This is a genomic window from Mesorhizobium sp. CA14, assembly GCF_020165195.1.
Classification (GTDB): Bacteria; Pseudomonadota; Alphaproteobacteria; order Rhizobiales; family Rhizobiaceae; genus Mesorhizobium.
The window spans coordinates 281,820-396,207 of the sequence record NZ_JAIUHR010000002.1 but is presented as its reverse complement, the minus strand read 5'-3'; the positions used below and the strand labels follow the sequence as shown (position 1 = coordinate 396,207).

At 64.0% G+C, this 114,388-nt stretch carries 104 protein-coding genes, 1 other RNA gene and 1 pseudogene (1 of these 106 running past the window's edge); 65 read left to right on the top strand and 41 right to left on the bottom strand.

Translation table 11 applies throughout. The features are described from left to right. Positions 1-1,030, bottom strand: the 5' portion of a protein-coding gene (locus LB565_RS04080; protein WP_224581868.1) for a cisplatin damage response ATP-dependent DNA ligase. It extends 572 nt beyond the left edge of the window; only the first 1,030 of its 1,602 coding nucleotides appear in the window; it begins with the start codon at positions 1,028-1,030; the stop codon falls past the left edge of the window. A gap of 241 nt (positions 1,031-1,271) precedes the next feature. Beyond that, entirely contained in the window at positions 1,272-2,282 is a 1,011-nt protein-coding gene (locus LB565_RS04075; RefSeq protein ID WP_224581944.1) for a ligase-associated DNA damage response exonuclease, read from the bottom strand. Between the two features lie 110 nt (positions 2,283-2,392). Between LB565_RS04075 and LB565_RS04070 the strand changes: the two genes are divergently transcribed. The 3 genes from LB565_RS04070 to LB565_RS04060 all read left to right on the top strand — a co-directional run bounded on the left by LB565_RS04070 (position 2,393) and on the right by LB565_RS04060 (position 4,391). Then, complete coding sequence (locus LB565_RS04070; protein ID WP_224581867.1) at positions 2,393-3,337, top strand: methyltransferase domain-containing protein; 945 nt, start codon at positions 2,393-2,395, stop codon at positions 3,335-3,337. A 74-nt stretch (positions 3,338-3,411) separates the two neighbouring features. Further along, positions 3,412-3,786 carry a hypothetical protein gene (locus LB565_RS04065; RefSeq protein ID WP_224581866.1) on the top strand — a complete coding sequence of 125 codons (375 nt, stop codon included), beginning with the start codon at positions 3,412-3,414 and terminating at the stop codon, positions 3,784-3,786. 74 nt (positions 3,787-3,860) lie between these two features. Then, positions 3,861-4,391: an AAA family ATPase gene (locus LB565_RS04060; protein ID WP_224581865.1), complete on the top strand. Its 531-nt coding sequence runs from the start codon at positions 3,861-3,863 to the stop codon at positions 4,389-4,391. On the opposite strand, the gene LB565_RS04055 is transcribed toward LB565_RS04060, so the two are convergent. The 7 genes from LB565_RS04055 to LB565_RS04025 all read right to left on the bottom strand — a co-directional run bounded on the left by LB565_RS04055 (position 4,388) and on the right by LB565_RS04025 (position 13,940). After that, positions 4,388-5,329, bottom strand: coding sequence for a 2-hydroxyacid dehydrogenase (locus LB565_RS04055; protein WP_224545207.1), 942 nt, complete (start codon positions 5,327-5,329; stop codon positions 4,388-4,390). The genes LB565_RS04060 and LB565_RS04055 overlap by 4 nt on opposite strands. Before the next feature lie 39 nt (positions 5,330-5,368). Further along, on the bottom strand, positions 5,369-6,997 hold the full coding sequence (locus LB565_RS04050) for an ABC transporter ATP-binding protein (RefSeq protein ID WP_224581864.1): 1,629 nt from the start codon (positions 6,995-6,997) through the stop codon (positions 5,369-5,371). Next, the gene (locus LB565_RS04045) at positions 6,994-8,133 is read right to left on the bottom strand and encodes an ABC transporter permease (protein WP_224581863.1); all 1,140 of its coding nucleotides are present in this window, start codon (positions 8,131-8,133) and stop codon (positions 6,994-6,996) included. The genes LB565_RS04050 and LB565_RS04045 overlap by 4 nt, the downstream gene beginning before the upstream one ends. Next, a complete protein-coding gene (locus LB565_RS04040) occupies positions 8,133-9,230 on the bottom strand; it encodes a microcin C ABC transporter permease YejB (RefSeq protein WP_224581862.1) in 1,098 nt (365 codons plus the stop codon). Before LB565_RS04040 ends, LB565_RS04045 begins: the two co-directional genes overlap by 1 nt. 30 nt (positions 9,231-9,260) lie before the next feature. Further along, on the bottom strand, positions 9,261-11,138 hold the full coding sequence (locus LB565_RS04035; protein ID WP_224581861.1) for an extracellular solute-binding protein: 1,878 nt from the start codon (positions 11,136-11,138) through the stop codon (positions 9,261-9,263). Next, complete coding sequence (locus LB565_RS04030) at positions 11,138-13,018, bottom strand: extracellular solute-binding protein (protein WP_224581860.1); 1,881 nt, start codon at positions 13,016-13,018, stop codon at positions 11,138-11,140. Before LB565_RS04030 ends, LB565_RS04035 begins: the two co-directional genes overlap by 1 nt. A 256-nt stretch (positions 13,019-13,274) precedes the next feature. Next, on the bottom strand, positions 13,275-13,940 hold the full coding sequence (locus LB565_RS04025) for a c-type cytochrome (protein WP_224581859.1): 666 nt from the start codon (positions 13,938-13,940) through the stop codon (positions 13,275-13,277). Between the two features lie 193 nt (positions 13,941-14,133). Between LB565_RS04025 and LB565_RS04020 the strand changes: the two genes are divergently transcribed. Both LB565_RS04020 and LB565_RS04015 read left to right on the top strand, forming a co-directional pair. Beyond that, the gene (locus LB565_RS04020; protein WP_224581858.1) at positions 14,134-14,862 is read left to right on the top strand and encodes a 3-deoxy-manno-octulosonate cytidylyltransferase; all 729 of its coding nucleotides are present in this window, start codon (positions 14,134-14,136) and stop codon (positions 14,860-14,862) included. 9 nt (positions 14,863-14,871) lie between these two features. After that, the gene (locus LB565_RS04015; RefSeq protein WP_224581857.1) at positions 14,872-15,735 is read left to right on the top strand and encodes a prephenate dehydratase; all 864 of its coding nucleotides are present in this window, start codon (positions 14,872-14,874) and stop codon (positions 15,733-15,735) included. 281 nt (positions 15,736-16,016) lie between these two features. Here the strand turns inward: LB565_RS04015 and LB565_RS04010 are convergent, their stop codons facing one another. The 3 genes from LB565_RS04010 to LB565_RS04000 are packed head-to-tail and all read right to left on the bottom strand — an operon-like array spanning position 16,017 to position 17,745. Then, positions 16,017-16,319 (bottom strand): Dabb family protein, encoded by a 303-nt coding sequence (locus LB565_RS04010; protein WP_127285625.1) that lies wholly within the window; start codon positions 16,317-16,319, stop codon positions 16,017-16,019. Positions 16,320-16,329: 10 nt separating this feature from the next. Beyond that, the gene (gene nudC, locus LB565_RS04005; RefSeq protein WP_224581856.1) at positions 16,330-17,271 is read right to left on the bottom strand and encodes an NAD(+) diphosphatase; all 942 of its coding nucleotides are present in this window, start codon (positions 17,269-17,271) and stop codon (positions 16,330-16,332) included. Positions 17,272-17,325: 54 nt separating this feature from the next. Further along, positions 17,326-17,745, bottom strand: a complete 420-nt coding sequence (locus LB565_RS04000) for an HIT domain-containing protein (protein WP_224581855.1) — start codon at positions 17,743-17,745, stop codon at positions 17,326-17,328. Positions 17,746-17,928: 183 nt separating this feature from the next. Between LB565_RS04000 and ffs the strand changes: the two genes are divergently transcribed. The 12 genes from ffs to LB565_RS03940 all read left to right on the top strand — a co-directional run bounded on the left by ffs (position 17,929) and on the right by LB565_RS03940 (position 30,899). Continuing rightward, positions 17,929-18,025: signal recognition particle sRNA small type (ffs, locus tag LB565_RS03995), an RNA gene on the top strand. Between the two features lie 106 nt (positions 18,026-18,131). Continuing rightward, complete coding sequence (locus LB565_RS03990) at positions 18,132-19,943, top strand: DNA polymerase III subunit gamma/tau (RefSeq protein ID WP_224581854.1); 1,812 nt, start codon at positions 18,132-18,134, stop codon at positions 19,941-19,943. Between the two features lie 22 nt (positions 19,944-19,965). Beyond that, a complete protein-coding gene (locus LB565_RS03985; RefSeq protein WP_040993963.1) occupies positions 19,966-20,289 on the top strand; it encodes a YbaB/EbfC family nucleoid-associated protein in 324 nt (107 codons plus the stop codon). Positions 20,290-20,505: 216 nt separating this feature from the next. Beyond that, the gene (locus tag LB565_RS03980) at positions 20,506-21,492 is read left to right on the top strand and encodes a cell wall hydrolase (protein ID WP_224581853.1); all 987 of its coding nucleotides are present in this window, start codon (positions 20,506-20,508) and stop codon (positions 21,490-21,492) included. A gap of 201 nt (positions 21,493-21,693) precedes the next feature. Continuing rightward, positions 21,694-22,299: a recombination mediator RecR gene (gene recR / locus LB565_RS03975; RefSeq protein WP_224514127.1), complete on the top strand. Its 606-nt coding sequence runs from the start codon at positions 21,694-21,696 to the stop codon at positions 22,297-22,299. Positions 22,300-22,483: 184 nt separating this feature from the next. Beyond that, positions 22,484-23,761 (top strand): lytic murein transglycosylase, encoded by a 1,278-nt coding sequence (locus LB565_RS03970; protein ID WP_224581852.1) that lies wholly within the window; start codon positions 22,484-22,486, stop codon positions 23,759-23,761. Positions 23,762-24,030: 269 nt separating this feature from the next. After that, a complete protein-coding gene (locus LB565_RS03965; protein ID WP_411970603.1) occupies positions 24,031-25,668 on the top strand; it encodes an ABC transporter substrate-binding protein in 1,638 nt (545 codons plus the stop codon). Between the two features lie 15 nt (positions 25,669-25,683). Continuing rightward, positions 25,684-26,751 (top strand): ABC transporter permease, encoded by a 1,068-nt coding sequence (locus tag LB565_RS03960; protein WP_224581851.1) that lies wholly within the window; start codon positions 25,684-25,686, stop codon positions 26,749-26,751. Between the two features lie 196 nt (positions 26,752-26,947). After that, entirely contained in the window at positions 26,948-27,868 is a 921-nt protein-coding gene (nikC, locus tag LB565_RS03955; RefSeq protein WP_224581850.1) for a nickel transporter permease, read from the top strand. 10 nt (positions 27,869-27,878) lie between these two features. Next, positions 27,879-28,715: an ABC transporter ATP-binding protein gene (locus LB565_RS03950; RefSeq protein ID WP_224581849.1), complete on the top strand. Its 837-nt coding sequence runs from the start codon at positions 27,879-27,881 to the stop codon at positions 28,713-28,715. Next, the gene (locus LB565_RS03945; RefSeq protein ID WP_224581848.1) at positions 28,712-29,458 is read left to right on the top strand and encodes an ABC transporter ATP-binding protein; all 747 of its coding nucleotides are present in this window, start codon (positions 28,712-28,714) and stop codon (positions 29,456-29,458) included. The genes LB565_RS03950 and LB565_RS03945 overlap by 4 nt, the downstream gene beginning before the upstream one ends. Before the next feature lie 163 nt (positions 29,459-29,621). After that, the gene (locus LB565_RS03940) at positions 29,622-30,899 is read left to right on the top strand and encodes a 4-aminobutyrate--2-oxoglutarate transaminase (RefSeq protein WP_224581847.1); all 1,278 of its coding nucleotides are present in this window, start codon (positions 29,622-29,624) and stop codon (positions 30,897-30,899) included. Positions 30,900-30,909: 10 nt separating this feature from the next. Here LB565_RS03940 and LB565_RS03935 read toward each other — a convergent pair whose 3' ends face one another. Continuing rightward, positions 30,910-32,163, bottom strand: a complete 1,254-nt coding sequence (locus tag LB565_RS03935) for an NAD(P)/FAD-dependent oxidoreductase (RefSeq protein ID WP_224581846.1) — start codon at positions 32,161-32,163, stop codon at positions 30,910-30,912. Positions 32,164-32,577: 414 nt separating this feature from the next. On the opposite strand from LB565_RS03935, the gene LB565_RS03930 reads away from it, so the two are divergent. From LB565_RS03930 to LB565_RS03795, 28 genes are all read left to right on the top strand, one after another. Continuing rightward, complete coding sequence (locus tag LB565_RS03930) at positions 32,578-33,867, top strand: imelysin family protein (RefSeq protein WP_224581845.1); 1,290 nt, start codon at positions 32,578-32,580, stop codon at positions 33,865-33,867. A gap of 100 nt (positions 33,868-33,967) precedes the next feature. Next, positions 33,968-34,279 (top strand): (2Fe-2S)-binding protein, encoded by a 312-nt coding sequence (locus LB565_RS03925; protein WP_224581844.1) that lies wholly within the window; start codon positions 33,968-33,970, stop codon positions 34,277-34,279. After that, positions 34,245-34,730, top strand: coding sequence for a bacterioferritin (bfr, locus tag LB565_RS03920; RefSeq protein WP_224581843.1), 486 nt, complete (start codon positions 34,245-34,247; stop codon positions 34,728-34,730). Before LB565_RS03925 ends, bfr begins: the two co-directional genes overlap by 35 nt. Before the next feature lie 129 nt (positions 34,731-34,859). Further along, positions 34,860-36,344 (top strand): di-heme oxidoredictase family protein, encoded by a 1,485-nt coding sequence (locus LB565_RS03915; RefSeq protein ID WP_411970606.1) that lies wholly within the window; start codon positions 34,860-34,862, stop codon positions 36,342-36,344. Beyond that, positions 36,344-37,417: an imelysin family protein gene (locus tag LB565_RS03910; RefSeq protein WP_224581841.1), complete on the top strand. Its 1,074-nt coding sequence runs from the start codon at positions 36,344-36,346 to the stop codon at positions 37,415-37,417. The genes LB565_RS03915 and LB565_RS03910 overlap by 1 nt, the downstream gene beginning before the upstream one ends. A gap of 4 nt (positions 37,418-37,421) precedes the next feature. Next, entirely contained in the window at positions 37,422-38,528 is a 1,107-nt protein-coding gene (locus LB565_RS03905) for a DUF1513 domain-containing protein (RefSeq protein WP_224581840.1), read from the top strand. Positions 38,529-38,654: 126 nt separating this feature from the next. Then, complete coding sequence (tsaB, locus tag LB565_RS03900; RefSeq protein WP_224581839.1) at positions 38,655-39,413, top strand: tRNA (adenosine(37)-N6)-threonylcarbamoyltransferase complex dimerization subunit type 1 TsaB; 759 nt, start codon at positions 38,655-38,657, stop codon at positions 39,411-39,413. After that, positions 39,413-39,907, top strand: coding sequence for a GNAT family N-acetyltransferase (locus LB565_RS03895; RefSeq protein ID WP_224581838.1), 495 nt, complete (start codon positions 39,413-39,415; stop codon positions 39,905-39,907). The genes tsaB and LB565_RS03895 overlap by 1 nt, the downstream gene beginning before the upstream one ends. A 126-nt stretch (positions 39,908-40,033) precedes the next feature. Further along, positions 40,034-40,834, top strand: coding sequence for a lysophospholipid acyltransferase family protein (locus LB565_RS03890; RefSeq protein ID WP_224581837.1), 801 nt, complete (start codon positions 40,034-40,036; stop codon positions 40,832-40,834). A gap of 73 nt (positions 40,835-40,907) precedes the next feature. Then, complete coding sequence (gene miaB / locus LB565_RS03885; protein ID WP_224581836.1) at positions 40,908-42,317, top strand: tRNA (N6-isopentenyl adenosine(37)-C2)-methylthiotransferase MiaB; 1,410 nt, start codon at positions 40,908-40,910, stop codon at positions 42,315-42,317. 84 nt (positions 42,318-42,401) lie between these two features. Continuing rightward, positions 42,402-43,394, top strand: coding sequence for a PhoH family protein (locus LB565_RS03880; RefSeq protein WP_224514303.1), 993 nt, complete (start codon positions 42,402-42,404; stop codon positions 43,392-43,394). An 11-nt stretch (positions 43,395-43,405) separates the two neighbouring features. Beyond that, positions 43,406-43,903 (top strand): rRNA maturation RNase YbeY, encoded by a 498-nt coding sequence (ybeY, locus tag LB565_RS03875; protein WP_224581835.1) that lies wholly within the window; start codon positions 43,406-43,408, stop codon positions 43,901-43,903. A gap of 27 nt (positions 43,904-43,930) precedes the next feature. Then, positions 43,931-45,004 carry a hemolysin family protein gene (locus LB565_RS03870; protein ID WP_224581834.1) on the top strand — a complete coding sequence of 358 codons (1,074 nt, stop codon included), beginning with the start codon at positions 43,931-43,933 and terminating at the stop codon, positions 45,002-45,004. Between the two features lie 12 nt (positions 45,005-45,016). Then, the gene (locus tag LB565_RS03865; RefSeq protein ID WP_224581833.1) at positions 45,017-45,487 is read left to right on the top strand and encodes a VOC family protein; all 471 of its coding nucleotides are present in this window, start codon (positions 45,017-45,019) and stop codon (positions 45,485-45,487) included. 97 nt (positions 45,488-45,584) lie between these two features. Beyond that, positions 45,585-47,171 carry an apolipoprotein N-acyltransferase gene (gene lnt / locus LB565_RS03860; protein WP_224581832.1) on the top strand — a complete coding sequence of 529 codons (1,587 nt, stop codon included), beginning with the start codon at positions 45,585-45,587 and terminating at the stop codon, positions 47,169-47,171. Positions 47,172-47,311: 140 nt separating this feature from the next. Next, positions 47,312-47,734 carry a helix-turn-helix domain-containing protein gene (locus LB565_RS03855; RefSeq protein WP_140545192.1) on the top strand — a complete coding sequence of 141 codons (423 nt, stop codon included), beginning with the start codon at positions 47,312-47,314 and terminating at the stop codon, positions 47,732-47,734. Positions 47,735-47,902: 168 nt separating this feature from the next. Continuing rightward, positions 47,903-49,168 carry a methionine adenosyltransferase gene (gene metK / locus LB565_RS03850; protein ID WP_224581831.1) on the top strand — a complete coding sequence of 422 codons (1,266 nt, stop codon included), beginning with the start codon at positions 47,903-47,905 and terminating at the stop codon, positions 49,166-49,168. After that, positions 49,165-49,875, top strand: a complete 711-nt coding sequence (gene trmB / locus LB565_RS03845; protein WP_224581942.1) for a tRNA (guanine(46)-N(7))-methyltransferase TrmB — start codon at positions 49,165-49,167, stop codon at positions 49,873-49,875. The genes metK and trmB overlap by 4 nt, the downstream gene beginning before the upstream one ends. Positions 49,876-50,028: 153 nt before the next feature. Further along, a complete protein-coding gene (gene rimP, locus LB565_RS03840) occupies positions 50,029-50,661 on the top strand; it encodes a ribosome maturation factor RimP (protein WP_224581830.1) in 633 nt (210 codons plus the stop codon). Between the two features lie 46 nt (positions 50,662-50,707). Beyond that, positions 50,708-52,303, top strand: coding sequence for a transcription termination factor NusA (nusA, locus tag LB565_RS03835; protein WP_224581829.1), 1,596 nt, complete (start codon positions 50,708-50,710; stop codon positions 52,301-52,303). Positions 52,304-52,335: 32 nt separating this feature from the next. Then, positions 52,336-52,986, top strand: coding sequence for an RNA-binding protein (locus LB565_RS03830; RefSeq protein ID WP_224514300.1), 651 nt, complete (start codon positions 52,336-52,338; stop codon positions 52,984-52,986). Beyond that, positions 52,983-55,562, top strand: coding sequence for a translation initiation factor IF-2 (infB, locus tag LB565_RS03825; protein WP_224581828.1), 2,580 nt, complete (start codon positions 52,983-52,985; stop codon positions 55,560-55,562). Before LB565_RS03830 ends, infB begins: the two co-directional genes overlap by 4 nt. Positions 55,563-55,686: 124 nt before the next feature. Beyond that, positions 55,687-56,097 (top strand): 30S ribosome-binding factor RbfA, encoded by a 411-nt coding sequence (rbfA, locus tag LB565_RS03820; RefSeq protein WP_224581827.1) that lies wholly within the window; start codon positions 55,687-55,689, stop codon positions 56,095-56,097. Between the two features lie 5 nt (positions 56,098-56,102). Further along, entirely contained in the window at positions 56,103-57,062 is a 960-nt protein-coding gene (gene truB, locus LB565_RS03815) for a tRNA pseudouridine(55) synthase TruB (protein WP_224581826.1), read from the top strand. A 46-nt stretch (positions 57,063-57,108) separates the two neighbouring features. After that, positions 57,109-58,203 (top strand): magnesium/cobalt transporter CorA, encoded by a 1,095-nt coding sequence (gene corA / locus LB565_RS03810; protein ID WP_224581825.1) that lies wholly within the window; start codon positions 57,109-57,111, stop codon positions 58,201-58,203. Between the two features lie 295 nt (positions 58,204-58,498). Beyond that, a complete protein-coding gene (gene rpsO, locus LB565_RS03805; RefSeq protein WP_027165894.1) occupies positions 58,499-58,768 on the top strand; it encodes a 30S ribosomal protein S15 in 270 nt (89 codons plus the stop codon). 380 nt (positions 58,769-59,148) lie between these two features. After that, the gene (pnp, locus tag LB565_RS03800; RefSeq protein ID WP_224581824.1) at positions 59,149-61,299 is read left to right on the top strand and encodes a polyribonucleotide nucleotidyltransferase; all 2,151 of its coding nucleotides are present in this window, start codon (positions 59,149-59,151) and stop codon (positions 61,297-61,299) included. A gap of 92 nt (positions 61,300-61,391) precedes the next feature. Continuing rightward, the gene (locus LB565_RS03795) at positions 61,392-62,402 is read left to right on the top strand and encodes a class I SAM-dependent methyltransferase (protein WP_224581823.1); all 1,011 of its coding nucleotides are present in this window, start codon (positions 61,392-61,394) and stop codon (positions 62,400-62,402) included. Between the two features lie 56 nt (positions 62,403-62,458). On the opposite strand, the gene LB565_RS03790 is transcribed toward LB565_RS03795, so the two are convergent. The 4 genes from LB565_RS03790 to fabA form a co-directional block, all read right to left on the bottom strand. Beyond that, a complete protein-coding gene (locus tag LB565_RS03790) occupies positions 62,459-64,012 on the bottom strand; it encodes a putative bifunctional diguanylate cyclase/phosphodiesterase (protein ID WP_224581822.1) in 1,554 nt (517 codons plus the stop codon). A gap of 102 nt (positions 64,013-64,114) precedes the next feature. Then, positions 64,115-64,927, bottom strand: coding sequence for an enoyl-ACP reductase FabI (gene fabI / locus LB565_RS03785; RefSeq protein ID WP_224581821.1), 813 nt, complete (start codon positions 64,925-64,927; stop codon positions 64,115-64,117). A 29-nt stretch (positions 64,928-64,956) separates the two neighbouring features. Then, the gene (gene fabB, locus LB565_RS03780; protein ID WP_224581820.1) at positions 64,957-66,177 is read right to left on the bottom strand and encodes a beta-ketoacyl-ACP synthase I; all 1,221 of its coding nucleotides are present in this window, start codon (positions 66,175-66,177) and stop codon (positions 64,957-64,959) included. Between the two features lie 115 nt (positions 66,178-66,292). Continuing rightward, complete coding sequence (gene fabA / locus LB565_RS03775; protein WP_224514067.1) at positions 66,293-66,808, bottom strand: 3-hydroxyacyl-[acyl-carrier-protein] dehydratase FabA; 516 nt, start codon at positions 66,806-66,808, stop codon at positions 66,293-66,295. A 248-nt stretch (positions 66,809-67,056) separates the two neighbouring features. On the opposite strand from fabA, the gene irrA reads away from it, so the two are divergent. Both irrA and LB565_RS03765 read left to right on the top strand, forming a co-directional pair. Continuing rightward, positions 67,057-67,488, top strand: a complete 432-nt coding sequence (irrA, locus tag LB565_RS03770) for an iron response transcriptional regulator IrrA (protein WP_217575399.1) — start codon at positions 67,057-67,059, stop codon at positions 67,486-67,488. A 10-nt stretch (positions 67,489-67,498) separates the two neighbouring features. Further along, the gene (locus tag LB565_RS03765; RefSeq protein ID WP_224581941.1) at positions 67,499-67,891 is read left to right on the top strand and encodes a DUF4260 domain-containing protein; all 393 of its coding nucleotides are present in this window, start codon (positions 67,499-67,501) and stop codon (positions 67,889-67,891) included. Here LB565_RS03765 and LB565_RS03760 read toward each other — a convergent pair. Continuing rightward, a complete protein-coding gene (locus LB565_RS03760; protein WP_224581819.1) occupies positions 67,881-68,438 on the bottom strand; it encodes an SH3 domain-containing protein in 558 nt (185 codons plus the stop codon). The two genes, LB565_RS03765 and LB565_RS03760, sit on opposite strands and share 11 nt — an antisense overlap. 169 nt (positions 68,439-68,607) lie before the next feature. Here LB565_RS03760 and LB565_RS03755 point away from each other — a divergent pair, with 169 nt between their 5' ends. Next, a complete protein-coding gene (locus LB565_RS03755) occupies positions 68,608-69,609 on the top strand; it encodes a 2-hydroxyacid dehydrogenase (RefSeq protein WP_224581818.1) in 1,002 nt (333 codons plus the stop codon). Here the strand turns inward: LB565_RS03755 and LB565_RS03750 are convergent. The 6 genes from LB565_RS03750 to dnaN form a co-directional block, all read right to left on the bottom strand. Further along, positions 69,599-70,018, bottom strand: a complete 420-nt coding sequence (locus LB565_RS03750) for an aconitase X swivel domain-containing protein (RefSeq protein ID WP_224581817.1) — start codon at positions 70,016-70,018, stop codon at positions 69,599-69,601. The two genes, LB565_RS03755 and LB565_RS03750, sit on opposite strands and share 11 nt — an antisense overlap. Then, on the bottom strand, positions 70,015-71,268 hold the full coding sequence (locus LB565_RS03745; RefSeq protein ID WP_224581816.1) for an aconitase X: 1,254 nt from the start codon (positions 71,266-71,268) through the stop codon (positions 70,015-70,017). Before LB565_RS03745 ends, LB565_RS03750 begins: the two co-directional genes overlap by 4 nt. Further along, positions 71,265-71,753 (bottom strand): GNAT family N-acetyltransferase, encoded by a 489-nt coding sequence (locus LB565_RS03740; protein WP_224581815.1) that lies wholly within the window; start codon positions 71,751-71,753, stop codon positions 71,265-71,267. Before LB565_RS03740 ends, LB565_RS03745 begins: the two co-directional genes overlap by 4 nt. A 4-nt stretch (positions 71,754-71,757) precedes the next feature. Next, on the bottom strand, positions 71,758-72,513 hold the full coding sequence (locus LB565_RS03735) for a molybdopterin-synthase adenylyltransferase MoeB (RefSeq protein ID WP_224581814.1): 756 nt from the start codon (positions 72,511-72,513) through the stop codon (positions 71,758-71,760). 187 nt (positions 72,514-72,700) lie between these two features. Further along, a complete protein-coding gene (recF, locus tag LB565_RS03730) occupies positions 72,701-73,864 on the bottom strand; it encodes a DNA replication/repair protein RecF (protein ID WP_224581813.1) in 1,164 nt (387 codons plus the stop codon). Between the two features lie 82 nt (positions 73,865-73,946). Further along, complete coding sequence (dnaN, locus tag LB565_RS03725; protein ID WP_224581812.1) at positions 73,947-75,065, bottom strand: DNA polymerase III subunit beta; 1,119 nt, start codon at positions 75,063-75,065, stop codon at positions 73,947-73,949. Here dnaN and LB565_RS03720 point away from each other — a divergent pair. Next, entirely contained in the window at positions 75,064-75,282 is a 219-nt protein-coding gene (locus tag LB565_RS03720) for a hypothetical protein (protein ID WP_224581811.1), read from the top strand. The genes dnaN and LB565_RS03720 overlap by 2 nt on opposite strands. Here the strand turns inward: LB565_RS03720 and dnaA are convergent. From dnaA to LB565_RS03695, 5 genes and pseudogenes are all read right to left on the bottom strand, one after another. Beyond that, positions 75,266-76,714, bottom strand: a pseudogene (gene dnaA, locus LB565_RS03715) (chromosomal replication initiator protein DnaA); the annotation flags it as partial. The gene LB565_RS03720 and the pseudogene dnaA overlap by 17 nt on opposite strands. Positions 76,715-77,642: 928 nt before the next feature. Then, positions 77,643-77,909 (bottom strand): 30S ribosomal protein S20, encoded by a 267-nt coding sequence (gene rpsT, locus LB565_RS03710; RefSeq protein ID WP_095819340.1) that lies wholly within the window; start codon positions 77,907-77,909, stop codon positions 77,643-77,645. Between the two features lie 195 nt (positions 77,910-78,104). Then, positions 78,105-78,878, bottom strand: a complete 774-nt coding sequence (locus LB565_RS03705) for an enoyl-CoA hydratase (RefSeq protein ID WP_224581809.1) — start codon at positions 78,876-78,878, stop codon at positions 78,105-78,107. Positions 78,879-78,925: 47 nt separating this feature from the next. Continuing rightward, a complete protein-coding gene (gene mutM / locus LB565_RS03700) occupies positions 78,926-79,816 on the bottom strand; it encodes a bifunctional DNA-formamidopyrimidine glycosylase/DNA-(apurinic or apyrimidinic site) lyase (protein WP_224581808.1) in 891 nt (296 codons plus the stop codon). Continuing rightward, a complete protein-coding gene (locus LB565_RS03695) occupies positions 79,809-81,047 on the bottom strand; it encodes a phosphopentomutase (RefSeq protein ID WP_224581807.1) in 1,239 nt (412 codons plus the stop codon). The genes mutM and LB565_RS03695 overlap by 8 nt, the downstream gene beginning before the upstream one ends. Before the next feature lie 132 nt (positions 81,048-81,179). Here LB565_RS03695 and LB565_RS03690 point away from each other — a divergent pair, with 132 nt between their 5' ends. Beyond that, on the top strand, positions 81,180-82,118 hold the full coding sequence (locus LB565_RS03690; RefSeq protein ID WP_224581806.1) for a phosphate/phosphite/phosphonate ABC transporter substrate-binding protein: 939 nt from the start codon (positions 81,180-81,182) through the stop codon (positions 82,116-82,118). 4 nt (positions 82,119-82,122) lie between these two features. On the opposite strand, the gene LB565_RS03685 is transcribed toward LB565_RS03690, so the two are convergent. From LB565_RS03685 to LB565_RS03675, 3 genes are all read right to left on the bottom strand, one after another. Continuing rightward, on the bottom strand, positions 82,123-82,734 hold the full coding sequence (locus tag LB565_RS03685) for a TadE/TadG family type IV pilus assembly protein (protein WP_224581805.1): 612 nt from the start codon (positions 82,732-82,734) through the stop codon (positions 82,123-82,125). A 38-nt stretch (positions 82,735-82,772) separates the two neighbouring features. Continuing rightward, complete coding sequence (locus tag LB565_RS03680; protein ID WP_224581804.1) at positions 82,773-83,366, bottom strand: TadE/TadG family type IV pilus assembly protein; 594 nt, start codon at positions 83,364-83,366, stop codon at positions 82,773-82,775. A gap of 141 nt (positions 83,367-83,507) precedes the next feature. Next, positions 83,508-83,930 carry a pilus assembly protein N-terminal domain-containing protein gene (locus LB565_RS03675; protein WP_224581803.1) on the bottom strand — a complete coding sequence of 141 codons (423 nt, stop codon included), beginning with the start codon at positions 83,928-83,930 and terminating at the stop codon, positions 83,508-83,510. A gap of 346 nt (positions 83,931-84,276) precedes the next feature. Here LB565_RS03675 and LB565_RS03670 point away from each other — a divergent pair, with 346 nt between their 5' ends. The 9 genes from LB565_RS03670 (at position 84,277) to LB565_RS03630 (ending at position 93,452) form a co-directional block, all read left to right on the top strand. After that, entirely contained in the window at positions 84,277-84,456 is a 180-nt protein-coding gene (locus tag LB565_RS03670; RefSeq protein WP_224581802.1) for a Flp family type IVb pilin, read from the top strand. A 156-nt stretch (positions 84,457-84,612) separates the two neighbouring features. Continuing rightward, the gene (locus LB565_RS03665) at positions 84,613-85,131 is read left to right on the top strand and encodes a prepilin peptidase (RefSeq protein ID WP_224581801.1); all 519 of its coding nucleotides are present in this window, start codon (positions 84,613-84,615) and stop codon (positions 85,129-85,131) included. A gap of 226 nt (positions 85,132-85,357) precedes the next feature. Then, positions 85,358-86,170: a Flp pilus assembly protein CpaB gene (gene cpaB, locus LB565_RS03660; protein WP_224581800.1), complete on the top strand. Its 813-nt coding sequence runs from the start codon at positions 85,358-85,360 to the stop codon at positions 86,168-86,170. Further along, positions 86,167-87,675 (top strand): type II and III secretion system protein family protein, encoded by a 1,509-nt coding sequence (locus tag LB565_RS03655; protein WP_224581799.1) that lies wholly within the window; start codon positions 86,167-86,169, stop codon positions 87,673-87,675. Before cpaB ends, LB565_RS03655 begins: the two co-directional genes overlap by 4 nt. Positions 87,676-87,689: 14 nt before the next feature. Further along, positions 87,690-88,421: a CpaD family pilus assembly protein gene (locus LB565_RS03650; protein WP_224581798.1), complete on the top strand. Its 732-nt coding sequence runs from the start codon at positions 87,690-87,692 to the stop codon at positions 88,419-88,421. A 45-nt stretch (positions 88,422-88,466) separates the two neighbouring features. Next, complete coding sequence (locus LB565_RS03645; protein WP_224581797.1) at positions 88,467-89,750, top strand: CpaE family protein; 1,284 nt, start codon at positions 88,467-88,469, stop codon at positions 89,748-89,750. A gap of 30 nt (positions 89,751-89,780) precedes the next feature. Further along, positions 89,781-91,277, top strand: a complete 1,497-nt coding sequence (locus LB565_RS03640) for a CpaF family protein (protein WP_224581796.1) — start codon at positions 89,781-89,783, stop codon at positions 91,275-91,277. 131 nt (positions 91,278-91,408) lie between these two features. Continuing rightward, entirely contained in the window at positions 91,409-92,422 is a 1,014-nt protein-coding gene (locus tag LB565_RS03635) for a type II secretion system F family protein (RefSeq protein ID WP_224581795.1), read from the top strand. A 13-nt stretch (positions 92,423-92,435) separates the two neighbouring features. After that, positions 92,436-93,452, top strand: a complete 1,017-nt coding sequence (locus tag LB565_RS03630) for a type II secretion system F family protein (protein WP_224581794.1) — start codon at positions 92,436-92,438, stop codon at positions 93,450-93,452. Positions 93,453-93,540: 88 nt separating this feature from the next. Here the strand turns inward: LB565_RS03630 and LB565_RS03625 are convergent, their stop codons facing one another. Further along, positions 93,541-94,368: a tetratricopeptide repeat protein gene (locus LB565_RS03625; protein WP_224581793.1), complete on the bottom strand. Its 828-nt coding sequence runs from the start codon at positions 94,366-94,368 to the stop codon at positions 93,541-93,543. A gap of 125 nt (positions 94,369-94,493) precedes the next feature. On the opposite strand from LB565_RS03625, the gene LB565_RS03620 reads away from it, so the two are divergent. From LB565_RS03620 to pdeM, 5 genes are all read left to right on the top strand, one after another. Then, entirely contained in the window at positions 94,494-95,861 is a 1,368-nt protein-coding gene (locus tag LB565_RS03620; RefSeq protein WP_224581792.1) for a leucyl aminopeptidase family protein, read from the top strand. Positions 95,862-95,917: 56 nt separating this feature from the next. Beyond that, positions 95,918-96,268: a MarR family winged helix-turn-helix transcriptional regulator gene (locus LB565_RS03615; protein ID WP_127877424.1), complete on the top strand. Its 351-nt coding sequence runs from the start codon at positions 95,918-95,920 to the stop codon at positions 96,266-96,268. 49 nt (positions 96,269-96,317) lie between these two features. Next, positions 96,318-97,178: an NlpC/P60 family protein gene (locus tag LB565_RS03610; RefSeq protein WP_224581791.1), complete on the top strand. Its 861-nt coding sequence runs from the start codon at positions 96,318-96,320 to the stop codon at positions 97,176-97,178. Positions 97,179-97,406: 228 nt separating this feature from the next. Next, a complete protein-coding gene (locus LB565_RS03605; protein ID WP_224581940.1) occupies positions 97,407-99,938 on the top strand; it encodes a ligase-associated DNA damage response DEXH box helicase in 2,532 nt (843 codons plus the stop codon). 19 nt (positions 99,939-99,957) lie between these two features. Next, the gene (pdeM, locus tag LB565_RS03600) at positions 99,958-100,674 is read left to right on the top strand and encodes a ligase-associated DNA damage response endonuclease PdeM (RefSeq protein WP_224581790.1); all 717 of its coding nucleotides are present in this window, start codon (positions 99,958-99,960) and stop codon (positions 100,672-100,674) included. A 3-nt stretch (positions 100,675-100,677) separates the two neighbouring features. Here pdeM and LB565_RS03595 read toward each other — a convergent pair whose 3' ends face one another. From LB565_RS03595 to LB565_RS03580, 4 genes are read right to left on the bottom strand one after another with little or no spacing between them, the layout of a single operon-like run. Continuing rightward, positions 100,678-101,616, bottom strand: coding sequence for a dimethyl sulfoxide reductase anchor subunit family protein (locus tag LB565_RS03595; RefSeq protein ID WP_224581789.1), 939 nt, complete (start codon positions 101,614-101,616; stop codon positions 100,678-100,680). A 6-nt stretch (positions 101,617-101,622) separates the two neighbouring features. Beyond that, on the bottom strand, positions 101,623-102,357 hold the full coding sequence (locus LB565_RS03590) for a 4Fe-4S dicluster domain-containing protein (RefSeq protein ID WP_224581788.1): 735 nt from the start codon (positions 102,355-102,357) through the stop codon (positions 101,623-101,625). Further along, positions 102,354-105,284, bottom strand: a complete 2,931-nt coding sequence (locus tag LB565_RS03585) for a molybdopterin oxidoreductase family protein (RefSeq protein ID WP_224581787.1) — start codon at positions 105,282-105,284, stop codon at positions 102,354-102,356. Before LB565_RS03585 ends, LB565_RS03590 begins: the two co-directional genes overlap by 4 nt. After that, complete coding sequence (locus LB565_RS03580) at positions 105,281-105,613, bottom strand: hypothetical protein (protein ID WP_224581946.1); 333 nt, start codon at positions 105,611-105,613, stop codon at positions 105,281-105,283. Before LB565_RS03580 ends, LB565_RS03585 begins: the two co-directional genes overlap by 4 nt. Here LB565_RS03580 and LB565_RS03575 point away from each other — a divergent pair. Continuing rightward, positions 105,563-106,468 (top strand): LysR substrate-binding domain-containing protein, encoded by a 906-nt coding sequence (locus tag LB565_RS03575; RefSeq protein ID WP_224581786.1) that lies wholly within the window; start codon positions 105,563-105,565, stop codon positions 106,466-106,468. The genes LB565_RS03580 and LB565_RS03575 overlap by 51 nt on opposite strands. Here LB565_RS03575 and LB565_RS03570 read toward each other — a convergent pair whose 3' ends face one another. From LB565_RS03570 to LB565_RS03555, 4 genes are all read right to left on the bottom strand, one after another. Next, positions 106,469-107,725 (bottom strand): Hsp70 family protein, encoded by a 1,257-nt coding sequence (locus LB565_RS03570; RefSeq protein ID WP_224581785.1) that lies wholly within the window; start codon positions 107,723-107,725, stop codon positions 106,469-106,471. Between the two features lie 201 nt (positions 107,726-107,926). Beyond that, on the bottom strand, positions 107,927-108,718 hold the full coding sequence (locus LB565_RS03565) for a TIGR02186 family protein (RefSeq protein WP_224581784.1): 792 nt from the start codon (positions 108,716-108,718) through the stop codon (positions 107,927-107,929). Beyond that, on the bottom strand, positions 108,718-109,641 hold the full coding sequence (locus LB565_RS03560) for a sulfite exporter TauE/SafE family protein (RefSeq protein WP_224581783.1): 924 nt from the start codon (positions 109,639-109,641) through the stop codon (positions 108,718-108,720). The genes LB565_RS03565 and LB565_RS03560 overlap by 1 nt, the downstream gene beginning before the upstream one ends. A 192-nt stretch (positions 109,642-109,833) precedes the next feature. Further along, positions 109,834-113,937: a peptidoglycan-binding protein gene (locus LB565_RS03555; protein ID WP_224581782.1), complete on the bottom strand. Its 4,104-nt coding sequence runs from the start codon at positions 113,935-113,937 to the stop codon at positions 109,834-109,836. Positions 113,938-114,388 lie beyond the last annotated feature (451 nt).

The window sequence follows — 114,388 nt, the reverse complement described above, 5'->3', positions numbered from 1 at the left end:
GATCGAGTGTCCCGACGAAAGCCTCGAGCCGCTTGCGGCGCTCGGCGAAAGGCAGCGCGCGCAGGTCCTCGCCGTCGATCTGCAGCGCGTCGTAGCAGCGCATGAAAGCCGGATATTGCTGCTGGATCCTTGGCGACACGCTCTTGCGGTTCAGCCGCTGCTGCAGGTCGGAAAAGGTTCCGGTCGCCTCGCGCGGGTCCCCGACCAAAAGCTCGCCGTCCAGCGCCGCCTCGAAATTCATGGCGGCGGCAAGGTCCGGGAAGGCGCCCGACACGTCGTCTCCGGTGCGCGAATAGAGCCGGCGCACGCCACCTTCGCACACCGCCTGCACGCGGATGCCGTCCCACTTCCATTCCGCCGCATAATCGGCCGGATCGAGCTTTTCGAGGTCGTTGTCATCGACGGCATTGGAGAGCATCACCGGTCGGAACAGCGCGAGCGCCGCGCTCCTCGGCTTTTCCGCCCGGCCCTCCAGCCAGGCGAACAGCTCGGCGTAAGGCGGCGCCAGACCGTGCCAGAGCTCCTCGATCTCGGCGACGTCGACTTGACCGAGGTCGGCCAGCGCCTGCTTAGCGAGCCGCGCCGACACGCCGATGCGCAAGCCGCCGGTCACCAGCTTGATGATGGCGAAGCGCGCCGAGATGCTGGCGTCGTCGAGCAGCCGCGCCAGCACACTGGGTCCGTCGGAGCGGCTTGCCGCCTGCAGTCTGGCGACCACCTCGGCAAGCGTCGGCACATGATTGGGGATGTGCCCTTGTGGTTGCGGCCAGACCAGCGACACGGTCTCGGCGAGGTCGCCGACATAGTCGTAGGAATAGCCGAATAGCACCGGGTCCATGCGCTCGACCACCAGCGCGCGCAGCATCGCCGGCTTCACCGCCGCGATGTTGAGATCGCCGGTGATGGCGGCGAGCGCCAACCCGCGATCGGGATCCTCGACGCTGCGGAAATAGTCGGTCAGCAGCGTCAGCTTGCCGTTGCGCGACGGCGTCAGCACGAGGCGGTCGAGGAGCTCGGCGAAGCGGTTCATGGCTGGCTGCGCCAGGCCAATTGCGAGAGCCGGCGCGAGGCGCCCCCCTCTGGCCTGCCGGCCATCTCCCCCTCTAGGGGGGAGATCAGCAGTTGCGCTGCTGGTTCTCCCCCCGAAGCGTCGGAGATTGGCGAAAGTCGGCGTGACGTCTGATCTCCCCCCTTGAGGGGGAGATGTCCGGCAGGACAGAGGGGGGCGCCGTAGAGCGCAACGTCAGCGATTGTCGAAACCACTTCGGCCATCAATCGCCCTCGTCCTCATAGCCTACGAGATGCAGCGGCCGCGCCGCGATGCCCTCCAGCTCGCACCAGCGCACCAGCGCCTCCTCGCGGCCATGCGTGACCCAGATTTCCTCCGCGCCGGTTTCCGTGATCGTGATGATCAGCTCGTCCCAATCGGCGTGGTCGGAAATGATCAGCGGCAGCTCGACGCCGCCCTGCTTGGCGCGCTGGCGGATGCGCATCCAGCCCGAGGCGAAGCAGGAGATCGGGTCGGGAAAACGCCGCGCCCAGCGGTCGGCGAAAGCCGACGGCGGCCCGACGACGATCGCGCCGGCGAAGTCGGCCTTGCTGCCGCTTTCAACCGTCGCCGGCTCGAGCGTGCCGAGATCGATGCCCTGGCGTTGATAATATTCGCTGAGCTTCGCCAGCGCGCCGTGGATATAGATCGGACTGTCGTAGCCGGCGTCGCGCAACAACCGCATCACGCGCTGCGCCTTGCCGAGCGCATAAGCGCCGATCAGATGCGAGCGTTCGGGAAATTGCGCCGCCGATTTGAGCACGCGCGCTATCTCCTCATGGTCCGGCGGATGGCGAAACACCGGCAGGCCGAACGTCGCTTCGGTGATGAAGACATCGCACCGTATGGGCTCGAACGGCAGGCAGGTGGCATCGTTCTGACGCTTGTAGTCGCCGGAGGCGACGATGCGCATGTCCCCATGCTCGACGCAGATCTGCGCCGAGCCCAGCACATGCCCGGCCGGATGGAAGGTGACGGCGACGCCGTTGATGTCGATCGTCTGACCGAGAGCAGCGGCCTGCGTCGTTCCGGCGAAATCCTCGCCATAACGCAACCCCATGATGTCGAGCGTCTCTTGCGTGGCCAGCACCGAGCGGTGGCCGGAGCGCGCATGGTCGGAATGGCCATGCGTGATCAGCGCCCGCCCGACGGGCCGCACCGGATCGATGAAGAAATCGCCGGGCTGGCAATAGAGGCCCTCCGGCCGGGGCTTGAGCAGGTCGCTGGCGCGCATGGCTTTGAACATAGTGGCTAAATTCCGCGCGGGAAGCCTGTTGCAAGAGACTGCTGACTCGTCCTACAGCCCCTTGCCGGCTCCGCCTCGCCGATGGGATTGTTCAAAAGATGAAACCGCTCCAGGCCTCGTCGGGCGATTTGAACGCCGACCGTCGCGCCGATTTCGCCGAGATGCTGCTCGCCTCGGGCGAGCCGGCGCAGGCGGCCGAGCTTCTGCTCGGCGCGATGGGACTGGCGCCGCAATGGGCGGCGGGCTGGTTTCGCCTCGGCGAGATGCAGGAGGCGGCTAACCTGCCCGACCAGGCCGCGCAGGCCTGGGCCATGACGCTGAAGCTGGACCCCGCGGATCGCCTTGGCGCCGCGCTCAAGCTTCAACTGATCGGCAAGGCGCCGGCCGCAGCGGCGCCGCCCAGCGCCTTCGTCGAGACCTTGTTCGATCACTATGCCGACTCTTTCGAGGACTCGCTTGTCCAGAAGCTCGGCTACGGGCTGCCGGATTTTCTCGAGCGCGCCATACGCAAGGCAAGGCCCGGCCGGTTCCGGCTGGCCCTCGACCTCGGCTGCGGCACCGGCCTGATGGGCGAAAGGCTGCGGCCGCTCGCCGACCGGCTGGAGGGTTACGACATCTCGGCCGGCATGCTGAGGAAGGCGAAAGCCAAGGGCATCTATAACCGGCTCGCCAAGGCCGATCTCCAGCATTTCTCTTACACAGGCGACAGGGCCAACCTCGTGGTCGCGGCCGACGTGTTCATCTATCTCGGCGCGCTCGAAGGCATCGTCGGCGCGGTGGCGGGCATGCTTGCCGAGGATGGTATGTTCGCGTTTTCGCTCGAGACGCTTGCCGGCGGCGGCGATTTTGCCCTTTTGCCGTCGCGGCGTTACGCCCATTCCGAGGCCTATGCGCGGCGCGTGCTTTGCGCCAACGGGCTTGCGGTCCTGTCGCTGGAAAGTATGGTCATCCGGCACGACCGGCATGACCCGGTCGAGGGCCTGGCCATCGTGGCCGGCGTCCCCGCGGCAGCCGCCGAGGTGGGGAATCCGGCAACGGCATGAGGTCGGCCTTGCTGCGAAAAAGCCTGAATGGCATGGTCCGGGTAGCGCGGGGCGGACACCATGAGGAGATATCCATGCGCTGGACCATGGTTGCATTGGCATCTTGCCTGACGGTGGCCGGCTGTGTCGGCGGCACGTCGATGGCCGAGCGCCAGGACGAGGATGTCCAATCCTCATTGCAATATGACGATGTGCCTTGCGACCAATTGCTGGCGCAGCGCAATCAACTGGCGCGGCAGAACAATCTGCCCGTCACTGCCAAGCCGAGCTTTTCCAATCCGGCCATGGGCTTCGGCCCGTTCATACCTGACACGCGCTCCAAGGCGCAGCGCGCCAGCAACAAGGCGAGCGGCGAGATCGACGCCATGAACCGCTCGATCGAACGCCGCGACTGCGGCAAGCCGAAGAAGAAGGAGACGCTCGGGCTGTCCGGCTCGAAGCCTTCCTGAGTGTCCGATATCCGATATTCTGTTTAACGCTCGGCTGGACCGACGAGTGTTTGACGCGCTTGAAAGACCAACCGATGAATCTCTGGGATCTCGGCGACCGCATCTGTATCCTGGGACCGTCCAACAGCGGTAAGTCCACCCTTGCCAACGCGATCGCGCGCAAGCGCGGCTTGGAAGCCGTTCACCTCGATCAGCTCTTTCATCTGCCCAATACGGATTGGCAGCAGCGTCCGAGGGAGGAATTCATCGCCCTGCACGATGCTGCGACAGCCTGCGAGCGCTGGGTGATGGACGGAAATTATTCAGTTTGCATGCCGCAGCGCCTTCGGCGGGCGACAGGCTTGATCCTGCTGGACATCTCTACCCCAGCGAGTCTGTTGCGCTACTTTCGGCGAACGCTGTTCGAGACCAAGCGGCACGGCGCTCTGGTAGGCGGGCGCGACAGCGTCAAATGGGACATGATCCACCACATCGCCGTCACCACGCCGCGAAACCGCAGGAAATACCGGGCGATGTTCGAAGAACTCGATCTGCCGAAGCTGCAACTGCGTTCGCTGCGGGCGATCAAACAGCGCTTCCACGAATGGGGTCTGACTCCCGACTAATACCCCGCCTCTCGGTCGACCAGATTATCGAGCTTCTCGCCGCGCTCGTAAGCTGCCATCTGACGCAGCATGATGGGTACCAGGTGAGCGGGATCCGACGTCGCCGCCGCATGCGGCGTGACGAACACTTTCGGATGGCTCCACAACGGGCTGGTCTTCGGCAGCGGTTCGACCTCGAACACGTCGAGGCTCGCTTCCTTCAGCGTGCCGTCGTCCAGCGCGCGCAAAATGTCGGCATCCTTCTGCAGCCGTCCGCGCCCGGCATTGATCAGCACGGCGCCGCCAAGGCCGTTGCGCCGGCGCAGTTCCTTGAGCAGCCCGTAATTGACGATGCCTTGGGTCTGCGGCGTGAGCGGCAGAAGCACGACCAGGATATCGGTGGCATTGAGGAAGGGGATTAGCCCCGCCTCGCCGGCATAGGTCGAAACGCCCTTCATCGGCCGCTCGCTGCGCGACCATCCGTTGACGGCGAAGCCGAGCGACAACAACGCCGAAGCCGCGGCGCGGCCAAGACTGCCAAGCCCCATGATGCCGACGGAGACGTCGCCGGCCACCCGTTGCGGCGGCTCGTGCCAAATCTTCTTCTGCTGCTGGGCCCGGTAAAGCGACGCCTGACGATGGTGGTCGAGCACGCGCCAGACGACATATTCGACCATGTACTGGGTAAGATTGTCGGCGACGATCTTGACGATCGGCACGTCGGGCAGGCCGGGATCGGCAAAGATGTGGTCGACGCCGGCGCCGATCGAGAAGATGGCGCGCAGATTGGGCAGCGATTTGAGAAGGTTCGGCTTCTGCTTCCACACCACCGCATAGGTGATCGACGGGTCGTCGGCGCCGTTCGGCTCCAGCACGACCTCGCGCTCGGCCGAGAGCAACTCGTGCCAGCGCTGCGGGTGGATGCCCGTGAGGGCAAGCAGGATTTTGCCTTTTTCCATTCTCGGATTTTTCTTCCCTGTTCGCCAGTACCGGTCGGGTTACTCGCTGACCACGCCGGTCGGCGCGGTCTCGATCTTGAAGGCCGCCGCCATGAGCGCCCGCGTATAGTCGGTTTGCGGGCTGCTGAAAATCTGCTCGGAAGGTCCCGCCTCGACGATCTGGCCATTGCGCATGACGATGACGTCGTTGGCAAGGGCGCGGACGACCTTGAGGTCATGGCTGATGAAGAGATAAGCGAGATTGTGCTTGGCCTGCAGGCTGCGCAAAAGGTCGACCACCTGCGCCTGCACGCTCATGTCGAGCGCCGAGGTCGGCTCGTCGAGCATGACGAAACGCGGGTTGAGCACCATGGCGCGGGCGATGGCGACGCGCTGGCGCTGGCCGCCGGAAAACTCGTGCGGGTAGCGGTGGCGCGTTTCGGGATCGAGGCCGACCTCCTTCAGCACGGCGATCACCTTGTTGTCGCGCTGGTCGGCCGAGAGCTTCGGCTCGTGGATCTTCAGCCCTTCCTCGATGATCTCGGAGACCGAAAGGCGCGGGCTGAGCGATCCGAACGGATCCTGGAAGACGATCTGCAATTCGCGCCGCAGCGGCCGCATGGCGCCGAAAGAGAGCTGGTTGATGTCGCGTCCGTTGAAATTGATCGTGCCGCTCGAGGAGATCATCCGCGCGAGCGCCAAACCCAGCGTTGTCTTGCCCGAGCCGGATTCGCCGACCACGCCCAGCGTCTGGCCGGCCCGCACCGTGACGTCGATGCCGTCCACGGCCTTTACGTGGTCGACGGTCTTGCGGAAGAAACCCTTCTTTATCGGGAACCAGACCTTGATGTCCTTGCCCGTCATGATGGATTTGGCGCCCGGGTTGGCGGCGGGCGGCTTGCCCTTCGGCTCGGCGGCCAGCAGATGCTTGGTGTAGTCGTGCCGCGGATTGGCGAAGATTTCCCTGGTCGGGCCGCTCTCCACGATCTTGCCCTTGGTCATGACGCAGACGCGGTCGGCGATCCTGCGCACGATGCCGAGATCATGCGTGATGAACAAAAGCGACATGCCCTTGCGGCTCTTCAGCTTGGCCAGCAGTTCCAGGATCTGCGCCTGCACGGTAACATCGAGCGCGGTCGTCGGCTCGTCGGCGATCAAAAGCTCCGGCTCGTTGGCCAAGGCCATGGCGATCATGACGCGCTGGCGCTGGCCGCCGGAAAGCTGGTGCGGATAGGCGTCGAGGCGTTTTTGCGGATCGCGGATGCCGACCTCGGTCAGCAGCTCCAGCGTTCGCGCGCGCGCCGGGGCGTCGCGCAGGCCCTGATGCAGTTGCAGCACCTCGACGATCTGCTGCTCGATCGTGTGCAGCGGGTTGAGCGAGGTCATCGGCTCCTGGAAGATCATGGTGATCTTGTTGCCGCGCACGCCGCGCAACGCCTTCTCGTTCATGGCGAGCAGGTCGGCGCCGCCGAACAGGATTTTGCCCGAGGGGTGCCTGGCGGCGGGATAGGGCAGGAGTTTCAGCACCGACAGCGCCGAGACCGATTTGCCGGAGCCGGATTCGCCGACTAGGGCAAGCGTCTCACCCTTGGCGATGTCGAATGAGATATGGTCGACGGCGATCTCCTGCTTGCCGCCTTGCGTGAAGGCGACGCTCAGGTCCTGGACGGAAAGCAGGGCTTGGCTCATTTGAACGTCTTGCGCGGATCGAAGGCGTCGCGCGTCGCCTCGCCGATGAAGACCAGCAGGGACAGCATCAGGGAGATCACGATGAAGCCGGAGATGCCGAGCCAGGGGGCGTTGAGGTTGCGCTGCGCCTGTTTCAGCAATTCGCCGAGCGAGGCTGAGCCGGGCGGCAGGCCGAAGCCGAGATAGTCGAGCGAGGTGAGCGTCGAGATCGAGCCACTTAGAAGGAAGGGCAGGAAGGTCAGCGTCGCCACCATGGCGTTCGGCAACAGGTGGCGGAACATGATGGTGAGGTTTGGCACGCCCAGCGCGCGCGCCGCGTTGACATATTCGAAGTTGCGCGCGCGCAGGAATTCGGCCCGCACCACGCCGACCAGCGCCACCCATGAAAACAACAGCATCAGGCCGAGCAGGATGAAGAAGCCGGGCGGCAGGATGGCGGAAATGATGAGCAGCAGATAGAGCACCGGGATCGCCGACCAGATCTCGATGAAACGCTGGAAGAGAAGGTCGGTCCAACCGCCGAAATAGCCTTGCACCGCGCCGGCCGCGACGCCGATCAGCGAGGAGCCAAGCGTCAGGATCAGGCCGAACAGAACCGAGATCCGGAAGCCGTAGAGCACCCGCGCCAGCACGTCGCGGGCCTGATCGTCCGTGCCCAGCCAGTTCCAGTTGCCGACGGTGCAGTTGGCGTCGGCCTCGCCTTGCGGGTACTGGCTGCAGCGGGTCTTCTTGTCATAAAGCCAGGATGGTTTTGCTGGCGCCGGTTCCGGAATGGCGTTGTTGACCGTCTGGTAGGAGTAACGGACCGGCGGCCAGATCATCCAACCGTTGGAATTGATCTCGTCCTGGATCACCGGATCGCGATAGTCGGTGACGGCATAGAAACCGCCGAACTTCTCCTCCGGATAGGCGACCAGGACCGGAAACAGGATCTCGGCCTTGTAGGAGGCGATGATCGGCTTGTCGTTGGCGATCAACTCGGAAAACAGCGACAGCACGAACAGCAACAGAAAGATCCAGAGCGACCAGTAGCCGCGCTGGTTGGCCTTGAAATTCTGCAACCGCCTCTGGTTGAGCGGCGACAGAAATGGCCTGCGGGGCCGCGCCGGCGCGCTATTGATCGCGGCCTCGGCCATCAGATGTCTCTCCGCTCGAAGTCGATGCGCGGATCGACCCAGGTGTAGATCAGGTCGGACAAGAGGCCGACGAACAGGCCAAGCAGCGAGAAGATGTAGAGGGTGGCGAACACCACCGGATAGTCGCGGTCGATCACCGATTTGAAGCCGAGCAGGCCGAGGCCGTCGAGCGAGAAGATGTTCTCGATCAGCAGCGAGCCGGTGAAGAAGGCCGAGATAAAGGCGCCGGGAAAACCGGCGATGACGATCAGCATGGCGTTACGGAACACGTGCCCGTAGAGCACCTTGTGCTCCGACAGCCCCTTGGCGCGCGCCGTCACGACATACTGCTTGCGGATTTCCTCGAGGAAGGAGTTCTTGGTGAGCAGGGTGGTCGTCGCGAAAGCCGACAGCACGAGCGCCGTCAGCGGCAGCGTCATGTGCCAGAAATAGTCGGCGATCTTGGCGGGCCACGACAGCTGATCCCAATTGTCCGAAACGATGCCGCGCAGCGGAAACCAGTCCCAGAACGAACCGCCTGCGAACAGCACCATGAGCATGATGCCGAACAGGAAGCCGGGAATGGCATAGCCGACGATGACGACGCCGCTTGTCCATACGTCGAAGGTAGAGCCGTCCTTCACCGCCTTGCGGATGCCGAGCGGGATCGAGATCAGGTACGATAAAAGCGTGATCCACAGGCCGATGGAGATGGAGACGGGCATCTTCTCCAGGATCAGGTTCAGCACCGAGATATCGCGGAAATAGCTGTCGCCGAAATCAAAGCGAATATAGTTCCACAGCATCATGCCGAAGCGCTCGAGCGGCGGCTTGTCGAAGCCGAACTGCTTTTCCAGCTTCTTGATGAATTCGGGATCGAGCCCCTGCGCGCCGCGATATTTCGAGCCGACATCGCCGGCAACGTCGAAATTGCCGCCGCCGCCGGCGTCGCCGCCACCGCTGCCGAGGCGATCGTTGCCGCCCTGGTTGGTCAACCGGGCGATCACCTGCTCGACCGGGCCGCCCGGTGCGAACTGGATGACCGCGAAGGAGATCGCCATGATGCCGAACAGCGTCGGGATCATGAGAAGAATGCGGCGCAGGATATAGGCGCCCATCAGGCAACGGGCCTCGCGCGAACGATCATGTCAGGCTTTGCCAATCTTTGCCGCCTTGCCCTTGTCGAACCACCACGTCGTTTCGACCGGAAAGCCGAAATCGGGCTTTTGCTCGGGAAAGCCGAACATGTCCCAGTAGGCGACGCGGTGATTCGCGAGATAGTATGTTGGAATCCAGTCTAGCCGCGCGCGCAAGACCCGGTCGAGCGCTCTAAGCGCCGTGACGAGTTCTGTTCGGCTTTTTGCCTTGCCTGCCGCCACTATCAGTGCGTCGATGGCCTTGCTCTCGGTGCCTGGATAGTTGCGCTGTCCCGGGATTTTCGCCATCCGGGAGTCGTAGAGCATCTCCAGGCCGTCGGCTGTGGGCGTTGCCCCTATCGACCAGTGGAGCACGTTGAAGTCGAAGTCGAAATCGCTTTGCCTCTGTTCATATTGCGTCGCATCGACCTGCCGGATCGAGGCGTCGATCCCGACGGCCTTCATATTCTCGGCCCATGGTGTGAAAAGGCGCACGAGGCCGTCATCCTCAGCCAGCATTTCCACCTGCAGCCGCTCGCCCTTCTCGTTGACGACGAAGTTGCCTGCTCGCTTCCAGCCGGCTTCGGCAAGCAGTCTCGAAGCCGCGCCCAGCAGTTTGCGGTCATGGCCTGAACCGTCGGAGGTGGGCTGCATCACCGGTTCGCCGAACGTCTCCGGCGGCAATTCTTTCCGAAAAGGCTCCAGCAGGGCCAGTTCCTCGGGCGAGGGCAGTCCTTCGGCCTTGTAGTCCGACCGTTCGAAATTCGATTGCGAGCGCTCATACGAGCCGAAGAACAAAGCGCGCCTGATCCATTCGAAATCAAAGCAATTGGCGATCGCTCGCCTCACGCGCGCATCGCGGAATTGCGGACGGCGCTGGTTCAGCGCGGCGGCCTGCATGTCCGGCGACTTCTCGCCGGAAAACTCCCGCTTGACGACCTTGCCGTCCTTTAACGCGGGGAAATCATAACCGGTCGCCCATACCCGCGAGGTGAATTCCTCGCGAAAATGCGTGTCGCCTTTCTTGAACGCTTCGAACGCCGCCTGGCGATCGAGATAGAAGTCGATCCGGATGCGGTCGAAATTGTTGAGGCCGCGGTTCACGGCCAGATCGCGGCCCCAATAGTCCGCGACGCGGTCATATTCGACGGTCTGCCCGGCCACCACTCGTCCCACCTTGTAAGGCCCGGAACCGAGCGGCGGCGTCATTGTCGAGGCGTCGAATGTATTGGCCGTATAGTAGGCCTTTGACACAATCGGCATTGCCACGACCGCAAGGATGTTCTGCGCGGATTGCTCGCCGTTGAAGGTGAGGTCGAGTGTGACGGCGTCCGTGGCAATCGCATCCGTCATATAGCGCAATGCCTTGGACAGATTGGGATGTCCCTGGTTCTTGTACAGCTTCAATGCGAAGGCGACATCGTCGGCCGTCAGCGGCGTGCCATCGTGGAAGCGCGCTTGCGGTCGCAGGGTGAAGCGGAAACCGTTGCGGTCGGCCGACAAGGTAACCGACTCGGCAAGCAGGCCGTAGACCGCGTCCGGCTCGTCGAGCGCGCTTGTCATCAGCGAATCGAAGCAGAGTTCGGTGCGCGGCGGCGAATCGCCTTTCAGCACCAGGGAATTCAACGTGTTGAAGGTCAGGAAACTCTGATTCAAGGTGGCGTTCGGCGGCGCGAAATTCATCTGGCCGCCCTTGGGCGCGTCGACATTGACATAGTCGAAATGCGTGAAATCGGGCTTGTATTTCAGGTCGCCGAAGGCCGAAAGGCCATGCAATTTGACGCCGGTCGGGGTCTCGGCAAAAGCCCGGCCGGGCAGCAACGCGGCGGCAGTGGCTGCGGCGCCGAGCGCCAGGAAGTCGCGGCGAGGAAGCAAAGTCCGCCACCCCATCAATTGACGCCTTTGTACTTGGCGGCCAGCGCCTTTTCCTTCTCGGGGTCGATCCACCAGGAATCGATATCGGCGCCCCGGTAGCTAGGTTGCTTCTCCGGCATGCCGAACTTGTTCCAGTAGGCGAGCCAAACCACCGCGCGGTAGTATTGCGGCACGGTATAGTAATTCCACAGCAGCACCCGATCGAGCGCGTGGGTGGTGGCGACGAGATCATCGCGGTCGGTTGCGAAGATGATGCGGTCAACCAGCGCGTCGACGACCGGGTTCTTGATGCCGGCATAGTTGCGCGATCCCGGCGTATCCGCCGCCTTCGAGCTCCAGAAGTCGCGCTGCTCGTTCCCAGGCGATCCGGATTGCTGGAGTATGCTGGTGACGACGTCGTAGTCGAAATTGTTGACGCGGTTGATGTACTGCGTCTGGTCGATGATCCGCAGCGTCGCATCGACGCCGATCTTGCGCAGATTGGCTATCCAGGGGCTAGCGATGACCTGGTCGGTGTCGTTCCAGCCGAGGATCTCGAATTTGAAGGGCGCGCCGGTCTTGGCGTTCACCATTTTGCCGCCCTTGATCACCCAGCCAGCTTGGGCGAACAGGTCGACCGCCTGCTTCAGATATTTCCGTTCCGCCTGCGGCGAATCGTAGACCGGCAGCTTGAACTCTTGCGTGAACAACTCGGGCGGGAGCTTGTCGCGGTATTTTTCGAGAATTTCCAGCTCCTTGCCCTGCGGCAGTCCGCTCGACGCCAACTCCGTGCCCTGGAAATAGCTATGGGTGCGCGTGTTCGAATTGTAGAACAGCGTGCGGTTCATCGTTTCGAAGTCGAAGGGATAAGTCAGCGCGGCACGCACCAGCCGGTCCTGGAACAGCGGTCGTCTCTGGTTGAGTATGAAGGCCTGCATGGGTTCCGGCGAGGTGGTCTTGAACACCTGCTTGACCACGTCGCCGGCGCTCACCGCCGGAAAATTATACGCCGTATTCCATCGCCGAGAGCTGTTTTCCGGCTTGATGTCGTCGAGCCCGCCCTTGGTGAAGGCCTGCCAGGAGGCGTTGTCGTCGAGGATATAGGTGAAGCGTTGGGTATCGAAATTCTCGCGGCCGATCTTCACCGGCAGCTTGGCGCCCCAATAATCGGGCACGCGCTGCCAGACGATCTCGGTTCCCGGCTTGAAGCTGGCGATCTTGTAGGCGGCAGAGCCCAGCGGCGGCTCCAGCGTCGGCCTAGTGATGTCGCGCTTCTTGCCGCTGGCATCGGTGCCTTCCCACCAGTGCTTCGGCAGCACGACGAGGTCGCCGATGATCTTGGGCAATTCGCGGTTGCCCTTCTGGTTGAAATGGAACTCGACCTCACGGTTCGAGACCGCGACCGCCTCGGTCACGTTCTCAAAATAGCGGTTGTACATCGGGCTGTTTGTCTTGAGCACCTGGAACGACCAGACCACGTCGTCGACGGTGATCGGCTGGCCGTCATGCCATTTCGCGTGAGGGTTGAGCCGGTAAGTGACCGACGAATAGTCCGACGGGTATTTATAGGCCTCCGCGATCAGCGCGTGGTAAGTGTCGCCCTCGTCGGTAGCCTGCTCCATCAGTGTGTCGTAAAGCAGGCCGCCGCCGAACTGCGCGAAGCCGGAGGCTGGCGATCCTTGCACGATGTAGGGATTGAAGCTGTCGAAGGTGCCGGTAACCACGGAGTTGTAGGTTCCGCCCTTTGGTGCATCCGGATTGACGTAGTCGTAGCGCTGGAAATTATCGCCGTATTTTGAAGGTCCGACCAGCGAGGAGGTCGTGTGCCATTCATCGGCGAAGCCGGCCTGGAGGCTGGCGGCGAAGGCGAGCGCGAACGCCGATGCGAAAAGCGTGCGGAAGCGGCCAACCTTCATGCGTTCTCCTCGTCGCGAGCCCTGGAGCGTTTATCGTTTCATGGGAACGACGGCCGCTCTATCGCTTTGTTTCGACGCAATTCCGGACGGAAAACCCGGTTCCGCTTTCCTGGAATTGCTCTGCCCACCCGCAATCTAGATCATTTGACGCCGGTGGAAACCGCAAGTGCCGCCTTTGTCGCGGTTCATGCAGCTTTCCTAACAGAAAAGCCGGGACGAACCCGGCTTTTCCAAGGAAGTCTCTATGACAAATTGTTTATTGGGCGGGCGCCGCGGGCTTGGCCGGCGCGGCGCCGCCTTCCGCAGGCTTCGCGGGTGCGGCACTTTCCGCCGGCTTGGCGCCTTCGGCGGGCTTGGCTTCGGCCGAAGCGCCCGGCTGCGGCAGCGGCTTCGGATTGTCCGACAGCGTGCGCAGATAGGCGATCACGTTGGCGCGGTCTTCTTCCTTCGGCAGGCCGGCAAAGCCCATCGCTGTGCCCTTCACGAACTTCTTGGGCGCGGTGATGAAGTGGTTGAGGTTCTCATAGGTCCAATGCTCCTGGCCGCCCTTGGAGAAATCCTTCATGCCGGCCGAATAGGCGAAGCCTTCATGCTCGGCGACGGGGCGGTCGACGACGTCCCAGAGATCCGGACCGACCTTGTTCGGGCCGCCCTTCTCGCCGGAATGGCAGGCCTGGCACTTCTTGAAGATGGCGGCGCCGGCTTCGGCATTGGCGGTGGCAAGCAGGTCGGCGATTGGCTTTTCCGCTGCGGCAGGCGCGGCCGGGCCGCCTTCGGTCGGCTCCTGCGCTTCGATGGCGAAGCCGGGCTTTTCGGGCGCCGGCGAGGCGAACAGCCCGTCGGAGACGATGCCTATTGAAAAGACGATGAAGCAGGTTCCCAGAAATCCGCCGAGCAGCTTGTTGACTTCGTTGGAATCCATACGCCCCTTGCTCCCTTTTCCGGCGGACCGTCCCGTCCACTCCGTCCGTCGGTATCGCGAACTGCCCTGAAAGGCCAGTCAAACCGGGCGGAAACTAGGTCTTTTGCTCTGGCGTTGCAACACCTATAAGGGCGCTTCCAGTGAGACCTTTTGCCACTTTTCCATCCGCTTTTTTCGGCTGCCCAAAAATCCGATGTCGACCTTGATCCTGATCCCCGCCCGCATGGCCTCGACGCGTCTGCCGGGCAAGCCGCTGGCCGACATTGCGGGCGCGCCGATGATCGTCCATGTCGCCCGTCGCGCCGCCGAGGCCGGGCTTGGCCGCGTGGTGGTGGCGACCGACACCGAAGCCGTCGCGCAGGCCGTGCGGGCGCATGGTTTCGAGGCTGTCATGACCCGCGCGGGCCACGAATCGGGCTCCGACCGCATCTTCGAGGCGCTGACGGCGCTCGACCCCGAAAAACGGGTGGAAACGATCGTCAACGTCCAGGGCGACCTGCCGATCATCGACCCCGAGATCATCGGCGCATCGCTGCGGCCGTTTGAGGACAAATCGGTCGATATCGCCACGCTCGGCGTCGAGATCGTGCGCGACGAGGAGAAGATCAATCCCAATGTCGTCAAGATCGTCGGCTCGCCGCTGTCGTCGACACGGCTGAAAGCGCTCTATTTCACCCGCGCCACCGCGCCCTGGGGCGAGGGGCCGCTCTACCATCATATCGGCCTCTATGCCTATCGCCGCGCGGCGCTGGAACGCTTTGTGGCGCTCAGGCCGTCGCCGCTCGAGCGGCGCGAGCGGCTGGAACAGTTGCGCGCGCTGGAAGCCGGCATGCGCATCGACGCCGAGATCGTCAAATCGCTGCCGCTCGGCGTCGACACGCCGCACGATCTCGAACGCGCCAGGCAAATCCTTTCAAAATGAGACATGAGCATGCCTGAAAAGACCAACAGAATTTCCTTCCAGGGCGAGCCCGGCGCCAATTCCGACACGGCCTGCCGCAACATGTTTCCCACGATGGAGCCGTTGCCGTGCCCGACCTTCGAGGACGCCTTCAACGCGGTCGAGACCGGCAAGGCCGATCTCGCCATGATTCCGATCGAGAACACCATCGCCGGCCGCGTCGCCGACATCCACCATCTCCTGCCGGAATCGAAGCTGCACATCGTCGGCGAATATTTCCTGCCGATCCACTTCCAGCTCATGGTGCTGCCAGGCGTGAAGCGCGAAGAGATCAGGACCGTCCACAGCCATATCCACGCGCTCGGCCAGTGCCGCAAATATATCCGCAAGAACGGCTGGAAGCCGGTGATCGCCGGCGACACGGCGGGTTCGGCCAAGATGGTGTCGGAGGTCAGGGACCGCACCATGGCCGCGCTGGCTCCGGCTTTAGCCGCCGAGCTCTATGGGCTCGACATCATCGAGAAGAATGTCGAGGACACCGATTCCAACGTCACCCGCTTCGTCGTGCTGACCAAGAACAAGCAATGGGTGGAGCGCCCCGCGCCGGACGCCAAGATGATGACCACCTTCATCTTCCGTGTCCGCAACGTGCCGGCCGCGCTCTACAAGGCCATGGGCGGCTTCGCCACCAACGGCATCAACATGACCAAGTTGGAGAGCTACCAACTAGGCGCCTTCACCGCGACGCTGTTCTACGCCGACATCGAGGGCCACCCGGACGACCCACTGGTCAAGCTGGCGCTAGACGAGCTGCGCTTCTTCTCGCGCGAAATGCGCATTCTCGGCGTTTATCCGGCGAGCGCCTCGCGCGAGCAGTGGAAGGTAGCGGATTAGATTGCGCGCACGTCAAAGGAAGGGGCCGGCAGGGCGATGAGGGGCGGCACCGACTTCGATTGTCAATGGATCCGAGTCGAGGCCCGACGCCCCGACCATACTTATCTAGCGTCTGCGCCGCCCCTCACCTGCCTGCCGGCATCCTCTCCCAGTATAGTGACGGGGAGAGGGGCGCTCTCATCGGCGATTTCGCCAGTCGTCAACGCCACGGAAAGGGACAGTAGGGGCAGCGCTCTGGCCGAACGGTCGAACATCGATATTAGCGCTGGAGCCGTTCTTGCTCAGCCGAACCCCAACGGCACGTAGTCGATCTCCAAAAACTTCTCGACCTCGGGCACCCAGCGGTCGCGCACGAAGGCGACATGGTCGGGGTGCTCGTTGTAGCGCGTGTAGGCCGCCTGATCGGCGAACTCCATCGAGAAGCCGAACTGGTAGTCGTTCTTCGGGCTCACCTGCCGCAGCTGCTCGAAATGCGTGACGCCCTTGATCCCGGTCAGGATCTTCTTGGCGTCGTGCAGGAAACGCTTGGTTTCCAGCGACTGCAGCGGATGCTTCAAAGTGAACACGACGGTGTGGCGGATCATTCTTCTGCTCCTATTCGCTGTCGACCCAGGCGCGGATGAGGTGATGGGCGATTGCCCCTTTCGGCGGTGTAATCAGGCCGTCGGCATGCTGCCTGTCCAGCATGGTGCGCACCTCGTCGCGGAAGAACCAGCGGCAATCCTCGAGCTCGTTGAGGTCGGCCTGGATATTCTCGTTGAGTGGCTCGCCGAAGCAGCCGATCATCAACGAATAAGGGAACGGCCAGGGCTGGCTGGCATGGTAGACGACGCGGCCGAGCCGGATGCCGGCCTCTTCGAGCGTCTCGCGCCTTACCGCCGCCTCGATTGTTTCGCCCGGCTCGATGAAGCCGGCAAGCGCCGAATACATGCCCGGCGCGAAATGCCTGCCGCGCCCCAGCAGGCATTTTTCGCGCGTCACCGTCAGCATGATCGCCACCGGGTCGGTGCGCGGAAAATGGTCGGTGCCGCAGGAAGGGCAATGGCGCCGGTAACCGCCGGCGCGCATCTCCGAGCGGTTGCCGCATTTCGAGCAGAAGGCGTGGCTGGCGTGCCAGGCAAGAAGCGCCGCCCCTTGCGCCAGCGCGCCGGCGGCGGCCTCGTCGATCAGCCCCTGCATATAGACCGAGCGGTAGTCGATCGCCTTGATCGTTTCGGGCAGCTTTTCCGGCTCGACGCCGGCGGGCACCGCGAGCACAGGGCCTTCTTCCGAAAGGCCGAGCAGCACGCCCTGGCCGAGCGAAGCCTCGAAGCCTTGGCTTTCATCCGCCTTGAACCATGGGTCGAACGTGCCGTCCTCCAATTTGAGGTAGAGCCGGCCGGCATGCATCAGCATCAGCCGCGCGGTCCGGTCGGCAAGCGCCTTCTCGACCGCATCGTCGGCCCGGTTCTCGGATTGACGGTCGATCCGGTTGCCGGCGAAACCGACGAATTGGCTCGGTTCGCGCAAGGGCGCGTCAAACAGGCGAAAGCTCATGGGGACTCGGGCGGGCTGAGGAACACAAGGGGCGCTGAATGGACAACGCTCAGCTTATAGCGCCGCCTTGATCGTTTCGGCAAACCGCCTGATGTCGGAGCGCTCGTAGGGCTCGCGTATGCCGTGGCCCCAGACCGGTCCCGGCCAGCCGGGATCGCCCTCTGAGCGGGCGACGACGTGAACATGCAGCTGGCGCACGATGTTGCCGAGCGCGCCGGTGTTGATCTTGGTGCAGCCGGTCACCCGCTTCAGCGCCTGCGCCACCATATTGGTCTCGAAGGTCAGCATCGTCTGGTCGAGCGGCGTCATTTCGTGGATTTCTTCCACGCCGGGCCGCTGCGGCACCAGCACCAGCCATGGCCAGCGGCGGTCGTTCATCAGCCTGAGCTCGCAAAGGCCAAGCCACATAAGCTGCTCGCTGTCCGCCTCCAGCCGGGCGTCCAGCGTGAATCCGGCCTCGAGGCCAGGCAGCATGGGCATTTCCTTCACTTTTGTTGTAAGCATTTTCCAAACCCGGAACGCTAGAGCGGCGGCAAGGTGGCTGCAAGCGATTCATTGACCGCTGTTATCGATTTGAAGGACTTTCCGCCCCCGATGCGGTTGCGGGTTCCGGCTCGGCCCTTGCATTTCGCCGCCGAATTGCCGATATGGAGCCCGGGAGGTTGGTGGTGGACGATCCACTCGCCAACCGGGTCAGGTCCGGAAGGAAGCAGCCCTAACGAGCCCGGAACGGGTCATTGTTCCAGCCTCCCACCTCTTCGCCTTTCTCCCGCGACATTGACGGCGCCAAGCCGTGCGGGCGAGACTATGCGCAGGAATCGGCCGCCTTCCGTCGCGGTCCTGGGAGCTTTTGACGGCGAATGAGCGAAGCCGGAAACTTGGGGACGGAAAGCCTGGAGACCGGTAAGGCCGGCGCCTATCGTGTCCTAGCGCGCAAATACCGCCCTTCGAATTTCTCCGAGCTGGTCGGCCAGGAGCCGATGGTCCGCACGCTGACCAACGCCTTTGCCACCGGCCGCATTGCCCAGGCCTGGATGCTGACCGGCGTGCGCGGCGTCGGCAAGACGACGACCGCACGCATCCTCGCGCGGGCCCTGAACTACAAGACCGCGACCGTCGACCAACCCTCCGTCGACCTTTCGATCCCCGGCGAGCATTGCCAGGCGATCATGGAAGGCCGCCATGTTGACGTCATCGAGATGGACGCCGCCTCGCACACCGGCATCGACGACATCAGGGACATCATCGACCGCGTCCGTTACGCGCCCGTCTCGGCTCGTTACAAGGTCTACATCATCGACGAAGTGCACATGCTCTCCACCCAGGCTTTCAACGGCCTGCTGAAAACGCTGGAAGAGCCGCCGCCGCACGTCAAATTCATCTTCGCCACCACCGAGATCCGCAAGGTGCCGATCACGGTCCTGTCGCGCTGCCAGCGTTTCGACCTAAGGCGCATCGATGCCGGCGCGCTGGTCGGGCATCTGGCCTCGATCGCGGCCAAGGAAGGCATTTCCGTCGATGACGAGGCCCTGGCCATGATCGCGCGGGCCGCCGAAGGCTCGGCGCGTGATTCGCTCTCCATCCTCGACCAGGCGATCGCCCATGGCAGCGGCACGGTCAGCGCAGACGCGGTGCGCGCCATGCTGGGCCTCGCCGACCGCGCCCGCATCATCGACCTGTTCGAGCACGTCATGAAGGGCGATGTCGCGGCGGCCTTGGCCGAATTCCGCGCGCAATACGACACCGGCGCCGATCCGGCCGCCGTGCTTACCGATCTTGCTGAGTTCAACCACCTCGTCACCCGCCTGCGCTTCGTGCCGGCGGCAGCCGACGATGCTTCGCTTTCCGAGGACGAGCGCCGGCGCGGCGCCGAATTCGCCGGCACGCTTTCGGTGCGCGTGCTGTCGCGGACCTGGCAGATGCTGCTCAAAGGCATTCCCGAGGTGCAGTCCTCCAACCGCCCCGTCAGCGCCGGCGAAATGGTGCTGATCAGGCTGGCGCATGCGGCCGACCTGCCGACGCTGGACGAGGCGCTGAAATCGCTGGAAGGCGCGGGGCCGCTGCCGAATGGCGCGCCGCGCGCCAATGGCGCACCGGTCGGCAATGGCGGCGGCGCAAGTGCTGTCGCGCAGACCCGAATGCCCGGTTCAAATGGCGGTGCGCAGACCATGCGCCTGGTCGAAGCGCAGCCCGCGCCGGCTGCGTTTGTCCCAGCACCGGAGCCGGTTGTCGAAACCCCTATCGTTCCGGTCAAATCGCTGGCCGACATCGTCGCGCTTGCCGATGCCAATCGCGACATGGCCTTCAAGGTACTCCTGAAACGCTGCGTCCGGCCGGTACGCATCGAGCCCGGCCGTCTCGACGTGGCGCTGACCGACGACGCGCCCAAGATGCTGCTCAACGACCTGACCTCCAAGCTGCGCGCCTGGACCGGCCGCAACTGGCTGGTATCGCTGTCGAAGGAGGAGGGCGGCCAGACATTGGCCGAGATGGAGACGACGAAGCGCGAGAATGCCTTCTCCGACGCCAAGAGCGATCCCACCGTCGCGGCCATCCTCGCCCGCTTCCCCGGCGCCAAGATTATCGACGTGCGCATTCCGGACGTGCCGGACGTGGAAGAAGCGGAAGCCGAAGTGCCGGTCGAGCCTGCGGCCGACGACGACGAAATCTGAAACAATCTTAGAGGACCACCCGATGAAAGATCTTCTCGGCCTGATGGGCAAGGCGAAGGAAATGCAGGCCAAGTTCCAGGCCATGCAGGACGAGATCGCCACACTCGAAGCCACCGGCCAGGCCGGCGGCGGCCTGGTCAGCATCACGCTGACCGGCAAGTTCGAAATGAAGGCGCTGAAGATCGATCCGTCTTTGATCAAGGCGGACGAAGCCGAGATCCTCGAGGACCTGATCCTTGCCGCCCACAATGACGCCAAAAATAAGGTGGAGCAGGTGATGCAGGAGAAGACCAAGGCGCTCACGGCAGGCTTGCCGATCCCGCCCGGAATGAAATTGCCGTTCTGAGGCGGTGCCCGCCAGTTAATTGATTATGAACGGAAATTGAGTCCGGGCTGCAATATTAACCATTTGCCGGCAATGCTCACGGGCGCATTTCGCGGCATTCATAAAGTTTTACCCAAGTCCAGAAGTTGCTAACCTTCTAGCCATCTTTTTGCCTGAAAGAGTCTCATTCTTGCCACATCTCGGGGCGGGCTGGCATCTGGACATGAGGCTTTTTTGGTGATCGCGACGCGATGGAAGACGCCGCTGCTGCTTATCGGCATCGTCACTTCCCCCTTGCTCCTGGCCGGTTGCAGCCAGACCACTTCCTCCCATGGCATGTCGGTGTCGGGTCTGACCGACGCCCTTACGCCGAGCTTCCTCACGCGTTCCTCCGGCCACTCGCTGAAGGACAAGGAATGCTTGCAAAGGGCAATGTTCTTCGAGTCCAACAGGTCGAGCCGCGACGGCATGATCGCGGTCGGCACGGTCGTCATGAACCGTCTTCGCTCGGGCCAGCACGGCAACACCATCTGTCAGGTTGTCGGCGAGCCGGGCCAGTTTGCTCCGGGCGTCATGACTCGGCCGATGAACTCGAAGGCTCTGCCGGATGTCGAGGAGGCGGCCGATGCGGTGCTGAGAGGCGAACGCAAGGCCAAGCTCAAGAACACGATGTATTTCCACACCGCCGGCCTGCGCTTCCCCTACAAGAACATGCATTACACCATGGTGGCCGGCGGCAACGCCTTCTACGAGAAGCGCGGCCGCAACTGGCAGCCGCTGCCGGACGAGCCGATGGTCGCCATGGCCTCCGACAAACAGCAGAAGATCGACCCTGCCGCGCCCGTGCTGGTGGCTTCCGCCGAGCCGGTGGTCAAGACGATCGTGCGGCCGGATCCGGCCAAGCAGGCCGCGATGAATGCGGCCGAACCGACGCTTCCGGCCAAGGCGGCAATCGTTCCGGCCGAAGCGACCTATGTGACCGCCGCTGCTGCCCCCTCGCAGAAATCCGGCCGCCTCGCGCAGAAGCCGACGGTCGTGGCGATGCAGGAGCCGATGGCCGAGCCGGACGCCTCGCGTTTTGGCGGCACGCTCAAGGGCCGCTACATCTCTTCGGTGCCCAGCGCGCCGCAGGAAGCGTCGATGGGCTTCCAGTCGACGCCTGAGAATACCGATGCCATCGGCGCGATGATCGCCAGCCAGGATCGGCCGCTCGAAACCAACTGAAGCCCATTTCATCCGTGGCTGGGCCCGCCATGGCAGGATGGCGGGCCCTGTGCCCTTGCTGGCTGTTCCAAACCGCTCTGAAAAATCCTGGATCAGTCCACCGTTTCAAGAAACGGCGAACTGATCCATCTTTTCGCTTGCACGCAATTCCGGACGGAAAACCGCTTCGCACTTTTCCTGGAATTGCTCTAGATCAGGGCGATGTCGAAGAGAATCGCCGGTCCGGAAATCGAACGCCTGATCCAGCTCCTGGCCAAGGTGCCGGGGCTAGGGCCGCGCTCGGCGCGGCGTGCCGCGCTTCATCTCATCAAGAAGAAGGAACAGCTGCTCGAGCCTTTGGCCGCCGCGATGGGCGAGGCGGTCGACAAGGTGCGCATTTGCTCGACCTGCGGCAATGTCGATACCTCCGATCCTTGCATGATCTGCACCGATCCGCGCCGCGACGCCGGCACACTGATCGTCGTCGAGGACGTCTCGGACCTTTGGGCGCTCGAGCGCGCGGCGGCGATGAACGTGCGCTACCATGTGCTCGGCGGCACGCTGTCGCCGCTCGACGGCATCGGCCCCGACCAGCTCAACATCCGCTCGCTGGTCGACCGGATCGCCGGCGGCGAGGTGAAGGAAGTCATCCTTGCCGTCAACGCCACGGTCGAGGGACAGACGACGGCGCATTATTTGACCGACCAACTGTCGGGGTTCGAGGTCAAGGTGACGCGGCTCGCGCACGGCGTGCCGGTGGGCGGTGAGCTCGATTACCTCGATGAAGGCACGCTGGCCGCGGCGCTACGATCGAGGACGGCGTTTTGAGGGGGAGGTATTGGTGACAGGCGTTTTTCCTGGAAAGGTCACACTCTGTCACACCCCCCTCTGCCCTACCGGGCATCTCCCCCGCAAGGGGGGAGATTGGCAGTTTCTTCGCCGGTGCTTTTCTCCCCACGTTGGCGATTGGCGAAAGCCTGCGCGGCATCTGATCTCCCCCCTAGAGGGGGAGATGTCCGGCAGGACAGAGGGGGGCGCGAAGCAACGCGGCTTCTACGGATTGGCCGTCACGATTTTCGTTGTAATCGTCATAGCTCTCGGCGTTTCGACCCCCTCCCACGCCGCCCCCATCGATGACCAGTTCCAGGCCTGGCTTCAAACCGACCTCTGGCCCGAAGCCAAGTCCAAAGGCATCTCCAAGAAGACCTTCGACGAGGCCTTCCTCGGCGTGAAGCCGAACCTGAAACTGCCCGATCTCGTCATGCCCGGCGAGAAGCCGACGACGCCGCAGAAGCAGCACCAGGCCGAGTTCGGCCCACCTGCCGACTATTTCGGCGAGAAGATCATCCGCGCCGTCACCTCGGGCGGGCGCACACGCGAGGGCGCCAACGCCCGGGTGCTCGGGCTGATCGAGAAGCGCTACGGCGTGCCGGGCGAGATCGTGCTGGCGATCTGGGGTCGCGAGACCGGCTTCGGCGCGGCCAAGATGCCTTACGACGCTTTCGAGGTGCTGGGCACCAAGGCGTTCATGTCGACGAAGAAGGATTTCTTCCGCACCGAGGTGCTGGCGGCGCTCGAAATCGTTGAGCGCGGACTGGCGCCGGTCAATTCGATGAAATCGTCCTGGGCCGGCGCGCTCGGCCAGCCGCAATTCATGCCGACCTCCTTCTTGAAGCACGCCGTCGACTTCGATGGCGACGGCCGGCCCGACATCTGGAACTCGACGCCCGACGTGCTCGCTTCGATCGCCAACTACCTCGTCCATTACGGCTGGGTGCGGGGGCGCGGCTGGGGGACCGAGGTGACGGTTCCAGCAAATATCTCCTGCTCTCTCGAAGGACCCGACCAGGGCAAGAAGATCGCCGATTGGGTTACAATGGGCATCAGGCGCGTCGACGGCAAGGCGTTTGCGGCGAGCGAATTGAAGGCCGAGGGTTTCCTGCTGATGCCGGCCGGGCGCAGCGGTCCGGCCTTCGTCGTCACGCCGAACTTCTATGTGCTGAAGCAATACAACAACAGCGATCTCTACGGCCTGTTCATCGGCCATGCCGCCGACCGCATCGCCAAGGGCGACGCCGCCTTTGTCGGCGGCTGGGGCGCGATCGGCGATCTCCACCGCTCCGATATCGCCGCTCTGCAGCGGGCGCTGGAGGACAAGGGCTACGATGTCGGCAGCGCCGACGGCCTGCCCGGCTTCAAGACCCGCCGTTCGATCGGCGTCTGGCAGGCAAAGAACGGCAAGCCCGCCACCTGCTTTCCCGATGCGGGTTTGGTCGCGCAGTTGAAATAGCGGCTGCCGTCCCAATGGACGGACCTGATAATTTTTTGCGGACTAGCGGCTTCAATTAGCCGGCGCATGGGTCGACTCTTGCGGCTCGTCTGGTCCCCCGATATAGCGTCTCGCAAAATGTCCGTTGCCGGTTCGAGAACCGCTGAATAGGGTGTTGACCAACTGGACAAAAAACACGACGGTAAGCGGTCAAAGCCGCAGCCGGCCTTGCAAAGAACAATACAGCCCTGAGCCGGGAACTCAGGTCAACAAGACAGGGAACGATCACCATGATGCTGGAAAAATTTGCCCTCCGCTCGCGCGCCTTGCTTGCGGGCGCCGCGCTGTCCGCGCTGCTCGTAGCGCCCGCTTTCGCGGTCACGCCCGCCGATACGCTGGTCGAGGGCTTTGCCATCGACGACATCATCTCGATGGACCCCGGCGAAGCGTTCGAGTTGTCGACGGCCGAAGTCACCGGCAACACCTATGATCTGCTGGTCCGGCTCGACCTCAGCGACACCTCCAAGGTCAAGGGCGACCTTGCCGAGAGCTGGACCGTTTCCGATGACGGACTGACCTACACTTTCAAGCTGAAGCCCGGCATGAAATTCGCATCCGGCAATCCGATCACCGCGGCCGATGTCGCCTATTCCTTCGAACGCGCCATCAAGCTCGACAAGAGCCCCGCTTTCATCATCAACCAGTTCGGCATCACCGGCGACAATGTCACCGAAAAGGCCAAGGCCGTCGACGACAGCACCTTCCAGTTCGTGGTCGACAAGGCCTATGCGCCGAGCTTCGTGCTCAACTGTCTGTCGGCCACCGTTGCGTCGGTCGTCGATGCGAAGCTGGTCAAGGAACATGTCGCCGCCGTCAAGCCGAGCGCCGACTACAAATGGGACAACGACTTCGGCAATGCCTGGCTGAAGACCGGCTATGCCGGCTCGGGCCCCTACAAGCTGCGCGAGTGGCGCGCCAACGAGGCCGTCGTGCTGGAGCGCAACGACAATTACAATGGCGAGAAGGCCAAGCTCGCCCGCGTCATCTACCGCAACATGAAGGAAAGCTCGGCGCAGCGCCTGGCGCTTGAAGCCGGCGATATCGACGTTGCCCGCAATCTCGAGCCGAACGATCTCGACGCCATCGCCAAGAACGCCGATCTCACCACCACCAGCGCGCCGAAAGGCACCGTCTACTACATCAGCCTCAACCAGAAGAACCCGACGCTCGCCAAACCCGAGGTTCGGCAGGCGTTCAAATATCTGGTCGATTACGACGCGTTGAGCACCACCATCCTCAAGGGTATCGGCGAGATCCATCAGTCCTTCCTGCCCAAGGGCGACCTCGGCGCCATCGATGACAATCCCTTCAAGCTCGACGTCGCTAAGGCCAAGGAGCTTCTGGCCAAAGCCGGGGTGCCTGATGGCTTCAAGGTAACGATGGACGTGCGCACCGGCCAGCCGACCACCGGCATGGCGGAATCGATCCAGCAGACGCTCGGCCAGGCCGGCATCAGGCTGGAGATCATTCCGGGCGATGGTAAGCAGACGCTGACCAAATACCGTGCCCGCAACCACGATATTTACATCGGCAACTGGGGCCAGGACTATTTTGATCCGAACTCCAACGCCCAAACCTTTGCCTCGAACCCGGACAATTCCGACAATGCCAAGATCAAGACGCTGGCTTGGCGCAATGCCTGGGACATTCCTGACCTGACCAAGGAAACCGAGGCGGCATTGCTGGAGAAGGATGCGGCTAAGCGCGCCGATATGTACAAGGATCTGCAGCAGAAGATCATGGACACCAGCCCCTTCGTCATCATCCACCAGCAGCTGGAAGTGGCGGGGCTGCGCAAGAACCTTCAGGGTTTCAAGCTCGGCCCGAGCTTCGACACCAACTTCGTCTGGGCGGTGTCGAAGCAGTAACCCCGGGCGCCGCGCGTGAGCGTAGCTGAAAACCAGGCGGCGGCCGGGCGCGGTAGCGCCCGCGCCGTCGCCATCGTGTCGTCGCTCGGCCGCTTCCTGGTCGTCGCGGTGACGACCTATCTCGGTCTGCTCGCGGTGACCTTTTTCATCGGCCGGGTCATTCCGATCGATCCGGTGCTGGCCGTTCTGGGCGACCGGGCGCCGACGGCCGTCGTCGAGCGCACGCGACGCGAGATGGGCCTCGATCTGCCCTGGATCGAGCAGTTCTACCTCTATGTCAAAGCTGCGCTGAGGGGCGACTTCGGCACGTCGGTGCTGACCACCAATCCGGTGATGTCCGATATCCGCCGCGTTTTCCCGGCGACCATCGAGCTGGCGACGCTGGGCACGTTCATCGGCGCCGTCATCGGCGTGCCGCTTGGTGTGCTGGCCGCCGTCAAGCGCGGCAGCCTGATCGATCAGGTCGCCCGCATCGTCGGCCTCATCGGCTATTCCGTGCCGATCTTCTGGCTGGGGCTGCTCGGGCTGGTGCTGTTCTACGCCAAGCTGCAATGGATCGCCTTCCCGGCGCGGCTCGATGTCGTTTACGAATACACCTTCACGCCGATCACCGGCTTCTATCTGCTCGACGCCGCGATCCAGGGGCAATGGGATGTCTTCTACGATGCCTGGCGCCACATTGTCCTGCCGGCCGCGCTGCTTGGCTACCTGTCGCTCGCCTATATCAGCCGCATGACGCGTTCGTTCATGCTGAACGAATTGGCGCAGGAATATATCGTCGCGGCGCGCGCTAAGGGCCTGTCGGAGAGGCGTATCATCTGGGGCCACGCGCTGCGCAACGCCGCCGTGCCGATGGTGACGGTGATCGCGCTTTCCTACGCCAACCTGCTCGAAGGCTCGGTGCTGACCGAGACCGTCTTTTCCTGGCCGGGCATCGGCCTCTACATCACCAACTCGCTGCAGAATGCCGACATGAACGCCGTGCTCGGCGGCACCATTGCCATCGGCTCGGTCTTCATCGCCATCAACCTTTTCTCCGATCTGCTCTACCGGCTGCTCGATCCAAGGACGAAGACCGGATGATCAGAGCTATTGCCGTTTTGACCTTGGCCGCGGCCAACCGCCCCCGCTTCGGCCCTTCCGGCCGCCTCTCCTCGTGCCCGGGGGAGAGGAAAAGCTGGCTGAACGCATGGCTCCTTTCTTCTCCCCCATCGAACGGGGGAGAGGTGGTCTGCGAAGCAGACCGGAGTGGGGATCGACAGCTTCACGAGTCACCTTCATGACCGCCTCCGTTGTCCTCTCCCGTCGCGAATGGCTGCTCAGCGACCGGCCGGCCTCGCGCCTGCAGGCAAGGCTCGGCCGCGCCTATGTCGCCTGGCGGCGCTTCTCCGCCAATCGCTTGGCGCTGATCGGTATGCTGATCATCATCGCGCTGCTGGTGGTCGCCGCGTTTGCCGACGTGCTGACGCCCTATTCGCCGACCGTTGGTGATCTCAAGAACGCCCGCCTGCTGCCGCCCGGCGCCGCGCACTGGTTCGGCACCGACGACCTCGGCCGCGACATCTACTCGCGGGTCGTCTACGGCGCGCGCTGGACACTCTATGTGGTGATCCTCGTCGCCATTATCGCCGCGCCCATCGGCCTGCTGGTCGGCACGATCGCCGGTTATGCCGGCGGCTGGACCGACACGATCCTGATGCGCATCACCGATATCTTCCTCGCCTTTCCGAAGCTGGTTCTTGCGCTGGCTTTCGTGGCGGCGCTCGGCCCCGGCATCGAGAACGCCGTGCTGGCGATCGCCATCACCTCCTGGCCGCCTTACGCGCGCATCGCCCGCGCCGAAACGCTGACAGTGCGCAACTCCGACTACATCAAGGCGGTGCAATTGATGGGCGCCTCGCCCTTCCGCATCGTGCTGCGCCACATCATGCCGCTCTGCATCTCCTCGCTGATCATCCGCGTCACGCTCGACATGGCGGGCATCATCCTGACCGCTGCCGGCCTTGGCTTTCTCGGCCTCGGTGCCCAGCCGCCGCTGCCCGAATGGGGCGCGATGATCGCGTCCGGCCGCCGCTTCATCCTCGACCAGTGGTGGGTCGCCGCAGCCCCAGGCGCGGCCATCCTCATCGTCAGCCTCGGCTTCAACCTGCTCGGCGATGGCCTGCGCGACGCACTTGACCCCCGGAGCGGCGACCAATGAGTGGCGATCAATGAGCGACACGCTCCTCGAAGTCGACGATCTGCGCGTCACCTTTCCGACCCGTACCGGTCTCGTTCAGGCCGTGCGCGGCGTCTCCTTCTCACTCGGACGCGAGCGTCTCGGCATTGTCGGCGAGAGCGGCTCCGGCAAATCGCAGACTGGCCGCGCCATCATGGGCGTCACCCCGCCGCAGGCCGAGGTGTCGGCGAAGAAGCTCGCCTTCGACGGCATGGACTTGCTTTCCATGTCGCCGCGTGAACGCCGGGCGCTGCGGGGAAGCCGCATCGCCATGATCCTGCAGGATCCGAAATATTCGCTCGATCCGGTCATGACCATCGGCCGCCAGATCGTCGAGACGCTGCGCACGCATGAAAAAGTCTCCAAGGCCGAGGCGCGCGAGCGCGCTCTAGCTATGCTGCAGGCGGTGCAGATCCGCGATCCGGCCCGCGTCTTCGACCTTTACCCGCACGAGGTCTCGGGCGGCATGGGCCAGCGCGCCATGATCGCCATGATGCTGGTCACCGGACCGGAGCTGATGATCGCCGACGAGCCGACCTCGGCGCTCGACGTCACGGTGCAGCTCGACGTTCTCAAGATACTTGACAAGCTCGTCGCCGAGCGCGGCATGGGGCTGATCTTCATCTCGCACGATCTGCGCCTGGTTTCGTCCTTCTGCGACCGCGTCGTCGTCATGTATGCCGGCAAGATCGTCGAGCAGATCAAGGCTTCGGAGCTGCGCGACGCTCAGCACCCTTACACGCGCGGCCTGCTCAACTGCATGCCGAGGATCGGCTTCGAGCGCCATCCGCTGCCGGTTCTCGACCGCAAGCCGGAGTGGGCGGCATGACGGCTTCCATCACTGTCGAAGGGCTGGAGGTGGTCTTCGACCGCTTTCGCGCGCTGAAGGGCGTCAGTCTCGAAGTCAGCGAAGGCGAATCCTATGGCCTCGTCGGCGAAAGCGGTTCGGGCAAGTCGACGCTGCTGAGAGCCATCACCGGCCTCGCGCCGGTTTCCGCTGGCACCGTTACCGTCAATGGCAAGACGCTCGGCAAAACCCGCGACAAGGCGTTTTATCGCGAGGTGCAGATGGTCTTTCAGGATCCCTACGGCTCGCTGCATCCGCGCCAGACGGTCGACCGCCTGCTGCAGGAGCCATTGGCCATCCACGGCATCGCCGACGGCGAGAAGCGCATCGAGCGCGCGCTGGACGAGGTCGGGCTTGGCAAGGGCTTCCGCTTCCGTTACGCGCACCAGCTCTCCGGCGGCCAGCGCCAGCGCGTGGCGATCGCCCGTGCGCTGATCCTGGAACCCTCGATCCTGCTGCTCGACGAGCCGACCTCGGCGCTGGACGCCTCGGTGCAGGCGGAGGTGCTGAACCTGCTGGAAGAGGTGCGGCGGCGCCGCAAGCTCACCTTCCTGATGGTCAGCCACGACCTCGCCATCATCACCCATATGTGCGAGCGGCTGATGGTGATGCAGAACGGTGAGGCGGTGGAGACGCTGACCGCAAGCCAGCTGATCGGGCATCGGGTGAGCGAGGATTATACGCGGAATTTGCTGAGGGCGAGTGAGGGGTTTGTGAGGGCGTAATATTCCGCCCGAACGGTGCGCCGGCTGAGGAGCACTTCGCCCACCGCTAGGCCCAATCGACTGGGCCACGTGCCGACTTGAGGAAAACGTGAAATAAGGTCAGAAGGTTTTCGATCAACGGAACAGGTGCGATCCCGGACAGGGATGCCCGATGAGGGACGATATGAAGAATTCAGCCATTTCCGAACGCAAGAACCAGTCGATCTCGCGCGGCGTCGGCATGACGACGCAGATCTACGCCGATCGCGCCGAGAATTCGGAAATCTGGGATGTCGAAGGCCGCCGTTACATCGACTTCTCGTCCGGCATCGCCGTCGTCAACACCGGCCATCGCCACCCGAAGGTGATCGAGGCGGTCAAGGTGCAGCTCGACCGCTTCACCCACACCTGCCACCAAGTCGTACCTTATGAAAGCTACGTGCATCTCGCCGAGCGCCTGAACGGCATGCTGCCCGGAAAATTCGACAAGAAGACCGTGTTCGTCACCACCGGCGCCGAGGCGGTCGAGAACGCCATCAAGATCGCCCGCAACGCCACCGGCCGTCAGGCGGTCATCGCCTTTTCCGGCGGCTTTCACGGCCGCACTTTCATGGGCATGGCGCTGACCGGCAAGGTCGTGCCCTATAAGGTCGGATTCGGCGCCATGCCCGCCGATGTCTTCCACGCCCCGTTCCCGGTGGCGCTGCATGGCGTGTCGGTCGCCGATTCGCTTGCCGCGCTCGACAAGCTGTTCAAGGCCGATGTCGATCCGGGCCGCGTTGCCGCCATCATCGTCGAGCCGGTTCAGGGCGAGGGCGGCTTCTACGAGGCGCCGCGCGATTTCATGGCAGCACTGCGCAAGATCTGCGACCAGCACGGTATCCTGCTGGTCGCCGACGAGGTGCAGACCGGCTTTGCCCGTACCGGCAAGATGTTCGCCATGGATCATCATGATGTGGCGCCCGATCTCACCACCATGGCCAAGAGCCTCGCCGGCGGCTTCCCGCTGTCGGCCGTCACCGGCCGCGCCGAGATCATGGACGCGCCCGGCCCTGGCGGGCTCGGCGGCACCTATGGCGGCAGCCCGATCGGCGTTGCCGCCGCGCACGCCGTGCTCGACGTCATCGAGGAAGAAAAGCTCTGCGACCGCGCCAATGCGCTGGGCGCCAGGCTGAAGCAGCGGCTGGTTTCGATCCGCGAGGACGTGCCGGAGATCGTCGACATCCGCGGTCCGGGCTTCATGAACGCCGTCGAATTCAACGACGTGAAGAAGGGGCTGCCCTCGGCGGAGTTCGCCAACGCGGTCAGGCTGAAGGCGCTGGACAAGGGCCTCATCCTGCTCACCTGCGGCGTCTACGGCAACGTCATCCGCTTCCTGTCGCCGATCACCATCCAGGACGGCGTCATGACCGAGGCGCTGGATATCCTGGAGACCTCGATCCGCGAGGCGCGGGCCGCCTGAAGGTGGCGTCCTAGCCCGTCGCCCTCGCCGGTTCGTCCTGATTGAAGGCCGCAAGGGCTGCCTTCAGTGCATCCGGCCCGCCTGCCACGGTTTGCGGCGTCGGCGAGAAGCCGGCGCCGAGCATCTTGCGGCCAAGCATATGGTCGGCCGGGCGGTTGACGGATTCGATGCCGAGCAGCCGGTTGCCCGCATAGTGGTAGATCGAGAACTTGTTCTCGGCGAGATCGCCCAGCACGACATGGTGATCGCCGCCTTGGGTCAGGCCCACCATCTGCAGCTTCATGTCGCCGATATCCGACCAGAACCACGGTACGGCCGAGAAGGGCTCGGCATGGCCGAGGACGGTGCGCGCGGCAAGCCTGGCCTGGTCGGTGGCGTTCTGCACCGATTCCAGCCGCACGTCGCCTCCGGTGAACCAGTGCCGGTAGGAGGCCGCGTCGCCGATGGCGAGGATTTCGGGAATAGAGCTCTGCATATGCTGGTCGACGCGGATGCCGTTGCCGGTAGCCAGGCCGGCGGCTTCAGCCAGTTCGACATTGGGCACCACGCCGATGCCGATGATCACCATCTGCGCTGGCAGGCGTTCGCCGCCTGACGTGATCGCGGCCGAGACGCGATCGCCTTCGCCCTCCAGGCGGGCAATGGTGGTGCCGGTCAGGATGCGCACGCCGATCGTTTCCAGGCGCTGGCGCATATGCGCGGCGATGATCGGCGCGACGGCGCGGCCGAGCAGCCGGTCGACCGCCTCGACGACGGAGACGTTGCGGCCGGCGGCCCTTAGCGTCGCCGCGATCTCCAGCCCGATGAAGCCGCCGCCGAGAATGACCACGTCTTCGCTTTGCGCGCTGAACTCGCGGATCAGGCGCGCATCGGCCAGCGAGCGCAGGGAGACCACGCCGGCAAGGCCGGCGCCGTCGAGCTTGAGCAGGCGCGGTCGCGAGCCGGTCGCAAGCACCAGCCGGTCGAAGGCAAGCGTTCCACCGCCTGCGACATTCAACCGGCTCGCGCGGGCATCGATGCGGTCGATGCGCACGCCCGGCCGGTAATCAATGTTGTTGCCAGTGTAGAAGGCTTCGCCGCGCAAGGGCTGCGGCTTGGCCTCGGCGTCCTTGATGAAGGTCTTGGAGAGCGGCGGCTTGTGATAGGGCAGTTCCTGCTCGTCGCCGAGCAGCACGACAGGCCCTTCATAGCCCTCTTCGCGCAGGCTGGCGGCGGCCTGCACGCCGGCATGGCCCGCACCGACAATCACAACCCCGTTCGTCATCGCAATCCTTTTGGTCAGCAAATCTAGCCTCTTGCGCCAGGTGGCGATTGTCTGCAGCCGCCGCAAGAACCGCGGATCGGGTCGCACCCAGAATGGCTGTCTGTCAATCGGGCCAGCGAGGCAGTCCTGGCTTAAAAGTTGATATTTGTAGTTTAGAATAATTCTAAACTATTGTTTCAATTGAATATTTTGTGCCGAACCAGTTGACTCCCGGCGTCTCCATCGCTTTATGGGGAGCTGCGCGCAAAGCGCATTCCTTTGATGTCTGGGCCTTGAACCCTTTCGATTGGAGGCAATTGGGTGTCTTTTTATCGCGAACCGCGCATCGGCGCGGCCACCATTTTTCCCGGCATGCTCATGCCTCTGCGGGGGTGGACGCCTTTTATTGAATTTCCAAAGAACTGGAGACGGATGATGACGGCACGTAATGGCGGCAGGCTGGCTGCGATCTGCGCCACGGCTGCACTGACGGCGGCGGTGTTCGTGTTGCCGGCGAAAGCCGAGACGGACGCCAAAGCGGTGATCAAGACCTATGCCGACATCGCTTTGGCCAAATACGAGGATTCGCTGACCACTGCGCAGGCGCTGGACAAGGCGGTGGATGCGCTCGTCGCCAGCCCCTCGGCCGACACGTTGAACGCCGCGCGCGAAGCCTGGAAGGCCGCGCGCATTCCTTACCAGCAGACCGAAGTCTACCGCTTCGGCAACAAGATCGTCGACGACTGGGAAGGCAAGGTGAATTCCTGGCCGCTGGATGAGGGCCTGATCGACTATGTCGCCAAGAGTTACGGCACCGAGTCGGATGAGAACGCGCTCTATACGGCCAACGTCATCGCCAACAAGGAAATCGAGATCAACGGCAAGAAGGTCGATGCCTCGAAGCTGACGCCCGAGTTCCTGTCCGGCACGCTGCAGGAGGCCGGCGACGTCGAAGCCAATGTCGCGACCGGCTATCACGCCATCGAATTCCTGCTGTGGGGCCAGGACCTGCATGGCACCGGCCCTGGCGCGGGCGAGCGGCCTTATACGGATTACGACCTCAAGAACTGCACGGGCGGCAATTGCGACCGCCGCGCCGAATATCTGAAATCGGCAAGCGACCTTCTGGTGTCTGACCTGCAGGAAATGGTCGGCAACTGGAAGGAGGATGGCGCGGCGCGCAAGAACCTCACCGACGGCGATGCGAATGCCGGCATCTCCATCATCTTCACCGGCATGGGCTCGCTCTCCTATGGCGAACTGGCCGGCGAGCGCATGAAGCTCGGCCTGTTGCTGCACGATCCGGAAGAGGAGCACGACTGCTTCTCCGACAACACCTACATCTCGCATCTCTATGACGCGGTCGGCATCCGCGACGCCTACCATGCCAGATACAAGCGGCTCGACGGCTCCGTGGTTTCGGGCCCGTCAGTGTCCGACATGGTGAAGGCGACCGATCCGGCGATCGACAAAGAGCTGTCGGGCAAGCTCGACACCACCGTCGCCAAGATGGAGGCCATCCAGGCGCGTGCTCTTGCCGGCGAGGCCTATGACCAGCAGATCGCCGAGGGCAACACCGAAGGCAACGCCACCGTGCAGGCGGCGATCGACGCCCTGATCGATCAGACCAAGTCGATCGAGCGCGCCGTCGGCTCGCTCAAGCTGAACCAGATCGCTTTCGAGGGTTCCGACAGCCTCGACGCGCCCGACAAGGTATTCAAGTAAGATCGGGCGTGATCCCAAAACCGGTTTTTGGACAAGATCATGCTCAATTGAGAAACCAGCCAAGCGGCGCCGGAACGGCGCCGTCAGCCAGAGCAAGTAGATGCTGATCTGCCATTGCAACATCATTACCGAAAAGGAGATCGAGCAGACGATCGTCGGCCTGCTGGATCAGGATCCCTGGCAGCTGATCGTGCCCGCGAAGGTCTACCACGCGATGGCCAAGCGCGGTCGCTGTTGCGGCTGTTTCCCAAATGTGGTGGAAACGATCATTCGGGTCACCGAGAATTACCACACCCGCTCAGAGGTGGGGGGCGTGGACATCGTTTCACACCTGGATCGCGTGCGAGGCTTGCGCGGCCAATACGGGAGCAGAACCCATGAAAGGCGAACCGCAGGTCATCGAGCGGCTTAATGAAGCCCTGTTTCTGGAGCTTGGGGCCGTCAACCAGTACTGGGTGCATTATCGTCTGCTCGAGGATTGGGGCTACACCAAGCTGGCAAAGAAGGAGCGGGCGGAATCGATCGAGGAAATGCATCACGCCGACCGGCTGATCGCGCGCATCATCTTCCTCGAAGGCCACCCGAACCTGCAGTCCGTCGCGCCGTTGCGCATCGGCCAGAACGTCAAGGAAGTGCTCGAATCCGATCTCGCCGGCGAATATGACGCGCGCACCGCCTACAAGCGCTCGCGCGAGATCTGCCAGGACGAAGGCGATTTCGTTTCGATGAAGCTGTTCGAGGATCTTTTGACCGACGAAGAAGGACATATCGATTTCCTGGAAACGCAGCTCGACCTGCTTGCCTCGATCGGCGAGGAAAAATACGGCCAGCTCAATGCCGACTCGGCCAACGAGGCGGAGTAAGGACATGCGGGAATGCGGCGCCCCGTAGATTTTTCGCGCCGCGCGTGGCGGGCCGGGATTCACCGCTTGCCGTCCCAGACGACCCCGCGATACCGGATTGGTCGCGGAGCATGGCTTTTGCTGGCGATCATGCTTTCCGCATCGGCCTTAGCCGGTGAGCCCGCCGCCCTGCCGACAAGCCGCGCCGATCTGACGCCGAAGGATCAGGCGCGGGTTCTGGCCGTCACCAGGCCGACGGCCGATTTCACCAGGCCGGAGCCGTTCGAGCTGATGCAGGGTGGCGCCGGCACCTCGCGCAAGGACGCCAACCGCGATGCCTTCTCGCAATCCTCTGCCAATATCACCTTCGAGGAAGAAGGAACCTTCAAGCTCGGCAACGCGCTGTTTCGCAAGAACTGGGTGTCGTCGCCGTCCTCTACCCAGGCTTCGGACGGGCTCGGCCCGCTGTTCAACGAACGCGCCTGCCAGAACTGCCATCTGAAGGATGGCCGCGGGCGTCCTCCGGAGGGCGATGCCGGATCGACATCGATGTTCCTGCGGTTGGCGCGCGACGCCGGCAGCGCCGAGGAAAAGGCAGCGCTTGCCGACCACAAGCTGCTGAATTTTCCGGACCCGGTCTATGGCGCGCAATTGCAGGACCTTGCGGTTCCAGGCCTCAAAGGCGAAGGCCGGATGCGCGTCGATTACCAGGAGCAAAAAGTTACGCTCGGCGACGGCACCGTCGTTTCACTGCGCAAGCCGCGCTATACGATCGAGAATCTCGGCTACGGCCCGCTCGATCCGCGCACCACGTTGTCGCCGCGCCTGACGCCGCCGATGATCGGGCTGGGCCTGATCGAGCAGATCGCGCCGGCCGATATCCTCGCCCATGCCGATCCGGACGACCGCGACGGCGACGGCATTTCGGGCCGGCCGAACATCGTGCGCGATGCGTTGAGTGGCGCGGTGACCTTGGGCCGCTTCGGCTGGAAGGCACAGACCGCCTCGATCCGCCAGCAAGCGGCCGATGCCTTTGCCGGCGATATAGGCATCTCGACGTCGGAAATGCCGAAGCATTGGGGCGATTGCACCGAGGCGCAGAAGGATTGCCTTGCCATGCCGAACGGGGTGCAGCAACGCCTTGGCGCGGCCGAAGCGCCGCCGCCGGTGATGGACCTCGTCACCTTCTATTCGCAGAACCTGGCCGTGCCAGCGCGGCGCAATATTGGCAAACCTGACGTGCTGGCCGGCAAAAAACAGCTCTACGAGATGGGCTGCATTGCCTGCCACACGCCGAAATTCGTCACCATGCGCGGCACGCCCAACAAGGCGCAGGCCTTCCAGCTGATCTGGCCCTATTCCGACTTCCTATTGCACGACATGGGCGAAGGTCTTGCCGATGGGCAGCGCGTTGGCGAAGCGAGCGGCAGCGAATGGCGCACCCCGCCGCTCTGGGGCATCGGGCTCACCGCGACCGTCAACGGCAATGCTTTCTATCTGCATGACGCTCGCGCCCGCACGCTTGCCGAGGCGATCCTGTGGCATGGCGGCGAGGGCCAGAAGGCGCGCGACCGTTTCGCCGGCGCCGGCGCGGCCGATCGCGACGCGCTGATAAAATTCCTGGAGTCCCTATGATGTCGAAACGCATGGCCCTTGCTCTTCCGTTCCTTCTGGCAGCTGCGCTGCCGGCATCGGCCACGGTCAAGGCTTCCGATGTCATCGGTCGCGCCATCGACGGTTTCGTCCGCCCCGCCTACGCCAGCCTCGGCGAACATGCGGCGGGCCTCACCAAGGCGATGCACCGGCTTTGCGAAACGCCGTCCGGCCAAAACCTCGAAGCGGCGCGCTCGGCGTTTTCAGGCACCGTTGAGGCCTGGTCGGTGGCCGAGATCATCGCCTTCGGACCGATCAAGGAGAACAACCGGCTGGAGCGCATGCTCTATTGGCCGGACCGCAAGAGCATCGGCCTGAGGCAAGTGCAGGCCACGCTCGCATCGAAGGATGCTTCCGCCACCGATCCGGCGCAACTGGCGCAAAAGAGCGTCGCCATGCAGGGCCTAGGCGCGCTCGAATATGTGCTCTACGGCGACGGCGCCGAAACCCTTGCCGGGAAAGACGATCCTTACCGCTGCGCCTATGGCGCGGCGGTTGCCGGCAACATCGAAACGATGGCGGGCGAGGTGCGCGACGCCTGGCAAAAGCCCGACGGCTTTGCGTCGCTCTGGGCCAATCCGGGGCCGAAGAGCCCGCTCTACCGCGACGGCAACGAAGCGGTGACGGAACTGGTCGGCGTCTTCATCAACGAGCTGGAAATGATCCGCGACGTGCGGCTCAAGGGATTTCTCGGCGCGAAACCCGATGCCGACAAGCCGAAGCAGGCGATCTACTGGCGCTCGCAGAACACGACGGCCTCGCTGGCCGGAAATCTGTCCGGCATCGACCAGCTGTTCCAAGCCTCCAGGCTCGGCGACGCTCTGCCGGCCGATGCGCAATGGATGGCAGAGTCCATCCACATCCAGCTCGCCAACGGCGTGACGACAGCGAAATCCGTTGCCGGTCCGATCGACAAGGCCCTCGCCGACCCCGCGCTGCGCGGCAAGCTCGAGCATTTCGCGCTGATCACTTCCAGCCTGTCGACCTTGATCGGCACCAGGATGACCGCGGAGTTCGGCCTGACCGCGGGCTTTTCGTCGCTGGATGGGGATTGATGCCGTGAGAACCGCCCTCATCGACCGCCGCGATTTCCTGCGAGCCGCGGGCGCGGGCTTCGCAGCCGTGATGGCGCCGCGCGCCTGGGCCGACACGCTTGCCGCGGATGCGGTGTTTGCCACGGCGTTCGTCAAGCGCGACGGCAGCTTCGGCGCCGCCGTGCTCTCCGAGGCGGGGAAAATCCTGCACACGGTCGATCTGCCCGACCGTGGCCACGACGTCACTTTCGATCCGGTGTCGAAGCGCTCGGTGGTCTTTGCCCGCCAGCCCGGCACCTTTGCCGTGGTCTTCGACCATGCCGGCCGCGACAAGCCGCTGACCATCGCCAGCATCGCCGGCCGGCATTTCTTCGGCCATGGCGTGTTCTCGCCCGACGGCGCCTTGCTCTATGCGACGGAGAACGATTTCGACAGCGCGGCAGGTGTCGTGGGTGTCTATGACGCGCGGGAGAAATTCAATCGCGTCGGCGAGTTCCCGACCTACGGCATGGGCCCGCATGAGTTGCTCCTGCTCGGCGACGGCCGCACATTAGCCATCGCTAATGGTGGCATCGAAACCCATCCCGATTTCGGCCGCGCCGAACTCAACATCGCGACGATGAAGCCGTCCTATACGCTGGTCGACCGCGTCACCGGCGACCTGATCGAAAAGCACGAATTACCGCCGGCGCTGCATCAGCTGTCGATCCGCCACATGGATCGCGACCAGGCGGGCACCGTCTGGTTCGGCTGCCAATATCGCGGGCCGGCGACCGACCGCCCGGCCCTGGTCGGCCGTGCCGCGCGCGGCAAGGAGCTCGAGCTCCTGGAGATGCCGCAGGACGTGCTCTCAGGCTTCCGCAATTATATCGGCTCGGTCGCCGCCAACGCCGCCACCGGCACCGTCGCCGTCACCTCGCCGGAGGGCAATTCGCTGGCCGTCCTCGACGCCGCCAGCGGGTGCGTGGTCGCGACCAAATCGCTGGTCGAGGTCTGCGGCCTCGCGCCCGACGGTGCCGGCTTCATGGCGACGACCGGCGCCGGCGAGATCGTCGGCGGCGCCGGCGCCATCCGCTCCGAACCGGACTATGTCTGGGACAACCACATGCTGCGCATTGTCGCGACGGCGTGATCGCCGCGCGTGGAAGCAAAGCCGCATAACATTTCTCGACCCTGGCCCTTGCGGCGGCCGCCTATGCCGGGCAGAGGGAATTGTGTTTCGATCCAATTCTTTAACCGGCCGTATGAAGCTGCCTAAATGAAACTGCTCGCCATCGATTGCGCTGCCAATCTCTGCGCCGCTTGCGTCTACGACGCAAGCGCGGGGAAGGAGCTTGGCCGCGAGGTGCGCGACCTCGGCAAGGGGCATGCCGAGCATCTGATGGCCGTTATCGAAACGGCCTTGCAAGCCGGCGGGATCGGCTATCCTGACCTTGACGCCATTACCGTCTCGGTCGGGCCCGGTTCCTTCACCGGCCTGCGTGTCGGCGTCTCGACCGCGCGCGGCCTGGCGCTGGCGCTGAAAATCCCGGCGATCGGCGTGACGACCCTGGAAGCTCTGGCGGCGGAGGGGGCAAATGGCTTTCCCGGGCGCGCGGTGCTTGCCGCGCTCGACGCCGGCCGTGAGGAAATCCATGCCGCGCTCTACGATAAAGCGTTAGCGCTAGCTTACGGACCTTCCGTAGTCGCGCTTTCCGAGGCGACGACCATGGCAATCTACGCCGAAGCGGTCCTGGTCGGCACCGCCGCGCCGCAGATTGCCGAGGCGGCGGGCCGTGCCTTCGACACCGGCCCGGTCGCCGCCACTGCCGACATCGCGACCTATGCCAGGCTGGCCTCGATCAGGGAACCGGGCGAAAAGCCCAAGCCGCTCTATCTGCGCGGCGCCGACGCCAAGCCGCAGGCGGGCTTCATTCTTCCAAGGCGGGCCCCCAAGGGTCCGAAGGCAGACAATGATCCCAAAAAGCGGAACCCGGTTTTTGGAAAAGATCATGGTCCAAAGGGAAAAGGCTCCTGATGCGCATACCGTTCTTTCAGCCGCGCCGCAGGGAATATGCCTTGGAACCGCTGACGGTTGCCGACAGCGCCGCCATCTCGGAGCTGCATCGCGAGGATTTCGTGCGGCCCTGGACCGATGGCGAATTCGCAGCGCTGCTCGGACAGGACACCGTGTTCGGCTATGCGGCGCGCGAAACCGGCCAAGGCGCCAAGCCTCCGGTCGGCTTCGTGCTGGCGCGGCTCGCGGCCGGCGAGGGTGAGATCCTGACCGTGGCCGTCGCCCGTAGCCATCGCCGCCAGGGCCTTGGCTGGCAATTGATGGACGCCGTACTGCGCGAGCTTCATGCACAACGCGCCGAAGCGCTCTTCCTCGAGGTCGACGAGACCAATGCTCCGGCGATCGGCCTCTACCGCAGGCTTGGCTTCGTCCAGGTCGGCCATCGCCCGAACTATTACCGTTCGACCGAGCACGGCCCGACCGGCGCGCTTGTCATGCGCCGCGATCTTCGCTAGCCACAGTCGCGCATGACCCCGAAAATCGGCTCCGATTTTCGGAAAGGATCATGCGCCAAGCGGGAGTGTTACAGCGTCCTTTGCGCGCCTAAGGCGCGCGGCGCTGTAATGTTGGGGCCGGAGCGAATGATCAAGAAATTACGGATTTTCCTGGCGCTCGGCTATGTCGTCGTCTGTTCACTGGTGCTGGTGCCGCTGCAGATCCTGTCGATGAAGACGGGGCTCTGGCCCGAGACCTTCATCCTGAAAATCTGGCACCGCATGATCCTGAGCGCGCTGGGCATGCGGGTGCATGTGAAGGGCGCGCTGGCCAGGGAACGACCGCTGCTGGTCGCGGCCAACCATATCTCCTGGACCGACATCATGGTGCTCGGCTCCTTCGTAGATGTGAAGTTCATCGCTAGGGCCGACATGGAAGGCTGGCCGCTGATCGGCATGCTGTCCAAGCTGCAGCGCACCGTCTACATCGAGCGCGAGCGAAAGCGCACCTCCGGCGACCAGGCAAGCGAGATCGCCAAAAGGATGGCAAAAGGCGACGCCATGGTGCTGTTCGCCGAAGGCTCGACCGGGGACGGCAACCTCGTGCTGCCGTTCAAGAGCACGCTGTTCGGCGCGGCCTCGATGGCGATTTCGGAAGGCGCCGCGGAACAGGTCTTCATCCAGCCCGTGGCGATCGCCTATACGCGTCTGCACGGCATGCCGATGGGCCGCCGTCATCGGCCGATGTCCGCCTGGATCGGCGATCAGGATCTGATGCCGCATCTGAAGATCCTGCTCGCCGAAGGCGCGCTCGATGCCGAGGTGCATTTCGGCGAGCCGGTGCCGTTCTCCAAGGGCTCGAACCGCAAGGAAACGGCAAGGCTGATGGAAGCCAAGGTGCGTCAAATGATGCATGCTATCCTGGCCGAGCCGGCCAAGAGCCGGTGAGTCCGGACTGCACGACGCGTCACAAGGCAGAATCGTCTGTTTTTTGTCACGGAAAGGCGCTAGAAGCCGCCCGATGGAATTGAACACGATTGAAAGCCACGGCATCGGCGCTGCCGCCGAGCACTCGGCCGACACCGACCGGACGGCGAAAAAGGTCTTCGTCAAGACCTATGGCTGCCAGATGAACGTCTACGATTCCCAGCGCATGACCGATGCGCTGGCGGCCGACGGCTATGTCGCCACCGACGCCGTCGAAGACGCCGACCTGGTGCTGCTCAACACCTGTCATATCCGCGAAAAGGCGGCGGAAAAGGTCTATTCCGAGCTTGGCCGTATCCGCGACATGAAAGCCGAGCGCGCCGAGGCGGGCCGCGAGCTTCTGATCGGCGTCGCCGGCTGCGTAGCGCAAGCCGAGGGCGCCGAGATCATCCGCCGCGCCCCTGCGGTCGATTTGGTCATCGGGCCGCAGACCTATCACCGGCTGCCCGACGTGCTGGCAAGGGTCCGTGGCGGCGAGAAGATCGTCGAGACCGAATACGCCATCGAGGACAAGTTCGAGTATCTGCCGCAGCCGAAGCGCGCCGAACTTGCCAGGCGCGGCGTCACCGCCTTCCTCACGGTTCAGGAAGGCTGCGACAAGTTCTGCACCTTCTGCGTGGTGCCCTACACGCGCGGCTCCGAGGTCTCGCGCCCGGTGGCGCAGATCGTCGCCGAGGCCGAGCGCCTGGCCGAGGCCGGCGTGCGCGAAGTGACCCTGCTCGGCCAGAACGTCAACGCCTGGCACGGCGTCGGCGAAAACGGCGAGGAATGGGGCCTCGGCCGTCTGCTGTTCCGGCTTGCGGAAATCCCCGGCCTGGCGCGGCTGCGCTACACCACCAGCCATCCGCGCGACATGGATGACGAATTGATCGCCGCGCATCGTGACCTGCCCGCCTTGATGCCCTATCTGCATTTGCCGGTGCAGTCGGGATCCGATCGGATTTTGAAGGCAATGAACCGCAGGCACACGGCACTTGACTACCTGGCGCTCATCGAGCGCATCCGCGCTGCGCGCCCCGACATCGCCATGTCCGGCGACTTCATCGTCGGCTTCCCCGGCGAGACGGACGAGGATTTCGAAGCGACGCTGAAGCTGGTGCGCGAGGTGAACTATGCCTCGGCTTTCTCGTTCAAATACTCGCCACGCCCCGGCACACCGGGCGCCGAAATGCACGGCCATGTCTCGGAAACGGTGAAGGACGAGCGGCTGCAGCGCCTGCAGGCGCTGATCAACGAGCAGCAGCGGAATTTCATCGCCGGCCTGGTCGGCCGCACCGTCAGCACGCTGATCGAGAAGCCCGGCCGCCGTGCCGGCCAGATCGTCGGCCGCTCGCCATGGCTGAACCCGGTTATTGTTGACGACAACGCCGGTGGAATCGGTGACATTATTGACGTACGAATCACGAAGACAGGCCCCAACAGCCTGTTCGCCGAACTGGCCTGACGGGCCTCGGCAGATGAGGAGAGACGGTTGAGCGCTGCTGAACTGAAGAATCCGCCCCAGAACCAGGCGTCCGGGGCTTCCGACATGGCGCACATCGTACTGACCTTCGACAACAACAAGCTTGCCAGCGCCCTTTACGGTCAGTTCGACGAGAATCTGGCCCGGCTCGAGCAGAAGCTCGGCGTGGACATCCGCTCGCGCGGCAACCAGCTTGCGATCAAGGGCTCGGCTTCGGCCGCCGAACAGGCGCGCCGCGCGCTGGATACGCTCTACGGCATCCTGCAGAAGGGCGTCGACATCGGCCAGTCGGACGTCGACGGCGCCGTACGCATGGCGATTGCCGCCGACGACCAGCTGACACTGCCGACCCTGGAGCGCAAGGGCAAGGTTTCGGCCGCGCAGATCTCGACGCGCAAGAAGACGATCTACGCCCGCTCGCTCACCCAGGACGCCTATATGCGGGCGCTGGAGCGCTCGGAAATGGTCTTCGGCATCGGCCCTGCCGGCACCGGCAAGACCTATCTGGCGGTGGCGCATGCGGCGATGCTGCTCGAGCGCGGCATGGTCGAGCGCATCGTGCTGTCGCGCCCCGCCGTCGAGGCCGGCGAGCGGCTGGGCTTCCTGCCCGGCGACATGAAGGAGAAAGTCGACCCCTATCTGCGGCCCCTCTATGACGCGCTCTACGACATGATGCCGGCCGACAAGGTCGAGCGGGCGATCGCCGCCGAAGTAATCGAGATCGCGCCGCTGGCCTTCATGCGTGGCCGCACGCTGGCGCATGCGGCGGTGATTCTCGACGAGGCGCAGAACACAACGCCGATGCAGATGAAGATGTTTCTGACCCGCCTCGGCGAGAACTCGCGCATGATCGTCACCGGCGATCCGACTCAGATCGATCTGCCGCCCAACACCAAGTCGGGCCTGGTCGAGGCGCTGCGCATCCTCGACGGCGTGCCTGGCATCGTCACCGTCCGCTTCAACGAGGGCGACGTGGTGCGTCACCCGCTGGTCGCTGAAATCGTCAAGGCCTATGACCGCGACGGCAAGCTGGCGCGAGGCTTGGGCGCCGAAAGCTGATCAAAGGCCCTATGGCTCAAAGTCCGGAATTTGGCGGCGAGACGCCGATCGATATTGATATTTTCGTCGAGGCCGGCGACTGGCCTGCCGAAGCCGAGCTGACGCGTCTCGTCGACCGCGCCGTTGCGGCCGCCTTTGCCGAGACCGGCGCCGGCGGGGCGTCCGAGCTCAGCATCGTTTTTTCCGACGATGCCCATATCCAGACACTCAATGCCGGGTGGCGCGGCAAGGACAAGCCCACCAACGTCTTGTCTTTCCCGGCTTTTTCCTTCCCGAAAGGCGGCCGGCTGCCGCCGATGCTGGGCGATATCGTGCTCGCCTTCGAGACGGTGGCGCGCGAGGCCACCCTGGAAGACAAGCCGATTGCGAACCATATCAGCCATCTCGTCATCCATGGCCTGCTGCATCTCTTGGGCCATGATCACGAGACGGACGCCGAGGCGGAGGAGATGGAAGCGATCGAGCGCGCCGCGCTTGCGAGGCTTGCCATTCCCGATCCCTACGCGTAACAAAAAAGCTCAATTGACCCGATGGCGATGAACGACACCCCAGAAACTGCCGCCCGTCCGGACGCCGGCAGTGCTGCCAAACCTTCCGAAAAGACGGAAGAGGGCTCCAGTCCGAGTATTCCCACCGGCAGCGCGGCCGCCGAGCCGACGCATGCCGGTCCTTCCCTCTTCGATCGCGTGCTTGGCCTGTTCCGGCACCGCAACGGCACCAGCCTGCGCGAGGAGATCGCCGGCGCGCTTGCCGAAACGGCTACCGATGCCGAATCCTTCTCGCCCGGCGAACGCGCCATGCTCAACAACATCCTGCGCCTGCGCGAAGTGCGGGTCGAGGATGTCATGGTGCCGCGCGCCGATATCGAGGCGGTCGAGATCAACACGACGCTTGGCGACCTCCTCGGCCTTTTCGAGCAATCCGGCCATTCGCGCATGCCGGTCTATTCCGAGACATTGGACGATCCGCGCGGCATGGTCCACATTCGCGACGTGCTCGCCCACATCACCAAGGTCGCCCGCGTCAAGAAGGGCCGCACCAGAGCAAAGGCGCCGGTGACGACGGCGCTCGACCTCGCGCAGGTCGATCTCGCGCGCACCATTGGCGATCTCAATCTGATCCGCCAGGTGCTGTTCGTGCCGCCCTCGATGTTGGCCTCCGACCTGATGGGCCGCATGCAGACGACCCGCACGCAGATGGCGCTGGTCATCGACGAATATGGCGGCACCGACGGCCTCGCCTCGCTGGAAGACATCGTCGAGATGGTGGTCGGCGACATCGAGGACGAGCATGACGACGACGAGCCGATGATCACGCAGACCGGCGACGGCGTCTTCGTCGTCGACGGCAAGGCCGAGATCGACGAGGTCGCCAAGATGATCGGTGAGGATTTCGCCGCCGGCGAGCATGGCGAATATGTCGACACCATCGGCGGCATGATCTTCAACACGCTGGGACGTGTCCCGGCCAGGGGCGAGGTTGTGCAGGCCATTCCCGGCTTCGAGTTTCATGTGCTCGACGCCGACCCGCGCCGCGTCAAGCGCGTGCGCATCGTGCAGAGCCAGAAAGGCGAGCGACGCCGCCGCGCCGCGCGCACCGAGCAGGCCTGACACAGTCGCGACATGTCCGTCGACGATCCATTCAAGCATGCCGTTCTCGGCTCAGGCGTTTTCTATAAAGATCCGCGCGCCGCATTGACCTGGCTGCAGGCGGCTTTCGGCTTCGAGCCGAGCATGGTGGTGAGCGACGCCGACGGCCGGCTTGTCCATGCCGAAATGCGTTTCGGCGACGGCTACATCATCGTCGATTCCGAATGGGCCGGGCATGTCGCCAGCCCGGCCTCGGTCGGCGGCAAGAACACCCAAGCCGTCTATGTCCGTCTGCGGCAAGGTATCGACGCTCATTGCGAAAAGGCACGTGGGGCCGGCGCGGAAATTCTTCAAGAACCGACGGATCATTTCTACGGCGAGCGCCAATACCGCGCCCGCGATCCCGAGGGCCATGTCTGGACGTTCAGCCAGACCATGCGCGTGGTCCCGAAGGACGAGGCCGAGCGGCTGACTGGCTTGCGCATCGAAGGCTGGCACCGATAGCGCGACCATTTATCAGGCGACGCTTATCCGGGTTTGGATCGGGCGGCGCAGCCTGTTAAACCTCTAGCTCCCTGATTCGCGCGACTTGGGAAGCTTGATGCAGCGCTTTGCCGGCCGGATAATTCTGCTGTGGGGGTGGCGGCGGGCGCTGGTGGCCTTTGCCGCCGGGGCGCTGGCGGTGCTTGCCCAGGCGCCTTACGACTTCTTCGCCGTCTGCTTCGTCTCGTTCCCCGTCCTGGTCTGGCTGCTCGACGGCGCCACGGGTGAGGCATCCGATGGCTGGCTCAAGCGCCTGAGGCCGGCTTTCGCCACCGGCTGGTGGTTCGGCTTCGGTTATTTCCTCGCCGGCCTATGGTGGATCGGCCAGGCATTGCTGGTCGAGGCCGACAGCTTCGCTTGGGCCTTGCCCTTCGCCGTTGTCGGCATCCCCTTCGCGCTGGCCTTCTTCTATGGCTTTGCCACCGTGGTGGCGCGGCTGTTCTGGAGCAGCGATATCGGCCGCATCGCCGCTCTTGCCTTCGGCTTCGGTCTCGCCGAATGGCTGCGCGACTTCCTCTTCACCGGCTTTCCCTGGAACGCCGTCGGCTACGCGGCGATGCCGGTGCCGCTCCTGATGCAGAGCGTCTCGGTGACCGGGATGATCGGCATGAATGCGCTCGCCGTCTTCCTGTTTTCGCTTCCCGCGCTGGTCGCGGCGCGCCGGCATCTGAGGCTGGGTATCGCCCTCTTCGTCATCCTCGTCGCCGCCCATATCGGCTTCGGCTATTTCAGGCTCGTCACCCCGGTTGAAACGACACGCTCGATCGATGTCCGCATCGTCCAGCCCGCGGTCGATCTCAGCGAGAAGTGGGACGCTTCGGTGCGCGACCGCATCTTCGCAACTTTGCTGGGGATATCCGGGAAAGCGCCGGAAGAGGGGCATGCCAAGCCGCAGCTCATCCTGTGGCCGGAAACGTCGGTGCCGTTCCTCTTCACCGAGCGTCCGGACGCGCTGACGGCGCTGGGCGATATGCTGGCCGACGGCCAGATGCTGATTGCCGGTATCGTGCGCGAGGAGGGCGGATCGGCGAGTGGCGGCAGCCGCTATTACAATTCCGTTGTTGCGATCAACGATAAGGGCGAGATCGTCGATGCTGTCGACAAGGTGCATCTGGTGCCCTTCGGCGAGTATCTGCCCTTCGCCGGCCTTTTCGAACGCTTCGGTATCGGCCGGCTCGTTGCCGGACCGATGAATTTCGCCGCCGGCAACGAGCGGCATCCGATCGGCCTGCCGGGCGGCCTGCGCGCTGCTCCGTTCATCTGCTACGAGGTGATCTTTCCCGATCTCGTCGCCGTCGACTCCGCGTCGTCTGACGTAATTGTGAACGTCACCAACGACGCCTGGTTTGGCGACACGCCAGGCCCGTACCAGCACTTCAGGCAGGCCCAGATTCGCGCGGTGGAGAATGGAATGCCGCTGTTGCGCGCGGCCAACAACGGCATCTCCGCAGTCGTCGATTCACGAGGCCGCATCGTCGATGCGCTTGCCGTCGACGCGCGCGGCGCCATCGACGCGCATGTGCCGGTCTCTGGGCGTGCCTTCCTGTCTCCCGACCAGCGGCGCATTAACGGATTACTGATCATGTTGGTGTTTGCGCTGGCGGCCTTCACATGGAATGTAAGGCAGCGGCTACGGGTGAATTGACAGTCGGCACATTAGAAACTCATACTGTAACGCCTAAAATTTTCTCGAAGTCGGTTGGAGGGTTCTGTTGGGGCAGGTGGCTCCGGCTTCATATGGGCGGAACATAATAGAAAAAGCCGGAAAAATTCGGCGAGGAAAAAATGACAGAAGAGAACAAGAAGAAGCCGAATCCGATCGACATCCATGTCGGGAGTCGCATCCGGCTGCGTCGCAATATGCTTGGAATGAGCCAGGAAAAGCTCGGTGAAAATCTCGGCATCACCTTTCAGCAGATACAGAAGTACGAAAAGGGCACGAACAGGGTTGGCGCCAGTCGTCTGCAGGCGATCGCCTCCATCCTGAGCGTTCCCGTCGCCTTCTTTTTCGAGGATGCCCCGGGCGAGGAGCCCGCCGGCGGCACCAGGGGATTTGCCGAAGACTCCTCGATGGCTTTCGCCATTGAATTCTGCGGCAGTCCCGAAGGGCTTCAGCTCAACCGGGCTTTCGTCAAGATCGGCGACGTCAAGGTGCGCCGCCGCATCATCGATCTGGTGAAGGCGCTCTCCGCCGAAGACGCCGATTGATTTTTACCTGTGCCGCCGGCCGGCGCCTCGCCGCCGGTGGTATAGGCGGCCTTGCCTACATTCATGCCAGAACCGTCGCGCCGCTTGACGAGCGGCGCCCGGCACCGCTAACACGTGGCGCGCCAAAAATCGGCAGCCCTGCCGATCTTTTTTCAAGAGGGGACACCCGTGACGCGGCAGAATTATCTCTTCACCTCGGAATCCGTTTCCGAAGGTCATCCCGACAAAGTCTGTGACCGTATCTCCGACGAGATCGTGGATCTGGTCTATCGCGAAGCCAAGAAGGCGGGCATGGATCCGTGGAAGGTACGCGTCGCCTGCGAGACGCTGGCCACCACCAACCGCGTCGTCATCGCCGGCGAGGTCCGCGTTCCCGACACGCTTTTGAAGAAGGACAAGGCGGGCAACGTCCTCAAGGATGCGTCCGGCCACCCCGTGGTCAACCCGACCAAGTTCAAGTCTGTTGCCCGCAAGGCGATCCGCGAGATCGGCTACGAGCAGTCCGGCTTCCACTGGAAGACCGCCAAGATCGACGTGCTGCTGCATGGCCAGTCGCCCGACATCGGCCAGGGCGTCGACAACGCCGCCGACCGCCAGGGCGAGGAAGGTGCCGGCGACCAGGGCATCATGTTCGGCTACGCCTGCCGCGAGACGCCCGATCTGATGCCGGCGCCGATCTATTACAGCCACAAGATTCTCGAATTGCTGGCCGCGGCGCGCCATGAAGGCAATGGCGAGGCCGGCAAGCTCGGCCCGGACGCCAAGAGCCAGGTTACCGTGCGCTACGCCGATGGCAAGGCGGCGGAAGTCACGCAGATCGTGCTCTCCACCCAGCATCTCGATGCGAACTGGGACTCCAAGAAGGTCCGCAAGGTGGTCGAGCCCTATATTCGCGAGGCGCTTGGCGACTTGAAGATCGCCGAGGACTGCAACTGGTACATCAACCCGACCGGCAAGTTCGTCATCGGCGGGCCCGACGGCGATGCCGGCCTCACCGGCCGCAAGATCATCGTCGACACCTATGGCGGCGCGGCGCCGCATGGCGGCGGCGCCTTCTCGGGCAAGGACACCACCAAGGTCGACCGTTCGGCGGCCTATGCGGCCCGCTACCTCGCCAAGAACGTGGTGGCGGCCAAGCTTGCCGACCGCTGCACCATCCAGCTCTCCTACGCCATCGGCGTCGCCCAGCCCCTGTCGGTCTATGTCGACCTGCACGGCACCGGCAAGGTTGAGGAATCGAAGCTCGAAGAGGCGTTGCGCAAGGTGATGGATCTGTCGCCGTCGGGCATCCGCCGTCATCTCGATTTGAACAAGCCGATCTACGCAAAAACCTCGTCCTACGGCCATTTCGGCCGCAAGGCCGGCCGCGACGGCTCCTTCTCCTGGGAGAAGACCGATCTCGCCAAGGCGCTCAAGGACGCCGTCGCCGCCTGACGCCAGCGCACGCAAAGGACAGGCCGAGCCGGGCGACCGAAGGATTCTTTGGTCGCCGGCACGGCAAAACTATACGCCCACAGCAGGCGATTGCCCTCGAAAGCGGCTTGCGCGAATACCGGATCGACCTGACTGCGGAAGCGCCGGCCGATCTCAAGACCTTGTTCAAGGCAGAGGTTTCGGCGCTCCAGCTGGAAATCGGCTTCGGCGGCGGCGAGCATCTTCTGCACCGCGCCACGGAAGCGCCGCAGACCGGTTTCATCGGCGTCGAGCCCTTCGTCAACGGCATGGCCAAGATGATGACGGCGCTCGGCAAGTCGCCACTTGCCAATCTCAGGGTCTATGACGACGACGCCACGCGCCTGCTCGACTGGCTGCCGCCAGGCTCGCTCGACGGCATCGACCTGCTCTATCCCGATCCGTGGCCGAAGAAGAAGCACTGGAAGCGGCGCTTCGTCAGCGCCGCCAATCTCGGCCGATTTGCCCGGGTGCTGAAAGCCGGCGGCAGGTTCCGCTTCGCCTCCGATATCGACAGCTACGTCAACTGGACGCTGCTTGCCTGCCGGGATCACGGCGCCTTCGCGTGGCAGGCTGAAGAGGCCGCGGATTGGCATCAATCCTATGAGGGCTGGCCCGGCACGCGTTACGAGTCCAAGGCGATACGCGAGGGACGGCGGCCGGCCTATCTGACCTTCATCCGGAAATAGCCGGGCAGACCTCTGTGCCTGAAGGCTTGAAACGCCGGCGGCAATCGTCTATATCAGCCTCAAATTCTTGGTCGGTATGACGAAGAGTGGGTCCACCCGGTCCCGCTCTTTTTTATTACCCGCCGGCCGGAAGCCAAAAACGACAGGGATCTGATGACTGCAGCGGCAAGCGAGGCCGACGACCGTATCATCCGCGAAAGCGGCATCGATGCGCGCATTGCGCTGATCGTGCAGCCGGTGCTCAAGGCTATCGGCTTCCGCCTCGTGCGGGTCCAGTTGACCGGCCAGAACGGGTTGACGCTGCAGATCATGGCCGAACGTGAAGACGGCACCATGACCGTCGAGGATTGCGAAGAGGTCAGCCGCGCCGTGTCGCCGGCGCTCGATGTCGATGATCCGATCGAAAAGGCGTATCATCTCGAAGTGTCTTCGCCCGGTATCGACCGGCCGCTGGTGCGCAAATCGGATTTCACCGCCTGGACCGGCCATCTGGTCAAGCTGGAGACGTCGGTTCTCATTGGCAACCGCAAGCGTTTCAAGGGTAAGATCGCCGAGGCTGACGCCGACGGCATCCTGGTCGAGCGCGACAAGGCGGCCTATGGCGAGGAGCCGACGATGCGCGTGCCCTATGACGCGATCGCCGAGGCTCGGCTCGTGCTGACCGACGATCTCATCCGCGATGCCCTGTCGAAAGACAACCGGGCGCGCAAGGAAGCCAGGAAACGCCGCGGCGAAGCGCAAGACGCCGGCGCGGACGAAGAAAACGAAACCGAACAGGAAAGTTGATTGAGTAGCCGGGCCGTATGCCCGGCGCGAAATCGGGAGAAAGACAATGGTTGTAAGCGCCAACAGGCTTGAACTGCTGCAGATCGCCGACGCGGTCGCGCGTGAAAAGTCGATCGACAAGCAGATCGTCATCGCCGCCATGGCCGACGCGATCCAGAAGGCGGCGCGCTCCCGCTATGGCCAGGAGACCAACATCCGCGCCGACATCAACCCGAACACCGGCGAGATGAAGCTGCAGCGGCTGATGGAGGTGGTCGAGAAGGTCGAGGACTACGCGACGCAGATCGCGCTTTCAACGGCCCGCGAGCGCAATCCCGACGCCCAGCTCGGCGACTTCATCGCCGAGCAGCTGCCGCCCATGGATTTCGGCCGCATCGCCGCCCAGTCGGCCAAACAGGTCATCGTGCAGAAGGTGCGCGAGGCTGAGCGTGACCGCCAATATGATGAATACAAGGATCGCATCGGCGAGATCGTCAACGGCACCGTCAAGCGCGTCGAATACGGCAACGTCATCGTCGATCTCGGCCGCGGCGAGGCGATCATCCGGCGCGACGAGCTGATCCCGCGCGAGAATTACAAATATGGCGACCGCGTGCGGGCCTATGTCTATGACGTGCGACGCGAGCAGCGCGGCCCGCAGATCTTCCTGTCGCGCACCCATCCGCAGTTCATGGCCAAGCTCTTCACCATGGAAGTGCCGGAAATCTACGACGGCATCATCGAGATCAAGTCGGTCGCCCGCGATCCGGGCTCGCGCGCCAAGATCGCGGTCATCTCGCGCGATTCCTCGATCGATCCGGTCGGCGCCTGCGTCGGCATGCGCGGCAGCCGCGTCCAGGCGGTGGTCGGCGAGTTGCAGGGCGAGAAGATCGACATCATTCCGTGGTCGCCTTCGGCCGCTTCCTTCATCGTCAACGCGCTGCAGCCGGCCGAAGTCGCCAAGGTGGTGCTGGACGAGGATGCCGAGCGCATCGAGGTGGTGGTGCCGGACGACCAGCTGTCGCTGGCCATCGGTCGCCGTGGCCAGAACGTGCGCCTGGCCTCGCAGCTCACCGGCTGGGATATCGACATCCTGACCGAGCAGGAGGAGAGCGAGCGCCGCCAGAAGGAATTCGTCGAGCGTTCGGCGCTCTTCATGGAAGCTCTCGACGTCGACGAGATGGTCGGCCAGGTGCTCGCCTCCGAAGGCTTCACCAGCGTCGAAGAAGTCGCCTATGTCGATTCGGGCGAAATCTCCTCGATCGACGGCTTCGACGAGGACACCGCTTCGGAAATCCAGACCCGCGCCCGCGAATATCTGGAAAAGATCGAGGCCGAGCATGACGAAAAGCGCAAGGCGCTGGGCGTCAAGGACGAGCTGCGTGAGATCCCCGGCGTCACCACCGCCATGATGGTCACGCTCGGCGAGGACGGCGTGAAGACCATCGAGGACTTCGCCGGCTATGCCGCCGACGACCTGATCGGGTGGAAAGAGCGCAAGGACGGCGAGACCAAGGTCTATCCGGGCGTGCTCGCCAGCCACGGCGTCTCGCGCGCCGAGGCCGAGCAGATGGTGCTTGCCGCCCGCAAGCAGGCCGGCTGGATCACCGAGGAAGAGCTCGCCGCCGAAGAGACAGCGGCCGACGAAACCGTCGGTGCGTGAGGTGACCACCAATCGCAAAGCCCGTGGACGAGATGAACGATCGCACTTGCATCGTTACGCGCAGGCAGGCCGAAGCGGATGAACTGATCCGCTTCGTCGTCGGCCCGGATTCGGCCGTCGTTCCGGATATCAAGAGAAATCTGCCCGGCCGCGGTTGCTGGGTCACCGCCGATCGCCTACATATCGAGAAGGCAGCGGCGAAGAACCTGTTTGCCCGTGCTTTCAAGGCACAGGTGACCGTTCCGGCCGACATCGGCGCCATGGTCGACGGGCTGCTCTCCAGATCCGCTCTGGGCATGCTCGGCCTTGCTCGCAAGGCGGGCGCTGTCGTTCTTGGCGCCGCCAAGGTCGAGGGCGCGGTGCGCGACGGCCAGGCACTGCTTGTGCTGCATGCGACCGAGGCTTCGGACGATGGCGTCCGCAAGATCAGTCAGGCGCGGCGGGCAACCGTCCATCTCGGCGGCCCCGCCATCCTTGCCTACAAACTTTTCCCCGAGGCCGAGTTGAGCTTGGCATTGGGGGGTACAAATGTGATACATGCTGCCGTCCTCGCGCAGGACGCGGGACTGGCGGTTGAGAAGCGCGTTGTTGCGCTCGACCGATATCGGGGCGGTACCCCGAACGATCTGGCAATGCTTGCGGCCGTTGCTGACGAAGATGATGCCGCAGAGGATATGGAATGAGCGATACGAAATCGGGCGACGACAAGACGTTGAGTGTTACGCCGAAGAAGACCTTGACGCTGAAGCGTCCCGGCCTCGAGCAGGGCACCGTGCGCCAGAATTTTTCGCATGGCCGCACCAAGTCGGTCGTCGTGGAGACCAAGAAGCGCAAGTTCTCGCTGCCCGGCGACAAGCCGGAGCCGGTGGCGCCGTCCGTCTTCACGCCTAAGCCTGCCGCTGCTCCTGTCGCAGCAGCGCCTGCCGTGCAGGAAGCGCCCAAGGCGCCGACTCCGCCGCCGGAGCGTTCCGGCATGGTTCTGAACGAACTCTCGCGCGGCGAGATGGAAGCGCGCCGCAAGGCGCTGGAAGGCTCCAAGGCCCGCGAGGCCGAGGATCGCCTGCGCGCTCAGGAAGATGCCAAGCGCCGCGCCGAGGAAGAGGAACGCCGCAAGCGCGAGCGTGACGAATCCGCGCGCCGTCAGGCCGAGGAAGAAGCGCGCCTGCAGGCCGAGGCCGAATCCCGCCGCCGTGCCGAGGAGGAGGCTCGCCGGCGCGCGCCGCAGGCCGCCGACGTCGCCACGGCCGATGACGAGGAAGAGGCGAAGCCCAGGCGCACCGGTACCGGTGGCGCAGCCAGCGCGCCGCCGCGCCGTCTTGCGACGCCCGAAGTGGCTCGCCCGGCCAAGCCGACCAAGGGCGAGGAAGATCGCCGCCGCGGCAAGCTGACGCTGAACTCGGCGCTGTCGGATGATGACGCGCGTGCCCGCTCGCTGTCGTCGATGCGTCGCCGCCAGGAAAAATTCAAACGCGCGCTTCATAATGAGCCGCGCGAGAAAGTCATGCGCGAAGTGATCCTGCCCGAAACCATCACCATCCAGGAACTGGCGCAGCGCATGTCCGAGCGCGCCGTGGACGTGGTCAAGTTCTTCATGAAGCAGGGCCAGATCCTGAAGCCGGGCGATGTCATCGACGCCGACACGGCCGAGCTGGTGGCTTCCGAATTCGGCCACACCGTCCGCCGCGTCGCCGAGTCCGACATCGAGGAAGGCCTGTTCAACATCGCCGACCGCCCGGAGGACCTTGTGTCGCGTCCGCCGGTCGTGACCATCATGGGCCATGTCGACCACGGCAAGACCTCGCTGCTCGACGCCATCCGCAACGCCAATGTCGTCTCCGGCGAGGCCGGCGGCATCACCCAGCACATCGGTGCCTATCAGATCGAGAAGAACGGTCAGAAGATCACCTTCATCGACACGCCCGGCCACGCCGCCTTCACGGCCATGCGCGCCCGCGGCGCCCAGGTCACCGACATCGCGGTGCTGGTGGTGGCGGCCGACGACAGCGTGATGCCGCAGACGATCGAATCGATCAACCATGCCAAGGCGGCCGGCGTGCCGATCATCGTGGCGATCAACAAGATCGACAAGCGCGACGCCGACCCGCAGAAGGTGCGGACCGAGCTGCTGCGCCACGAAGTGTTCGTGGAATCGATGGGCGGCGAGGTGCTGGACGTCGAGGTTTCGGCGACCAAGGGCATCAATCTCGACAAGCTGCTGGAAGCTATCCTGCTGCAGGCCGAAGTCCTCGACCTCAAGGCCAACCCGGACCGCACCGCCGAAGGCGCGGTCATCGAGGCGCAGCTGGACAAGGGCCGTGGCCCGGTCGCCACCGTGCTGGTGCAGACCGGCACGCTGATGCCGGGCGACATCATCGTCGCCGGCAACGAGTGGGGCCGTGTGCGTGCGCTTGTCAACGATCGCGGTGAGCATGTGCCGGAAGCACCGCCGGCAATGCCGGTCGAGGTGCTCGGCCTCCAGGGCACGCCCCAGGCAGGCGACCGCTTCGCCGTCGTCAACAACGAGGCCCGCGCCCGTGAGATCACCGAGTATCGTCAGCGCCTGGCGCGCGACAAGGCGGTGGCCAGGCATGCCGGCCAGCGCGGCTCGCTGGAGCAGATGATGTCGCAGTTGCAGACGAGCGGGCTGAAGGAATTCCCGCTGGTCATCAAAGGCGACGTGCAGGGCTCCATCGAGGCGATCAATGCCGCTCTCGAAAAGCTCGGCAACGACGAGGTCAGGGTGCGGATCGTCCATTCGGGCGCCGGCGGCATCACCGAAAGCGATGTCTCGCTGGCCGAGACGTCCGGTGCGGCGATCATCGGCTTCAACGTCCGCGCCAACGCGCAGGCGCGCACCGCGGCGGCTGCCGCGGGCATCGAGATCCGCTACTACTCGATCATCTACAACCTCGTCGACGACGTGAAGGCGGCCCTTTCCGGCATGCTTTCGCCGGAGCGGCGCGAGACCTTCATCGGCAATGCCGAGATCCTCGAGATTTTCGACATCTCGAAGATCGGCAAGATCGCCGGCTGCCGCGTCACCGAAGGCAAGGTCGAGCGTGGCGCGGGCGTGCGCCTGATCCGCGACAACGTCGTCGTCCACGAAGGCACGCTGAAGACGCTCAAGCGCTTCAAGGACGAGGTTTCGGAAGTGCCCGGCGGCCAGGAATGCGGCATGGCCTTCCAGAACTACGAGGACATGCGCGTCGGTGACATCATCGAGTGCTTCCGCGTCGAGATGGTGAGCAGGACGCTCTAAATTCGGGTATACTTGCCGAAATGAAACGGGCGGCTGCCGCAAGGCTGCCGCCCCGGCCGCTCATGCATTTGAGACATGCGGCGTGGTCCCAGCCCGCGCTCCACGATTTCAGGACCCAGGAAAAATGCCCCGTTCGACAACATCAGGCCCCTCCCAGCGCATGCTGCGCGTCGGCGAGCAGGTGCGCCATGCCCTTTCCGAGACCTTGCAGCGCGGCGAGATCATCGATCCGGTGATCGAGAACAGCGTCGTCTCGGTCTCCGAGGTGCGCATGTCGCCCGATCTCAAGATCGCCACCGCCTTCGTCTCGCCGCTTGGCGCGGCCGATACGGGCGTCGTGGTCGAGGCGCTCAACAAGCACGCGAAATTCATCCGCGGCCGCGTCTCCGGCGCGCTCAGGCAGATGAAGTACATGCCGGAGTTCCGCTTCCGGCTCGACACGTCCTTCGACAATTTCGCGAAGATCAACGAACTGCTGAAATCGCCCGAAGTCGCGCGCGATCTCGACGATGGCAAGAACAACGACAAGGACTAGGAATAGTGGCGCGTCGCGGCAAGAAGAAGGGGCGGCCGGTCTCCGGCTGGGTGGTGCTGGACAAGCCGGTCGGCATGGGCTCGACCGAGGCCGTGTCCAAGATCAAATGGCTGTTCCAGGCCGAGAAGGCCGGCCATGCCGGCACGCTCGATCCGCTCGCCTCCGGCATGCTGCCGATCGCGCTCGGCGAGGCGACCAAGACCGTTCCCTATGTGCAGGACGGCGCCAAGGTCTACCGCTTCACCGTTGCCTGGGGCGAGGAGCGCTCGACCGACGACCTCGAAGGCCCGGTCACCAAAAGTTCCGACCGTCGCCCGTCCGAGGCTGAAGTGCAGGCGCTGCTGCCGAACTACACCGGCGTCATCATGCAGACGCCGCCACAATTCTCGGCCATCAAGATTGCCGGCGAGCGCGCCTACGATCTCGCTCGCGACGGCGAGACGGTCGAGATACCCGAGCGGGAAATTGAAATCGGCTGTCTCGACATCGTCGAGCATGGTGCCCACAGAACCGTCTTCGAGGTCGAATGCGGCAAGGGCACCTATGTGCGCTCGCTGGCCCGCGACATGGGTCGCGATCTCGGCTGCTTCGGCCACATCGCCGAACTGCGCCGCGTAGAGGTCGAGCCGTTCACGCCGGAGGATTTCGTCACGGTTGCCGAGCTGGAATCAGCCCGCTTTGGCGACAAGACAGAAGCGGCCCCGGACGAAGCGGAGGCACCGATCGATTTCAGCGCCATCGACGCGCTGCTGGTCGAAACGGCGGTAGCGCTCGACTGCCTGCCGCAGGTCGCCGTCAGCGACGACGCGGCAACGAAGATCCGCCTCGGCAATCCCGTCATCATTCGCGGTCGCGATGCGCCGGTCGAGGCCGAGGAGGCTTGCGCCACAGCGCGCGGCAAGCTCGTCGCCATCGGCGCCATCGAGCAGGGTATGTTCAAGCCCAAGCGGGTCTTTGCCGGGTGAATCCGGTCGTCTAAGCTCCGCTGAGTGCCGATACTTCAGGGATCTCATGGCCAAGGCTGACACTGGCAAGAAGCGGGCGCCGCTGAAAACCCGTCGACCACCGGTCGGCGCGTCGCCCGGCACGCTTATCGCCGATCCGGCGGCGCGGCGAAGCGAGCTTCGGCTGACGCTGATCTCGCCCCAGAAATACGAAACCATCGACAATGCCTCGATCGACGATCTCAACACCCATTGCCAGAAATGGCCTGCCGTGTGGCTGGATTGCACGGGGCTCGCCAACATCCCGCTGATCGAGGAGATCGGCCGCATCTTCAACCTGCACCCGCTGGCGCTGGAGGATGTCGTCAACACCGGGCAGCGGCCCAAGGTGGATTTCTACGAGAATCATGCCTTCGTCGTCATGCGCATGATCGACGACGTCACCTCGCACCGCTACGAGCAGATCGCGCTGTTCTTCGGCGGCAATTTCGTCGTCACCTTCCAGGAACGCGAGGGCGATCCGTTCGATCCGGTACGCAAGCGCATTGCCGGCGCGATGCCCAACCGGCTGCGTTCGCGCGGCGCCGACTATCTCGCCTATGCGCTGATCGATGCTATCGTCGACAGCTATTTCCCGCCCATCGAGGCGGCGAGCGAAACGGTCGACGGCATCGAGGACGAGATGCTGGACAAGCCGCACAAGCATCAGATGCGGCAGCTGCATGAACTGAGGCGCGACGCCAATGTGCTGAAAGGCGTTCTGTGGCCGATGCGCGACGCGCTGGCGACGCTGATCCGCAACGACGTGCCCTTCGTGAAGGCCGAGACCAAGATCTTCTTCAATGACACGCTCGATCATTCGCTGCGCCTGATCGAGCTGGTCGAGAACCAGCGCGACATGCTCACCGGCCTGATCGAGATGCATGTCTCGCTGACCCAGGCCCGCACCAACGACGTCATTTCCTACCTGACCATCGTCTCGGTAATCTTCATGCCGCTGACTTTCCTGGTCGGCGTCTGGGGCATGAATTTCGATCCGCAAAGCTCGCCCTGGAACATGCCCGAGCTGAAAGCCTATTACGGCTATCCCGCCTCGCTCATGTTCATGGGGATCGTTGCGGTCGGTCTGATTGCGTTCTTCAAATGGAAGAAGTGGCTCTAAAGCGCGTCGCGATGAAACGGATTCAGGCTACGCGCTTTAGGCCTTTGTTTTGATGCATGTCGTTTCCCCAGGACCGCTGCACGCTTCTGGGCGACATGCATTAGCCTTTGAATTCGCCTGTTTTCGCAACCGGAACCTGCGACAAGCCGGCTTGACAATTGGGCTGGTGTTTTTTCCGGAATTGCACTATATGCGCCGCAGCTTCGCGCCCTGACGCGTCGCTTGCACTGGCCTCTGCTGGACGACATCCCGGCTGAAGGCGTCCCGTTTCCTCCAACAGATAAGGAAAAGCACGATGTCGATCACTGCCGATCGCAAGAAGGAATTGATGACCGAATTCGCAACCGCCAAGGGCGACACCGGATCTCCGGAAGTCCAGGTTGCCATCCTTTCCGAGCGCATCAAGAACCTGACCGAGCACTTCAAGGATCACAAGAAGGATAACCATTCCCGCCGTGGTCTGCTTGCTCTGGTCTCCCAGCGCCGCAGCCTGCTTGACTACCTCAAGCGCAAGGATGACGCGCGCTATCAGACGCTGATCGACAAGCTCGGTCTGCGTCGCTGACGAATTGACCGGCGGGCTCTCGAAGGGGGCCCGCCGGTCGCGCATTGGCGCATCGGATGGTCCGGTGCGATAATGCCTGAGCGCGATGCGCTCTCCAAATCTGCATTCGCGCAGGGCGCGTTCTGGAAACAGCGGTTTCCGGCGTCATGCGCAAAGCCGGCCGATCAAACGGCCAAACCCGGTTCCGGACGTGCAGAGGGCCATTCGGAACCGCCCATGGACGGTCATGGGGCAGGATTGCAGGGTGCTCGCTTGGCTCATGAGCCGGATTTGATCGAGCACCCCGTTGTCTTGCCCGTGGCTGCCCGAAGGAAGCCAGGGAAGGGAGAACCCGTAGCCGTTAGGACGGCGCGGCCCTTTCCGCATATGAAGGACAAGACATGTTCAATCAACACAAAGTAGAAATCGAATGGGGCGGCCGTCCGCTCATCCTGGAAACGGGCAAGATCGCGCGCCAGGCCGACGGCGCGGTGCTCGCCACCTATGGCGAGACCGTCGTTCTGGCCACCGTCGTTTCGATGAAGGAGCCGAAGCCAGGCCTCGATTTCTTCCCGCTTACCGTCAACTACCAGGAAAAGACCTATGCCGCCGGCAAGATCCCGGGCGGCTACTTCAAGCGCGAGGGTCGTCCGAGCGAGAAGGAAACGCTGGTTTCCCGCCTGATCGACCGTCCGATCCGCCCGCTTTTCGCCGACGGCTACAAGAACGACACCCAGATCGTCGTCACCGTCGTGCAGCATGACCTCGAGAACGATCCCGACATCCTGTCGATCGTCGCCACTTCCGCCGCGCTCACGCTTTCGGGCGTGCCCTTCATGGGCCCGATCGGCGGCGCCCGCGTCGGCTACATCAACGGCGAATATGTGCTCAACCCGCACATCGACGAGATGCAGGAATCCAAGCTCGACCTCGTCGTCGCCGGCACCGGCGATGCCGTGCTGATGGTCGAATCCGAGGCCAAGGAACTCTCCGAGGATCTGATGCTCGGCGCCGTCATGTTCGGCCACAAGAGCTTCCAGCCGGTGATCGAGGCGATCATCAAGCTGGCAGAGGTCGCCGCCAAGGAGCCGCGCGACTTCACCGCGCCGGATTATTCCGCGCTCGAAGCCGAGATGCTGAAGGTGGTCGGCGACGAGCTTCGCGAGGCCTACAAGATCACCGACAAGCAGTCGCGCTATGCCGCGGTCGACGCCGTCAAGGCGAAGGTCAAGGCCGCGTTCGCTCCGGCCGAGGGCGAGGAAGCCAAGTACACTTCCGAGCAGATCGGCAGCGTCTTCAAGGAGCTCCAGGCCAAAGTCGTGCGCTGGAACATCCTCGACACCGGCTCGCGCATCGACGGCCGCGATCTCAAGACCGTGCGCAAGATCGTCTCCGAGGTCGGCGTTCTGCCGCGCACCCATGGTTCGGCGCTGTTCACCCGCGGCGAGACCCAGGCGCTGGTCGTCGCCACGCTGGGCACCGGCGAGGACGAGCAGTATGTCGATTCACTGACCGGCATGTACAAGGAGAAGTTCCTTCTCCATTACAACTTCCCGCCCTACTCGGTCGGCGAAACCGGCCGCATGGGTTCGCCGGGCCGTCGCGAGATCGGCCATGGCAAGCTCGCCTGGCGCGCCATCCGCCCGATGCTGCCCAGCGCCGACCAGTTCCCCTACACGCTGCGTGTCGTCTCCGAGATCACGGAGTCTAACGGTTCGTCGTCAATGGCGACCGTCTGCGGCACCTCGCTGGCTCTGATGGATGCCGGCGTGCCGCTGGCCAAGCCGGTTGCCGGCATCGCCATGGGCTTGATCAAGGAAGGCGAGCGTTTCGCGGTGCTCTCCGACATCCTGGGCGATGAGGACCATCTCGGCGATATGGACTTCAAGGTCGCCGGGACCGCCAACGGTGTCACCTCGCTGCAGATGGACATCAAGATCGAGGGCATCACCCAGGAAATCATGGGCATCGCGCTTGCCCAGGCCAAGGACGGCCGCCTGCATATCCTGGGCGAGATGGCGCATGCGATCTCCGGCGCCCGCGCCGAGCTCGGCGAGTTCGCGCCGCGCATCGAGGTCATGCATATCCCGACCGACAAGATTCGCGACGTCATCGGCTCCGGCGGCAAGGTGATCCGCGAGATCGTCGAGAAGACCGGCGCCAAGATCAACATCGAGGACGACGGCACGGTCAAGATCGCTTCGGCGAACGCCAAGGAGATCGAGGCGGCGAAGAAGTGGATCCACACCATTGTCGCCGAGCCGGAAGTCGGCGAGATCTACGAAGGCACCGTCGTCAAGACGGCCGACTTCGGCGCGTTCGTCAACTTCTTCGGCCCTCGCGACGGTCTCGTCCACATCTCGCAGCTCGCCAATGAGCGCGTCGCCAAGACCTCCGACGTCGTCAAGGAAGGCGACAAGGTTTGGGTCAAGCTGATGGGCTTCGACGAGCGCGGCAAGGTGCGCCTGTCGATGAAGGTCGTCGACCAGGCGACCGGCAAGGAAATCGTCCAGGACAAGAAGAAGTCGGACGGCGAGGAAGACGCCGCCTGATCGGTTTGACCGGATAATTCAAGACGGGCGCGCCGCGAGGTCGCGCCCGTTTTGTTTCAGGGCACTGCAAAGAGTTCTACGGAGCAAGGTGAATGGCCGCGGAGCCGCTGAAGACACTGTTCTACCCGTTCGAGGCCGAGGCGCTGCCTCTGCCCAGAAAGGATGCCCGCGTCCTTTTTCTCGGCGCGGAGCCCGGCTTCCGTTTGCCCGCCGGCTTCGACGCGGCGCTGCATCTCGTGCAAGGCTTTCGGCCACATTTTCGGGCCTTGCAGGCGTCGGGCTACACTGTCACGCCGCGCGTGGAAGGTTCCGGCTTCGACATGGCCCTGGTGCTTGCGGGCCGCCATCGCGGCCAGAATGAGCGGCGCATAGCCGAGGCCATCGAGCGTGTGGCGCCGGGTGGATTGGTTGTCATTGCCGGTGGCAAGGAAGACGGCATCGACAGCTTGCGAAAGCGGATCGACGCGCTGGCGCCGCTCGAAGGCCATCTGCCCAAGCACCACGGCGTTGCTTTCTGGTTGCGGCGGACCGGCTCGGAGGCGGCCGCGACGCTGCGCTTCGGCAACCCCGATTTTGTCCTTGAGGGCGGCTTCAAAACCCAGCCTGGCATGTTCTCCTTCGATCGGATCGATGCCGGTTCGAAACTGTTGGCCGCGAACTTACCTCACGATCTCAAAGGCAATGTCGCCGACTTCTGCGCTGGATGGGGATATCTTTCGGCGGAGGTCGGGCAGCGCTCGCAGCGTCTCTCAGCGCTCGATCTCTATGAAGCGGATTTCGAGGCCCTAGAAGCAGCCAGGCTGAACGTCTACGGGGATGCCATCGAGCCGCGCTTCTTCTGGATCGATCTGCTCACCGAGGCAGTCGAGCGGCGCTATGACGCGATCGTCATGAACCCGCCATTCCACAGCGGCCGTGCCGCCGAGCCGGACATCGGCGCCGGCATGATCCGCGCCGCGTCGAAGGCGCTGAAGCCGGGCGGCCGCCTATTCATGGTAGCCAATCGCCAGCTTCCTTACGAACAGGTGCTCTCGGCGGCCTTTGCCAGCCATGCCGAGATTGCCCGCGACGGCATGTTCAAGGTGTTTTCGGCGCGCCGCTGAAGCAATTCCAGTGAAGCGGTTTCCGGCCGGAATTGCGCCAGGAAAAGCGAGGCGCTTTACTGCACGCTGACGATGCGGGCCGGTTCGCGGGTGTCGAAGGCGGGCCGCGCTTCGCCGAGTTCGACCGTGAGCGGCGCCGGCCGGCCGAACAGATAGCCCTGCACAACCTCGCAGCCGGCCGCCTGAAGCAGCGTGGCCTGATTCTCGGTCTCCACGCCCTCGGCGATGATGCCGACGCCCAGCGCCCGCGACAGGCCGACAATGGTCGAAACGATCGCGCCGGAGCTGGAGTCGGTGTCGATGCGGCTGACGAAGGAACGGTCGATCTTCAGCTTGCCGAAAGAGAAGTCGATCAGGTAGCTCAAATTGGAATAGCCCGTGCCGAAATCGTCGACGGCCACGGAGATACCCATCTCGGCAAGCTGCTCCAGGATCGCCGCGGCGCGGTCGCGATCCTGCATCATCGCCGTCTCGGTGACCTCGAGCTCCAGCCGCGACGGCCTGATGCCGGTCGATTCCATCACGTCCCGCACGATGCCGATGAAGTCCCTGGTCATGAACTGGACCGGCGAGATGTTGACGGCGACGAAGCAGTCCTGCGGCAGGAACCGGGCGTCGCCGCAGGCTTTGCGCAGCACCCACTCGCCGATCGGATTGATCATGCCGGTCTCTTCGGCGATCGGAATGAATTCCATCGGCGGGATCATGCCGCGCTCCGGATGCTTCCAGCGGATCAGCGCCTCATAGCCGACGACACGGCCGCTCGGCAGGTTGAGCTGCGGCTGGTAGTGGAGGCTGAAGTCGCCGCGGTCGAAGGCCGTCTTCAGCTCCGACTCGATCCATTGCCGATAATCCGCCACGCGGCCCATATCGGCGTGGAAAACGGACCAGTTGCCAATGCCGCTGGCACGCGCGTTCTGCAGCGCAAGGTTCGAGCGGCGCAGGACCAGGACCGGGTCGACGCCGTCCTTCGGCATCGCCACGATGCCGACCGACAGGCTGACCGACTGCAGATGGCTCCGCAGCTGGTAGGGCTCCATCATCTCGTTGATGAGCTTTTCGATGAGCCGTTCGATCGAACCCCTGATGTCGCAATCCGGCAGCAGCACGCCGAATTCGCCGGCGCCGATACGCCCGATCACCGCGTTTTTCGGTATGTTATCCCTCAGCCTGTCGGTGAAGGCGCGGATCAGCTCGTCGCCCTGGCTGTATCCGATGGCGTCGTTGATCTGCTTGAAGCGGTCGATATCGATGTCGATCAGGAACACCGGCTCGCCGGTTCGAATGGTCGCGGAGGCAGCTTCGGCTATCTTGCCGACCATGGCCTGGCGCGACAAAAGGCCGGTCAGCTTGTCGAAATGGGTTTCCTTGAAGACATAGGCCACCGATTCATCGACGCCCGCGAAGAACGATAGCGCGGCACCGCCGGCGGCTAAAGCGCAGAGCGCTGCGATGATGCCGGCCATCGTTTCGGCCGGCATGCCGGCCATGCCGTCGCCGAAGCCGAACCGCAGCCCCCATAGTCCAAGGATGAAACTGCCCATGCCCGAGCTGGCGATGGTGATCAGCCGGAACAGCGGAGTCCGTTTGGGATTGCTGACTGCGGGCATGCATGGTCCCCGGATTACAGGGCCTTATAGCGGACATCTCCTTAAAATGAGTTTCCCCCGATGCATGCAATTTTACTGGAAGGCTACTATCGCGGCCGCAAATTATTCGCGCATGCCGTCGTTCTGCTTCAATTCCTCCAGTGCCGGCATCGAAACGATGTGATAGCCGGAATCCACATAGTGGATCTCGCCGGTGACGCCCGACGACAGGTCGGAGAGCAGGTAGAGCGCCGAGCCGCCGACTTCGTCGATAGTCACGGTGCGCCGCAAAGGCGAATTGCGCTGCTGGTAGGAGAACATGTGGCGGGCGTCGGACACGCCGGAGCCGGCCAGCGTCCGCACCGGCCCGGCCGAGATGCCGTTCACCCTGATGCCGCGCGGGCCGTAGTCGTTGGCGAGATAGCGCACGCTGGCCTCCAGCCCGGCCTTGGCGACGCCCATGACGTTATAGTTCGGCATCACTCTGACGGAGCCGGCATAGGTGAGGGTGATCATCGAGCCGCCATTGCCCATCAGCGCAGCGGCGTTGCGGGCGATCTCGGTGAAGGAATAGCAGGAGATCACCATGGTGCGCACGAAATTGTCGCGGCTGGTGTCGGCGTAGAGGCCCTTCAGCTCGTTCTTGTCGGAAAAGCCGATGGCGTGCACCACGAAATCCAGCCCGCCCCAGGCTTCACGAAGGGTCTCGAAAGTCGCGGTGACCGAGGCGCTGTCCTCGACATCGCAGGGCACGATCAGCGAGGCGCCCACCTTCTCGGCGAGCGGCTTGACCCGCCGCCCGAAGGCGTCGCCCTGGTAGGTGAAGGCGAGCTCCGCCCCATGTTCCGACAGCCTCTTGGCGATGCCCCAGGCGATCGAATGGTCGTTGGCAACACCCATGACAAGCCCGCGCTTGCCCTTCATCAACCCGTCCATAAAAGGCAATCCTTATAAAAACGCCGGCTTTATGCGGAATAGCGCTGGAAAATCAGCGTTGCGTTGGTGCCACCGAAACCGAAGGAATTGGACAGGACGGTGTCGATCTTGGCATTGTCGATACGCTTGCGCACGATCGGCATGCCTTCGAATTCCGGATCGAGCTCTTCGATATGGGCGCTCTCGCCGATGAAGCCGCCCTGCATCATCAGGATCGAGTAGATCGATTCCTGCACGCCGGCCGCGCCCAGCGAATGGCCGGTGAGCGACTTGGTCGAGGTGATGTAAGGCATCTTGTCGCCGAACACCTCGCGAATGGCGCCCATTTCCTTGGAATCGCCGACCGGCGTCGAGGTGCCGTGGGTGTTGATATAGTCGACCGGCGATGGCACCGTGGCAAGCGCCTGCCGCATGCAGCGGATAGCGCCTTCGCCCGAAGGAGCGACCATGTCGTAGCCGTCGGATGTCGCGCCATAACCGACGATCTCGGCATAGATCTTCGCGCCGCGCGCCTTGGCGTGTTCCAATTCCTCCAGCACCAGCACGCCGGCGCCTCCGGCGATGACGAAGCCGTCGCGGTTGACGTCATAGGCGCGCGAAGCGGCCGATGCATTGTCGTTGAACTTCGACGACATGGCGCCCATGGCGTCGAACAGGTCCGACATGGTCCAGTCGAGGTCCTCGTGGCCGCCGGCAAACATCATATCCTGCTTGCCCCATTGGATCAGCTCATAGGCATTGCCTATGCAATGCGCGGAGGTCGAGCAGGCCGACGAGATCGAGTAGTTGACGCCGTGGATCTTGAACCACGTCGCCAGGGTGGCAGACGCCGTCGACGACATGGCCTTCGGCACGGCGAACGGGCCGATGCGCTTGGGGCTGTTGTTCTTGATCGTGGTTTCGGCCGCTTCGACGATGGTGCGGGTCGAAGGCCCGCCGGAGCCCATCACGATGCCGGTCCGCTCATTGGTGATGTCGCTTTCGCTTAAGCCGGCATCGGCGATCGCCTGATCCATGGCGACGTGGTTCCAGGCCGCGCCCTGGCTCAGGAAACGCATGGCACGACGATCGATCATCGGGGTGGGATCGAGCGTCGGCGCGCCCCAGACCTGGCAGCGGAAGCCGTGTTCGGCGAAGGAATTGGAAAAGCTGATGCCGGATTTGGCATCGTAAAGCGAGCTCTGCACCTCGTTGGCATTGTTGCCGATCGACGACACAATGCCGAGCCCTGTCACTACGACCCGTCTCATTCGCTACTCCTTCCGGCGTATTCGGGCGAAAAACCTAGCCGGTTTTCGCTTTTGATCATACGCAAATAAACTGGCGTGGCGTCCATTGGCTACGCGACGCCGTGGCGAAAAACGGTCAGGCGGCCGGCTGCTTGGACAGACCGACCTTTAGATCCGTAGCCGCGTATATGGGTTCGCCATCCGCCTTGAGCCAGCCATCGGCGATGCCGAGCACCAGCCGGCCCCGCATCACGCGCTTGAAGTCGACGCCGTATTCGACCTTCTTCACCGATGGCGTCACCATGCCCTTGAACTTCACCTCGCCGGTCGAAAGCGCCATGCCTTTGCCCGGTTCGCCCAGCCAGCCGAGATAGAAACCCGTCAACTGCCACATGGCGTCGAGGCCGAGACAGCCCGGCATGATCGGATTGCCGATGAAGTGGCAGGCGAAGAACCAAAGATCCGGCTTGATGTCGAATTCGGCGCGGATGAAGCCCTTGTCGAAAGCGCCGCCGGTCTCGCTGATCTCGGTGATGCGGTCGAACATCAGCATCGGCGGGTAGGGCAGCTGGGCATTGCCCGGACCGAACAGCTCGCCGCGGGCGCAGGCAAGCAGTTCCTCATAATCGTAGCTGGACTTTTGATCCGCCATCAAATTTCTGTCCCCGTGTTCTTTCGCGGGCGGCAGGGCGCCCTTCTCGTTGGTTTCCTAACACACTCTGTTTGCGGCCGGAAACCGGCGTTTGCGCTTAACCCGTGCGCCTGCCCGGGTCAATGCGCGCTATTGATCGCATTTGGACTACAGAATATATGTCGGCTGATGTCCGGTTTTGGCTTTTGACGTCTTTTTGCCATTCTGGACCTGTTGATGGGCTGGGCAGCAAGCTTCGACGCAAAGAGATGGATTCGGGCTACCGGAAGGAAAATGTCGCTGTGGACAAGCGGGTTCGCGAAGCCGGCCTGAGGCCGACGCGTCAGCGCATTGCGCTGGCCGATCTGCTTTTCGCCAAGGGCGACCGCCATCTTTCGGCCGAGGAACTGCACGAAGAGGCGATCGCCGCCGGCGTGCCGGTCTCGCTGGCGACAGTCTACAACGCGCTCCACCAGTTCACCCAGGCTGGCCTGCTGCGCATCCTCGCGGTCGAAGGGTCGAAAACCTATTTCGACACCAACACGTCCGATCACCACCACTTCTACATCGAAGGCGAGAATCGCATTTTCGATATTGAAAGCGGACCGGTGACCGTCTCCAACCTGCCGGCTCCTCCGGAAGGCATGGAGATCGCCAATGTCGACATCGTCGTGAGGCTTCGCCCGAAGCGCGGCGACTGATCCCGTGGCGATGCGGCCCGTCGATTTGATTGTCCGGTTTGAATGGGCCACCGTCGCTGCATTGGCGATCGTTTGCTATGCGATCTCCGGTTTTTCCTGGTGGCTGTTTGCGCTGCTCATCCTTGCGCCGGACCTGTCGATGCTGGGCTATCTCGCCGGGCCAAACGTCGGCGCCGTCACCTACAACGCCTTGCATATCCTGATTGCCCCGCTCGTGCTTCTGCTTGCGGGCGCGCTGCTCGCCGGCCCGATCACGACCGCCGTGGCGCTCATCTGGATCGCGCATATCGCCATCGACCGTGCCCTCGGCTACGGCCTCAAGCTGCCCACCGGTTTTCAGGATACGCATCTCGGCCGCATCGGCCGCGACCGCAACAGCAAGGCTAGCGAACTCAGTTCTTGACCTTCTCGCCGGGATAGGCGCCCCACACCTGCGACTGCGCCATCCAGCCGGTGTGGCCGTCGAAGGTCATCTCGCACCATTGGCCGTCGCATTTCTTGATCGAGCCGATCACGCCCGGCTCGATGATGGCGATCACACCCGCATCCTTGTCGGGCTCGTCGAGCAGGTTGATTCGCCCGCCCTTGCCGCGCTGCCAGGGCGCGACGATCGCGGTGCGGCGGCCCGAGAGCAGCGACTGGTTGATCCAGCCCTCCGCGCCGTCGGCGTCGCGCACGCGGCGCCAGGTGTCGAACTCCTGGATGACCTCCATCGGCAGGCCGGCCTTCAGATACATCCAGTTGACGGAATAATTGGCGCCGGGGCCGACGCGAGAATTGACGCGGGCCGGCTTCAGGCTGACGAAGCGCGGCAGCGGCAGGCCGCTCGGCCCAAGCGTTATGGTTTGAGCCGGCGCGGCCGCGCCTTGCGCCAAAGCCTGCGGCGCGCAAAGCAGGGCGCCGAGAATGGCTGCGCTGAAGGCCAGGCGAAGTGACGCGAAACCAGACACTTTCGTTCCTTTCGGCGCCGGTCCGTCGGGATGAGCGCCCCTTTTTCTTTGTCTTCGGCGGCACCGCTTGTTACAGGAGTGGGCTGATGCCGCGACTGGCTACAAGTTTCGCCGGTCTTGGTTAAAGAGGTCTCAACGAGATCGGTTTCGAGGAAGCTTCGGGGATAAAATGGCAGGCAAAAAACGGCCCCTCGTCGTCATCACGCGCAAGCTGCCCGATCCGGTCGAAACGCGCATGCGCGAGCTGTTCGACGCAAGGCTGAATGTCGAGGACCGGCCGATGACCCAGCCGGAGCTCGTCGCGGCGGTCAAGGAAGCCGATGTGCTGGTCCCCACCATCACCGACCATATCGACGCCGCGCTGATCGCCCAGGCCGGCGAAAACCTCAAGCTGATCGCGAATTTCGGCAACGGCGTCGACAAGATCGATGTCGCGGCCGCCGCCAAGAAAGGCATCACTGTCACCAACACGCCCAATGTGCTCACCGAAGACACCGCCGATATGACCATGGCGCTGATGCTCGCCGTGCCGCGCAGGCTCGCCGAAGGCGCCAATGTGCTGACGGGCGAGAAGAAATGGGCCGGCTGGTCGCCGACCTGGATGCTTGGCCGGCGCATCTGGGGCAAACGTCTCGGCATCGTCGGCATGGGCCGCATCGGCACGGCGGTTGCCAGGCGGGCCAAGGCCTTCGGCTTGTCGATCCACTACCACAACCGGCACCGCGTGCTGCCCGCCGTCGAGGAGGAACTGGAGGCGACCTATTGGGAAAGCCTCGACCAGATGCTGGCCCGCATGGACATCATCTCGGTCAACTGCCCGTCGACGCCGGCGACGTTCCACCTTTTGTCCGGCCGCCGCCTCGCGCTGATGCAGCCTTCGGCCTATATCGTCAACACCGCGCGCGGCGATATCATTGACGAGGAATCGCTGATCAAGCTCATCCATGACGGCAAGATCGCCGGAGCCGGCCTCGACGTCTACGAGCATGAGCCGGCGCTGAACAGCAAGCTCTTAAGGCTTGCCGCCAAGGGCAAGGTGGTGCTTTTGCCGCATATGGGCTCGGCCACGCTCGAGGGCCGCATCGACATGGGCGAGAAGGTGATCATCAACATCCGCGCCTTCTTCGACGGCCACCGCCCGCCGGACCGCGTGCTGCCGCTCAGGACCTGAGGCTTATTCGCCTGAGAGCGCCATCCTCGGCTATTCTCACCCTGCCGCCATAGGTTTCGAACGCGTCTCGGCCAAGCCGCACCGCCATCGGCGTTTCCCAGCCCATCTCACGGGCAACGATCAGGCCAAGCAGCAGGATGGCGTCCGGCTCGTGCAGCACCAGGCCGGCCGGCGCCCGGCCATTATGGACCAGCTCCATCAGCACCGCCGAAGCGGATGACGAGCCGATCGTGCCCGGCAGGAACAGCACCCGGCCGGCGATGATTTCGCCATGCTGCGGATGGCGGACATCGGCGATGCGGCCTGTTTTCGGGTCGACGCCGCCCCAGAAGCTGATCGGCGCCGTCAGCACCAGCGCTTCGCCTTCGCCCGCCTTGCCCGGCACCAGGATTTCGGCTGCTGCGCTCATGCGGCGATATCCGTGAAGACCGGCTTGCCGAGGACCGCGCTTTCGACGCAATCGGCGAGCGAGGCGTAGAGCACCGCATAGCCGGTGTTGCCCGGCGCGTAATGCGCGAACTTGCCCGAATTGGTCATCAGCACGCCGTTGCCGAGCTCCGGCATGATCGGCGTCACCACCACACATGTATCGGCGACGATGACGACCCCGCTCGCCTCGAGCCTTTTTCGCCGGCCGTCCCGCTCCAGCGGAGCAAGCGCGTGACGGCCGGTGCAGGCATAGATCGGGACAGTGAGCCGCCGCCCGGCGATCAGCCGTTCCAGGCTCTCGAACTCGGCGTTCGACAGATGCGGGCTGCCGATCGCCACCGCGTCGATGGTCTTGGTCGCTGCCGCGGTCGACAGGCCCGCGCGGGCCTTAGCCGCCATGCCGGGCGTTACGCGGATCACCGCTTCCGGCTCCGGCCCGGCCAGAATGGTTTCGATGTCGGGAGCCTCGGGCGTCACGCCGGCAATGTGGAACAGGCCGACCGCGCCGGACGATGCGGCCGCCGCGCCGAAGGCTTTCAGCGCGTCTTCGCCGGGATGAGCGGCCAAGCCGGCGACGACGCCGATCGCATTGCCCACCTCGCGGCCATAGAGGCTGCCCAGCACTGGCCAGGCGATCTCCGAGGCAAGGAAGGATGGCGAGAGGCCCGAGACATCGAAAACGAGCCGGGCACGGCGATTGTCAGGCCGGTGCAGGCCGTAATCCGGCGCGCGGCCGGTGATGGCGCAGGCAATATCCAGGAAATCGCCATAGCGGTTGGTGCGCGCGCCCAGCACCGAATTGCAGAAGACGACCGCGTTGGACTCGCCCCAGGCCACGTCGCTGCCGAGCGCGGGCCTGTGTCCGGCCTGATAGGGCGCGCAGGTCCAGCTCTGCTCGCAGCCCAGCTTGCGATAGGCCTCCATCATCCGCCGCGCCATGCCGCGCTGCGGCTCTTCCAGGCGGATACGCGAGCAACCCATCAGGTCGAGCGCCCCGACATTGAGGGTCGAGCGTACCGCGACCTTCGCACCGCCTTCGACCAGTTTTTCGGCGAACAGCGTGCCGGAATCCCCGTGGTACAGCGCGCCATCGATATGGCTGGAGGCGATCGGAATCAGCCGCGGCGCGCCGAGCAGGCGAGCGCTTTCGGCGACGATGCGCATCGCCATGCCCGGGCCGTCCTGCTTGGCGGCGATCGCCTGTTCTTCCGGGCTGAGCGAAAGGCTCAAGACAGCACCTTGCGCATGGTGATGGAGGTCGGCCTGTCATAGCCCTCATGCGCCGTGCGCTCGGCCTCGCAAAAGCCGAGCCGGGCGAAGGCAGCATGGTTTGCCTTCAGTTCGATGCGGGTCTGCAGCTCGATCGCATCCTTGCCGCGTTCTCGGGCGAGATCCTCGACCGCCCGCATCAGCCGGGTTCCGACGCCTTGGCCCTGGAGCCGCGGCTCGACCGCGAGCTTGCCGACATAGAAATCCGGCGCCCGTTCCAGCGCGAAGACGCAGCCGACGATGCGGCCGTTTTCGAGGGCCAGAAGCCCGGTTTCCCGTTTCGCCTTCGCGGCAAGCGCCTCGGCGGTCAAAAGATGCGCCGAGGAGGGCGGGTCGATGACACCGTCCATATAGGCAAAGGCGCGCCGGATCAGCGCGAGCAGGTCGTCCCATCGATCGAAATCCGCTGGAAGGCCGGTTATGGAGATGCCGACGTTCTGGTCCATGCGCTCAGACGGCCTTGTAGCGGATGGTGTCGAAGCGGGCCGTCAGCCCGTCATAGAGCAGCAGCCGGCCGATCAGCGGCTCGCCTATGCCGGTGATCAGCTTGATCGCTTCCATCGCCTCCAGCGTGCCGATGACGCCCGTCAGCGCGCCGACGATGCCGGCAACCGCGCAGGACGGCACCAGCCCTTCGGGCGGAGCTTCCGGAAACAGGTCGCGATAGCTCGGATTGCGTTTGCCGTCCGCGCCCGTCTCGAACGGCTTCAGCACCGTTACCGAGCCGTCGAAACGGCCGACGGCCGCGGTGACGAGGGGTTTCTTCTCACTGGCGCAGGCATCGGCGGCCGCGTAGCGCGTTTCGAAATTGTCGGAGCCGTCGACAACGACATCGTAGCGCGCGACGAGGGCAGGGGCGTTCTTTTCCGTCAGCCTCAGGCGATGCGATTCCACCGTGACGTTGGGGTTGACGCGCATGATCGCCGCGGCGGCGCTGTCGGTCTTGGCCATGCCGATCGTGTCGCTGCCATGGATGACCTGCCGCTGCAGGTTGGATAGCGAAACCGTGTCGTCATCGACGATGCCGAGCGTGCCGACGCCGGCAGCGGCAAGATATTCGAGCACCGGCGCGCCGAGCCCGCCGGCGCCGATCACCAGCACCCGCGCCCGTTTCAGCTTCTGCTGGCCCGGCCCGCCGATCTCCGGCAGCACGATGTGGCGGGCATAGCGTTCGAGCTCTTCGTCGGTCAGGGCGGCGTCGGTCATGGCTGGACCTTATAGCGGCGAGAAAATCTTGTCATGCACATGCAAGGCGGAGGCTTGTACGGGCAAAGCGAAGCTTTGTCCCGCCGGGCAAGCACGGGCAAAGCGAAGCTTTGTCCCGCCGGGCAAGCACGGGCAAAGCGAAGCTTTGTCCCGCCGGGCTACCACTACGCCCGCTTGCTTCAGGCGATCAGCCGGTTGGCTCGACGCTGCCGTGATCGACCGTCAGGAATTGCGCTCTGCCGGCAAGGCTCGAAAACAAGGCGACATCCGTGCCGGTCATGAAGGCCTGGCAGTTCAGGTCTTCCAGGATCGAGAACAAGGCCGCGCGCCGGCCCGCGTCGAGATGCGCGGCGATCTCGTCCAGGAGAAGGATCGGCGTCAGTCCCGACATCTCGCCGGTCAACCTGGCATGCGACAGCACGATGCCGACCAGCAGCGCCTTCTGCTCGCCGGTCGAGCACAGTTCCGCCGGCATCGACTTCGGCCGGTGCCGCACCACGAGGTCGGAACGATGCGGACCGTCCAGCGTGCGGCCGGCGGCACGGTCGCGCTCGCGGCCGTTGGCAAGCGCGCGGCGGAAGCGCTCCTCGACATCGACAGCCGGCGCGACGGCGACCTCGCTCTCCAGGTCCCCCGAGAGACTAATGTCGGCCTGCGGAAACGGCCCGCTGCCGGGCAATCTGTCGATCATGGCGGCAAGCAGCCGCACCAGCTCGGCCCGCGCTGCGGCGATCGCCACCCCGGTCTCGGCCATCTGCGTTTCGATCGCGTCGAACCAGGCGCCGTCGCGGGAACCTTCGGTAAGCAGGCGGTTACGGCCGCGCATTGCTTTCTCGTAGTCGAGCGCGCGCTGGCCATGGCCGGGGTCGATCGCCAGCACCAGCCGATCGAGGAAGCGGCGGCGGTCCGCCGCCGGCCCGGGAAACAGCCCGTCCATCGCCGGCGTCAGCCAGACGACCCGCAGCCATTCCAGCATATCCTCGGACGATCGCGCCGGCGCGCCGTTGATCCGCACCTTCCTGCCGCCTTCGCCGGCGGCGTCGCCGCCTGACATGCCGGTGCCGATCTCGACCTCTCCTTCCGGTCCCTCGATGCGCGCATACAAGGCGAAGCCGCCATCGCCGCCTTCGCGCGCGACATCCGCATAGGGCGCGCGGCGCAGGCCCCGACCGGGTGTCAGGAACGAGATCGCTTCCAGGAGATTGGTCTTGCCCGCGCCATTGTCGCCCGACAACACCACCGCGCCAGGCGCAAGGTCGAGCGAAAGCTCCGCGTAGTTGCGGAAGTTCGTAAGTGTTAGCTTACTTAAATAGCTTTGCTGCTGCCGAAGCAGTTTCGCATCCGCGGTCACGGCGACACATCGGGTTGGCTAGAGCAATTCCAGGAAAAGTGCACAGCGGTTTTCCGTCCGGAATTGCGCCGACAAAGACATCCTAGACCCGCATCGGCATCAGCACATAGAGCGCGGTTTCGTCGGCCATGTCGTGGATCAGCGTCGGCGAGCCGGCGTCGGCCAGCATGAACTTGGCCTCGGAACCTGTGAGCTGGGCGGCGACGTCGAGCAGGTATTTGGCGTTGAAGCCGATCTCGATCGGATCCGACGAATAGTCCGCCGCCAGTTCCTCGGTGGCGCTGCCGGAGTCGGGATTGTTGACGGCCAAGGTCAGCTGGCCGTCATTGATCGACAGTTTCACCGCCCGGCCGCGCTCGGAGGAAATGGTCGAAACGCGGTCTACCGCCGCGGCGAAGCTCTGGCGGTCGATGATCAGCTTCTTGTCGTTGCCGGTCGGGATGACACGCTGATAGTCGGGGAAGGTGCCGTCGATCAGCTTCGAGGTCAAAACCACACTGCCGATGGTAAAGCGGATCTTGGTGTCCGACAGCTCCGTGGTCACCGCCACATCGGGATCGTCGACCAGCTTCTGCAGCTCGCTCACCGTCTTGCGCGGAATGATGATGCCGGGCATGCCTTCGGAGCCCGCCGGCGCATCGATCTCGGCCCGCGCCAGGCGATGCCCGTCCGTCGCCACCGAGCGCAGCTTCAATTTGCCGCCCACCTCATGCGTGTGCAGGAAGATGCCGTTGAGATAGTAGCGCGTCTCCTCGGTGGAGATGGCGAACTGGGTCTTGTCGATCAGCCCCTTGAGCGCCGCCGATTCCAGCCGGAAGATATGCGAGAACGAACCGGCCGAAAGCTCCGGGAAATCGGATTGCGGCAGGCACTGCAGACGGAAGCTCGAACGGCCGGAGGTGACGGTCATCGCGTTGCCGTCCTCGTCCGTCTTCAGCATCACCTCGGCGCCGTCGGAAAGCTTGCGCACGATGTCGTAGAGCAGATGCGCCGGCACCGTCGTCGCGCCGGCTCGCTCGACCTTGGCGGGCGTCGCCTCCGTCACTTCGAGGTCGAGGTCGGTGGCCTTCATCTCAAGGCTGGCGCCCTCGGCGCTGAGCAGCACGTTGGACAGGATCGGAATGGTGTTGCGCCGCTCGACCACGCGGTGGACGTGGTTGAGGGACTTCAGGAGGTTTGACCGTTCCAGGATAACACGCATGACGAACAGGCTCGCTTCAATGAATGAACGGGTCACCGGCAGACGGTATCCCGCGAAAGCGCTGAAAGGCTTCCAGAATCTCCGTAAGCTGACAGTAAAAAACCTGCAAAGGCAAGCCCGCGGCGCCGGTTTCGGCCGGCAGCGCGGGCCTTCTGGGGATAAAGCCGGCGAAGCATGCCGCCGGCTGTTTGTGCGCCCCTTCAGGCTTGGTCGTTGATCAGCCTTCTGAGCAGTTCGAGTTCCTGCGCCAGCGTGTTGTCCCCGCCCGAAAGGTCCTCGATCTTGCGCACGGCATGCAGCACCGTCGTGTGATCGCGGCCGCCGAAGCGCCGCCCGATCTCCGGCAATGAGCGCGGCGTCATCACCTTCGACAGATACATCGCCACCTGCCGCGGCTTGACGATCGTGCGCGTGCGCCGGTTGGACAGAAGCTCCGTCTTCGACACGTTGTAGTGGCGCGCCACGATGCGCTGGATATCCTCGATGCGCACCCGCTTCGGCTCGCCGGAGCGGTAGATGTGACCGAGGATCTCGTCGATGCGGTCGATGGTGATCTGCGGCTCGAAGGACTGGCGGAACAGAAGCTGGTTGAAGGCGCCTTCGAGCTCGCGTCCGCTGCCGGTCACCGTGCGCGCGACATGCTCCAGGATTTCGTCCGATATATCGAGCGAGGTGTCATCGGTCTTGGCGGTGGCGCGGCGCAGCTTCAGCATGCCGAGCCGCATGGCGAAATCCGGCGTCGACATTTCCAGCGCCACGCCGCCATTCAGACGTGAACGCACGCGCGGCTCCAGCGATTCCAATTCCGACGGCGGCCGGTCGGCCGCGACCACGACCTGTTTGGCGCTGTCGAGCAGCATGTTGATGAGGTGGCAGAATTCGTGCTGGATCGACTTGCCCTGCAGAAACTGCATATCGTCGATGATCAGCAGATCGATGTCGCGCAACTGCTCTTTCAGCGTCAGCGCGTTGTTGTCGCGGATCGCGGTGGCGAAGCGCCACATGAAATATTCCGCGGTCAGGTAGACGACGCGCGACTTCGGGTTTTGCCGCAGCGATTCCGCCGCGATCGCTTGCAGCAGGTGCGTCTTGCCGAGCCCGACGGTCGCATGCAGGAAAAGCGGGTTGAAACGGACCGCGCTCGACTGCGATTCCGCCACCGCCCTGGCCGCCGCGAAGGCCACTCTGTTCGACGGTCCCTCGATGAAGGAGGCGAAGGTGTAGCGGGGGTCGAGCGGCGACCCCAGCACATTGTGGCGGAACTCCGGTTCCGCGGACGCGCCCTGGCGCGGCGCCGGAGCCCGTGGTTCCACGCGCCCGGTGCTCGCGGTGCCGTTGGCGAGCGCGGTATGCGTGTGCTTTGTCATCTTGCGCGCCGGCGCCACTTCCGGCTCGACAGGGTTGCGCCCCTGGCGCGTCGCGGTGCGCACGACGATCTCGATCTTGAGCACGTCCGGATCCTCATGCCGCCACAGCTCCGCAATGAGCTCGAGATAGTGGCCGTTGATCCAGGACCGCAGGAACGCTGTAGGCACGGAGATACGGACAACGCCGCGGGACGCCTCGGCGACCTTCATGCGACCGAACCAGCTCGAATAGACCTCGGCTCCAAGACGCGCCTTCAGCTGTGCCTTGACCCGTTCGAACTTCTGTTCCGCGTCGCTGGATACCGCCACGTCGCCCCCTCCGACAAAAGTTGCTGGAAATGGGAGCTCGCCCGCTATCTCCCTCTCGATGCCGCTTTGCATGATCCAAGTCCCTTGTTCTTCTCGTACCCTTTTCCACCGGGGATGCGCCTCCTGCATCCTTGGTCCGGCGACCTCATTCAGCCGCGATGCCATTGCCGCCGCGGCAATGTCGTCACAACTCGCGCAAGGGACCAGCTGCCGGCTCCGCACGCCGGCTTCCGACAACGACAAGGCAATGCATCACCCTCCGGCGGAAACGCCGGTGAGACATCGACTGCCATGTACAATTACGCCAGTCCCCTACCCGCACCGAAGAGACAAACCAAGCCGCACGCGGAATTGCTCCACGTCATGAATTCCGCCATTTTGTGCTGGCCGATTCAGGCTGGGTCAGGGGCTAGAGCCCGTCCCTTCGATGGATGGACATTACCGAAATCGCTGTGGATAGGGCAAGGCCACATCTAACGGTTTTTTAACGAATCTGGTTACCGGAAATCGGATGCCGGCACGGCACGTTTTGACAAAGCCATTGTGATTCAAACCCTTTTCCGGCGAATATGAAAAAGGCCGCCTGAAACGAAATATTCTGAAATAATTCTCTTGACAGCTACTTCTCCCCCGTCGCTCGGGCGCGCGTTGAACAAGCTGTGGATGACCCGTCGTAAGTCTCTGAAAAAGCTATGGTTTTTCTGCCAGGCAAATTAGGGCAGCTGCCGCGGGGAGGGCTTGCCGCTATCAACGGCGCTGAATATGCCGGCAAAACATTACTGCCATTGGAATCGCGTCACAAGCGTTGCTCTCGCGCAATTTTTTTAAGTACTTGCCGGCAAACGAAAAAACCCGGCCTGCGCGGCCGGGTTCCACATCGACGGATCGAGGATTAGTTCGGTCAGGCCGACAGCGTCTTGACCCGCTGGGCCAGCCGCGAAACCTTGCGGGAAGCCGTGTTCTTGTGGACGACGCCCTTGGTGGCGGCGCGCATCAATTCCGGCTCCGCTGCCTTGAAGGCTTCCACCGCCGCGGCCTTGTCGCCGGCGGCCAGCGCCTCTTCGACCTTGCGGACATAGGAGCGGACGCGCGAGCGGCGGTTCTTGTTGACCGCCGCGCGGCGGGCGATCTTGCGCGTTGCCTTTTTGGCCGAAGACGTGTTGGCCATGATGCCTCTCTTCTGATCTGGTGGGCGCCAGCGGGGTGCCGCAGGGCGCAAAAAACAAACGGGCAGCCACGGGCCGCCTCGGTTGGTGCGGCTTATAGTTCAGCTTTTCCGGCGCGTCAACGCCACTTGGCGGTCTTTTTGGAGACGGAAAGCGCGGTGCGTCATGACCCGCCTTCAGTCATTGCGCAACGCACCCTAGCGGTTGCTGAAATTCGGCTTCCGCTTCTCGACAAACGCAGCCATGCCTTCCTTCTGGTCGTCGAGCGCAAACAGCGAATGGAACAGACGGCGCTCGAAGCGCAGCCCTTCGGCGAGCGTCGTCTCGTAAGCGCGGTTGACGGCCTCCTTGGTCATCATCACCGATGGCAGCGAGAACTCGGCGATCTTGGCCGCCGCCTTCAGCGCTTCCTCGGTGAGCTCTGCGACCGGCACCACCCGCGATACCAGCCCGCTCCGCTCGGCTTCGGCCGCGTCCATCATCCGCCCGGTCAGGCACATGTCCATCGCCTTCGATTTGCCGACGAAGCGGGTCAGCCGCTGCGATCCGCCCATGCCCGGCATGACGCCGAGCGTGATTTCGGGCTGGCCGAATTTGGCATTGTCGCCGGCGATGATGAAGTCGCACATCATGGCAAGCTCGCAGCCGCCGCCGAGTGCATAGCCGGCCACTGCCGCGATGATGGGCTTGCGCGTGCGCGTGAATTCCTCCCAGCCGACGAAGAAGTCCTGCGTGTAGGCGTCGGCGAAGGACATCGCCTGCATTTCCTTGATGTCGGCGCCCGCGGCAAACGCCTTTTCAGAGCCCGTAAGCACCATCGCGCCGATGCCGGGATCGGCATTGAACGCGCTCGCCGCCGCCACGACCTCCGCAAGAACTTGCGAGTTCAGCGCATTGAGTGCCTTGGGCCGGTTCAGCGTGATCAGCCCGACCTTGCCGCGTGTTTCCGCGAGAATGGTTTCATAGGTCATGGTTCGCTTCCTTCCGCGGCAGTGGGATGATCGATATCGTTCCTAGCTTACCGCTGACAGGTCCGGCAATAAAAGGTCGAGCGGCCGCTTTGCACGATGCGCTCGACGTGGCCGCGGCAGCCCGGCTTCTGGCACGGCTCCCCCTCGCGATCGTAGACCGCGAAGGAATGCTGGAAATAGCCGAGCGATCCGTCGGCCTGGACATAGTCGCGCAGCGAGGAGCCGCCGGCGGCGATCGCATCGGCGATGACAGAGCGGATCGCCTCGGCAAGGCGCTCGCTTTGTTCTTTCGCCTTCTTGGCCGACCCGGCGATGGTGCCGGCTTCGCGCAGCGGCGAGAGCCCGGCGCGCCACAGTGCTTCCGAGACATATATATTGCCGAGCCCGGCAATCAGCCGCTGATCGAGCAGCGCCGCCTTGAGCGGCGATCTGCGATCCTTCAGCAGCGAGGCGAGCAGGGGGCCGTCGAACGCGTTGCCGGTTGGCTCGATGCCGAGTCCCGCCAGCATCGGATGCGTGTCCGGCGCGCCTTCGGCAAACAGCATGAAGCCGAAGCGGCGCGGGTCGTTGAAGATGACGCGAGAGCGCTCGCCTTTTTCCGAGGCGACATCGAACACCACATGGTCGTGCGCCGCGCTCTTCGAACGTTCGTGATGGAAGATACCGGGGATGTCGCTGCTCTCGGCGGCCTCGACTCGGAACGATCCCGACATGCCGAGATGGCAGATCAGGATCGGACCGTCTTCCATATGCATTGTCAGATATTTGGCGCGCCGGCCAAGCGCCGTCACGGTCTTGCCGGTAAGCCGCTCCGAAAAGCGTTCGGGAAAAGGAAAGCGAAGGTCGGGCCTGCGTGCCTCGACCTTGACGAGCCGCGCGCCTTCCAGGACCGGCTGCAGTCCGCGCCGGACCGTCTCGACTTCAGGCAGTTCAGGCATGGCCGTCTATCGTTGCAAGGAAGGACGTCCCATGGCGACCGGTTGCCAGGCCGAGATGATCCGCGACGGTTTCGCCGATATCGGCGAAGGTCGGCCTCAGCCCGATATCGCCGCCCTTCAGCCCCGGCCCGATACCGATCACCGGGACGCGTTCGCGCGTATGGTCGGTGCCGCGCCAGGTCGGATCGTTGCCATGGTCGGCGGTCAGGATGAGCAGGTCGCCAGGCCTGATGCGCGACAGCGCCTCCGGCAGCCGGCGGTCGAAGGCTTCGAGCGCGGCGGCATAGCCGGCGACATCGCGCCGGTGGCCGAACTCGGTGTCGAAATCGACGAAATTGGCAAAGACCAGGTCGCCATCGCCGGCGTCGTCCATGGCGCCGAGCGCCTTGTCGAACATCGCCATGTTGCCGCCGGCCTTGCGCACCTCCGAAATGCCGCGATGAGCGAAGATGTCGCCGATCTTGCCGACGGCGATGACCTTGCTGCCGCGCTCCGTCAGCCGGTCGAGCAGGGTCGGCTCCGGTGGCGGCACTGCATAGTCGCGGCGATTGTGGGTGCGCTGGAACGTAGCGGGCGTCTCGCCCACGAATGGCCTCGCGATCACCCGCCCGATCTTGAGCGGATCGACCAGCCGGCGCACCGTGAGGCACAGGTCATAAAGCCGCTCCAGGCCGAAATGCGTTTCATGCGCGGCGATCTGCAGCACGGAATCGACCGACGTATAGCAGATCGGTCTGCCGGTGCGGATATGCTCTTCGCCGAGCCGCTCGATGATCTCGGTTCCGGGCGCATGGCAATTGCCGAGAATGCCAGGCAGCTTGCCCTCGCGGATGATCGCGTCGGTCAGCTCGGCCGGGAAGGTCGGCACCGTGTCGGGGAAATAGCCCCAGTCGAACCGCACCGGCAGGCCGGCGATCTCCCAGTGGCCGGACGGCGTATCCTTGCCGCTCGACACTTCCTGGGCGGCGCCATGGAAGACCGAGGCGATCGGCGGCGCGTCAACGCCCGTTCTCAATCCCGTTGCGGTTTGCGCTGCCAGGCCAAGTCCGAGCGACATCATGTTGGGCACCGCGAGCGGCCCGTTGCGCAGCCCTTGCCGATCAGCACGACCATCGGCGCAGGCCTGAAAAATATGTCCGAACGTGTCGGCGCCGGCATCGCCATAGCGTTCGGCGTCGGCCGCGCCGCCGATGCCGAAAGAATCGAGAACAAACAGGAACGCGCGCGCCATGGGTATCTTTGTTGTCAGTCCTGACTGCCAGACATAAGGTTCCCCGGCGGTGTTGGCAAATCGGAAACCAAACCGCAACGGCTTGGTGCCATAGTTGCGGCGAGGCGCGGATGCGGCGGGAGCGAAGCGGGTATGGCAAGGCGCGGCAAAACCGCGGTAAGGCAGGCCGTGAAGGCGTGCGCGGCCGCTCTCGCGGCGTTCGGCGCTGCCTCATGGCCGGCACGCGCCGACTGGCGTGGCGATATCGGTACGTTCCGCATCGGCATCGTCGCCGAACCGGGCGGCGGCAACACCGTTCCGGGGCTCGCGCGCCTGAGCGATGCCTATGCCAATGCGCTCGGCATGAAGGTCGAGTTCGTCGTTGCGCGCGACTACGCGGCGCTGATCGAGGCACAGGCGAGTGGACGCGTGCAATATGCGCTCTATTCCGCTCTCGCCTACGCCACGGCTTCGGAGCGCTGCGGCTGTGTCGAGCCGCTGGTGGCGCCGGTCGATGCCGACGGCGCCGTTGGCATCCGTTCCATCCTGGTGACGCGCGACGGCAAAGTGCCGGCTTTCGCAACAATGGCCTCGCACCGGATTGCGATCGCGCCCGCCGACAACGTCGGCGGTTCTCTGCTGCCGCTGGCGGCGCTATCGGCCGAAGGCGTCAAGATCGCAGGCGATTCGCCCTTCCTGGCGCGTGCCGCTTCAGCCACCGCGGCCGAGACGATGCTGGCCGGCGGCGAAGCGGATGCCCTGTTCGGCTGGGAGCCGGCCGGTGCCGACGGCCAGCCCAGCCGTTCCGACGGCACGGTCGCGCGGCTGGAGGCGGCTGGCATCCCTCAAGCGTCGCTTCGCGTTTTGTGGACTTCGGGCCTCTTGCGCTACGGGCCGCACGCCGTGCGCAGCGATCTCGACCCTGAGGCAAAGCGCCGGCTGACGGTCTTCCTGACCAATCTCAAGTCACAGACGCCCGATGTGTACGACCTGCTGGAGCGGGCGCATTCCGGTGGTTTTGGGCCTGCCGCGAAGAAGGACTATGCGATGGCGATAGCGATCGTGCGGCAGGAAACGATTGGGCAGGAATAGCGTGTCAGCAGTCGCTGCAGGATATCGTAGGGGAACGGCGCGGCCTTAGATAGTAGGTTTCGCTCATCGATATGTTGCTGAAAGCCGAGGTCAGCCCGAGCCCCTGCGAATTGCTGGCGGACCAGGTGATGATCGGTTTGTAGCCGAGGTCGCTCTCGACGCGGACCAGGAAGGTGTTGCGGATGTTCAGCGTCGCCGGCACCGTGGTGATCGAGTTCACGGCCGCGTCGGCGCTGTAGGTGGTGCCCACCAGCTTGCGCGACCATGCAACCTGCACCCTTGGCGACGCTTCGTCCGTGATCTGTATTCCCGTGATGATGATCGTCGGCAATGAACGGTTGTACGGCTGCAGCGTCGATGTGCCGATCTTCATCATTGCATCGAGGTTGGCCTTCACGACGGTCTGCTGCTGCGTGACGAGATCCGCGACCATGCTGCCGATGCGGCTGACCTTCTTGCTGGTCTCGATGGCCTGCGAAGCCTCCATCGTGATGAAATACATGATCAGGAGAACCGGTACGATGAACGCGAACTCGATTGCCGCGACGCCGCGGCGATCGCGGCAAAACCGCTCCACCTTTGCCGAAATCCCCCGGAGTGCCCCCGCACTATGCATACCGTCCTCCACGCCGCGGCTTTAGCCGTCGAGCAGCCTCAATTGTTGTCGAATGGCTCGTTCTGCCAGGTCACCGATGCGAAATGCAGCGTGTTGCCGTCCTTCAGATTGGCCATCGACCGGGCCAGGAAGTCGGTCATCACCGGCCATTTGTAGAACACCCGCAACATGTTGATGGACTCTGCCAATCCGGGCGAGACCGTGAAGGTCATCGAGTTGGTGCCCTGCACCAGCACGATGTCGCCGTCGACGATCTTGAAGCCTGCCGTGGCGGCGTCGGCGAAACTCGGATATTCGCGCAAATCGACCAGCAATCCCGGGCAGCCCTGAGCCACCATGATCTCAAGCCTGCTGCAGATCAGCTGCTTGATGGAGGCTTCGGTGACGTTCGTCTTCTGCAACTGCCCGGTCCGCAACTGGCGGGCGACATCGTCGGTGACGTTGGCCATCACCTCCTGGCCGGCGAACGAAATGCAGCTCTCGAGGATGGCGAAGACGAGAAGCGCGAATGGGATGGCCAGCAGCGCGAATTCCATCGCCGTGCTGCCGCGCCTGTCGCTGAAAAAGCCGGGGCGCGATCTGGCGCGCGCCTTGCTGTCCGTGCCGTTGCCGGATGTGGCATCCTTGCTCATATTGCGTTCCTGCCGATCCCTTTGCGGTACCGGCGGCAAGGTTAGCGAAAACCCATTGAGTTCCGGTTTGGATGATCGTTAAATTCGCCGGGCAAGCTTTAATCTGCCTTTAATGCCCGTGGGGTTCGCCCTTTGCAGGCGTCAGTGCCCGGCGCTCATCTCGGATTCGGAAGCCTTCTCGGCCTCGCTCTTGAACGCGCTCTCGCAATAGGGCGTGCAGGACATGGTCTGGACTTCGGCGCGTCTGTAGATGCGCACCGAGGAGGCGGCCTGTCGCACGACGGTCACCTGTTCATCGATGATCGGGCTGCCGTCGGAATCGAGCACGACCATATTGGTGACACCGAAGCCCTTGCCGGTGAGAACGATGGTCGAGGCGTCCTGCACGGAGGCGTCGGCGATCGCCGGGTTGCCGATGACGACCGTGTCGGCCGCGCGTGACAATTTGACGATCTTCGCCTGGTTCATGGTGACTTCTATGCCCGCGCCGGCCTTGGCCGGCATGACCAAGGCGGCGATTGCCAACAGCGCGGCGGCTGGAAACAGCGATCTCGACAACGTCATTGAAGCGCTCCGGGCGGGCAGATTCTTCAACGGAACATGAACGAGATTGGTGAAGCAACGGTTAAACCGGACCCGGCATGATTAAGGATCGCCTGCACGGTGCGCCATGCGTCCATGGCGCTTGCTGTTTTAGGAACATTGCACAAGCGCCGGTTTCCCGGGAACCCGGGCTCCCTGGCGATGTTTAGGCCACGATTAACCACACAGCGCGTTCACCACCGGAAAGGAATCGCTAAGGCTGTTTATTAAGCCGATTGAAACGGCTTCTTCCTAAATTTGCAGCATCCGATCAACCGCGAAGAGAAGTTGACGGAAGTGCTGCAACACGTGGAGTAGGAGCTCTCGAATGTCTAATCTCATTGCACGTTTCGTGAAAGACGAATCCGGCGCGACCGCCATCGAATACGGTCTGATCGCCGCTCTCATCGCACTCGCCATCATGATCGGCGCCGGAGCGCTCGGCACCTCGCTGAACGCCAAGTTCAAGAACATTGCCGACACGCTTAACGGCGCAGGCAATCCGTAACAGGCTGCGGTATCGCGCCTTTCGAACAAGGAGAAAAGGGCCGCCGCTGGTGGCCCTTTTTCATGCAGTCGGCCGATTTTGATCGTCAGGCCTCATCGATCGTTAATCCGGCGCGCCTAGGATGCCGCTGAAACCTTGCCACGGGCCGCCGCATCCATGCTTGAAGCCGTGATCTTCGTCGTCTTTCCTTTCTGCATGCTGTTCGCTGCGGTCTCGGACACCTTGTCGATGACGATCGCCAACCGCGTTCCCGTGTTGCTGGTGGCCACATTCGCGCTTGTCGCGCCGCTCACCGGGATGGACTGGGCAACCTATGGCTGGCACTTCGCTGCCGGCGCCCTCGTGCTCGCGATGACGTTCGGCCTTTTTGCGCTCGGCGGCATGGGCGGCGGCGACGCCAAGCTTCTGGCCGCGACCGCTCTATGGATGGGCCTCAACATCAACCTGATCGGCTATCTGGTGACATCGGCTTTCATCGGCGGCCTGCTTACGGCGGCAATCCTTGCTTACCGGAAATCGCCGCTCTCCATGTACACCGGCCACAACCGATTCCTGCGCCATTTCGCCGACGAGAGCGTTGGCATCCCATATGGCATTGCGCTCGGCGCGGGTGGGCTGATCACCTTCCCGGATTCGCCGCTGATGGTGTGGGCGCTGGAGAGGCTCACGACATAGGCCTGGCGACGTCGATGTCGGCGATCCCCGGCGGCTTGATCGCCTCTGTCAGATCGGAGGGCGGCTTGGCCGCCCTTTTTTGTTAACGGCAGGCCGTTCCGTCTAATTTGAGTAAACCTTAAATTAATCACGATCGTAAGTATTGCATTAACCTTGTTTTGACGATTGCAGCTGCAAAGTCCGGCCTGGCGAGGTGGTTTGCCTTGAGGCGAAGGGTTTCGGACGAATGCCAGCATCCCGATTGATTATTCTGGGCGTGGCTGCGATCGCGGCGGGTGGCGCGGGCTATGTGGCGAAGAACATGGTCGTGGCGCCGCCGCCTCAGGTCGTCGTCGATGCGCCCAAGCAGCCGGCAATCGCGCTGCAGGATGTGCTGGTGCTTTCCGGCGACGTGGCGATGGGCAGCCAGCTCGGCAACAATATCAACTGGGAACAATGGCCGGCCGATGGCGTCAACGCCAATTTCATCACGCGCGCCGCCGAGCCTGACGCGATCGAAAAGCTCAAAGGCTCGGTCGCCCGCGTTGCCATGTATGCCGGCGAACCTTTGCGGCGCTCCAAGCTGGTCGGCGAGGGGCAGAGCTTCATGTCGTCGATCCTGCCTTCCGGCATGCGCGCCGTCGCGACCGCGATATCGGCCGATACGTCCGCCGGCGGCTTCATCCTGCCCAACGACTTCGTCGACGTCATCATGACCCGCCGCGCCGACACCGGCAATGGCGGCAGCGGTTTCAACACCTCGACGATTCTCAAGAACATCCGCGTCCTGGCCATCGACCAGACCATCCAGGAAGACGAGGAGGGCAAGAAGACCCGAGTCGGCCAGACTGCGACGCTGGAACTGACGCCGCAGCAGGCGGAGATCATCACGGTGGCGCAGCAGATGGCGGACCGCCTGACGCTTGCGCTGCGCCCGATCACCGACATCCATGAAAAGGTTACGGACGAAGCCGACTATCTGGTCAACGGCAATGGCCGGCGCGGAACGGTGCGTCTGATCAAGTCGGGCGAGGTTTCCGAGGTGGGAGCAAGGAAATGACGCTAAACGGTAAACTGCTGCCCGTCCTGGCCGCCGCGGCGATCGGTTTTTTCCTGGTCGGCACCAGCGCTCCGGGATTGGTCGAAGCCAAGGCCGCGACCGCCGGCGTGTCGGCTTCCGTCGCCACGCAGCGCGTCAAGCTCGGCCTTAACAAATCCGTGGTCATCGATTTGCCGAGCGACGCCTATGACATCCTTGTCGCCAATCCGGCGGTTGCCGATGCCGTGACGCGCACGGCGCGGCGCATCTACCTGTTCGGCAAGGCGGTCGGCGAAACCAACATCTTTGTTTTCGGTCCCAATGGAGAGCAGATCGTCAGCCTGGATCTGGCCGTCGAGCGCGACGTCGCCGGGCTGGAAGACTATCTGAAGCGCTTCATTCCGTCCTCGCAGATCAAGGTCGAGCTGCTCAACGATAACGTCGTCCTGACGGGCATGGTCGACACGCCCCTCGATGCCAAACGCGCCGTCGACCTGGCAACCATCTTCGTGTCCGGCGGCGAAGCGACGACCGGTCAATATTCGCAGACGGCCGCCGGCGGCTCGGTCAATGGCGGCGTCGACATCAACAATCCTGATCAGGAGCGCCGCGTCTCCAAGATCGTCAACCTCCTGCAGATCATCGGCGACGACCAGGTGACGCTTAAGGTCACTGTCGCCGAAGTCAGCCGCTCGGTGATGAAGCAGCTCGGCGTCAACATGGTGGGCAGCGGTGGCAGCAACGGCATCAGCTATGGTGCGATCAGCGACACTTTCCCGGGGTTGGGCAAGCCACTGTCCAGCTCAGGCTTGAGCTTCGCCACGTCATCCCTCCAAGGCACCATCAACGCCATGGAGCAGTCCGGGGCCATGAAAACATTGGCGGAACCAACGCTAACGGCCGTCTCCGGTGAGAAAGCGACGTTCAAGGTCGGCGGCGAATACAACATGGTGACCTCCGTCACCAGCAACAAATCGGCAGATAATCAGAATGCCGACAGAACCTGGACGTCATCGAAGGTCGACTATGGCATAGGACTGGAATTCCAACCGGTGGTGCTGTCGGCTGGCCGTATCAGCCTGAAGGTAAGGACCGCGGTGTCGGAGCCGACGACGGAAGGCTCCGTTGCATTTGGCGACACCAATATCATATCGCTGCGCAAGCGCTTGGCGGATACGACCGTGGAGCTGCCTTCCGGAGGATCGATGATGATCGCCGGACTTGTTCGTGACGATGTGCGCCAGGCCCTCAACGGCATGCCTGGCCTGACAAAGATACCGGTCCTCGGCGCTCTATTTCGCAGCCGCGATTTCGTGCGCAACGAAAGCGAGCTCGTCATCATCATCACGCCTTACCTGGTCAAGCCTGTTGCACGCAACGATCTGGCGAAGCCGGATGACAATTTCAATCCTGCGAGCGACGGCGCCGGCATGTTCCTTGGCCGCGTCAACCGCGTCTACGGCACCATGCAGACCGACAGACCGCCGGGTCGTTACCACGGCGTCGTCGGCTTCATCTACAAATGAGTAGGAATGCGGATATGTCCAAGTCAGCATCGAAGGTCATGACGGTCCGGACAGCATCCGGCATCGCGAGGTTCCGTCGGCAGGTGGTCCCGGCACTGGCGGTCATGCTTGCCGCGTCGCTCGCAGGTTGTGCAAACCGTGACAGCGTCACGGTCGGGTCGATTCCGGACGATTACCGCACGACCCATCCGATCGTCATCGCCGAGAAGAACCAGAAGATCGACCTGCCGGTCGGCGCCGGCGATCGCGGCATGACCGGCGCGCAGCGCGATACGCTGCTGGGCTTTCTCGACGGCTATGACAAGAGCGCCGCGCCGGCTCTCACGATCGCGATGCCGGTCGGGTCCGCCAACGAGGTTGCCGCCCGATCGGCTGGCCGCGATTTTGCCAGGCTCGCCATGGCGGCGGGCGTGAAGCGCAACCGCATCGTCATGACCTTCTATCAGTCCGCGGTGCCCGAAGCGTCCGCGCCGGTGCGCGTCGCCTTCGTCGCGGTGCGGGCCCAAACCGACAAATGCGGCCGCTGGCCGGATGATATCCTGGAGACCTCTGAGAACAAGCACTATGCCGACTTCGGCTGCTCGTATCAAAACAACCTCGCGGCTCAAGTCGCCAATCCCAACGATCTGATCGGGCCGCGCAAGCAGTCCGACATCGACGCCGAAAATCGTGGCGCGGTGATCGACAAATACCGCGCCAGGGGCATCTCGGACGAGTTCCTCGGCAATTCGGAAGTAACCTACTAAGCCGCGCCGGACGATGAAGAGAGCAGTCACGGAAAGAGCATGACGATGAGCAATCTTGCCTACGACACGCCCGCGGAAACCGGCGACCTTTCGCAGCAGGACATCGCCGCCATGCAGGCGCTGCGTCCCGTGCCGCGCATTTCGATCCAGGCCTTCTGCGAGACCGAGGGGGTCGCCAATCCCGTCACGCGTGCCGGCGAGGATCGCCGGATGGCCAAGGCCCATCTCAAGGTCCATATGGGCGGCATCCCGACTGCGATCGAGTTCTACCAGTCCGCGCCGACACCGAACCTGATCCTGCTGGAATCGCGCAGCGAACCGCAGCAGTTGCTCGAACAACTGGGCCAGCTCGCGGAATATTGCGATCCGTCCTCCAAGGTCGTGGTCATCGGTCACTACAATGATGTCGGGCTCTACCGCGAGCTTATCCGCTCAGGCATCTCCGAATATGTCATCGCGCCGGTCTCGATGTCTGACATCGTCAGCGTCGTGTCGTCGATCTTCGTCGATCCGGATTCGGAGCCGATCGGCCGCTCGATCGCCTTCGTCGGCGCCAAGGGTGGCGTGGGCTCCTCGACCATCGCTCACAATGTCGCCTGGGCGATGTCTTCCCTGTTCAAGTCCGAAGTTGTCATCGCCGATCTCGATCTGGCCTTCGGCACCGCCAATATCAATTTCGACCAGGATCCGGCGCAAGGCATCGCCGAGGCGGTGTTTTCGCCGGAGCGGGTCGACGAGGTCTATCTCGACCGCCTGCTCGCGCAATGCGCCGAGCATCTGTCGCTGCTCGCGGCTCCCTCCACGCTCGAGCGCGTCTATGATTTCGACTCCGAGGCCTTCGCGCAGATCATCGAGACGGCGCAGCGCAGCGCGCCTCTGCTGGTCCTCGACGTCCCTCACGTCTGGAGCGGGTGGGCCAAGAGCACGCTGATCAAGGCGGACGAGGTCGTCATCACGGCCACGCCCGAGCTCGCAAATCTTCGCAACACCAAGAACATGGTGGACATGCTGAAGCGGCTGCGTCCGAACGACCCGCCGCCGAAGCTGATCATCAACCAGGCGGGCGTGCCGAAGCGGCCGGAGATCGCGGCTTCCGACTTCGCCGAACCGCTCGGCATAACGCCGATGGCGGTGATCAACTTCGAACCGCTGCTGTTCGGCAATGCCGCCAACAACGGCCGCATGCTCTCCGAGATGGACGCCAAGAGCCCGGTCGTCGCGACCATCAATGAAATAGCGCATGTGCTGACCGGACGCAGCGAAATCAAGGCAAGGAAGAAGGCAGGCCTGGGCTCGATCCTCGGCAAGCTCTCGCGCAACAAGAAGTGACGCTGATTGAGCGGCATCGGGTAGTCGATCATGTTTGGTAAAAGAGGCAAAGACGACGGCGGCCGGGCAACGCCCGAATTCCGTCCGCCGGCATCCGCTCCCGCCGCCCCTCCAACGGGAACTTTGACGGCCGAACGGCCGGTCGCGCCACCGTCCAGCACGCCGGCCGCGTCGCCCGCGCGCCGCCCCGTCGAGGCGCCGCCCATGGCGCCGGAGCCGCCAAGAAGGGCCCAGCGCGAGCGCTCGGAGACTTACTACGACACCAAGAGCCAGGTTTTTTCCGCGCTCATAGACACGATCGATCTGTCGCAGCTCGCCAAGCTCGATCCCGAGAGCGCGCGCGAGGAAATCCGCGACATTGTCAACGACATCATCGCGATCAAGAACTTTGCGATGTCGATCTCCGAGCAGGAAGAGCTGCTCGAGGATATCTGCAACGACATTCTGGGCTATGGACCGCTGGAGCCCTTGCTTGCGCGTGACGACATCGCCGACATCATGGTCAACGGCTCCAAGAACGTCTACATCGAAGTCAATGGCAAGGTCGAACAGACCGGCGTCCGTTTCCGCGACAACCAGCAACTGCTCAACATTTGCCAGCGCATCGTCAGCCAGGTCGGCCGCCGCGTCGACGAATCGAGTCCGATCTGCGACGCGCGCCTGCCCGACGGCTCGCGCGTCAACGTCATCGCGCCGCCGCTGTCGATCGACGGCACCGCGCTCACCATCCGCAAATTCAAGAAGGATAAGCTGACGCTGGACCAGCTGGTCAAGTTCGGCGCCATCTCGCCGCAAGGCGCGGAAATCCTCAAGATCATAGGCCGCGTCCGCTGCAATGTCGTCATTTCGGGCGGCACGGGTTCGGGCAAAACCACGCTGCTCAACTGCCTGACCAATTATATCGACCGCGAGGAACGCGTCATCACCTGCGAGGATTCGGCTGAACTGCAGCTGCAGCAGCCGCATGTGGTCCGTCTCGAAACCCGGCCGCCCAATCTGGAGGGCGAGGGCGAGGTGACCATGCGCGACCTGGTCAAGAACTGCCTGCGCATGCGGCCTGAGCGGATCATCGTCGGCGAAGTGCGCGGACCGGAAGTGTTCGACCTGCTGCAGGCGATGAACACCGGTCACGACGGCTCGATGGGAACGATCCACTCGAACAGCCCGCGCGAATGCCTCAACCGTATCGAATCGATGATCGCCATGGGCGGCTATTCGCTGCCGCAGCGCACGGTGCGCGAGATCGTCGTCGGCTCGATCGACGTGATCATCCAGGCGGCCCGCCTGCGCGACGGCTCGCGCCGCATCACCCACATCACAGAGGTGGTCGGCATGGAAGGCGATGTCATCATCACCCAGGACCTTGTCCTCTACAACATCAAGGGCGAGGACGCGAGCGGCCGGCTGGTCGGCGAGCATGTGTCGACGGGCATCGGCCGCCCGCATTTCTGGGACCGCGCCCGCTATTATGGCGAGGAGCAGCGCCTCGCCAACGCGCTCGAGGCGATGGAGAAACGCGCTGACTGAGGCATCTGGAGGTTGGAAGCAATTCCAGGAAAAGGGTGAAGCGGTTTTCCGTCTGGAATTGCGTCAAAACGAAGAGATAGGGCGGTTCGCCGGTTCATTGGAACGGCGAAATGCCCGAAGGACCCTGGTCGATGTTCGGAATTGATACCACCGTATTGGCTTTCGTCGTGCTTGCCGGCTTCAGCGCCGGCGCGGTGGCCTATGCTTTCCTGTTCACGCGCATCGACAACGAGAAGCAGGCTGGCAAGCGGCTTCAGACCATCAAGACCGCCGAAACCGACCGGTCTGTGGTGAAAGCATCGCGCGACCGCGCCGCCGAAGCGGTCAAGCGGCGAAAAAACGTCCAGGACTCGCTGAAGCAGCTCGACGAGAAGCAGAAGACCAACGATCGCAACGTCAAGAAACCGCCGCTGAAGGTCCAGATCCGCCAGGCCGGCATGCAGGTTCCGATCGAGCGCTTCTACATGTATTCGGCTGTCTGCGGAATCGTGCTCACGGGCCTTCTCTTTTTCCTCGGCGCGCCTTTGTGGGCTCTGCCCGGCGCGCTTCTGGTGGGCGGCCTCGGCCTGCCGCGCTGGTTTGTCTCCTTTCGCCGCACACGCCGCGTCAAGGCCTTCCTGGAAGAGTTCCCGAACGCGCTCGACATTATCGTGCGCGCGGTCAAATCCGGCTTGCCGCTCAACGATGCGATCCGCCTGATCGCCAACGAATCGCCCGAACCGGTCCGCTCCGAATTCCGCCGCATCGTCGATTCCCAGCAGATGGGCATGTCGGTGCCCGACGCCGCTATGCGCATGTCCGAGACCATGCCGTGCAGCGAGGCCGGCTTCTTCGGCATCGTCATCCAGATCCAGTCGCAGGCTGGCGGCAATCTGTCCGAGGCGCTGGGCAACCTTTCGCGCGTGCTGCGCGACCGCAAGAAGATGAAAGCCAAGGTCCAGGCGCTGTCGATGGAAGCCAAGGCATCCGCCGCCATCATCGGCGCCTTGCCTTTCGTCGTCGCCTTCCTCGTCTATCTGTCGAGCCCGAACTATATCATGCCGCTGTTCACCACCAACATCGGCAACCTGATCCTCGGCTGCGCGGGTGTGTGGATGTCGATCGGCATCCTGGTGATGCGCAAGATGATGAACTTCGAAGTGTAGGGGCGCGGATCCAGTGACAGAGCAGGTCGTCAAAACACTCACCGACCCTTCTTTCCTGATCGCAATGCTGGTCGGCATTGCCGTGTTCGCGACCGTCTTCACGCTCATGCCGGCGTTCGGCGGCACGTCGCTCAAGTCGCGCATGAAAAGCGTGGCCCTTGAACGCGACAAATTGCGCGCCGAGCAGCGTGCGCGGCTGGCCAGCGAGGCCGATCGCCGTCGCAAAGGCCTGCGCGAGGAACAGTCCATCGGCATGCGCAACGTCGTCGACCGCCTCGATCTCAGGCGCGCGCTTGCAGATGAAAACACGATCCAGAAGCTCAAGGTCGCGGGCTTCCGCGGCGAGAACCCGCTGACGCGTTTCCTCTTCTTCCGCCTCGTCCTGCCATTCGTCGGTTTTGCCTTGGCGGCCATCTATCTGTTCGTGCTCGGCGGCTTGCCGCAGCAGCCGACTTTCATCAGGCTGTTCGTCTGTGTCGTTGTCGCCTATGGCGGCTTCTATACGCCGATCGTCTACGTCAACAACCGCGCGACCAAGCGCAAGCAGTCGATCCAGCAGGCTTGGCCGGACGCGCTCGACCTGATGCTGATCTGCGTCGAATCGGGCATGTCGGTGGAAGCGGCCTTGCGCAGGGTTGCCGACGAAATCGGCGCGCAGTCGGTGGCGCTTGCCGAGGAATTCGTGCTCACCAATGCCGAGCTGTCCTATCTGCAGGACCGCAAGATCGCCTATGAGAACCTGGCAAGCCGCACCGGTCTGGAATCGGTGAGGTCGGTATCCCAGGCCTTGGTCCAGGCCGAACGCTACGGCACGCCGGTGGCGCACGCGCTGCGCGTGCTCGCCTCGGAAAGCCGCGACATGCGCATGAACGCCGCCGAGAAGAAGGCCGCAGCCCTTCCGCCGAAGCTAACCGTGCCGATGATCCTGTTCTTCCTGCCGGTTCTGTTCGCCATCATTCTGGGTCCGGCCGGCATCCAGGTCAGTCAGCGCGGCATCTTCGGCGACCAGCACAGTTCTTCGAGCCAGTAGGCGGGCCGTTCCCTTCGATCAAAAAAGCCGCGCGGGGTCCGTGCGGCTTTTCAATTTCAGAGGCGATCGGCTTAGCGCCATCCGCGGGTCAGTTCGTGGCGACCTTCGCCTTGCCCTTGTCCTGATCCTTCAGCTGGCTCCAGGCGTTCTGCTGGGCAAGCATCTGGCGCAGATAGGCGACGTTGGCCTGCGCTTGCTCGGGCGACAGCTCCTGCGAAGCGATCTTCTCTGCCTCGTCGAAACGGCCCTGCAGGCCTACGACCAGCGCGAGATTCTGCCGCACCCTGCTGTCGGCGCCGGGCTGCTGCGCGGCGGAGCGCATATAGGTTTCTGCCGTGCGCAAGTCGCCCTCGAGCACGTAGGACATGCCGAGATTGGACAGCACCGAAGGCTCGTTCGGCTTCAGTTCCAGCGCCTTGCGATAGTCCTGCCGCGCTTCGTCCTTCTGTCCCATCTGATCGAGAATGGCGGCTTCCGCCGACACCAGCTTCCAGTCCGGATATTCTGGCGTCTGCGCGCGCCGCACGGCATCGAGGGCCGGCTCGAACTGGCCGTTGGCCGCAAGCGCCTTGCCATAGGCCGCAAGCACCTCGCGATCCTTGGGATAGGCGATCGCCAGCTTGCGCATCACCGCCAGCGACTGATCGGCATCGCCGTCCATCTGCAGCGCCGCCGCGAAATTCATCGCGATGCGCTTGTCGTTCGGATTGCGGGCATAGGATTGGCCGAGCCTGGACGTGGCGGTGCGCAATTCGCTGGACGACATCGTTTCCAGCGGCCTGCTGTCGGAGCGGGAGATGGAGCCGGTGGTGAACTTGCTGGTGCTGCCGCAACCGGCCACGCTGGCCGCCAGCGCCGCCATGAAGACCGTGGTGATCAGACGCTTGGCTGTAAGGTTCAACGCTTCGGTCGGCATCGGCGTCCGGTCTCCATTCCTGTGCGGCCATTGGCTGACCGTCTTCCCTCCCGCAGAAATATTCTGTTAACCCTAACGGACCGTTAAGAAGCGCCGACTCGAACTGTTCGGCCGGAGATCATCACATGCCTGTCGAACTCGTTGAGCAGAAGCCGGAAGCCGCCTTGCCTGTCTATCTGGTGGCAAAGGACGCCCTTGAAGCTGCGGCGCTGCCGCCGTCTGCCGTCGCCTGGGCCAGGGCCAACGGTTTTTCCGGCGAGGCAGGGCGCACGCTGGTCCTGCCGGGCGAGGGCGGCAGCCTTGCCGGCGCGCTGTTTGGCACAGGCGACGGCGAAAGCGTTCTTGCGCTCGGCGCGCTCGCAAGGTCGTTGCCGGAAGGCGACTGGCATTTCGCGTCAGGCCCCGCACAGCCCGATCTCGCCGCACTCGCGCTGGTCCTCGGGGCCTATGTCTTCACCCGCTATGGCAAGAAGCCCGGCAAGGGCTTGCGCTTTGCGCTTCCGGAGGGCGCCGACGCCGCGCATGTCCGCCGTGTCGCCGACAGCGTGTTCCTGACACGCGACCTCGTCAACACGCCGACCAGCGACCTCGGGCCGCTCGAACTGGAAGAAGCCGCCCGGAAACTGGCGGCCGCTCATGGCGCCGATATCTCCGTAATCCATGGCGACGATCTCCTGGCGCGGAACTTCCCGATGATCCACGCCGTCGGCCGTGCCTCCACCGGCGCGCCCCGGCTGATCGACATAATCTGGGGATCGGGCGATGCGCCGAAGGTGACGCTGGTCGGCAAGGGCGTCTGCTTCGACACCGGCGGCCTCGACATCAAGCCGTCCTCCGGCATGCTTTTGATGAAGAAGGATATGGGCGGCGCCGCCAATGTGTTGGGTCTCGCCTCCATGATCATGGCGGCGAAATTGAATGTCCGGCTGCGTGTGCTGATCCCCGCCGTCGAGAATTCGATCGCCGGCAACGCCTTCCGGCCCGGCGACGTGCTCAGGAGCCGCAAGGGCATCACGGTCGAGATCGGCAACACGGACGCCGAAGGCAGGCTGATCCTGGCCGACGCGCTGGCGCTGGCAGACGAGGAGCAGCCCGCTTTGCTGGTCGACATGGCGACACTGACCGGGGCTGCCCGCGTCGCGCTGGGGCCGGATCTGCCGCCTTTCTACACCGCCGACGAGACGCTTGCCGCCGACCTTGCAGCCGCGTCCGTTGCGGTCGAGGATCCGCTGTGGCGAATGCCGCTATGGCGTCCCTACGACGCAAAGCTTTCCTCGAAGGTTGCCGACATCAGCAACGTCACCACGGACGGTTTTGCCGGATCGATCACCGCTGCGCTTTTCCTCAAGCGCTTCGTCGAGAAGACTCACCGTTGGGCGCATTTCGACATCTTCGCCTGGAACCCGGCCGATCGCCCTTACGGCCTGACCGGCGGCGAAGCGCAGGGCATTCGCGCGCTGGAGCGGGTAATCGCCGAGCGTTTCGGAGCGTAGCGGCAAAATGCTGCCACTGAAACGGAACCGAAACAATTTGCCGGCATGCTTGGGCGATGTCGATCTCAATGCGCCCGAGCCAGGCCTTGCGATTGTGGCAGCAGGTGATGCTGGCCCAAGTGCGCGACGGTGAGCCCGATCTCACCATGCGCCAGACGGCGATCCTGTTCACCATCTATCTCGATCCGCCGCCCCATACGGTGCGCGGGCTGGCCGCCAGACTCAACGTCACCAAGCCGGTCATCACCCGAGCGCTGGACACGATGGGCGCGCTGAAGCTGGTCTCGCGCCATCGCGACGAGCTCGACAAGCGCAACGTGCTGATCCGGCGTACGGTGGAAGGCGCGCTCTTTGTCGAGCGCTTCGGCGATGGTATCGTTGCCAGGGCGCACGAGCTGCCCATCTGACCTCATTGCCCCTATCTGAGTTCATTGCTGATTTGACTGGATTATCGATTTGACCGCCAGGGATGCCCGACTTCATGCTTTCCGCTCCGACCTTGCCGATGCGAGGCTGAGGGGCGAGGTCGCCGCCGACCGCTTCGTCGCCGGCCGCCCGGCGCGGATCACGGCCGCTGTCGCCGACCTGCGCAAGGCGCCGCGCCCTGATGCGGGCGTCAACACGCAGGCGCTATTCGGCGACGATGTGCTCGTCTACGAGGACGCGGAAGGCTGGGCCTGGGTGCAGGCAGAGCGCGACGGCTATGTCGGCTATGTGGCCGACAATCTGATTGGCGCGCGCGAGCGTGCGCCCACGCATATCGTTTCCGTGCCGCGCACTTTCCTCTATCCCGGACCGGATCTGCGTTTTCCGATCAATGGGCAGCTGTCGATGGGCTCGACAGTGACGGTGACCGGCTCGGCCGAAACGCGCGGCACCCGTTATGCGCTGCTCCCCTCCGGCCAGGCGATCATCGACCGCCATTTGCGGCCGATCGCCGAGCTGGCGGAGGACTACGTCACGGTCGCCGAGAGCTTCCTCGGCACGCCTTACCTTTGGGGCGGGGTCTCGGGCTTCGGCATCGACTGTTCCGGCCTCGTGCAGTTGGCAATGCGCATGACGGGCAAGGATGTCCTGCGCGACACCGACATGCAGGCGGCGTCGATCGGCACGCCGTTGGAGCCGGGTCCGGACTATTCAGGTCTCCGGCGCGGCGACCTCGTCTTCTGGAAAGGCCATGTCGCCATCATGACCGACGAAAGAGACATGATCCACGCCAACGGCCACACCATGCTGGTCTCGCGCGAGGGGCTGAAGGAGGCGGTCGAGCGCATCGGCTATCTCTATGGCGGCCCGACGGGGTTCAGGAGACCGTAGCGCCTTTACCTCTCGCCTTGTGGGAGAGGTCGGATTGCCCCGATTTGTCCTTCACAAATCGGATGGCAATCCGGGTGAGGGGTAGCTTGGCGCCAAGCTGGAGCACCCCTCATCCGTCTCGGGGCTGCGCGCCGATCCACCTTCTCCCGCAAGGGGAGAAGGGAAGAGTGATCCCCTTTTGTTCCGATTTTCCTTGGCGATTGCCTGCCGCCGCGCTACCTCTTGCGCGTGACCGAGCAGCCGCGCCTTGCCGAACAGAATGCCGCCGTCCTGCTGCCTGAGCCATTCGTCAGGTGGTTCGGCGAAAAGGGCTGGTCGCCGCGCGTCCATCAGCTCGAGCTGCTGGCGACCGCTCAAAGCGGCCAGTCGGTGCTGCTGATCGCGCCGACCGGCGCCGGCAAGACGCTGGCCGGCTTTCTGCCGTCGCTGACCGAGTTGGCCAATCGCCCCAAGCGAAGGCCGGGCGAAGCCCGCCGCGGCATCCACACGCTCTACATCTCGCCGCTGAAAGCGCTGGCCGTCGACATCGAGCGCAATCTCGGCAAGCCGGTCGAGGAGATTGGCTTGCCTGTCACCATCGAGACGCGCACCGGCGACACGCCTTCGCACAAGCGCCAGCGGCAGAAACTGGCGCCGCCCGACATATTGCTGACCACGCCTGAGCAACTCGCGCTGCTGATAGCCTCAAACGGCGCCAGGCGCTTCTTCGAGGACCTGCGCTATGTCGTGCTCGACGAATTGCATTCATTGGTCACCTCAAAGCGCGGACATCTGCTCGCGCTCGGCCTGGCGCGGTTGCGCGCTTTTGTCCCTGGGTTGCAGACCATAGGCCTGTCGGCCACGGTGGCCGAGCCCGACGAGTTGCGGCGCTGGCTGGTCAGTCAGGCGTCTCCCGGTGCCATGTCCGAGCTCATCGTCGTCACAGGCGGCGCCAAGCCCGAGATATCGATCCTCGACTCCGAAGAGCGGGTGCCCTGGGCCGGGCACTCCGCCCGCTACGCCACGCCTGAGATCTACAGCGAGATCAAGCGGCACAAGACCACGCTGCTGTTCGTCAACACACGCAGCCAGGCTGAGTTGCTGTTCCAGGAACTATGGCGCGTCAATGAAGACACGCTGCCGATCGCGCTTCATCATGGGTCGCTTGATGTCGCGCAGCGCCGCCGCGTCGAGAAGGCCATGGGCGAAAACGCGTTGCGCGCTATCGTCGCCACCTCGACGCTCGATCTCGGCATCGACTGGGGCGATGTCGATCTGGTGGTGCATGTCGGCGCACCGAAAGGCGCCAGCCGGCTCGCGCAGCGCATCGGCCGCGCCAACCACCGCATGGACGAGCCGTCGAAAGCGATCCTGATCCCAGCGAATCGCTTCGAGGTGCTCGAATGTCGCGCCGCGCTCGACGCCAATTATCTTGGTGCGCAGGACACGCCGCCGCTGGTCAATGGCGGGCTGGACGTCTTGGCCCAACACTTGCTGGGCTGCGCCTGCGGCGCGCCGTTTCATGCCGATGTGCTCTTCGATGAGGTAAGGACGGCCGCACCTTACGCCGGCCTGGACAGGCCGACATTCGACCGGGTCATCGACTTCGTCGCCACCGGCGGCTACGCGCTGAGAAACTACGAGCGCTATGCCCGCATCCGGCAGACGAAGGAAGGCTTATGGCGGGTTTCAAATCCGGCCGTCGCCCAGCAATACAGGCTCAATGTCGGCACCATCATCGAAGTGCCGGCGCTCAATGTGCGTTACGTCCAGGCCGGCAGCAGGGGGGCAGCCTCGCGAGGCGGCAGGGTGCTGGGAAAGATCGAGGAAGCGTTTCTGGAGACTTTGACCCATGGCGACACCTTCATGTTCGCCGGCAAGATCTTGCGTTTCGAAGGCATTCGCGAGAACGAGTGTTTCGTCTCGAACGCGCCCGGCAGCGATGCGAAGGTGCCGTATTATGGCGGCGGCAAATTCCCGCTTTCGACCTACCTCGCCGAGCAGGTACGAGCCATGCTCGACGACCCGCAACGCTGGAAGAAACTGCCCGAGCAGGTGGCGGATTGGCTGCGGTTTCAGGCGGACAAGTCCGTCCTGCCGAAACGCGACGACCTGTTGATCGAGACTTTCCCACGCGGCAACCGGTATTACCTCGTCGCCTATCCCTTCGAGGGCAGGCTTGCGCATCAGACGCTCGGCATGCTGCTCACGCGACGGCTGGACCGGGCGGGCGCCAAGCCGGTCGGCTTCGTCGCCACAGATTATGCGCTGGCCATCTGGTCGCTGGCCGATATGGGCTGGATGTTCAAGAACAGAAAACCGTCGCTGGCCACGCTGTTCGATCAGGACATGCTGGGCGATGATCTCGAAGCCTGGTTTGCCGACAGCTGGTTGCTGAAGCGCACCTTCCGCAACTGCGCGCTGATTTCCGGACTGATCGAAAAGCGCCATCCCGGCAAGGAGAAAAGCGGCCGCCAGGTCACTGTGTCGACAGACCTGATCTATGACGTGCTGCGCAGCCATGAACCCGACCATATTCTGCTGCAGGCCACCCGTACGGATGCCGCGACCGGGTTGCTCGATGTCAGCAGACTTGCCGAGATGCTCTCGCGCATCCGCGGTCGAATCATGCATAAGAACCTTGAGCAGATATCGCCGTTGGCCGTGCCGATCATGCTTGAAATCGGCAAGATGCCGGTGAATGGCGAGGCGGACGAAACGCTGCTGATGGACGCCGCTACCCTCGTCGAAGAGGCCATGGGGCCGGAGATGGCGGACTGAAAGAAAGAGCCGAGAGGGGATGAATTTTTCTTTGTCGCGCGCAACGCTGATCGCCGAGGCCGACCTTGTCGGCATCGCCGGCGAACGCGCGGTCTGTGACCGGCGCGGCGTTCTCTATTTCCCCGACCTGCGACTGCTTGCCGTCTCCGATCTGCATCTCGAAAAGGGCTCGTCCTTCGCCCGGCGCGGCACGCTGATCCCACCTTACGACACCGGCGCCACCTTGCTGCGGCTTCAGGCGGTCATCGCCGACTACCAGCCGCGGATCGTCCTCAGCCTGGGCGACTCCTTCCACGACGGCGGCGGCGCCGGGCGCATGCATCAGAGCTTCCGCGAGCGCCTGGAAGCGATGATGGCCGGCCGCGATTGGTTCTGGGTCGCCGGCAACCATGATCCTGAAGCGCCAGCCGACCTGCCTGGCGAGACGGTCAAGGAACTTGCCATCGGCTCGCTGCTCTTCCGCCATGAGCCGTCGAAGCTGCGCGTCGAAGGCGAGATCGCAGGCCATCTCCATCCTTGCGCGCGCATTGTCCAGCGCGGGCGCTCGGTCCGGCGGCGCTGTTTCGTCGGCGACGGCGGCCGCATGATCATGCCGGCCTTCGGCGCCTATACCGGCTCGCTCAACGTTCTCGACCGCGCCTATGCCGGCCTGTTCCGGCTGGAAACGCTGGTGGCTTATATGCTCGGCGCCGAGCGCATTTTTGCCATTTCCGGCTCGATGCTCAGGCCGGGCTGAAGCTTACTCCCTGCCATAATAGAGGGTGACCGTGTGCTTCGCCTCGGCGAAGAACAGCCAGCGCTCGACCAGCATGCCGGCGAGTTGCGCGACGGCTGCAAGCATGGATGCAATTGCGCTTAAGGGCCATGGCAGGAAGTACACGATCGCCAGCAGGATGGCTGGCACGGCGAATGCCAGCGCCTGCGTGATCCGCCGCAGCTTGGCGCTATGCTCGCGTGCGATGCGAAAGCCCATTTCCTTCAGCAGGTAGTTCTCTTCGGTGTGAGGCCACTCGATCGACCGCACGGTGCCTCCGGCGAGGCCCGTCGCCGTGTTGGCGGTCGTCGGGATTTCCAGCCGGTCATTGTAGCGCCAGGTCGCAAGCTTCCAGCCCCAGCCGGCGAGCGTGGCAAGCAGAGCCCAGATAAGCATCGCCGTCGAACCTTGCCTAAACCCTTGGAGCAACGCGTTGGCGAGAACGCTTCCGGTCATGCCTGCGAAGATGAGATAAGCCGGCAAAGTATAGCGGCTGTGCCATTGCGCGATCGGCTTCAGCGACGCGTAGATCATGCCTGTTGTGGTGACGGTGATCACGGCGCCTGCCGCCGCCAGCAGTCCGGCGGCCGCCACCCATCCGCCGCTCTTGCCGAGAAACACCCAGCCGATGCCGAACAAGGCAGCCGGAAGGAAGGTGGCCACCGAGGCCACGCCTTCGCGCGACAGCCACGAGCTGCGCCACTGCGAGAAAGCGCGCCAGGCTCGTTCAGGGCGGCCGAGATGGCCCGTGGACGACAACAGCCCGGCCGCGATCAGGCCGAGCGCCAGGGCCATGCCGACAAGGCCAAGCCAGAAATCGGCGGGAATGAATCCAAACCCGCCGAGCAGACCGAGCAGCGCCAGCAGCCCGTAGCCGGCCCCGGTGGCGGTGGTGAAGAAGACGACCGAGAAAGCGGGATGCATGATCGGCTAGTTCGAAAGCATGCGATCGATCCAGCCGAGGAAGCCGCCCTCGGCCTCGATCGGCTCCAGCGCCGGCGCGTCCACCTTCGCCGCACGTTGGCTGCGGGCGCGCGGCGGCAAATATATGTTGGTCGGCTTATAGCCGAGCTCCGGCATCAGCGCGACGCCGCCGCGCTCCTCTACAAGCTGCGAGATCGCCGAAGCCGGATCGCCGAGATCGCCGAAATGTCGGGCGCTGGTCGGGCAGGCGGCAACGCAGGCCGGCACGCGATCGTCTTCCGCCAGATTGTCGTTGTAGATTCGGTCGACGCAGAGCGTGCATTTCTTCATCACGCCGACATCGGTGTCGAATTCGCGCGCGCCATAAGGACAGGCCCAGCTGCACAACTTGCAGCCGATGCATTTATCCTCGTCGACCAGCACGATGCCGTCCGAGGCACGCTTGTAGGAGGCGCCGGTCGGGCAGACGGTGACGCAGGCCGGCTGCTCGCAATGCAGGCAGGAGCGCGGGAAATTCACCGTGCGGCCGCCCAGCTCCGTCGTGTGCTCGTAACTATGCACTCGGTTGAACCAGACGCCATCGACATGCCCGCCATAGGGGTCGATGTCGGTCAGCGGCGCCATATGGCCGCCGGTATTCCACTCCTTGCAGGCGGTGACGCAAGCCTGGCAGCCGACGCAAGTGTCGAGGTCGATGACGAGGCCGAGCTTCTTATCGGTTTGAACGGGAAGACAGGTCATTCGGCGGCTTCCCTCTTCATGCGGAACGCGGCGCCGAAGCGAAGCACGTCCGGCGAAGGCTCGAAATGCGGCGGCTGGGCGAAACGCTCCAATTGCGGCTCGGTGAAGCCGGCTTCCTCAGGCGCGCATTTGACGATCCGCACGCGCACATCGAACCACGCGGCCTGTCCTGTGACCGGATCGGAATTCGAATAGCGCTTGCCGTTGGCGTCGGCCGCGGTCTGGTCGGCGATGACGTGGTTGAGCAGGAAGCCGCGATTGCTCTCCGCCGCATCGTCCTTCAGCCCCCAGCTGCCGCGCCGCTTGCCAACCGCGTTCCAGGTCCACACCGTGTCGGGGTTCACGCCGTCGACCAGCTTGATCTGGCCCTTCACCCGGCCGTTGATGCTTTCGATCCACACCCAGTCGTCGTCGGAAAGGCCAAGGCCGGTGGCGGTCTGCGTATGCACGAACAGGCGGTTCTGGCTGGTGATCTGCCGCAGCCACGCATTTTGCGAGCCCCAGGAATGGTACATGTGCATCGGCCGCTGCGTCAGCGCATGCAGCGGATATTTTGCGAGATCGACGGTGGCATCCTCGAGGGGCGCGTACCAGAATGGCAGCGGGTCCATATAGGCTTCGATACGGCCGCGCTCGGCCTCCGGCGGCTGCACCTTGCCATGGCCGCGCGCCGCCAGCCGGAATCGCTGCATCGGTTCCGAATAGAGCTGGAAGACAATAGGCTCGGCCCTGGGGATGAAACCCATCTCGGCCGCGAAGTCGAGATAGGCGCGGTTGCCCATCTTGTAATAGCGCTGGTCGTCGGAAAATTCGTGGTGCCAGAAGCCGCCATTGTCGATGTAGCGCTGCATCTGACCCGGATTGACGTCGCCCCGGCCGATCGCGCCGCCATTCTTACCGCGCCAGCCGGCTAAAGGGCCGATGCCCGGCGTGCGTTCGTGGTTGACGATGTAATCGGCATAGTCGCGGTATTTCGCCGAGCCGTCCTCGTCGACGAAGCCCGGGAGGCCGAGCCGCGCGCCGAGCTCGATCAGCACGGACTGGAATGGCCGCACGTCGCGGTCCGGCTGCACCACCGGATGGCGGATGGCGTCGGCGGCCCCGTCCGCATGGCTGATCGGCCGGTCGAGCAGGCTGATGCAATCATGCCGCTCGAGATAGGTGGTGTCGGGCAGCACAAGGTCGGCAAACGCCACCGTCTCGGAATAATAGGCGTCGGAATAGATGACGAAGGGGATCTTGTAGGCGCCTGCCGCGTCCTTGTCGGTCAGCATGGCAATCGTCTCGACCGTGTTCATCGACGAGTTCCACGCCATGTTCGACATGTACATCAGCAGCGTGTCGATCGGATAAGGATCGCCGGCCCAGGCATTGCGGATCACCGAATGCATCAACCCATGGGCGGCCAGGGGGGCTTCCCAGGAGTAGGCCTTGTCGATGCGGGTGGGCCGGCCGGCCTTGTCGACGACAAGATCGTCCGGGCCGCAGACGAAGCCGAGCGGCATGCCGTCCAGCGGCGTCATCGGCTGGGCGTTTTTTCCGCATGGCTTCGGCCCCGGCGGCGCCGAGCGCGGATAGGGCGGCTTGAAGCGGAAGCCGCCCGGAACATCCACCGTGCCGAGTAGCACCTGCAAGAGGTGGATGGCGCGGCAGGTGTGGAAACCGTTGGAATGGGCCGAGATGCCGCGCATGGCGTGCATCGAGACCGGTCGGCCCTTGATCGTCTCGTGTCGCCGGCCGGCCCAGTCGGTCCAGGCGATCGGCAGCTCGATCGTCTGCTCGAAGGCGACATGCGCCAGCTCAGCCGCGATGCGCCGGATCGTGTCGGCGGCAACACCGCAGCGCTCTGCCACGGCGTTCGGCGAGTACGTCTCGTCGAGATAGCGTTCGGCGATGAGCTGGAAGACCGGCACGCAACACCGCCCGCCAATCTCATAGCTGCCGGTCAGCGCCGGCTTGGCTTCGGGGTCGGCTGCGTTGACCGGCCGCTCCGCCACTCTGTCCCAGGCAAGCGGGTTGTCGTCCTTGTCGCGCACGAACAGTCCATCGTCGGCGGCCCCCGGCTCCTGCACGACCAGCACCGTCGCGTTGGTGTAGCGCAGCAGATAGTCGAGATCGACGCGGCCGGCCTTGAGCAGTTCGTGGACGAGCGCCAGCACGAACAGGCCGTCCGTGCCTGGGCGAATGCCGATCCAGTCGTCGGCGATGGCATTGTAGCCGGTGCGGCAGGGATTGATCGAAACCACCTTGGCCCCGCGCGCCTTGAGCTTGCCGAGGCCGATCTTGATCGGATTGGAATCATGGTCCTCGGCGACGCCGAACAGCATGAAGTATTTCGTGTTGTCCCAATCGGGTTCGCCGAACTCCCAGAACGAGCCGCCGATCGTATAGAGCCCGCCGGCCGCCATGTTCACGGAGCAAAAGCCGCCATGCGCGGCGAAATTGGGCGTGCCGAACTTCGATGCCCACAAGCCGGTCAGCGATTGCGACTGGTCGCGCCCGGTGAAGAAGGCAAGCTTCCTCGGATCGGTGCGCCGGATCGCCGACAGCCTCTCGGTGGCGATGGTCAGCGCTTCCTCCCACTCGATCTCGCGGAATTCGCCCGAGCCGCGCGGACCTGTGCGCAGCAAGGGCTTCCTCAGCCGCGCCGGGCTGTAATGCTGCATGATGCCGGCGCTGCCCTTGCCGCAGATCACGCCGCGGTTCACCGGATGGTCCTTGTTGCCGTTGATGTAGCGAACCTTGCCGTCCTTGATGTGGACGTCGATACCGCAGCGGCAGGCGCACATGTAGCAGGTGGTCTTGGCGATGCGGTCGGAGACTTCAGGCGAGGTCTCTACGCCGTCGCCTTCGTTCGGTGCTCGGCTGTCCGCCAGCGGCCGCTGCGAGGGTGCGGAATTGGCGCCGCGCGGCGCGGCTTTGCTCATGATCCGCGAACGCTCTTGCCGCTCGCCATCTTGGCCTTCGTCTTGGGGCCGGGGCCGCGCATGTAGTGGAGCTCGGGATGATAACGCTCGCCGGCGAGCTGCCGCTTCAGCCGACGGCTCCAATGCGCGAATAGGGATTTGAAGCGCCCTGCCATTTCCCCTCTTGGCTTATGACGACCAATTTTTTCCAACTTCAGGCAAAAACTTAGAACAAAGCAATTGATCTGTCTAACAAGCGGCTCTTGTAATTCCGATCGACTTTGCTTCTTAGTTGCGACATGACCCTCGATCAGTTGCGCATCTTCGTCGCCGTCGCCGAGCACGGTCATATGACCAGGGCCGCCGAGCGGCTCGGCATCTCGCAGTCGGCCGCGTCGGCTGCCATTCGCGCGCTCGAAAGCCAGCACGGTGTGCGCCTGTTCAACCGGGTCGGCCGTAACATCGAACTGGCCCAGACCGGGCACCGCTTCCTGCCGGAAGCGAAGGCTGTCCTGGATCGCGCCGCCGCCGCCCGCGGCGTGCTGGAGGATGTCTCGCAGACCGTCGCCGGCAGCCTGTCGATCGCGGCCAGCCAGACCATCGCGAGCTATTGGCTGCCCCGTCGCCTGGCTGCCTTCCATGAGGCCTATCCTGCCGTGAAACTGAGCGTGACGATCGGCAACACCAGGCAGGTCGAGGCCAATGTGCTGGACGGCAGGGCCGATTTCGGACTGGTCGAGGGCCGCACCGAGTCCGACATCCTGCGCCGCGCCACGGTCGACGAAGATCATCCGATGCTGGTGGTTGCGCGCGCGCATCCCGAAATTCCGACGACGCGGGCAGGGAACCTCGACATCAGGGCGCTGCGCTGGATCATCAGGGAAGGGGGGTCCGGTACGCGCGAGGCGCTGGAGGATTTCGCGCTCAGCCAAGGGGTCCCGCCGGCCGAGCTGCAGATTTTCCTCGTCCTGCCCAGCAATGAGGCCGTGCGTCAGGCGGTCGAGGCCGGCGCGGGGGCGACGATCATCTCGGAACTGGTGGTCGCGCGCTCCTTGGCGGAGGGCAGCCTCAGGGCCGTGCCGGTCGAATTGCCGAAGCGCGACTTCGCCATGATCACGCATCGCGACCGCCAGGCGAGCCTCGCGCAGATGGCGCTGAAGGCGCATCTCACCGGCAAGGCGGACGCCTCGGCAAGCGCGGAATAATCAGGCGTATTTGCGCTGCGCGTCGAGCGCGAGGCCGAGGCCGACTGAGCCGAACATGTCGCCTTCGATGACGGCGGCCTGCGGCATCAGTGACAGGATCTGCCGCTTGGCCAGCGGGATGGCGGTCGAACCGCCGGTGAGGAACACGGCGGTGATGGCCGAGGCGGCAACGCCGGCGTCGGCGATCGTCTGTTGGACCGTTGCGGCCACGCGTTCGATGTCGCCGGCAATCGTCTCCTCGAGGCCTGCGCGCGTGATCTCGGCCGCGAAGCGCGCGCCGGGCAGCGACACCTTCACCTCGGCTGAAGACTGGTCCGTGAGCGCGATCTTCGCCCTCTCGACCAGGCCCGCCATCGCATGGCCGTAGCGATGCTCGACGACATGGATGAAGCGGTCGACGAGGTCGGCCCGCTCGGCCTCGTAGCGGATCTGCCTGAGATCCGACATCGCCTTGGCGGTATAGACCAGATTGATGCGCTGCCAGGTCGCCAGGTCGATGAAATAGGCCGCCGGCAGGTTGCGCTTGTGGTCCTTGGTCCGTGTCAGATAGCCGAGCTCGGGCATGACATGGGCGATGCTGAGCAGCCGGTCGAAATCGGTGCCGCCGATATGGATGCCCCGGTTGGCGAGGATGTCGGCCTTGCGGTCGCTCGACCGCGCCCGCTCCGGCGAGACCCGGACGATCGAGAAGTCGGAGGTGCCGCCGCCCATGTCGACGATCAGTGCCAGCTCCTCGCGGGAAACCTTTTGCTCGTAATCGAGCGCCGCCGCGATCGGCTCGAACTGGAAGGCGATGTGCTTGAAGCCTTGCGCGCGGGCGGCCTTTTCAAGTTCGCCTTGCGCCTTCGAATCGGCAGCCGCGTCGTCGTCGACGAATTGCACGGGCCGGCCCAGCACCACGTTGTCGACCGGACCGCCGGCATCTTCTTCCAGCCGCTTCTTGAGGTGGTCGATGAACAGGCCGATGATGTCGACGAAGCCGATCTGGCGCGCCTTGATGCGCGTCTTCTCGTTGGCAAGCGAGCTGCCGAGAACGCTCTTCAGCGAGCGCATCAGCCGGCCTTCGACGCTGTCGGTATAGTCGCTGATCGCCCGGCGGCCGAAATAGGTGTAGCCGTCCTCGAAGTTGAAGAACACGGCGCTCGGCAGAGTGGGCTGCTCGCCTTCCAGCGCCACCAGCCGCGCCCGGCCGTCGCGGATCACGCCCACGGTGGAATTGGACGTGCCGAAATCGATGCCGCCGAATGCCGATTGCATCGCAGCCTCCTGTCTTTGCTTCATGGCGGCAGATCGTCGGCGACGCGTTGCGCGCCGTCATCCGGATTGCCGGACCGCTCTGCCGAAATCGAAATGTGTGTGCTTGTCCCTAGGGCTGGGAGGCGGCGATGTACCGCAAAACCGGGAAAAGGGAAACCCTGTTTTGAACGGAAAACGGGTCTTCCGGTTCTTCCCGAAGCATCAATCCTTGCGGAAGATGAGCCGGCCCAGCCAGCCGGTCAGCATGGCCAGCGATATCGCAAACACGCCGTAGAGGAACGAATCGTCATGCGCGACGCGGAAGACCGACTGCTCGAAGCCGGATTTGCGGATTTCGAGCTGGGCCGAGCTTTCCTTGACGAACATGCCGCTCTTGAACAGGAACGCGCGGGCTTTATGGGTCCCGACCGGCACGTTGGGCGCGAGCCGCACGGTGGCGCGAAACAGGTTCTGCGACAGAAATTGCACGCCGCCGACATTCTCGCTGTAGAGGCCCGTCGCCGCCTTGCGGTCGCGGAGCGCGGCGGTGAATTCCTCGATCGTCGCCGGACTATCGGCTTCGTCGGCGGGCTTCATGTAGAGGTTCTGCGCGCCAAGCGAGAGCTGTTTGTATTTGGCAGGCTCGGCGATGTCTTGCAGCGGCCGCGTCGTCGCGACGGAATAGGAAACCGGCACGTTCTCGAACGTCTCCGAATCCAGATTGATCCAGACGCCGAGCACTCTGTCCTTGCGCCGGACGACGACCGGCCTTGGCGGCCCTTCGAGCACCACGATCACATCGTAGCGCCCCTGGCGCGCGATCAGCGGGTCGGGATTTTCCAGCGATCCGAAGATCGTCAGGTCGGCGCCCGAGAAACCCGCCGTGATGGAAATGGCGTCGGTCGACAGGCCGATCTGGATGCTTTCGGCGGGCGGCGTTTGTGCCGTCGCCGGGGAAAGGGCAAAGAGCATCGACAACGAGACGGCGGCTGCAAATGCTCGTCGTGCCGCCATCAGTTGAGCCCCGCGGCGGACAGAGAATAGAGATTGGGCGGCGTCACGAAGAGATCGGCGGCAAGGCGGATGGCGACGGCCAGCACCAGTATCGCCAAAAGCGCGCGCAGCTGTTCGCCGCGCAGCCTCTGTCCGGCCTTGGCGCCATATTGCGCGCCGGCGACGCCGCCGGCCATCAGCAGGAAGGCCAGGATCACGTCCACCGTCTGGTTGGTCGTGGCATGCACCAAGGTGGTGTAGGCCGAGGTGAAGATGATCTGGAACAGCGAGGTGCCGATAACCACATTGGTCGGCACCTTTAGCAGGTAGATCAGCGCCGGCACCATGATGAAGCCGCCGCCGACGCCCATGATCGACGACAGGAAGCCGATCCCGGCACCAAGCCCAAGCACCGGGATGACGCTGACGAACAGCTTCGAGGCGCGGAAGCGCATCTTGAACGGCAGCCGGTGGATCCAGTTGTGCTGGCCGGATTTCTTGAGCACGGGCGCGGCGCCGCTGCGGCTGGCGCGCAGCGCGTTGACGCTTTCGACCAGCATCAGCCCTCCGACCGTGCCGAGCAGCGCGACGTAGAGCAGCGAGATGAACAGGTCCAACTGGCCAAGCCGGCGCAAGAGCGCAAAGACGAAGATACCGGCCGTCGAGCCGACGATGCCGCCGGCCAGAAGCACGCCGCCCAGCTTGAAGTCGAGCGTGCCGCGCTTGAAATGCGACAGCGCGCCGGAGAACGAGGAGGCGATGACCTGGTTGGCGCCCGTGGCGACGGCGATCGCCGGCGGGATGTTGTACAAGATCAAGAGCGGCGTGATCAGGAAACCGCCGCCGACCCCGAACATGCCCGACAGGAAACCCACCGCCGCGCCCATCGCCAGCAGCACGAAGACGTTGACGGAAATTTCCGCGATCGGGAGATAGATGCCCACCCGTCTGTCTCGATCAGTTTGTCTGTCGGCGCATAGTGCCGTCCCCGGACAGTAAAGCACCGAAAAGCCAATTTTTTCTTGCAACGGCGCGGGGGCGGATTAAAATCCCGCCGCCGCGCCGAAACAAAAACCATCTCAATCAGTTAACAGGCAAATGTGTGGCAGGGCGTCGCGTATGCGACGCGCCTGCCGTTATTTGTGCGCCAGGAGCGCCTTGACGAGCGGCGCGTCGATCTCGCCGGTCGGCTTCATCTTGTTGTCGGTCTGGAAGGCCATGATGGCGTTCTTGGTCTTGCCGCCCATCACCCCGTCGGCGCCGCCGGCATCGTAGCCGTTCTTGTTGAGGATCAGCTGGATGTTCTTCACCGCCTTTTTCATGTCGATGCCGGCGGTGGTCTGTGGCGTGCTGTCCTGCCAGGATTCCGGAACATCGGCCGAATTGGCGGCCGCGTTGAGCGGCTTGGCCTTCCACAATTCCGTGGCGGCCCGCGCCCGCTCGAGCTGCTCGGGCCTGAGCGCATTGGCGATCTCGTCGCGCTTGGCCGCGGCGTCCTTGTCGCCGGTCTTGGCGACGAGCGCGAACCACTTGTAGGATTCTTCCAGGTTCTGCTTCATGCCGACGCCCTTGGCGGCCAGGATGCCGAGGTTGAACTGGCTGTCCTTGACGCCGAGGTCGGCGGCTTCCTGGAACCAGTGCGTGGCCGATTCATTGTCGGTCACGCCGTCCGCAGCCATGGCGAACAGCACCGCCAGATTGTGCATGGCGCTGGCGTTGCCCTGTTGGGCGGCGAGCTGGTAGTAGGTCTTGGCCTTCTTGATGTCGCGCGCGACGCCGATGCCTTTTTCGTAGAAATTGCCGATGCGGTATTCGGCCGGCGCGAAGCCGAGCTCGGCCGACTGCTCATACCATTTGGCGGCCGCCTTCATGTCCTCCTTGACGCCGCGCGATTCCGCGTAGCGCGAGCCGACCTCGAACAGCGCCTTGGCGTCGCCGCCGGCGGCGGCATCGCGCAGCGCCACCGGACCGATTTCCGAAGGAATGTCGAATTTGGCCGCGGCCGCCTGGCTTCCGGCCGGCGGCACGGCGCCTGTCGCGTCGGCGGAGGTGGCAGCCGGCGCGCCGGTTGCTGCGCCGGCGGGCGCCGGCGCGCTGGCCGCGGCGCCCTCGGCCGCCGGACTGGCCATTACAGGTTCCTTGGCCATCGGCTGCATGTCGCCATCCATATCCGTCGCGGAGGCGGCTGCGGCGGCAGGTTCGGACGGTATCGCCGAAGCCGTCGGCGTCGGCGCGGCAGGCGCCGCAAGTCCCACCGGCGCGGGCGCCGGTTCGGCGGGCATGGCGGCGGCAGTTTCGGGACTGGAAGGAATAGAAGCGGCCGGGGCAGCGTCCTTGAGGGGCTCCGCCTGCCTGATGGGACGGGCAGGGGCGTTTTCGGCCTTTGCGGTTCCCATGTCGGTCTTTTGCGCATCGGCTAGCGGCGCGGCGGTGGCGTTGAGCGAAGCCGTATCGACCGTCTGTGAGGAGACGACCGGCGCGGGCTGGTTGTTGGCCGTTTCGACAGGATCGGACAGGAAGGCCTTGCCCAGCTGCAGGCCGGCCAGCGCCATCATGATCGCAGCAGCCGCCATCAGGATCGGCTTGCGCCGCGCCTTGAGCAGGTCGCCGATCCTCAGCGCCTTCACCGGGCCGGTCATGGTCGACTGCCGCTTCAGCGTGTCGGCTTCGGCTGCGGCCGCCTGGGCCGCGCGGCGGGCAGCGGCGATGAAATCGGACTTTGCGGCATCGCTCTCGGTGCGCCTGACCGGCTGACCGCCGCGCTCGTCGCGCACGCGCTTCATGATGGCGTTGAGGTCCGGCGCGCCGGAACCGGGCTCCAATGGCCGGTTGGCGGCCTTGGGATCGAGCGGTTCGTCGATGTCGACGCTTGGCACGTCGCCGGCCGGCGCAGCGCCGGCAAGCGGCTGCGTGTCTGCTTCCTTCTTGCCCTTGAAGGCGCGCGCCAGGCCGCTGAACATCGATTTCCTGCGGCCGGTCGTCTCGCTCTTGTCGCCGACCGCATCCGGTCCGAGGGCTGCCATGGCCGCCGCTGCCGCGGCCTCGGCAGGCGTACGTTGCGCGCTCGGCTCGTCGCGCATGATGGCTGCGGCGCGGCCTTCAAGGCTGGCCATGTCTCCCGTGAGCGGCAGCGGCTGGTCGATGTCCATCGAAGGCGCGTCCTGCACCGCGATCTTGCCGCCGCGGCCGCCGCGCTTCCCGGCCGGCTTCGGATCGACCAGTTCGCTGACCGCTTCGCTGGTCTCGCCCGATTCCAGCGAGCCCAGCCGGTCGACGATCTTGAGCAGCGTGTCGTGGATCGCCTCGAATGTTCGCGAGTTGCGCTCGTCGGAGCGCCGGGTGAGCGCTTCGAGCGTCTTCAGGTCCTGGGCGAGGCCGGCCACCGCCGTCGCGTTGGTCTGGGCCGTGCTGGAGGTCGACTCGGCCAGCGATTTGACGGCGCTCTCGGCCGCCTCGCGCGCCACGCTCAGGATGGAATCGCGCGTGCCGGCCAGCGACTTCTCGATCTCGTTGAGGCGCGGGCTGATGTCCTCGAATTCGGGCAGCGGCATGCTGGGCTTGGAAAGATGCGCCGACAGGCCGGCAACTTGCGCTTCCAGGCTGCGGATCAGCGCCGGATCGATGCCCGCGACCTGCTGCGCGGACCATTCCAGCCGGCTGGAAATGTCCTCGAGCCGGCTTTCCAGTCCGCGGATAGCCATCTCGTTGGCAGGGTCGGGTGTGCGCGTCTCGATGCGCTTGGCAAGCGCGGCGAAGCGGGCGTCGAGCGCTTCCATGATGCCGGCGCCGTCGTCCTGGTGCATACGCTGGTCGAGCCTGTCCGCGACCTCGTCCAGCCGCCGCTCGAGGTCGCGAAACAGTATATTGCCCTGTTCGATCGCATCGCCCTGGCGACGCTCGAGCAGCATGGACAGCGCATCGAAGCGCTGCTCCAGACCGTGGAAGATCTGGTCGGCGTCGGGCATGGCCGGCGTGCGGTCCATCTTCTCCGTGATGGAGGCGATCTGCCTGCCGAGCCGTTCCATGGCCTGTTCGGGAAGATCGGCGCGGCCGGCCAACTGATCCACGCGGCTGGTGAGAAGGTTGAGGCGATCGATGACCTCGGCGCCGGGTCGCGACTGCGCGACCTCTTCGATCTGCGCCGCCAGCGATGCCATGCGCTTCTCGATCCGGCCGAAGGTTTCGGGGTCGAAGACATTGGCCTGCGCGGCGACCGTCGAGGCGACGATGGCGCGGGAAATCTCGTCCAGCCGTTCGTCGATCATGGCGAGCGTTTCGCCGCCGCGCGCCGTCTGCTGGCCGGCGAAACGGTCGATCGCGCCGGCGAGCGTGCGCACCTTTTCCTCCAGCGAGCGTAGCGAAAGCGATTCCGGCAGGTTGTTGACGGCGCTGCTGATCTGCTCGAGCCGGTCTGTCAGCACCGAAAGGCTCGGGCCTTCCGCGCGCTTGCGCTGGTCGGCGTCGACGCGGTCCTCGAAAGCGCTCCAGCGGCGGTCGAAATCGTCCCAGCGGCGGTCGACCTTCTGCACGCTTTCCTCGCGCGCCAGCGTGTCGAGCGCGCCTTTCACCTGCTCCAGTTCCAGCCGCAGCAGATTGACGCTGCGGTCGTCGCTCTTCTCGGCGAGCGCCTGGATGGCGCCCGAAAGCCGCTCGAATTCGAGGCCGAGCTCGGCACTGCTCTTGTCCGGCATTCCGCTGGTGCCGAGCTGGCTGTTCGCCTGCATGGCGCGGTCGATGTCCCGGCGAAACGCTTCGAATTCGCGCTGCAGGCCGGCGGTCATCTGATGGCGCAGTTCCTCGCGCAGCCCGCGCAGTTCGACGGCGATCTTGCCGACCATGGCGACGCTGTCTTCCTGGCCGCGCACCCGGTCGATGTCACGCGCGATCGCCTGATAGTTCTGCCCGAAGGCGGGCGCCGGATTTTGCGGAGCGCGAGTTTGCGGCCGCTGATTCTGCGTGCCGGGATACTGCGGCGCCGGGCTTTGTGGCGGCCGGTCCAAAGGTCTTTGCGCGGAATAGGTATCTTCGTACCAGCGCGGCTGGCCGTAAGGCTGCGTGCTTGGATAACGCGGCTCGACCGGCGGCCGCCGCAGATCTGGGCGGTCGGGCATGTCGGCGCGCGTCCGATCCAGCCGCTGCTCCAGCGTTTCGAGCGAGCGGTTCAGTTCCTCGAGCGATGCGTGCTGCCGGCGCTGCCTGCCGGCATTGAGTGTATCGAGATAGGACCGCTTGCTGTTCATCGATGCGCCCGTGTTCAGAATGGCCGGCTTGAGGCCGGTTTCTCCAGTAGCCTGCCGGGGAACGAAGCGAGCCGAGCGGTTTTGCTGCGGAGGAAGACAGGCTTCCCGGGTTTTCACCCGCGCTTCGAAAAACCGTGAAAAATTCACTACAGGATAAACACGGGTGACCGACATGCGCACATTTCGCCCAACGTAGTAAACAAGGCGTTAACCAAGCTTAAGAAGTCGCGCATAATCATCCGTCGGCGTCCGGGTGCGGCATAAAGTTCCCGCTCGACAACGCCCTTGCGTCACCCGGCGGCTATCGTTATAGAATTGACGTAAACGTAAAAGGTGCGAAGCCGTGCCTCTTGCGATTGATTTGTTGCAACCACGATTGGAAGCATGCCCCCGCTTCCATTCAGGCGACGCTTGGTCCGCGACCGCGACGCCATCAGGGGAAAGCCAGTGA

Bases quoted from the DNA above. Each gene is read 5' to 3' on its own strand.
- LB565_RS04075 (WP_224581944.1), bottom strand. From the start codon at position 2,282: ATGCGCGCCAGCGACCTGCTCAAGCCCCGGCCGGAGGGCCTCTATTGC.
- LB565_RS04070 (WP_224581867.1), top strand. From the start codon at position 2,393: ATGAAACCGCTCCAGGCCTCGTCGGGCGATTTGAACGCCGACCGTCGC.
- LB565_RS04065 (WP_224581866.1), top strand. From the start codon at position 3,412: ATGCGCTGGACCATGGTTGCATTGGCATCTTGCCTGACGGTGGCCGGC.
- LB565_RS04060 (WP_224581865.1), top strand. From the start codon at position 3,861: ATGAATCTCTGGGATCTCGGCGACCGCATCTGTATCCTGGGACCGTCC.
- LB565_RS04055 (WP_224545207.1), bottom strand. From the start codon at position 5,329: ATGGAAAAAGGCAAAATCCTGCTTGCCCTCACGGGCATCCACCCGCAG.
- LB565_RS04050 (WP_224581864.1), bottom strand. From the start codon at position 6,997: ATGAGCCAAGCCCTGCTTTCCGTCCAGGACCTGAGCGTCGCCTTCACG.
- LB565_RS04045 (WP_224581863.1), bottom strand. From the start codon at position 8,133: ATGGCCGAGGCCGCGATCAATAGCGCGCCGGCGCGGCCCCGCAGGCCA.
- LB565_RS04040 (WP_224581862.1), bottom strand. From the start codon at position 9,230: ATGGGCGCCTATATCCTGCGCCGCATTCTTCTCATGATCCCGACGCTG.
- LB565_RS04035 (WP_224581861.1), bottom strand. From the start codon at position 11,138: ATGGGGTGGCGGACTTTGCTTCCTCGCCGCGACTTCCTGGCGCTCGGC.
- LB565_RS04030 (WP_224581860.1), bottom strand. From the start codon at position 13,018: ATGAAGGTTGGCCGCTTCCGCACGCTTTTCGCATCGGCGTTCGCGCTC.
- LB565_RS04025 (WP_224581859.1), bottom strand. From the start codon at position 13,940: ATGGATTCCAACGAAGTCAACAAGCTGCTCGGCGGATTTCTGGGAACC.
- LB565_RS04020 (WP_224581858.1), top strand. From the start codon at position 14,134: ATGTCGACCTTGATCCTGATCCCCGCCCGCATGGCCTCGACGCGTCTG.
- LB565_RS04015 (WP_224581857.1), top strand. From the start codon at position 14,872: ATGCCTGAAAAGACCAACAGAATTTCCTTCCAGGGCGAGCCCGGCGCC.
- LB565_RS04010 (WP_127285625.1), bottom strand. From the start codon at position 16,319: ATGATCCGCCACACCGTCGTGTTCACTTTGAAGCATCCGCTGCAGTCG.
- nudC (WP_224581856.1), bottom strand. From the start codon at position 17,271: ATGAGCTTTCGCCTGTTTGACGCGCCCTTGCGCGAACCGAGCCAATTC.
- LB565_RS04000 (WP_224581855.1), bottom strand. From the start codon at position 17,745: ATGCTGCCTGGCCTCGAGGCCGGATTCACGCTGGACGCCCGGCTGGAG.
- LB565_RS03990 (WP_224581854.1), top strand. From the start codon at position 18,132: ATGAGCGAAGCCGGAAACTTGGGGACGGAAAGCCTGGAGACCGGTAAG.
- LB565_RS03985 (WP_040993963.1), top strand. From the start codon at position 19,966: ATGAAAGATCTTCTCGGCCTGATGGGCAAGGCGAAGGAAATGCAGGCC.
- recR (WP_224514127.1), top strand. From the start codon at position 21,694: ATGTCGAAGAGAATCGCCGGTCCGGAAATCGAACGCCTGATCCAGCTC.
- LB565_RS03970 (WP_224581852.1), top strand. From the start codon at position 22,484: ATGTCCGGCAGGACAGAGGGGGGCGCGAAGCAACGCGGCTTCTACGGA.
- LB565_RS03965 (WP_411970603.1), top strand. From the start codon at position 24,031: ATGATGCTGGAAAAATTTGCCCTCCGCTCGCGCGCCTTGCTTGCGGGC.
- nikC (WP_224581850.1), top strand. From the start codon at position 26,948: ATGACCGCCTCCGTTGTCCTCTCCCGTCGCGAATGGCTGCTCAGCGAC.
- LB565_RS03950 (WP_224581849.1), top strand. From the start codon at position 27,879: ATGAGCGACACGCTCCTCGAAGTCGACGATCTGCGCGTCACCTTTCCG.
- LB565_RS03945 (WP_224581848.1), top strand. From the start codon at position 28,712: ATGACGGCTTCCATCACTGTCGAAGGGCTGGAGGTGGTCTTCGACCGC.
- LB565_RS03940 (WP_224581847.1), top strand. From the start codon at position 29,622: ATGAAGAATTCAGCCATTTCCGAACGCAAGAACCAGTCGATCTCGCGC.
- LB565_RS03935 (WP_224581846.1), bottom strand. From the start codon at position 32,163: ATGACGAACGGGGTTGTGATTGTCGGTGCGGGCCATGCCGGCGTGCAG.
- LB565_RS03930 (WP_224581845.1), top strand. From the start codon at position 32,578: ATGACGGCACGTAATGGCGGCAGGCTGGCTGCGATCTGCGCCACGGCT.
- LB565_RS03925 (WP_224581844.1), top strand. From the start codon at position 33,968: ATGCTGATCTGCCATTGCAACATCATTACCGAAAAGGAGATCGAGCAG.
- bfr (WP_224581843.1), top strand. From the start codon at position 34,245: ATGAAAGGCGAACCGCAGGTCATCGAGCGGCTTAATGAAGCCCTGTTT.
- LB565_RS03915 (WP_411970606.1), top strand. From the start codon at position 34,860: ATGCTTTCCGCATCGGCCTTAGCCGGTGAGCCCGCCGCCCTGCCGACA.
- LB565_RS03910 (WP_224581841.1), top strand. From the start codon at position 36,344: ATGTCGAAACGCATGGCCCTTGCTCTTCCGTTCCTTCTGGCAGCTGCG.
- tsaB (WP_224581839.1), top strand. From the start codon at position 38,655: ATGAAACTGCTCGCCATCGATTGCGCTGCCAATCTCTGCGCCGCTTGC.
- LB565_RS03895 (WP_224581838.1), top strand. From the start codon at position 39,413: ATGCGCATACCGTTCTTTCAGCCGCGCCGCAGGGAATATGCCTTGGAA.
- LB565_RS03890 (WP_224581837.1), top strand. From the start codon at position 40,034: ATGATCAAGAAATTACGGATTTTCCTGGCGCTCGGCTATGTCGTCGTC.
- miaB (WP_224581836.1), top strand. From the start codon at position 40,908: ATGGAATTGAACACGATTGAAAGCCACGGCATCGGCGCTGCCGCCGAG.
- LB565_RS03880 (WP_224514303.1), top strand. From the start codon at position 42,402: ATGGCGCACATCGTACTGACCTTCGACAACAACAAGCTTGCCAGCGCC.
- ybeY (WP_224581835.1), top strand. From the start codon at position 43,406: ATGGCTCAAAGTCCGGAATTTGGCGGCGAGACGCCGATCGATATTGAT.
- LB565_RS03870 (WP_224581834.1), top strand. From the start codon at position 43,931: ATGAACGACACCCCAGAAACTGCCGCCCGTCCGGACGCCGGCAGTGCT.
- LB565_RS03865 (WP_224581833.1), top strand. From the start codon at position 45,017: ATGTCCGTCGACGATCCATTCAAGCATGCCGTTCTCGGCTCAGGCGTT.
- lnt (WP_224581832.1), top strand. From the start codon at position 45,585: ATGCAGCGCTTTGCCGGCCGGATAATTCTGCTGTGGGGGTGGCGGCGG.
- LB565_RS03855 (WP_140545192.1), top strand. From the start codon at position 47,312: ATGACAGAAGAGAACAAGAAGAAGCCGAATCCGATCGACATCCATGTC.
- rimP (WP_224581830.1), top strand. From the start codon at position 50,029: ATGACTGCAGCGGCAAGCGAGGCCGACGACCGTATCATCCGCGAAAGC.
- nusA (WP_224581829.1), top strand. From the start codon at position 50,708: ATGGTTGTAAGCGCCAACAGGCTTGAACTGCTGCAGATCGCCGACGCG.
- LB565_RS03830 (WP_224514300.1), top strand. From the start codon at position 52,336: ATGAACGATCGCACTTGCATCGTTACGCGCAGGCAGGCCGAAGCGGAT.
- infB (WP_224581828.1), top strand. From the start codon at position 52,983: ATGAGCGATACGAAATCGGGCGACGACAAGACGTTGAGTGTTACGCCG.
- rbfA (WP_224581827.1), top strand. From the start codon at position 55,687: ATGCCCCGTTCGACAACATCAGGCCCCTCCCAGCGCATGCTGCGCGTC.
- corA (WP_224581825.1), top strand. From the start codon at position 57,109: ATGGCCAAGGCTGACACTGGCAAGAAGCGGGCGCCGCTGAAAACCCGT.
- rpsO (WP_027165894.1), top strand. From the start codon at position 58,499: ATGTCGATCACTGCCGATCGCAAGAAGGAATTGATGACCGAATTCGCA.
- pnp (WP_224581824.1), top strand. From the start codon at position 59,149: ATGTTCAATCAACACAAAGTAGAAATCGAATGGGGCGGCCGTCCGCTC.
- LB565_RS03795 (WP_224581823.1), top strand. From the start codon at position 61,392: ATGGCCGCGGAGCCGCTGAAGACACTGTTCTACCCGTTCGAGGCCGAG.
- LB565_RS03790 (WP_224581822.1), bottom strand. From the start codon at position 64,012: ATGCCCGCAGTCAGCAATCCCAAACGGACTCCGCTGTTCCGGCTGATC.
- fabI (WP_224581821.1), bottom strand. From the start codon at position 64,927: ATGGACGGGTTGATGAAGGGCAAGCGCGGGCTTGTCATGGGTGTTGCC.
- fabB (WP_224581820.1), bottom strand. From the start codon at position 66,177: ATGAGACGGGTCGTAGTGACAGGGCTCGGCATTGTGTCGTCGATCGGC.
- fabA (WP_224514067.1), bottom strand. From the start codon at position 66,808: ATGGCGGATCAAAAGTCCAGCTACGATTATGAGGAACTGCTTGCCTGC.
- irrA (WP_217575399.1), top strand. From the start codon at position 67,057: ATGGATTCGGGCTACCGGAAGGAAAATGTCGCTGTGGACAAGCGGGTT.
- LB565_RS03765 (WP_224581941.1), top strand. From the start codon at position 67,499: ATGCGGCCCGTCGATTTGATTGTCCGGTTTGAATGGGCCACCGTCGCT.
- LB565_RS03755 (WP_224581818.1), top strand. From the start codon at position 68,608: ATGGCAGGCAAAAAACGGCCCCTCGTCGTCATCACGCGCAAGCTGCCC.
- LB565_RS03750 (WP_224581817.1), bottom strand. From the start codon at position 70,018: ATGAGCGCAGCAGCCGAAATCCTGGTGCCGGGCAAGGCGGGCGAAGGC.
- LB565_RS03740 (WP_224581815.1), bottom strand. From the start codon at position 71,753: ATGGACCAGAACGTCGGCATCTCCATAACCGGCCTTCCAGCGGATTTC.
- LB565_RS03735 (WP_224581814.1), bottom strand. From the start codon at position 72,513: ATGACCGACGCCGCCCTGACCGACGAAGAGCTCGAACGCTATGCCCGC.
- LB565_RS03720 (WP_224581811.1), top strand. From the start codon at position 75,064: ATGACGAACAGGCTCGCTTCAATGAATGAACGGGTCACCGGCAGACGG.
- dnaN (WP_224581812.1), bottom strand. From the start codon at position 75,065: ATGCGTGTTATCCTGGAACGGTCAAACCTCCTGAAGTCCCTCAACCAC.
- rpsT (WP_095819340.1), bottom strand. From the start codon at position 77,909: ATGGCCAACACGTCTTCGGCCAAAAAGGCAACGCGCAAGATCGCCCGC.
- LB565_RS03705 (WP_224581809.1), bottom strand. From the start codon at position 78,878: ATGACCTATGAAACCATTCTCGCGGAAACACGCGGCAAGGTCGGGCTG.
- mutM (WP_224581808.1), bottom strand. From the start codon at position 79,816: ATGCCTGAACTGCCTGAAGTCGAGACGGTCCGGCGCGGACTGCAGCCG.
- LB565_RS03695 (WP_224581807.1), bottom strand. From the start codon at position 81,047: ATGGCGCGCGCGTTCCTGTTTGTTCTCGATTCTTTCGGCATCGGCGGC.
- LB565_RS03690 (WP_224581806.1), top strand. From the start codon at position 81,180: ATGGCAAGGCGCGGCAAAACCGCGGTAAGGCAGGCCGTGAAGGCGTGC.
- LB565_RS03685 (WP_224581805.1), bottom strand. From the start codon at position 82,734: ATGCATAGTGCGGGGGCACTCCGGGGGATTTCGGCAAAGGTGGAGCGG.
- LB565_RS03680 (WP_224581804.1), bottom strand. From the start codon at position 83,366: ATGAGCAAGGATGCCACATCCGGCAACGGCACGGACAGCAAGGCGCGC.
- LB565_RS03675 (WP_224581803.1), bottom strand. From the start codon at position 83,930: ATGACGTTGTCGAGATCGCTGTTTCCAGCCGCCGCGCTGTTGGCAATC.
- LB565_RS03670 (WP_224581802.1), top strand. From the start codon at position 84,277: ATGTCTAATCTCATTGCACGTTTCGTGAAAGACGAATCCGGCGCGACC.
- LB565_RS03665 (WP_224581801.1), top strand. From the start codon at position 84,613: ATGCTTGAAGCCGTGATCTTCGTCGTCTTTCCTTTCTGCATGCTGTTC.
- cpaB (WP_224581800.1), top strand. From the start codon at position 85,358: ATGCCAGCATCCCGATTGATTATTCTGGGCGTGGCTGCGATCGCGGCG.
- LB565_RS03655 (WP_224581799.1), top strand. From the start codon at position 86,167: ATGACGCTAAACGGTAAACTGCTGCCCGTCCTGGCCGCCGCGGCGATC.
- LB565_RS03650 (WP_224581798.1), top strand. From the start codon at position 87,690: ATGTCCAAGTCAGCATCGAAGGTCATGACGGTCCGGACAGCATCCGGC.
- LB565_RS03645 (WP_224581797.1), top strand. From the start codon at position 88,467: ATGAGCAATCTTGCCTACGACACGCCCGCGGAAACCGGCGACCTTTCG.
- LB565_RS03640 (WP_224581796.1), top strand. From the start codon at position 89,781: ATGTTTGGTAAAAGAGGCAAAGACGACGGCGGCCGGGCAACGCCCGAA.
- LB565_RS03635 (WP_224581795.1), top strand. From the start codon at position 91,409: ATGTTCGGAATTGATACCACCGTATTGGCTTTCGTCGTGCTTGCCGGC.
- LB565_RS03625 (WP_224581793.1), bottom strand. From the start codon at position 94,368: ATGCCGACCGAAGCGTTGAACCTTACAGCCAAGCGTCTGATCACCACG.
- LB565_RS03620 (WP_224581792.1), top strand. From the start codon at position 94,494: ATGCCTGTCGAACTCGTTGAGCAGAAGCCGGAAGCCGCCTTGCCTGTC.
- LB565_RS03615 (WP_127877424.1), top strand. From the start codon at position 95,918: ATGTCGATCTCAATGCGCCCGAGCCAGGCCTTGCGATTGTGGCAGCAG.
- pdeM (WP_224581790.1), top strand. From the start codon at position 99,958: ATGAATTTTTCTTTGTCGCGCGCAACGCTGATCGCCGAGGCCGACCTT.
- LB565_RS03595 (WP_224581789.1), bottom strand. From the start codon at position 101,616: ATGCATCCCGCTTTCTCGGTCGTCTTCTTCACCACCGCCACCGGGGCC.
- LB565_RS03590 (WP_224581788.1), bottom strand. From the start codon at position 102,357: ATGACCTGTCTTCCCGTTCAAACCGATAAGAAGCTCGGCCTCGTCATC.
- LB565_RS03585 (WP_224581787.1), bottom strand. From the start codon at position 105,284: ATGAGCAAAGCCGCGCCGCGCGGCGCCAATTCCGCACCCTCGCAGCGG.
- LB565_RS03575 (WP_224581786.1), top strand. From the start codon at position 105,563: ATGACCCTCGATCAGTTGCGCATCTTCGTCGCCGTCGCCGAGCACGGT.
- LB565_RS03580 (WP_224581946.1), bottom strand. From the start codon at position 105,613: ATGACCGTGCTCGGCGACGGCGACGAAGATGCGCAACTGATCGAGGGT.
- LB565_RS03570 (WP_224581785.1), bottom strand. From the start codon at position 107,725: ATGCAATCGGCATTCGGCGGCATCGATTTCGGCACGTCCAATTCCACC.
- LB565_RS03565 (WP_224581784.1), bottom strand. From the start codon at position 108,718: ATGGCGGCACGACGAGCATTTGCAGCCGCCGTCTCGTTGTCGATGCTC.
- LB565_RS03555 (WP_224581782.1), bottom strand. From the start codon at position 113,937: ATGAACAGCAAGCGGTCCTATCTCGATACACTCAATGCCGGCAGGCAG.